The 115343-nt window shown below is 73.4% G+C and carries 101 protein-coding genes and 1 riboswitch (2 of these 102 running past the window's edge); of the genes, 69 read left to right on the top strand and 32 right to left on the bottom strand.

What is annotated here, in order from left to right; all coding sequences use genetic code 11:
• From ACIBIW_RS15725 to ACIBIW_RS15710, 4 genes are all read right to left on the bottom strand, one after another.
• A protein-coding gene (locus tag ACIBIW_RS15725) for an ABC transporter ATP-binding protein (protein ID WP_399336250.1) crosses the window boundary here: on the bottom strand, positions 1-947 show its 5' portion. Its footprint begins 37 nt before the window's first position; 947 of the gene's 984 nt are visible here — the first part of the coding sequence; its start codon is at positions 945-947; the stop codon falls past the left edge of the window.
• Positions 944-1843, bottom strand: coding sequence for an ABC transporter permease (locus ACIBIW_RS15720; RefSeq protein WP_399336248.1), 900 nt, complete (start codon positions 1841-1843; stop codon positions 944-946). Before ACIBIW_RS15720 ends, ACIBIW_RS15725 begins: the two co-directional genes overlap by 4 nt.
• A complete protein-coding gene (locus tag ACIBIW_RS15715; protein ID WP_399336246.1) occupies positions 1840-2793 on the bottom strand; it encodes an ABC transporter permease in 954 nt (317 codons plus the stop codon). Before ACIBIW_RS15715 ends, ACIBIW_RS15720 begins: the two co-directional genes overlap by 4 nt.
• A gap of 83 nt (positions 2794-2876) precedes the next feature.
• The gene (locus tag ACIBIW_RS15710) at positions 2877-4415 is read right to left on the bottom strand and encodes an ABC transporter substrate-binding protein (protein WP_399336244.1); all 1539 of its coding nucleotides are present in this window, start codon (positions 4413-4415) and stop codon (positions 2877-2879) included.
• A gap of 684 nt (positions 4416-5099) precedes the next feature.
• Between ACIBIW_RS15710 and ACIBIW_RS15705 the strand changes: the two genes are divergently transcribed.
• On the top strand, positions 5100-6128 hold the full coding sequence (locus ACIBIW_RS15705; protein WP_399336242.1) for a 6-phosphofructokinase: 1029 nt from the start codon (positions 5100-5102) through the stop codon (positions 6126-6128).
• Positions 6129-6402: 274 nt separating this feature from the next.
• Here the strand turns inward: ACIBIW_RS15705 and ACIBIW_RS15700 are convergent, their stop codons facing one another.
• Together ACIBIW_RS15700 and ACIBIW_RS15695 are read right to left on the bottom strand one after the other, a co-directional pair.
• Positions 6403-8418 carry an anthranilate synthase family protein gene (locus tag ACIBIW_RS15700; protein WP_399336240.1) on the bottom strand — a complete coding sequence of 672 codons (2016 nt, stop codon included), beginning with the start codon at positions 8416-8418 and terminating at the stop codon, positions 6403-6405.
• A gap of 178 nt (positions 8419-8596) precedes the next feature.
• Positions 8597-8653: a trp operon leader peptide gene (locus tag ACIBIW_RS15695; protein ID WP_399336716.1), complete on the bottom strand. Its 57-nt coding sequence runs from the start codon at positions 8651-8653 to the stop codon at positions 8597-8599.
• A gap of 148 nt (positions 8654-8801) precedes the next feature.
• On the opposite strand from ACIBIW_RS15695, the gene ACIBIW_RS15690 reads away from it, so the two are divergent.
• Together ACIBIW_RS15690 and ACIBIW_RS15685 are read left to right on the top strand one after the other, a co-directional pair.
• Positions 8802-10157, top strand: a complete 1356-nt coding sequence (locus tag ACIBIW_RS15690; RefSeq protein WP_399336238.1) for a class II 3-deoxy-7-phosphoheptulonate synthase — start codon at positions 8802-8804, stop codon at positions 10155-10157.
• Between the two features lie 206 nt (positions 10158-10363).
• The gene (locus ACIBIW_RS15685) at positions 10364-10648 is read left to right on the top strand and encodes a bacterioferritin-associated ferredoxin (protein WP_399336236.1); all 285 of its coding nucleotides are present in this window, start codon (positions 10364-10366) and stop codon (positions 10646-10648) included.
• A gap of 12 nt (positions 10649-10660) precedes the next feature.
• On the opposite strand, the gene bfr is transcribed toward ACIBIW_RS15685, so the two are convergent.
• On the bottom strand, positions 10661-11179 hold the full coding sequence (bfr, locus tag ACIBIW_RS15680; protein WP_399336234.1) for a bacterioferritin: 519 nt from the start codon (positions 11177-11179) through the stop codon (positions 10661-10663).
• 278 nt (positions 11180-11457) lie between these two features.
• Here bfr and ACIBIW_RS15675 point away from each other — a divergent pair, with 278 nt between their 5' ends.
• Positions 11458-12111: a sulfite oxidase-like oxidoreductase gene (locus ACIBIW_RS15675; RefSeq protein WP_399336232.1), complete on the top strand. Its 654-nt coding sequence runs from the start codon at positions 11458-11460 to the stop codon at positions 12109-12111.
• A 10-nt stretch (positions 12112-12121) separates the two neighbouring features.
• Here ACIBIW_RS15675 and ACIBIW_RS15670 read toward each other — a convergent pair whose 3' ends face one another.
• The 6 genes from ACIBIW_RS15670 to thiO all read right to left on the bottom strand — a co-directional run bounded on the left by ACIBIW_RS15670 (position 12122) and on the right by thiO (position 18225).
• Positions 12122-12589 carry a DUF4396 domain-containing protein gene (locus ACIBIW_RS15670; RefSeq protein WP_399336230.1) on the bottom strand — a complete coding sequence of 156 codons (468 nt, stop codon included), beginning with the start codon at positions 12587-12589 and terminating at the stop codon, positions 12122-12124.
• A gap of 51 nt (positions 12590-12640) precedes the next feature.
• Complete coding sequence (locus tag ACIBIW_RS15665; RefSeq protein WP_399336228.1) at positions 12641-13525, bottom strand: deoxyribonuclease IV; 885 nt, start codon at positions 13523-13525, stop codon at positions 12641-12643.
• A 119-nt stretch (positions 13526-13644) separates the two neighbouring features.
• A complete protein-coding gene (gene pknB / locus ACIBIW_RS15660) occupies positions 13645-15645 on the bottom strand; it encodes a Stk1 family PASTA domain-containing Ser/Thr kinase (RefSeq protein WP_399336226.1) in 2001 nt (666 codons plus the stop codon).
• Between the two features lie 137 nt (positions 15646-15782).
• A complete protein-coding gene (locus ACIBIW_RS15655; protein WP_399336224.1) occupies positions 15783-16676 on the bottom strand; it encodes a thiazole synthase in 894 nt (297 codons plus the stop codon).
• A gap of 2 nt (positions 16677-16678) precedes the next feature.
• Positions 16679-16939, bottom strand: coding sequence for a sulfur carrier protein ThiS (thiS, locus tag ACIBIW_RS15650; RefSeq protein ID WP_399336222.1), 261 nt, complete (start codon positions 16937-16939; stop codon positions 16679-16681).
• Positions 16936-18225: a glycine oxidase ThiO gene (gene thiO, locus ACIBIW_RS15645; RefSeq protein WP_399336220.1), complete on the bottom strand. Its 1290-nt coding sequence runs from the start codon at positions 18223-18225 to the stop codon at positions 16936-16938. The genes thiS and thiO overlap by 4 nt, the downstream gene beginning before the upstream one ends.
• A riboswitch (TPP riboswitch) is annotated at positions 18223-18335 on the bottom strand. It overlaps the preceding gene by 3 nt.
• 112 nt (positions 18336-18447) lie before the next feature.
• On the opposite strand from thiO, the gene ACIBIW_RS15640 reads away from it, so the two are divergent.
• The 5 genes from ACIBIW_RS15640 to ACIBIW_RS15620 all read left to right on the top strand — a co-directional run bounded on the left by ACIBIW_RS15640 (position 18448) and on the right by ACIBIW_RS15620 (position 23318).
• Positions 18448-19689, top strand: a complete 1242-nt coding sequence (locus ACIBIW_RS15640; protein ID WP_399336218.1) for an NAD(P)/FAD-dependent oxidoreductase — start codon at positions 18448-18450, stop codon at positions 19687-19689.
• Between the two features lie 230 nt (positions 19690-19919).
• Entirely contained in the window at positions 19920-20285 is a 366-nt protein-coding gene (locus tag ACIBIW_RS15635) for an Rv2175c family DNA-binding protein (RefSeq protein ID WP_399336216.1), read from the top strand.
• A gap of 124 nt (positions 20286-20409) precedes the next feature.
• Positions 20410-21060, top strand: a complete 651-nt coding sequence (thiE, locus tag ACIBIW_RS15630; RefSeq protein ID WP_399336214.1) for a thiamine phosphate synthase — start codon at positions 20410-20412, stop codon at positions 21058-21060.
• A gap of 144 nt (positions 21061-21204) precedes the next feature.
• Positions 21205-22125 (top strand): methylenetetrahydrofolate reductase [NAD(P)H], encoded by a 921-nt coding sequence (gene metF, locus ACIBIW_RS15625; RefSeq protein WP_399336212.1) that lies wholly within the window; start codon positions 21205-21207, stop codon positions 22123-22125.
• Between the two features lie 50 nt (positions 22126-22175).
• Positions 22176-23318 (top strand): hypothetical protein, encoded by a 1143-nt coding sequence (locus ACIBIW_RS15620; protein ID WP_399336210.1) that lies wholly within the window; start codon positions 22176-22178, stop codon positions 23316-23318.
• A gap of 37 nt (positions 23319-23355) precedes the next feature.
• Here ACIBIW_RS15620 and ACIBIW_RS15615 read toward each other — a convergent pair whose 3' ends face one another.
• Positions 23356-24855: a phytoene desaturase family protein gene (locus ACIBIW_RS15615; RefSeq protein ID WP_399336208.1), complete on the bottom strand. Its 1500-nt coding sequence runs from the start codon at positions 24853-24855 to the stop codon at positions 23356-23358.
• A gap of 556 nt (positions 24856-25411) precedes the next feature.
• On the opposite strand from ACIBIW_RS15615, the gene ACIBIW_RS15610 reads away from it, so the two are divergent.
• The 3 genes from ACIBIW_RS15610 (at position 25412) to ACIBIW_RS15600 (ending at position 27597) form a co-directional block, all read left to right on the top strand.
• On the top strand, positions 25412-25945 hold the full coding sequence (locus tag ACIBIW_RS15610; RefSeq protein WP_399336206.1) for an SAV_6107 family HEPN domain-containing protein: 534 nt from the start codon (positions 25412-25414) through the stop codon (positions 25943-25945).
• Between the two features lie 158 nt (positions 25946-26103).
• A complete protein-coding gene (locus tag ACIBIW_RS15605) occupies positions 26104-26874 on the top strand; it encodes a class I SAM-dependent methyltransferase (protein WP_399336204.1) in 771 nt (256 codons plus the stop codon).
• Positions 26875-27195: 321 nt separating this feature from the next.
• The gene (locus tag ACIBIW_RS15600; RefSeq protein WP_399336202.1) at positions 27196-27597 is read left to right on the top strand and encodes a DUF3040 domain-containing protein; all 402 of its coding nucleotides are present in this window, start codon (positions 27196-27198) and stop codon (positions 27595-27597) included.
• 356 nt (positions 27598-27953) lie between these two features.
• On the opposite strand, the gene ACIBIW_RS15595 is transcribed toward ACIBIW_RS15600, so the two are convergent.
• The 4 genes from ACIBIW_RS15595 to ACIBIW_RS15580 form a co-directional block, all read right to left on the bottom strand.
• Positions 27954-30359, bottom strand: a complete 2406-nt coding sequence (locus ACIBIW_RS15595; protein ID WP_399336200.1) for a DUF3488 and DUF4129 domain-containing transglutaminase family protein — start codon at positions 30357-30359, stop codon at positions 27954-27956.
• A 10-nt stretch (positions 30360-30369) separates the two neighbouring features.
• Positions 30370-31746 (bottom strand): DUF58 domain-containing protein, encoded by a 1377-nt coding sequence (locus tag ACIBIW_RS15590; RefSeq protein WP_399336198.1) that lies wholly within the window; start codon positions 31744-31746, stop codon positions 30370-30372.
• The gene (locus ACIBIW_RS15585; RefSeq protein WP_399336196.1) at positions 31746-32792 is read right to left on the bottom strand and encodes an AAA family ATPase; all 1047 of its coding nucleotides are present in this window, start codon (positions 32790-32792) and stop codon (positions 31746-31748) included. The genes ACIBIW_RS15590 and ACIBIW_RS15585 overlap by 1 nt, the downstream gene beginning before the upstream one ends.
• 252 nt (positions 32793-33044) lie before the next feature.
• Positions 33045-33593: a beta-class carbonic anhydrase gene (locus ACIBIW_RS15580; protein ID WP_399336193.1), complete on the bottom strand. Its 549-nt coding sequence runs from the start codon at positions 33591-33593 to the stop codon at positions 33045-33047.
• A 493-nt stretch (positions 33594-34086) separates the two neighbouring features.
• Between ACIBIW_RS15580 and rsmH the strand changes: the two genes are divergently transcribed.
• The 16 genes from rsmH to ACIBIW_RS15500 all read left to right on the top strand — a co-directional run bounded on the left by rsmH (position 34087) and on the right by ACIBIW_RS15500 (position 52559).
• Complete coding sequence (gene rsmH / locus ACIBIW_RS15575; RefSeq protein ID WP_399336191.1) at positions 34087-35130, top strand: 16S rRNA (cytosine(1402)-N(4))-methyltransferase RsmH; 1044 nt, start codon at positions 34087-34089, stop codon at positions 35128-35130.
• Between the two features lie 169 nt (positions 35131-35299).
• The gene (locus ACIBIW_RS15570) at positions 35300-35827 is read left to right on the top strand and encodes a hypothetical protein (RefSeq protein ID WP_399336189.1); all 528 of its coding nucleotides are present in this window, start codon (positions 35300-35302) and stop codon (positions 35825-35827) included.
• The gene (locus ACIBIW_RS15565) at positions 35824-37788 is read left to right on the top strand and encodes a peptidoglycan D,D-transpeptidase FtsI family protein (protein WP_399336187.1); all 1965 of its coding nucleotides are present in this window, start codon (positions 35824-35826) and stop codon (positions 37786-37788) included. Before ACIBIW_RS15570 ends, ACIBIW_RS15565 begins: the two co-directional genes overlap by 4 nt.
• 98 nt (positions 37789-37886) lie before the next feature.
• Positions 37887-39647 (top strand): UDP-N-acetylmuramoyl-L-alanyl-D-glutamate--2,6-diaminopimelate ligase, encoded by a 1761-nt coding sequence (locus ACIBIW_RS15560; protein ID WP_399336185.1) that lies wholly within the window; start codon positions 37887-37889, stop codon positions 39645-39647.
• Between the two features lie 3 nt (positions 39648-39650).
• Positions 39651-41078, top strand: a complete 1428-nt coding sequence (gene murF / locus ACIBIW_RS15555; RefSeq protein WP_399336183.1) for a UDP-N-acetylmuramoyl-tripeptide--D-alanyl-D-alanine ligase — start codon at positions 39651-39653, stop codon at positions 41076-41078.
• Positions 41075-42148: a phospho-N-acetylmuramoyl-pentapeptide-transferase gene (gene mraY / locus ACIBIW_RS15550; protein WP_399336181.1), complete on the top strand. Its 1074-nt coding sequence runs from the start codon at positions 41075-41077 to the stop codon at positions 42146-42148. Before murF ends, mraY begins: the two co-directional genes overlap by 4 nt.
• Positions 42130-43578: a UDP-N-acetylmuramoyl-L-alanine--D-glutamate ligase gene (gene murD, locus ACIBIW_RS15545; protein ID WP_399336179.1), complete on the top strand. Its 1449-nt coding sequence runs from the start codon at positions 42130-42132 to the stop codon at positions 43576-43578. Before mraY ends, murD begins: the two co-directional genes overlap by 19 nt.
• A 125-nt stretch (positions 43579-43703) precedes the next feature.
• Positions 43704-45071, top strand: coding sequence for a putative lipid II flippase FtsW (gene ftsW / locus ACIBIW_RS15540; RefSeq protein ID WP_399336177.1), 1368 nt, complete (start codon positions 43704-43706; stop codon positions 45069-45071).
• 6 nt (positions 45072-45077) lie between these two features.
• Complete coding sequence (gene murG, locus ACIBIW_RS15535; protein ID WP_399336175.1) at positions 45078-46172, top strand: undecaprenyldiphospho-muramoylpentapeptide beta-N-acetylglucosaminyltransferase; 1095 nt, start codon at positions 45078-45080, stop codon at positions 46170-46172.
• Between the two features lie 147 nt (positions 46173-46319).
• Positions 46320-47129: a cell division protein FtsQ/DivIB gene (locus ACIBIW_RS15530; RefSeq protein ID WP_399336173.1), complete on the top strand. Its 810-nt coding sequence runs from the start codon at positions 46320-46322 to the stop codon at positions 47127-47129.
• Between the two features lie 288 nt (positions 47130-47417).
• Positions 47418-48641 (top strand): cell division protein FtsZ, encoded by a 1224-nt coding sequence (ftsZ, locus tag ACIBIW_RS15525; RefSeq protein WP_399336172.1) that lies wholly within the window; start codon positions 47418-47420, stop codon positions 48639-48641.
• Positions 48641-49399, top strand: coding sequence for a peptidoglycan editing factor PgeF (gene pgeF / locus ACIBIW_RS15520; protein ID WP_399336714.1), 759 nt, complete (start codon positions 48641-48643; stop codon positions 49397-49399). Before ftsZ ends, pgeF begins: the two co-directional genes overlap by 1 nt.
• Before the next feature lie 6 nt (positions 49400-49405).
• The gene (locus ACIBIW_RS15515) at positions 49406-50125 is read left to right on the top strand and encodes a YggS family pyridoxal phosphate-dependent enzyme (protein ID WP_399336170.1); all 720 of its coding nucleotides are present in this window, start codon (positions 49406-49408) and stop codon (positions 50123-50125) included.
• A 134-nt stretch (positions 50126-50259) separates the two neighbouring features.
• Positions 50260-50934: a cell division protein SepF gene (gene sepF, locus ACIBIW_RS15510; RefSeq protein WP_399336168.1), complete on the top strand. Its 675-nt coding sequence runs from the start codon at positions 50260-50262 to the stop codon at positions 50932-50934.
• Between the two features lie 84 nt (positions 50935-51018).
• Positions 51019-51303: a YggT family protein gene (locus ACIBIW_RS15505; RefSeq protein WP_399336166.1), complete on the top strand. Its 285-nt coding sequence runs from the start codon at positions 51019-51021 to the stop codon at positions 51301-51303.
• A 56-nt stretch (positions 51304-51359) separates the two neighbouring features.
• The gene (locus ACIBIW_RS15500) at positions 51360-52559 is read left to right on the top strand and encodes a DivIVA domain-containing protein (RefSeq protein ID WP_399336164.1); all 1200 of its coding nucleotides are present in this window, start codon (positions 51360-51362) and stop codon (positions 52557-52559) included.
• Positions 52560-52765: 206 nt separating this feature from the next.
• Here ACIBIW_RS15500 and ileS read toward each other — a convergent pair whose 3' ends face one another.
• On the bottom strand, positions 52766-55912 hold the full coding sequence (gene ileS, locus ACIBIW_RS15495; protein WP_399336162.1) for an isoleucine--tRNA ligase: 3147 nt from the start codon (positions 55910-55912) through the stop codon (positions 52766-52768).
• Between the two features lie 550 nt (positions 55913-56462).
• Here ileS and ACIBIW_RS15490 point away from each other — a divergent pair.
• From ACIBIW_RS15490 to ACIBIW_RS15470, 5 genes are all read left to right on the top strand, one after another.
• Complete coding sequence (locus ACIBIW_RS15490) at positions 56463-57617, top strand: TraR/DksA family transcriptional regulator (protein WP_399336160.1); 1155 nt, start codon at positions 56463-56465, stop codon at positions 57615-57617.
• An 85-nt stretch (positions 57618-57702) separates the two neighbouring features.
• Positions 57703-58380, top strand: coding sequence for a signal peptidase II (lspA, locus tag ACIBIW_RS15485; protein WP_399336158.1), 678 nt, complete (start codon positions 57703-57705; stop codon positions 58378-58380).
• Positions 58381-58473: 93 nt separating this feature from the next.
• Complete coding sequence (locus ACIBIW_RS15480; RefSeq protein WP_399336156.1) at positions 58474-59415, top strand: RluA family pseudouridine synthase; 942 nt, start codon at positions 58474-58476, stop codon at positions 59413-59415.
• Positions 59412-59903, top strand: a complete 492-nt coding sequence (locus tag ACIBIW_RS15475; RefSeq protein ID WP_399336154.1) for a GNAT family N-acetyltransferase — start codon at positions 59412-59414, stop codon at positions 59901-59903. Before ACIBIW_RS15480 ends, ACIBIW_RS15475 begins: the two co-directional genes overlap by 4 nt.
• Positions 59904-60076: 173 nt before the next feature.
• The gene (locus ACIBIW_RS15470) at positions 60077-61672 is read left to right on the top strand and encodes a Na+/H+ antiporter (protein ID WP_399336152.1); all 1596 of its coding nucleotides are present in this window, start codon (positions 60077-60079) and stop codon (positions 61670-61672) included.
• A 62-nt stretch (positions 61673-61734) separates the two neighbouring features.
• On the opposite strand, the gene ACIBIW_RS15465 is transcribed toward ACIBIW_RS15470, so the two are convergent.
• Positions 61735-62841, bottom strand: a complete 1107-nt coding sequence (locus tag ACIBIW_RS15465; RefSeq protein ID WP_399336150.1) for a mechanosensitive ion channel family protein — start codon at positions 62839-62841, stop codon at positions 61735-61737.
• A gap of 43 nt (positions 62842-62884) precedes the next feature.
• Here ACIBIW_RS15465 and ACIBIW_RS15460 point away from each other — a divergent pair, with 43 nt between their 5' ends.
• Positions 62885-63454 (top strand): dienelactone hydrolase family protein, encoded by a 570-nt coding sequence (locus ACIBIW_RS15460; protein ID WP_399336148.1) that lies wholly within the window; start codon positions 62885-62887, stop codon positions 63452-63454.
• Between the two features lie 67 nt (positions 63455-63521).
• Here ACIBIW_RS15460 and ACIBIW_RS15455 read toward each other — a convergent pair whose 3' ends face one another.
• The 3 genes from ACIBIW_RS15455 to ACIBIW_RS15445 form a co-directional block, all read right to left on the bottom strand.
• Entirely contained in the window at positions 63522-64340 is an 819-nt protein-coding gene (locus ACIBIW_RS15455; RefSeq protein WP_399336146.1) for a thioredoxin domain-containing protein, read from the bottom strand.
• An 82-nt stretch (positions 64341-64422) separates the two neighbouring features.
• The gene (locus ACIBIW_RS15450) at positions 64423-65133 is read right to left on the bottom strand and encodes a hypothetical protein (RefSeq protein WP_399336144.1); all 711 of its coding nucleotides are present in this window, start codon (positions 65131-65133) and stop codon (positions 64423-64425) included.
• A 184-nt stretch (positions 65134-65317) separates the two neighbouring features.
• The gene (locus ACIBIW_RS15445; RefSeq protein WP_399336143.1) at positions 65318-66646 is read right to left on the bottom strand and encodes a DUF2252 domain-containing protein; all 1329 of its coding nucleotides are present in this window, start codon (positions 66644-66646) and stop codon (positions 65318-65320) included.
• Positions 66647-66946: 300 nt separating this feature from the next.
• Between ACIBIW_RS15445 and dnaE the strand changes: the two genes are divergently transcribed.
• Complete coding sequence (dnaE, locus tag ACIBIW_RS15440; protein WP_399336141.1) at positions 66947-70498, top strand: DNA polymerase III subunit alpha; 3552 nt, start codon at positions 66947-66949, stop codon at positions 70496-70498.
• Positions 70499-70616: 118 nt separating this feature from the next.
• Here the strand turns inward: dnaE and ACIBIW_RS15435 are convergent, their stop codons facing one another.
• Positions 70617-70772 carry a hypothetical protein gene (locus tag ACIBIW_RS15435; protein ID WP_399336139.1) on the bottom strand — a complete coding sequence of 52 codons (156 nt, stop codon included), beginning with the start codon at positions 70770-70772 and terminating at the stop codon, positions 70617-70619.
• A gap of 371 nt (positions 70773-71143) precedes the next feature.
• Between ACIBIW_RS15435 and ACIBIW_RS15430 the strand changes: the two genes are divergently transcribed.
• The 4 genes from ACIBIW_RS15430 (at position 71144) to ACIBIW_RS15415 (ending at position 75169) form a co-directional block, all read left to right on the top strand.
• The gene (locus tag ACIBIW_RS15430; RefSeq protein WP_399336137.1) at positions 71144-72397 is read left to right on the top strand and encodes an NYN domain-containing protein; all 1254 of its coding nucleotides are present in this window, start codon (positions 71144-71146) and stop codon (positions 72395-72397) included.
• 94 nt (positions 72398-72491) lie between these two features.
• Positions 72492-73514, top strand: a complete 1023-nt coding sequence (locus ACIBIW_RS15425; RefSeq protein WP_399336135.1) for an ABC transporter ATP-binding protein — start codon at positions 72492-72494, stop codon at positions 73512-73514.
• Between the two features lie 49 nt (positions 73515-73563).
• Complete coding sequence (locus tag ACIBIW_RS15420; protein ID WP_399336133.1) at positions 73564-74391, top strand: ABC transporter permease; 828 nt, start codon at positions 73564-73566, stop codon at positions 74389-74391.
• 34 nt (positions 74392-74425) lie between these two features.
• Positions 74426-75169: a hypothetical protein gene (locus ACIBIW_RS15415; RefSeq protein ID WP_399336131.1), complete on the top strand. Its 744-nt coding sequence runs from the start codon at positions 74426-74428 to the stop codon at positions 75167-75169.
• Positions 75170-75212: 43 nt separating this feature from the next.
• Here ACIBIW_RS15415 and ybaK read toward each other — a convergent pair whose 3' ends face one another.
• The 3 genes from ybaK to ACIBIW_RS15400 all read right to left on the bottom strand — a co-directional run bounded on the left by ybaK (position 75213) and on the right by ACIBIW_RS15400 (position 78187).
• Positions 75213-75719 (bottom strand): Cys-tRNA(Pro) deacylase, encoded by a 507-nt coding sequence (gene ybaK / locus ACIBIW_RS15410; RefSeq protein ID WP_399336129.1) that lies wholly within the window; start codon positions 75717-75719, stop codon positions 75213-75215.
• 40 nt (positions 75720-75759) lie between these two features.
• A complete protein-coding gene (locus tag ACIBIW_RS15405; RefSeq protein WP_399336127.1) occupies positions 75760-76500 on the bottom strand; it encodes an LON peptidase substrate-binding domain-containing protein in 741 nt (246 codons plus the stop codon).
• A gap of 172 nt (positions 76501-76672) precedes the next feature.
• Positions 76673-78187: an oxidoreductase gene (locus ACIBIW_RS15400; RefSeq protein ID WP_399336712.1), complete on the bottom strand. Its 1515-nt coding sequence runs from the start codon at positions 78185-78187 to the stop codon at positions 76673-76675.
• Between the two features lie 359 nt (positions 78188-78546).
• Here ACIBIW_RS15400 and hisD point away from each other — a divergent pair, with 359 nt between their 5' ends.
• The 8 genes from hisD to hisF are packed head-to-tail and all read left to right on the top strand — an operon-like array spanning position 78547 to position 84336.
• Entirely contained in the window at positions 78547-79869 is a 1323-nt protein-coding gene (hisD, locus tag ACIBIW_RS15395; protein ID WP_399336125.1) for a histidinol dehydrogenase, read from the top strand.
• Positions 79848-80981: a histidinol-phosphate transaminase gene (locus tag ACIBIW_RS15390; protein WP_399336123.1), complete on the top strand. Its 1134-nt coding sequence runs from the start codon at positions 79848-79850 to the stop codon at positions 80979-80981. The genes hisD and ACIBIW_RS15390 overlap by 22 nt, the downstream gene beginning before the upstream one ends.
• A complete protein-coding gene (hisB, locus tag ACIBIW_RS15385) occupies positions 80978-81586 on the top strand; it encodes an imidazoleglycerol-phosphate dehydratase HisB (RefSeq protein ID WP_399336121.1) in 609 nt (202 codons plus the stop codon). The genes ACIBIW_RS15390 and hisB overlap by 4 nt, the downstream gene beginning before the upstream one ends.
• Before the next feature lie 3 nt (positions 81587-81589).
• Positions 81590-81754, top strand: coding sequence for a hypothetical protein (locus ACIBIW_RS15380; RefSeq protein ID WP_399336119.1), 165 nt, complete (start codon positions 81590-81592; stop codon positions 81752-81754).
• Complete coding sequence (hisH, locus tag ACIBIW_RS15375) at positions 81745-82404, top strand: imidazole glycerol phosphate synthase subunit HisH (protein WP_399336117.1); 660 nt, start codon at positions 81745-81747, stop codon at positions 82402-82404. Before ACIBIW_RS15380 ends, hisH begins: the two co-directional genes overlap by 10 nt.
• On the top strand, positions 82401-83135 hold the full coding sequence (gene priA, locus ACIBIW_RS15370; RefSeq protein ID WP_399336115.1) for a bifunctional 1-(5-phosphoribosyl)-5-((5-phosphoribosylamino)methylideneamino)imidazole-4-carboxamide isomerase/phosphoribosylanthranilate isomerase PriA: 735 nt from the start codon (positions 82401-82403) through the stop codon (positions 83133-83135). Before hisH ends, priA begins: the two co-directional genes overlap by 4 nt.
• Positions 83132-83581 (top strand): RidA family protein, encoded by a 450-nt coding sequence (locus ACIBIW_RS15365; RefSeq protein ID WP_399336113.1) that lies wholly within the window; start codon positions 83132-83134, stop codon positions 83579-83581. The genes priA and ACIBIW_RS15365 overlap by 4 nt, the downstream gene beginning before the upstream one ends.
• Positions 83578-84336: an imidazole glycerol phosphate synthase subunit HisF gene (gene hisF, locus ACIBIW_RS15360; protein ID WP_399336111.1), complete on the top strand. Its 759-nt coding sequence runs from the start codon at positions 83578-83580 to the stop codon at positions 84334-84336. The genes ACIBIW_RS15365 and hisF overlap by 4 nt, the downstream gene beginning before the upstream one ends.
• 147 nt (positions 84337-84483) lie before the next feature.
• Here hisF and ACIBIW_RS15355 read toward each other — a convergent pair whose 3' ends face one another.
• Entirely contained in the window at positions 84484-85386 is a 903-nt protein-coding gene (locus ACIBIW_RS15355; RefSeq protein WP_399336109.1) for a ketopantoate reductase family protein, read from the bottom strand.
• Between the two features lie 112 nt (positions 85387-85498).
• On the opposite strand from ACIBIW_RS15355, the gene ACIBIW_RS15350 reads away from it, so the two are divergent.
• Both ACIBIW_RS15350 and ACIBIW_RS15345 read left to right on the top strand, forming a co-directional pair.
• Entirely contained in the window at positions 85499-86176 is a 678-nt protein-coding gene (locus ACIBIW_RS15350; protein ID WP_399336107.1) for a helix-turn-helix domain-containing protein, read from the top strand.
• Positions 86173-87501 carry an MFS transporter gene (locus tag ACIBIW_RS15345; RefSeq protein WP_399336105.1) on the top strand — a complete coding sequence of 443 codons (1329 nt, stop codon included), beginning with the start codon at positions 86173-86175 and terminating at the stop codon, positions 87499-87501. Before ACIBIW_RS15350 ends, ACIBIW_RS15345 begins: the two co-directional genes overlap by 4 nt.
• A 71-nt stretch (positions 87502-87572) precedes the next feature.
• Here ACIBIW_RS15345 and ACIBIW_RS15340 read toward each other — a convergent pair whose 3' ends face one another.
• The gene (locus ACIBIW_RS15340; RefSeq protein ID WP_399336103.1) at positions 87573-88208 is read right to left on the bottom strand and encodes a TIGR03085 family metal-binding protein; all 636 of its coding nucleotides are present in this window, start codon (positions 88206-88208) and stop codon (positions 87573-87575) included.
• A 142-nt stretch (positions 88209-88350) separates the two neighbouring features.
• Between ACIBIW_RS15340 and hisI the strand changes: the two genes are divergently transcribed.
• The 16 genes from hisI to ACIBIW_RS15260 all read left to right on the top strand — a co-directional run bounded on the left by hisI (position 88351) and on the right by ACIBIW_RS15260 (position 108099).
• Complete coding sequence (gene hisI, locus ACIBIW_RS15335; RefSeq protein WP_399336101.1) at positions 88351-88707, top strand: phosphoribosyl-AMP cyclohydrolase; 357 nt, start codon at positions 88351-88353, stop codon at positions 88705-88707.
• A gap of 269 nt (positions 88708-88976) precedes the next feature.
• Positions 88977-90515 carry an anthranilate synthase component I gene (locus ACIBIW_RS15330; protein WP_399336099.1) on the top strand — a complete coding sequence of 513 codons (1539 nt, stop codon included), beginning with the start codon at positions 88977-88979 and terminating at the stop codon, positions 90513-90515.
• Between the two features lie 30 nt (positions 90516-90545).
• Positions 90546-91211: a TIGR02234 family membrane protein gene (locus ACIBIW_RS15325; RefSeq protein WP_399336097.1), complete on the top strand. Its 666-nt coding sequence runs from the start codon at positions 90546-90548 to the stop codon at positions 91209-91211.
• Positions 91212-91319: 108 nt separating this feature from the next.
• Positions 91320-91550: an HGxxPAAW family protein gene (locus ACIBIW_RS15320; protein WP_399336095.1), complete on the top strand. Its 231-nt coding sequence runs from the start codon at positions 91320-91322 to the stop codon at positions 91548-91550.
• Between the two features lie 322 nt (positions 91551-91872).
• On the top strand, positions 91873-92250 hold the full coding sequence (locus ACIBIW_RS15315) for a DUF2752 domain-containing protein (RefSeq protein WP_399336710.1): 378 nt from the start codon (positions 91873-91875) through the stop codon (positions 92248-92250).
• 216 nt (positions 92251-92466) lie between these two features.
• The gene (gene trpC, locus ACIBIW_RS15310; protein ID WP_399336093.1) at positions 92467-93276 is read left to right on the top strand and encodes an indole-3-glycerol phosphate synthase TrpC; all 810 of its coding nucleotides are present in this window, start codon (positions 92467-92469) and stop codon (positions 93274-93276) included.
• 638 nt (positions 93277-93914) lie between these two features.
• Positions 93915-95192: a tryptophan synthase subunit beta gene (trpB, locus tag ACIBIW_RS15305; protein WP_399336091.1), complete on the top strand. Its 1278-nt coding sequence runs from the start codon at positions 93915-93917 to the stop codon at positions 95190-95192.
• Positions 95189-96004 carry a tryptophan synthase subunit alpha gene (gene trpA / locus ACIBIW_RS15300; RefSeq protein WP_399336089.1) on the top strand — a complete coding sequence of 272 codons (816 nt, stop codon included), beginning with the start codon at positions 95189-95191 and terminating at the stop codon, positions 96002-96004. Before trpB ends, trpA begins: the two co-directional genes overlap by 4 nt.
• A gap of 93 nt (positions 96005-96097) precedes the next feature.
• Positions 96098-96871 carry a DsbA family protein gene (locus tag ACIBIW_RS15295; RefSeq protein WP_399336087.1) on the top strand — a complete coding sequence of 258 codons (774 nt, stop codon included), beginning with the start codon at positions 96098-96100 and terminating at the stop codon, positions 96869-96871.
• 160 nt (positions 96872-97031) lie between these two features.
• Complete coding sequence (gene lgt, locus ACIBIW_RS15290; RefSeq protein WP_399336085.1) at positions 97032-98054, top strand: prolipoprotein diacylglyceryl transferase; 1023 nt, start codon at positions 97032-97034, stop codon at positions 98052-98054.
• A 180-nt stretch (positions 98055-98234) separates the two neighbouring features.
• On the top strand, positions 98235-98996 hold the full coding sequence (locus ACIBIW_RS15285; protein WP_399336083.1) for a VIT1/CCC1 transporter family protein: 762 nt from the start codon (positions 98235-98237) through the stop codon (positions 98994-98996).
• Positions 98997-99358: 362 nt separating this feature from the next.
• Positions 99359-103984 carry a glutamate synthase large subunit gene (gltB, locus tag ACIBIW_RS15280; RefSeq protein WP_399336081.1) on the top strand — a complete coding sequence of 1542 codons (4626 nt, stop codon included), beginning with the start codon at positions 99359-99361 and terminating at the stop codon, positions 103982-103984.
• Complete coding sequence (locus ACIBIW_RS15275; RefSeq protein ID WP_399336080.1) at positions 103977-105437, top strand: glutamate synthase subunit beta; 1461 nt, start codon at positions 103977-103979, stop codon at positions 105435-105437. The genes gltB and ACIBIW_RS15275 overlap by 8 nt, the downstream gene beginning before the upstream one ends.
• 281 nt (positions 105438-105718) lie before the next feature.
• Positions 105719-106582, top strand: a complete 864-nt coding sequence (locus ACIBIW_RS15270) for a DUF3152 domain-containing protein (protein WP_399336078.1) — start codon at positions 105719-105721, stop codon at positions 106580-106582.
• 293 nt (positions 106583-106875) lie between these two features.
• Complete coding sequence (locus tag ACIBIW_RS15265; RefSeq protein ID WP_399336077.1) at positions 106876-107382, top strand: sigma-70 family RNA polymerase sigma factor; 507 nt, start codon at positions 106876-106878, stop codon at positions 107380-107382.
• Between the two features lie 33 nt (positions 107383-107415).
• On the top strand, positions 107416-108099 hold the full coding sequence (locus ACIBIW_RS15260; protein ID WP_399336075.1) for a hypothetical protein: 684 nt from the start codon (positions 107416-107418) through the stop codon (positions 108097-108099).
• A gap of 35 nt (positions 108100-108134) precedes the next feature.
• Here ACIBIW_RS15260 and ACIBIW_RS15255 read toward each other — a convergent pair whose 3' ends face one another.
• Together ACIBIW_RS15255 and ACIBIW_RS15250 are read right to left on the bottom strand one after the other, a co-directional pair.
• Complete coding sequence (locus tag ACIBIW_RS15255) at positions 108135-109019, bottom strand: chitosanase (RefSeq protein ID WP_399336073.1); 885 nt, start codon at positions 109017-109019, stop codon at positions 108135-108137.
• Positions 109020-109132: 113 nt separating this feature from the next.
• A complete protein-coding gene (locus ACIBIW_RS15250; protein WP_399336071.1) occupies positions 109133-110020 on the bottom strand; it encodes a hypothetical protein in 888 nt (295 codons plus the stop codon).
• Between the two features lie 142 nt (positions 110021-110162).
• Here ACIBIW_RS15250 and ACIBIW_RS15245 point away from each other — a divergent pair, with 142 nt between their 5' ends.
• The 3 genes from ACIBIW_RS15245 to pepN all read left to right on the top strand — a co-directional run bounded on the left by ACIBIW_RS15245 (position 110163) and on the right by pepN (position 114173).
• On the top strand, positions 110163-110588 hold the full coding sequence (locus tag ACIBIW_RS15245) for a chorismate mutase (protein WP_399336069.1): 426 nt from the start codon (positions 110163-110165) through the stop codon (positions 110586-110588).
• Between the two features lie 40 nt (positions 110589-110628).
• The gene (locus ACIBIW_RS15240; protein WP_399336067.1) at positions 110629-111519 is read left to right on the top strand and encodes a GNAT family N-acetyltransferase; all 891 of its coding nucleotides are present in this window, start codon (positions 110629-110631) and stop codon (positions 111517-111519) included.
• A 104-nt stretch (positions 111520-111623) separates the two neighbouring features.
• Positions 111624-114173, top strand: coding sequence for an aminopeptidase N (gene pepN / locus ACIBIW_RS15235; protein ID WP_399336065.1), 2550 nt, complete (start codon positions 111624-111626; stop codon positions 114171-114173).
• A 45-nt stretch (positions 114174-114218) separates the two neighbouring features.
• Here pepN and ACIBIW_RS15230 read toward each other — a convergent pair whose 3' ends face one another.
• Positions 114219-114761: a GNAT family N-acetyltransferase gene (locus tag ACIBIW_RS15230; RefSeq protein WP_399336063.1), complete on the bottom strand. Its 543-nt coding sequence runs from the start codon at positions 114759-114761 to the stop codon at positions 114219-114221.
• Positions 114762-114920: 159 nt separating this feature from the next.
• Between ACIBIW_RS15230 and ACIBIW_RS15225 the strand changes: the two genes are divergently transcribed.
• Positions 114921-115343, top strand: partial view of a pyridoxal phosphate-dependent decarboxylase family protein gene (locus ACIBIW_RS15225; protein ID WP_399336061.1) — the 5' end (the start) only. It continues 969 nt past the right edge of the window; 423 of the gene's 1392 nt are visible here — the first part of the coding sequence; its start codon is at positions 114921-114923; the stop codon falls past the right edge of the window.

Genomic DNA, 115343 nt, shown 5'->3' with positions numbered 1-115343 from the left:
ACCAGATGGCCGTCCCCGACCCGTTCCAGCGGGGGCCTCGCCGCCGTGCACTCGGGCCCGGCGCGGCGGCAGCGCGGCGCGAACTGGCAGGCGTCCGGGTCGGAGTCGGGCGGCGGCACAAGACCCGGGATCTCGCTGAGCCTGCGCCGCCCGCCGCGCAGCACGGCCCGCCCCGGCAGCGCGTCCAGCAGACCGGTGGTGTACGGGTGCTGGGGGCGCTCGAAGAGCGCGGGCGCGGGGGAGTGCTCCACGTGCCGCCCGGAGTACATCACCACCACCCGGTCCGCGATCTCCGCGACCACCCCCAGGTCGTGGGTGATGAGGATGACGGCGGTGCCGAGCGTGGCGCGCAGGTCCCTGATGATGTCGAGGACGCCCGCCTGGATGGTCACGTCGAGCGCGGTGGTCGGCTCGTCCGCGATGAGGACCTTGGGGTCGCAGGCCACCGCCGTCGCGATCATCACCCGCTGCCGCATGCCGCCCGACAGCTCGTGCGGATACGAGCGCGCCCTCCTGTGGGCGTCGGGGACGCCGACCAGGTCGAGCAGTTCCACGACCCGCTCGCGGACCTGGGCCCGCGTCATGCCGGTGTGCCTGCGCAGCACCTCGCCGATCTGCCGGCCCACGGTGAAGCCGGGGTTGAGCGAGGTCATGGGCTCCTGGAACACCACGGAGACGTCCTTGCCGCGCACGTCGCCCATCCGCTTCTCCGGCAGCGTGGTCAGCTCCACCCCGTCGAGGAGCACGGAGCCGCTGATGGTGGCGCGCTCCTCGTCGAGCAGCCGGGGGATCGCCATGGCGGTGGCGGTCTTGCCGCAGCCCGACTCGCCGACCAGCGCCAGGATCTCGCCGCGGCCGAGGCTGAAGGAGACGTCCTTGGCGGCGATCACGGGCCCGTCCTCGGTGCGGTACTCCACCCTGAGGCCCGCCACTTCCAGCAGTGTCATCGCAGCTCCCTGGGGTCGAGCACGTCACGCAGCCCGTCGCCGAGCAGATTGAAGCCGAGAGTCGTCAGCGCGATGGCGACGCCGGGGAACACCGCGAGCAGCGGGTCCTGGGAGAGGAACTGCTGGGCGCTGGTCAGCATCACGCCCCAGGACGCCTGCGGCGGCTGCACCCCGAGCCCGAGGAAGCTCAGCGCCGCCTCGCCGAGGATGCCTGCGGGGATGGCGACGGTGGCCTTCACGATCAGGGTGCTCGTCATGTTGGGCAGGATGGTGCGCCACATGACGGCGGCGCCCCGCGCCCCGTCGGCGACGGCGGCCTCCACGAAGTCCTGCTCCCGCAGCACCAGCGTCTCGCCGCGCACGATCCGTACCACCGAGGGCACCTCGGCGACCGCGAGCGCGATGATCACGTTGCGCAGCGAGGGGCCGAGGATGGCCGCCATGCCCACCGCGAAGATCAGATAGGGGAAGGAGAGGACCACGTCGGTGATCCGCATCAGCACCGAGTCCGTCCAGCCCCGGTAGTAGCCGGCGGCGAGCCCGAGGGGGATGCCGACGGCGAGCGCGAGCGCGGTGGAGACCACGCCCGCGAGCAGCGACACCCGGGCGCCGCCGGTGATCCTGGCGAGCACGTCGCGGCCGAGGTCGTCGGTGCCGAGGAGGTGGGAGCCCGAGGGGTCGGCGAGGATGTGGGTGAGGCCGAGCCGGGTCTGGCTGCCCGCGATCAGCGGCCCGAAGAGCGCGACCAGCAGGAACAGCAGCACCAGCACCGCCCCGGCCACCGCCATCTTCCGGCGCAGCAGCCGCCGCAGGGCGCGCCGCCCGCGCCGCGCCGCCGCCGGTGCCCCGGCTCCGGCCGCGGGGGCCGCCTGGGGGGAGGGGGCCGTGTCGGTCATCGGGACGCTCCAGCCGTGCGCAGACGGGGGTCGAGATAGCCGTACGCGACGTCGACGAGCAGGTTGACCAGTACGTATCCGACGACCGTGACCAGTACCGCGCCCTGGATGACGGGGTAGTTGCGGGACGAGACACCGTCGACGATCAGCTTGCCGAAGCCGGGGATGACGAAGATCTGCTCGGTGATGACCGCGCCGCTGATGAGCCCCGCGAGCTGGAGCCCGATCACGGTGGTCACGGTGGTGAGGCTGTTGCGCAGCGCGTGGGTGAGCTGCTGCCCGCCGCCGAGGCCCTTGGAGCGCGCGGTGCGCACGTAGTCGGCGGAGAGCTGGCCGAGCAGCGAGGACCGGGTCTGGCGCATGATGACCGCGGCGAGCCCGGTGCCGAGCACCAGCACCGGCATCACCATGCGCTCCAGATTGCCCGCCGGGTCGTCGGCGAGTCCGACGAAGCCCGACGCTGGCAGGACGTGCCAGTGCACGGAGAACACGACGATGCCGAGCATGCCGAGCCAGAAGTGCGGTACGGAGAGCCCGAACAGGCCGAAGGCGTTGGCGGCGTAGTCGAACGCCGAGCCGCGGCGCACCGCGGACACGACGCCCGCGAGCACCCCCACCACGACCCCGACGAGCATCGCGAGCAGCGCCAGTTCGAGCGTGACGGGCAGCCGCTCGGCCAGGACATGGGTGACGGTGGCCTTGTCCTGGGTGGAGACGCCCAGGTTGCCCCGGAGCGCCTGGGTCACGTAGTGCACGTACTGGACGGGCAGCGGCCGGTCGAGGCCGAACTGCCGCCGGATCTCCGCCACCGCCTCGGGGGTCGGGCTCTCGCCCGCCAGCACGGTGGCCGGGTCGCCCGGCAGCGCGCGCACCCCGAGGAACACGGCGACACTGGCGAGGACGAGCGTCACCACCGAGGTGCCCGCGCGCCGGAGTATGAACCACTTCATGACACCTGCCGGGAGTTCTGGGGAATCGGTTCCGCACACGGGCCTGGAGCCGGGGCCGCCCGTCGTACGGGGTCAGTGGGTGATCAGTGGGTGAGGTACGCCGTCTTGAACCGGGGGAGCCCGTCGGGCTGGTAGACGACGCCGTGCACGCGGCTGCTGGTGCCGAGGAACCAGCGGTTGTGGTACAGGTACAGCAGCGGGCGCAGCCCGCCCACGCGTGCCACGGCGCGGGCGTAGAGCTTGGAGCGGGTGGCGTTGTCGTCGGCCTCTGACGCCTGCGAGACGAGCGAGTCGACGGTGCGGTCGCTGAATCCGGAGAAGTTGTTGGCGCCGCCGGTCGTGATGATGTCGTTGGTGTCGCCGTCCGGGTCGACCCGCCCCGACCAGCCTTCGAGGAAGGCGTCGAACTGCCCCTTGCGGGCGAGGTCGAGCCCGGAGACCAGGTCGATGGGCCGCACGGACACCTTGAACCCGACGTCCTGCGCCATGGACTGGATCACCTGGGCCTCGCGCTGGGGCGCGGCACCGGTCGGGACCATCAGCTCGACCGAGGGGTGGTCATCCCCTGACTTCTCGACCAGGGCGCGGGCCGCGTCGGGGTCGTAGGCGGTGCAGTCGGGGCGCACCCGCAGCGGGCTCTGCGCGGGCAGCGGGCCGCAGTCGGGCACGTTCTGCCCGTTCCAGACGGCCTTGTTGAGGGCGTTTCTGTCGATGCTCATCTCGAAGGCGCGGCGCAGCGCGGGGGACGTGCCGAGCGCGGTGTCCGCGTTCTTCCTGACGTTGATGGAGATCGACTGGTAGGCGATGGTGTCGGAGTGCAGCACCCGTACGCCCGACTCCCCCTTGAGGGTGACGGCGTCGCTGGGGTCGATGTGCTCGGCCGCCTGGACGTCGCCGGACTCCAGGTTCGCGGTGGCGACGCTTGAGTTGGTGATGAAGCGGTACTGGATGCCGTCGAGGCGCACCTTGTCCGCGTCGTAGTAGTAGCGGGACTTGACGAAGTCCATCTCGTTGCCGGAGACCCGGTCCTGGAAGCGGAAGGGGCCGACGCAGACGGGCGCGGTGCCGAAGTCGTCGCCGAGCTTCTTCAGCGCGGTGGGCGACATGATGAGCCCGGCCCGGTCGGCGAGCTGGGAGAGCAGTGGCGCCGAGGGGTGCTTCAGCACGAGCCGCACGGTGCGCGGCCCGGTGGTCTCGACCCGGGAGACGGCGCCGAGTTCGCCGGCGCGGGCCGACGCCTTCATGGTGAGGTCGCGTTCGAGGGTGGTCTGCACCGCGGCCGCGTCGAGCGGTGTGCCGTCGTTGAAGCGCACCCCCTTGCGGACCGTGATCTCCATGGACCTGCCGTCCGCGGAGACTTCGGGGAGGGCCGCGGCGAGCTGGGGCACGATCCGCAGTTTGCTGTCGACGTCGTAGAGCTTCTCGCAGAAGCTGGTGAAGACGAGGCGGGCGGCGAAGGTGTTGGCGAGCGTCGGGTCGAGGCTGTCCGGCTCGGTCGGGGTGGACACGGTCAGGGTGTTGGGCGACGCCTCGGACGCGGAGCCGGAGCCCGGCGTCGAGCAGGAAGCGAGCAACAGGGCCGCTGCCGCCCCGGCACCCGCGCCGAGTATGCGATGGCGCATCGTTCCTCGATGTCGTTGTGGGAGGCGGCGTCCCGGGGCGCGTGGTTACGGCCACCAAGACGAACCCATGTGTTCCGTAGATCGAACAAGCCGAGGCTATGGGGGTGTCCTGGGGGTGTCAATGGTCGTGTCGCGCGAAGGTCGCCCAGAGGTCGCCGCCCGTTGTCCCGGCTGCCACGCGCGGAATCTTTGCCGACGGCGGCGCGGGGGTGGGGGGCGCGCCGCTTTGCGTTCAGTATGTCGTACACGATCGTTCGTTACGGCGAACGGCCGTGAGGTCCCCGGGGAGGCTGCGTCGGCGGTCGCTGCCGGGGCCCACCTCGACGGCGGCATGGCCGGCTCGGGCGAGATCTTCGGTGCTCGTGACGCCATAGCCGGGGCCATCCGGAAGGGCACTCGCCTCGCGCCGCGACACCGGGGGCGACCCGCTGCTGACGTATGTCGTGCCGGTCAACTCCGGTGCACGGCGCGGTTACGGCAGCCTGGGAACCCGCTGCGTACTGGCCCGGCTGCAACGCGCAATATGTTATGGCAAATCCAGACATAGCTACCACCTTCGAGTGAATGTGAAAGATCAATTCCCGCCCAAAGCGGCGGAATTGACCATTCGTCCCATGTTGGTGTGGCGTGGATCACCCTTAGCGTGAGGGGTGTCAGGCTCACCCTGAGCGAAGGGACACTTCCATGCGCGTCGGAGTACTGACCGGGGGCGGCGACTGCCCCGGGCTCAACGCCGTCATCCGGGGCGTCGTCCGCAAGGGCGTCCAGGAGTACGGCTACCGGTTCACCGGATTCCGCGACGGCTGGCGCGGCCCCCTCGAAGGGGACTCCGTCCAGCTCGACATCCCCGCCGTGCGCGGCATCCTGCCCCGTGGCGGCACCATCCTCGGTTCCTCGCGTACCAACCCCCTCAAGGTCGAGAACGGCATCCGCCGGATCAAGGAGAACCTGGCGAAGCAGGAGGTGGACGCCCTCATCGCGATCGGCGGCGAGGACACCCTCGGCGTCGCCGCCCGGCTCGCGGACGAGTACGGGATCAACTGCGTCGGGGTGCCCAAGACCATCGACAACGACCTCTCCGCCACCGACTACACCTTCGGCTTCGACACCGCCGTCGGCATCGCCACCGAGGCCATCGACCGGCTGCACACCACCGCCGAGTCCCACATGCGGGTCCTCGTGGTCGAGGTGATGGGCCGCCACACCGGCTGGATCGCGCTGCACTCGGGCCTCGCGGGCGGCGCCAACGTCATCCTCATCCCCGAGCAGCGCTTCGACCTCGACCAGGTCTGCGGCTGGGTCACCTCCCGGTTCCGGGCCTCCTACGCGCCGATCGTGGTCGTCGCCGAGGGCGCCATGCCGCAGGACGGCGACCTGGTCCTCAAGGACGGCACCCTCGACTCGTTCGGCCACGTACGGCTCTCCGGCATCGGCGAGTGGCTCGCCAAGGAGATCGAGAAGCGCACCGGCAAGGAGGCGCGCACCACCGTGCTCGGCCATGTGCAGCGCGGCGGCACCCCCAGCGCCTTCGACCGCTGGCTCGCCACCCGCTTCGGACTGCACGCGATCGAGGCGGTGCGCGACGGCGACTTCGGCAAGATGGTCGCGCTCCAGGGCACGGACATCGTCCGCGTCCCGATCGCGGACGCCACCGCCACACTGAAGACGGTCAAGCCCGAGCTGTACAAGGAGGTCGGGGTGTTCTTCGGCTGACCGGGCCACCGGGCCGCGCCGCACCTCGGCACAATCCCTCCCGACCGCCCCCGTCGGGTCCCGGCCCGCCGGGCCCGGCACCCCGGCGAACCAGGTTCTCGAACCACGCCACCCCTGCGACAGCGCTCCCGGGAACACGGCCCCCGACCCCGCCGCCCCGAGGAGCGCGCCCCCTGCCCCGCGAGCCGGCCGCCACCCGGCCGCGGCGGCCGCCCGGGCCTCCGGCACCCGGGCGGCGCGGCGCCGCGCACCCGCCGCCCGGCGCCGGGACCGCTCAGTCGGCGGGCCGCTCCCCGGCCACCGCCGCCGCGCCCCGCGTCACCTCCGCCATCAGCTCCCGTACGATCGCGTCCCCGCGCAGCGTCAGCACGGACTCCGGGTGGAACTGCACCCCCGCGAAGCCGGGCCCGCGCAGCGCGTGCACCTCGCCGCTCGCCGCGTCCCTCGACACGGTGACACCGTGCGCGGCCAGCTCCGCCGCCGACTCCTCGTCGCAGCGGGCCGTGAAACTGCTGTAGAAGCCCACCGTCTCCGGCCGCCCGAAGAGCTGCACGGTGCGCTGCGCCCCCTGGTACGCCACCCGGGACGGGACGATGTCGAGCCCCAGCTCCGCCGCGATCAGCTCGTGCCCGAGGCACACCCCCAGCACCCCGTACCGGTGCGCGCCGACCGCCTCGGCCGCGAGCGCGCGCAGCGCCCGCATCCTGGGGTCCCCGGTGTCCGCCGGGTCGCCGGGGCCGGGGCCGAGCACCAGCGGGCCGCGGTGCGCGGCCACCGCGGCCCGCAGCCCCGGCGCGTCGTGCCGCACCAGCGTCACCGTGTACCCGGCGCAGCGCAGCAGGTGCGCCAGCATCGAGGTGAAGGTGTCCTCGCCGTCCACCACGAGCGCGCCGCCCGCCGCGCCGGACGGAAGCCGCTCCTGCATCCGCAGCCAGAACGGCGCGAGCCCCGCCCTGCGCGCGTCCAGCGCCTCCCGCACCCGGGGGTCGCAGCCCGGCGCGGGCCCGCCGCGCGCCGCCCGCGACGCCTGCGGCACCGCCCCGAGCGCGGCCAGCACCCCCGCGGCCTTCGCGTGCGTCTCGGCCACCTCGCCCTCCGGCCGCGAGCCCCTGACCAGGGTGGCGCCCACCGGAACCCGCAGCCGCCCGGCCGCGTCGATGTCCGCGGTACGGATCAGGATCGGCGAGTCCAGCGTCTGGGCGCCGCCCGCGTCGGTGCCCAGCAGCGCCAGCGCGCCCCCGTAGTAGCCGCGCCCGCCGTGCTCATGGCGCTCGATGACCCGGCAGGCGTTCTGCACCGGGGAGCCCGTCACCGTCGCCGCGAACATCGTCCGCCGCAGCACCTCCCGCACGTCCAGCGAGGACCTGCCGCGCAGCTCGTACTCGGTGTGCGCGAGGTGCGCCATCTCCCGCAGCCGCGGCCCGACGACGACCCCGCCCATGTCGCCGACGTCGCACATCATCTTCAGCTCCTCGTCGACGACCATCGACAGCTCCTCCGCCTCCTTCCCGTCGTCGAGGAAGCGCAGCAGCCCCTCGGCCGTCGGGCCCCCTGCCGGATAGCGGTACGTGCCGCTGATGGGGTTCATCACGACGGTGCCGCCCGCCATCCGCACATGCACCTCGGGGCTCGCGCCGACCAGCGTCCGCTCCCCGGTGTGCACCAGGAACGTCCAGTACGCCCCCCGCTCGTGCGCCAGCAGCCGCCGCAGCAGCGCCAGCGCGTCCGCCCGGCCGAAGCCCGGCAGGGTGCCGCGGTACGTGCGCCGCACCACGAAGTTGGCGCCCTCGCCGCGGCCGATCTCCTCGCGCAGCACCCGGGCCACGGTGCGCGCGTACTCCTCGTCGCCGACGTCGAAGCCGCCGCCGGTCACCTCCACCGGGCGCTCGGGGAGCTGCCGCAGCGCCTCGTCCAGGGGCAGCCTGTGGTACGTGTCGGCGCTCAGCACGCTCAGCGGGGTGCCGTCGTCGCGCACGTCGAAGCCGCGCTCCGCGATCTGCCGGAACGGCACGAGCGCGAGCGAGGGCCCGGGGCCCACCGGCAGTTCCGCCAGCGTCGCCACGTCGCGGACCGGGCCGCGCAGCACCTCCACCTGGTCGGGGTCGTGTCCGGGGGTGCGGCGGCGCAGCACCGCGAACGGGCCCGCGCCGGGCGCGAGCAGCTCGTCGAGGCGGAAGCCGCCCCCGGCGGTCCTGCCGCGGCCGTCCTCGGGGCTGCCGCCCTCGTCGGGCCGGCCCTTCTCCTCGGGCCCGCCGCTCTCTTCGTGCTGGCCGCCGTACGGCTCGGTCATGGGGTCGTCCTCTCCGGGTGCCTTCTCGTGGGATGCGAGGCGCTTGCTGGGAGGAGCGGCCCCCGGGGCCGGGGACTTTCCGGGAACTCAGGGGACTCAGGGAACTCAGAGAACCCGGGAACTCCGGAAAACGGAGAAGGCCGCCCTCGGGCGGCCTTCGCGACAGTGGGTACGCGTGTCAGTGGGCCGCCGGATGAGCGGTCCACCACCAGTTGTGCACCGGGACGTCGATCATGGGGACGCCCCGGGTCGAGTACGCGACCATGCCGCCACCCTAGCGGACGCCGGGTCCCGCGCACCCGGCGCCGCCGTGTGATGCGTCCGGTCATCTCAATTCCTGAGCGGCCCCCGAGGGCCCCCGCAGGACCCCGTACTGTGGAGGCGTGACCGTGAACGCTGATTCCCGAATCGTCGATGCCCAGGCGACCTGGCGTGACCTGCCCGCGGCCCAGCAGCCCGAGTACCCGGACGCCGCGGCCCTGCGCGACGTGACCGCGGAACTCACCTCCTATCCGCCCCTCGTCTTCGCCGGCGAGTGCGACCAACTGCGCGCCCGCATGGCCGCCGTGGCCCGGGGCGAGGCGTTCCTCCTCCAGGGCGGGGACTGCGCGGAGTCCTTCGACGGAGTGTCCGCCGAGCACATCAGGGGCAAGCTGAAGACCCTCCTCCAGATGGGCGCCGTCCTCACCTACGCCGCCTCGGTGCCGGTGGTGAAGGTGGGCAGGATCGCGGGCCAGTACTCCAAGCCACGCTCCAAGCCCACCGAGACCCGCGACGGGGTGACCCTGCCCAGCTACCGCGGTGACTCCGTCAACGGCTTCGAGTTCACCGAGGCCGCCCGGGTGCCCGACCCGGAGCGGCTGAAGCGGATGTACCACTTCTCCGCCTCCACGCTGAACCTGGTCCGCGCCTTCACCACCGGCGGCTACGCGGACCTGCGCCAGGTGCACGCCTGGAACCAGGACTTCGTCAAGCGCTCCCCCTCGGGACAGCGCTACGAGCAGCTCGCCCGCGAGATCGACAAGGCGCTCAGCTTCATGCTGGCGTGCGGCGCCGACCCCGAGGAGTTCAGGACCGTCGAGTTCTACGCCTCGCACGAGGCGCTGCTGCTCGACTACGAGTCGGCGCTCACCCGCGTCGACTCCCGCACCGGCGACCTGTACGACGTCTCGGGGCACATGGTGTGGATCGGTGAGCGCACCCGGCAACTGGACGGCGCGCACATCGAGTTCGCCTCCCGTATCCGCAACCCCATCGGGGTCAAGCTGGGCCCGACGACCACCGCGGAGGAGGCCCTGAGCTACGTCGAGCGGCTCAACCCCGACGACGAGCCCGGCCGGCTGACGTTCGTGGTGCGGATGGGCGCCGACAAGGTCAGGGACAAGCTCCCCGAGCTGGTGGAGAAGGTCACGGCGTCGGGCGCCAGGGTCGCCTGGGTGACCGACCCGATGCACGGCAACACCTTCGAGGCCGCCTCGGGCCACAAGACCCGCCGCTTCGACGACGTACTCGACGAGGTCAAGGGCTTCTTCGAGGTCCACAAGGCGCTCGGCACCCACCCCGGCGGCATCCATGTGGAGCTGACAGGCGACGACGTCACCGAGTGCGTGGGCGGCGGTGACGAGATCTTCGTCGACGACCTCCACCAGCGCTACGAGACCGCCTGCGACCCCAGGCTCAACCGCAGCCAGTCGCTCGACCTGGCGTTCCTCGTGGCCGAGATGTACCGAGACCAGTAGGTGCGGAGCACCTACTGGTCCCGTTCATGAGCCGGTTGCGGTCGGCTGGCGGCCGCCGGTGGGGGGCGGGTCCGTGTGATCCGTGCCCCATCGGTGGCCGCGGCCCTTTTGCGCTTTCCCTCGGCATAGGTAAGGTTAGGTTTGCCTCACCGGGACGGTTTCGGGGTGGCGACCCCTCGATCCCAGGGCCCAGGGAGGTGGCTGGCATGTTCGTGTGCAACTGCTTCGGTGTCACCGAGGCACAGGTCAGGCGGCACGCGGCCGACGGCGCCGACAGCCCGCGCCGTATCGCCTCCGCCTGCAAGGCCGGCACCGACTGCGGCTCCTGTGTGCGCCGCATCCAGGCCCTGCTGGGACGCCTCGCCTGCCCCGCGCACCCGGCGCCCGACGAGGCACCCGCGGTGACCGGCGCGCCGAGCGGCCGGGAGGCCGCGGTGGTGCTCGCCGCCGTCGGCCGGGCCCGCGGCGAGTCGCTGGACGAGGCCGCCTGACCGGCCCTCCCCTCAGTGCCCTGAGCCGTACCCGCCGGACGAGTCGTCCCCGTCCGTGCTCGGCTGCTCCACGAGCTGGGCGATGTAGAGCGGTTCGCCCAGCTTCTCCACCAGGTCGAGCTGGGTGTCCAGATAGTCGATGTGGTGCTCCTCGTCCGCGAGGATCGACTCGAACAGCTTCGCCGACGTGATGTCGCCCTTCGTCCGCATCACCTCCACCCCGCGCCGCAGCCGGTCGATCGCCTCCACCTCGATCTGCCGGTCGGCCTGGAACATCTCGGTGACGCTCTGCCCGACCCGCACGTGGAAGAGGCGTTGATAGTTCGGCAGCCCCTCAAGGAAGATGATCCGGTCCGTCAGGATCTCCGCGTGCCGCATCTCGTCGAACGACTCGGCCCGTGTGTATTTCGCGAGCTTGGCCCAGCCGTAGTTCTCCTGCAATTTCGCATGCAGAAAGTACTGGTTGATAGCGGTGAGTTCGGCGGTGAGCTGCTCGTTGAGGAATTCGATGACCTCGGGATCACCCTGCATCGCCAAGGCTCCTTCCGTGGGATTGATCAGGCAGTGGCGCATCCTCCCATCGGCTATCGGCGCCGTCCAGTAAGCCCAGGCTTACTCCGGCGCTCCTCATCGGTGCCCGCGCCCGCCGCACGCCCCGGCGCGCGGCGGGTCGATCCGCGCTACGACGCGCCGGTACCGGCGCCTTCGCGACCTGCCGACACCGGGAAGCGGTGCCCGATATGCGCGTTACGGGACGCGCGCGCCGGGGCGCATGCAGTTCTTCGTACCGGGCATGTCAGGATGGGTGCATGGGCCACCCGACAAGCCGGACATCCCCCACGGAGACCGTTTCAGGACTGCCGCCGGGGCAGCGGCTCCAGCGCGGCTGGCCGGTCACCCACTACGGCCCGGTGCCGAAGTTCAGGCCCGAGCGCTGGGAATTCCGGGTATTCGGGGCGACCGCGGACGGCGGCAAGCGCTGCTGGAATCACGAGGAATTCTCCGCGCTGCCCTACTCCACGGTCGTCGCCGATCTGCACTGCGTGACGAAATTCAGCATGCTCGGCGCCGAATGGGGCGGGGTGCTGCCCCGGGTCCTGACGGAACTGGCGCCGCCGCACCCGTCCGCGACCCATGTGATGGTGTGGGCCGAGTACGGCTTCAGCTCCAATCTGACGCTCGCCGACTTCACCGCCGACAACACCGTCCTCGCCACCCACAGGGACGGCGAACTCCTCACCGCGGAACACGGCTTCCCGCTCCGCCTCGTGGTGCCGCACCGCTACGCCTGGAAGGGTCCCAAGTGGGTGCGCGGCGTGGAGTACATGACGGCGGACCGCCGCGGCTTCTGGGAGGAGCGGGGCTACCACAACATCGGCGACCCCTGGCGCGAGCAGCGCTACACGTACCAGGAGGAGCCGGGCGAGGGGCCCGAACTGTCCGCCGCCGGCCAGGAGGGCTGAGCCCGGCCGCTCAGTGGTGCCCCGCGTGGTGCCGGTGCACGACCGCGTGGCCCAGGCCCCGCCCGATCATCCAGCGGTTGACGGGCGTGGTGACCAGGAACGCCAGCACCAGCGAGATCGCGAGCGAACCCCAGAACAGCGCGTCGGGCAGGCCCGCGTCCCGCGCCGCGGGCCACAGCGCGATGGTGCCGTTGTCGATCAGCTCCATCACGGCGATGGACACCGTGTCCGCCGCCAGCGCCACCCGCAGCGCCGCCGCGAACCCAAGACCGGCCCGCAGCACCCCGCGCATCGTCAGCGCGTAGCCGAAGAAGAACGCCAGCACGACCGCGAGGGCCGTGGTCGGCACATTGCCCCAGCCCAGCGCGGTGCCGATCACCATGCCGAGCACCTCTCCGATCGCGCACCCCGTCAGACAGTGCAGGGTGGCCTGCGCGGCCATGCCCCAGCTCGCGGGCGCGTGCTCCGTGTGCTCCATCGTCCGGCTCCCTTCCCGCGGGCGCGCTCCCGGCCCGCCCCCGCCGGAACGTTATACCCCCCTAGGGTATTCCCTGAGCTTCTTGAGCAGCGCGGCGTCCTCGGCGTGCCGCGCCTTCGGGCCAGGGGTCTCCAGGATCAGCGGGACGCCCGCCGTCGCCGGATGGGCCAGCAACGCCGCGAAGCCGTCCTCGCCGATGTGGCCCGCGCCGATGTTCTCGTGCCGGTCCTTGTGGGCGCCCACCACGTCCTTGGAGTCATTGGCGTGGATCAGCCGCAGCCGGCCCTCCCCGACCGTCTCCACCAGCAGGTCGAGGGTGCGGGCCGCCGCCCCGGGGGCGGTCAGGTCGTGCCCCGCCGCGAACACATGGCAGGTGTCGAGGCACACCCCGAGCCTCGGATGCGCGTCCAGCGCCTCGAAGTAGGGGCCGAGGTCCGCGACCAGCGAGCACAGCGACGCGCCCTGGCCCGCCGTCGACTCCAGCAGCAGATACGGATCGTCGTCCGCGGTCAGCTCGTCGAGCAGCGGCAGCAGCAGCTCCCGCACCTGCGCCAGCGCCACCCCCCGCTCCCGCCCGCCGGTCGCGGAGCCGGTGTGCACGACCACGCCGAGCGCCCCGATCTCCCGCCCCCTGCGCAGCGAGTGCCGCAGCGACGCCACGGAGCGCCGGGCGGTCTCCTCGGTGTGCGAGCCGAAGTTGATCAGATAGGGGGCGTGCACATAGGCGGGGACGCCGCCCTCGGCGCAGGCCGCGCGGAACGCCTCGTCCTGCGCGGGGTTCCCGGCCGGTGTCGCCCACCCCCGGGGGTTCGCCACGAACACCTGCACGGTCTCGGCGCCGATGTCCCGGGCGTACGAGAGCCCCGCCGCGGCGAGACCCCCGGCCACCGGGACATGCCCGCCGACGGGATTACGGGGAAGCACACTGCTGGTCACGGACCAAGCCTGGCACGCGCCCCGCACGCGGCGCGCCACGGGTGGGGCACGGCGCCCGGAGTACACGCCACGCGCCCCCGCCACGCATCCACGCCACGCGCCGGGCGCCCGCGCGACGGTCAGCCCGCCTTCAGGGTGATCGTGCTGCCCTCCGGCGCCTCGTCGCCGCCCTCCACCGACTGCTCGCTGACCTTGTCGCCGCCGCCGAAGATGCCGTCGAGGAAGCCCTTGTCGACCTTCACCTCGAAACCGGCGTCCTCCAGCGTCCGCCGGGCGTCGTCCACCTTCTGCCCCGTGACGTCCGGGACCTCCACCATCCGGGGGCCCTTGGAGAGCGTCAGCGTCACCGTGTCGCCCTCGGCGAGCCTGGTGCCCTCGCCGGGGGACTGCCGGGCCACGTCGCCCTTGTCGGCCTCCGACGTCACCCGGGTCCTGGAGACCCGCACGTGCAGGCCCTCGTCCTCCAGGTCGTCCGTGGCGTCGTCGGCGGACTCGCCCGTCACGTCGGGCACCTCGACCGCGGCGCCCTTGCTGACCTTGATCGCCACCGCCGTGCCCGACTTGCGCGTCGTACCGCCCGCCGGGGACGTCGAGATCACCGAGCCCTTGTCCACGTCGTCGTCGAACTCCTGCGTGACCATGCCCGCCTCAAGACCGGCCGAGGCCAGCTCGGACTTCGCGTCGCCCAGGGAGAGCCCTTCGAGCCTCGGCACCTTCACCGTGTCGGGGCCGAGCGAGATGGTGAGCCCCACCTTGTCGTGGTCCCTGATACGGCTGCCCGCGGCCGGGTCGGTGGAGATCACGGTGCCGCGCTCGTCGCTGTCGCTGTGCCTGCGGGTGATGTCGCCCACGCCGAGCCCGGCCTCCCCGAGCCGCTGCTTCGCCTGCGCCTCCGTCTTCGCCAGCAGCGGCGGGACCTTGGTGAACTGGCCCGAGTTGATGTACCAGACCCCCGCGCCCACCGCGAGCGCCACCAGGACCGCGAGCACCGCGATCAGGGTGCCCCTGCGGGGCGGCACGAACCGGCGCCCGCGCGGCCCCGGCGGCCCGGGCGGCGGCGGGGCGAGCCTGCTGGTGCGGTTCAGCTCGTCCTCGGAGCCGCCGCCGGGGCCGCCGGGGCCACCAGGGCCTTCAGCGTCGGCCGCGTCGTCGTCGCCGACCGGCAGCGGGCGCGGCAGGATACGGGCCGCGGCCCGCGGGATGACGCTGGTGCGGTCCTCGGCGTTGTCGTGCCCTGCCGCGAGCGCGCCGGGCGGCACCGCGTCGAGCTGCGCCGCCGTCAGGCCCTCCCTGGCCCGGCGGACGCGGGCGAGCAGCGCCACCGCGTCCTCGGGCCGCCCGGCCGCCGCCCGCGCCGCCGCCGCGGCGACCAGCGTGTCGAGCGCGGCCGGCAGCCCGGGGACGGTGTCGGAGGGGCGCGGCACGTCCTCGTTGAGGTGCTGGTACAGCACCTGCGCCGCGGACTCGCCCGCGTGCGGTTTGCGGCCCGTCAGCATCTCGTAGAGCACGACGCCGCACGCGTACACGTCGACCCTGGGGTCGGCCGCGCCCTTCTCGATCTGCTCGGGGGCCAGGTACGACACCGTGCCGAGCACGGTCCCCGTGGTGTTGGTGACCGAGTCCACGGCGCGCACCAGGCCGAAGTCGGCGACCTTCACCCGGCCGTCGTCCCCTATCAGGACGTTCTCCGGCTTCATGTCGCGGTGCACGAAGCCCGCGCGGTGCGCGGCGCCGAGCGCGGCGAGCACCGGCTCAAGGATGTCGAGCGCGGCCCTCGGCTGGAGCGCGCCGCGCTCGCGCAGCACGTCGCGCAGCGTGCAGCCCGCCACGTACTCCATCGCCTGGTACACGTACTGCCCGTCGGCGCCCTGGTCGTAGACCGCCACGACGTTGGGGTGGGAGAGCCGGGCCACGGACTTCGCCTCGCGGATGAAGCGCTCCACGAACGACGCGTCGGCGGCCAGCGCCGGGTGCATCACCTTCAGCGCGAGCACCCGGTCGAGACGGGTGTCCAGGGCCCGGTAGACCGTGGCCATACCGCCCACCGCGATCAGCGCGTCGACGCGGTAGCGCCCGTCGAGTACCTGCCCGACGAGGGGGTCCTTGAGGCTCGTATCCACGTCGTGAGTCTACGAGGCCCCGCCGACACCCCACGTCGGCCGGTCGCATACCGGCACATGGCTGGTGCCGAGCTGTGACACCCGGCGCGCCCGGCTGCGGGCCCCCGCCCGGCCCGCGCCGCGCCCCCTGCCGCCCCTCAGAACGCCGGGCGCTCCGGGTCGTGCGCGGCCCCCGCCGACAGCGCCGCGACGCCCTCGCGGGGCGACGACGCGTACGCGATCCGCCGCACCGGGATGCGCCCGGCCCGGTACGCGAGCCGCCCCGCCTCCACCCCGGCCCGCATCGCCTCCGCCATCAGCACCGGCTCCCGCGCCCTGGTCACCGCCGACGCCAGCATCACGCCCGCGCAGCCCAGCTCCATGGCGAGGGCCGCGTCCGACGCGGTGCCCGCGCCCGCGTCGAGGATGACCGGCACGCGCGCGTTCTCCACGATCAGCTCGAAGTTGTGCGGGTTGCGGATACCGAGCCCCGACCCGATCGGCGAGCCGAGCGGCATCACGGCCGCGCACCCGGCCTCCTCAAGACGGCGCGCGAGCACCGGGTCGTCGTTGGTGTACGGCAGCACCGTGAAACCGTCGTCCACCAGGGTCTCCGCGGCGTCCAGCAGCTCCACAGGATCGGGCAGCAGGGTCCGCTCGTCCGCGACCACCTCAAGCTTCACCAGCGAGGTGCCCAGCGCCTCGCGCGCGAGCCGCGCCGTCAGCACGGCCTCGCCCGCGGTGAAGCAGCCCGCGGTGTTCGGCAGCACCGCGATGCCGAGCCGGTCGAGCACCGAGAGCACCGAGCCCTGGACGCCCGGGTCGAGCCGCCGCATCGCCACCGTCGTCAGCCGCGTCCCCGACGCGACGAGCGCGCGCTCCAGCACGTCGAGGCTGGGCGCGCCGCCGGTGCCCATGATCAGCCGGGAGGCGAGGGTGAGCCCGCCGAGCACCAGCGGGTCGCCGTCACCGGCCCTCGCGCCTTCGCCTGTGCCTGTGTCCCGGGCCGGGGCGCCCGCGGGCCCCTCGGCGCCGGTGTACGTGTCCGTCATGGTCAACCTCCCTGGACCGCCGTCAGGACCTCCACCCGGTCCCCGTCGCACAGCGCCGTCGACGGCCACGCGCCGCGCGGTACGACGGCCTCGTTGACCGCCGCAGCGACCCCCGAGTGGGCGCTGGTGAGGCCCGCGACCAGCGCCGCGAGCGTGGTGCCTGGGGGCAGCCCCCGCGGCTCGCCGTTCACGGACACGGTGCACACGGCGCCGTCGGCGGTGTCGGCGGTGTCGTTGCTCGCCGTGTTCTTCCTGGGACTCATACCGGCCGCTCCTGCCCCGCGGCCCGCGGGGCCGCCGTGCCGTACGGCGCCTGCGGCGCGAACCGCCCGGGCGTGAACGGCCTGGCCACCTCGGGCAGTTCGCCCGTCGTCAGGGCCTCGGCGAGGGCGTCCCCGGTGAGCGGGGTGAGCAGGACGCCGTTGCGGAAGTGCCCGGTGGCCAGCAGCAGCCCGTCGAGCGCGGTGGGGCCGAGCAGCGGCGCGTTGTCGGGGGAGCCGGGCCGCAGCCCCGCGCTGGTCTCGGTCAGCGGCAGCTCGGTGAGGCCGGGCACCAGCTCGTGGGCGTCGCGCAGCAGCTCGTAGACGCCGCCCGCGGTGACCGTGGTGTCCCACCCCATCTCCTCGCTCGTCGCCCCGACGACCAGCTCGCCGCTGAGCCGCGGCACCAGGTAGACCTGGCTGCCGCGGACCATGGCCCGTACCGTCCTGGTCAGGAACGGCGCACGCTCCGGGGGCACCGTCAGCCGCAGCACCTGCCCCTTCACCGGGCGCACCGGCGGCAGCACCGCCGGGGGCACCCCGTCGAGGCGCCCGCTGAGGCTGCCGCAGGCCAGCACGGTCCGCGCCGCCGCCAGCCGGGTGCCGTCGTCGAGGACCACGCCCACGGCGCGCTCACGCGCCACGTCGAGCGCCGCCGCCCACCGCCGCACGAAGCGCACCCCGGACCGCTCGCACGCCGTCACCAGCGCCGCCGACAGCAGCCTCGGGTCCACCTGGTGGTCGCCGTCGACCCGCAGCCCGCCGCGCACACCGGGCGCGAGCATCGGTTCGAGCCGACGGCACTCCCGGCCCGCCAGCCACTCCGCGTGCAGCCCCGACTGGGCCTGGAAGGCGTGCAGTTCGCGCAGGTGCGCCCGGTCGTCCGCGTCGAGCGCGACGGACAGCGTGCCGTTCCTGCGGTAGCCGATGTCCTGTCCCGTCGCCTCGGTCAGCTCCCGCGCGAAATCGGGGTAGCGCTCGGCCGAGGCCAGGTTCAGGGCGAGCAGCGCCTGCTCGCCGTAGTGCAGCTCGGTGACCGCGGCCAGCATGCCCGCGGCGACCTGCGCGGCGCCGCCGCCCGGCGCCGGGTCCACGACCGTCGTACGCAGCCCCGCGAGCGCCGCCCGCCAGGCGGTGACGAGGCCGATGACCCCGCCGCCGACGACCAGCGCGTCGGGCGCGCGCTCCGCCGCGTCCGCACGGGGCGACGCCGACTGCGCCGCCGCAACGGATACCGACGCGGCCGCCGGTGCCGCGGGCGGGGGTGTGGGTGGTGGAGAAGACGCCATGAGTGTCACAACCCTCCCTTCGCCGGAATGACCCGGATCAGGTTCGTACGGTCGGAGGCCGCCCAGCCTCCCTCTCAGCCCGGTGCGTCCGGGCTCCCGCGAGTGCTCCTGCGCTTTTCACCCTAACCCGACGCGCCCGCCGCCAGTAAGGCGCCGTCTGCTGTGCGGGAGGTCACCGGGGCCACCGCCGACCGGCACGAGGCGGCTGACTATCGTGGCGTGGTGATCGAACAGACCCGGCAGCGTGGCCGGACAGGGCAGGCAGGTCCCGAACACCGTGTGGTGATCGTCGGTGCGGGCATGGCGGGGGTGCAGACGGCGGTGGCCCTGCGCGAGCGGGGCTTCGAGGGCCCGGTGACCCTGCTCGGCGAGGAGCTGCACCCGCCGTACGACCGGCCCCCGCTGTCCAAGGCGGTGCTGCTCGGCAAGGCGGACGGCTCCGCCTTCGACATCGACTTCGACGGGCTCGGCGTGGCGCTGCGCCTCGGGGTGCGCGCGAGCGGGCTGCGGCCCGCCGACCGCGAACTGGACACCTCGGCGGGCCCGTTCCCTTACGACACGCTGGTCCTCGCGACCGGCGCCGAGCCGATCGGGCTGCCCGGCACCGAGGGCGCCCCCGGGGTGCACGTGCTGCGCACCCTCGACGACGCGGCGGGGCTGCGCGGCGTGCTCGCCGGGCAGCGGGACGTGGTGGTCGTCGGCGCGGGCTGGATCGGCGCGGAGTTCGCCACGGCCGCGCGCGAGGCGGGCTGCGCGGTGACCGTCGTGGAGGCCGCCGACCGGCCGCTCGCGGGCACCCTGCCCGCCGAGGTGGCCGCCCCGATGGCCGCCTGGTACGCGGAGGCGGGCGCGGAGTTGCGCACCGGCGCGCGTGTGGCGCGCGTCGAGCCGGGCGCGGTCGTCCTCGGGGACGGCGCGCGGCTGTCCGCGGACGCCGTCGTGGTCGGCATCGGGGCACGCGCCGCGACGGGCTGGCTCGCCGGCTCGGGGATCGGCCTCGGCACGCACGGGGAGATCGCGGCCGACGCGTCGCTGCGCACCACGCTGCCCGGCGTGTACGCGGCCGGCGACTGCGCCTCGTACCCCTCGCGGCGCAGCGGCGAACGGCTCCTCGTGCACCACTGGGACAACGCGCTCCAGGCGCCGCGCACGGTCGCCGCCAACATCGTCGGCGAGGCGCCCGCCACCTACGACCCGGTGCCGTACTTCTGGTCGGAGCAGTTCGGCCGCTTCGTCCAGTACGCGGGCCACCACACGCCCGCCGACACCCTCCTGTGGCGCGGTGACCCCGCGGAGCCCTCCTGGACGGTCTGCTGGCTGCGGGACTCCCGCCTGACCGCCACCCTGACGGTGGGCCGCCCCCGCGACCTCACCCAGTCCCGCAAACTCATCGCCACCGCCACCCCCATGAACCCCACCACCCTCCCCAACCCCACGATCCCCCTGAAGTCGGCCACCCTCTGACCGCACGTGTGAAAAATCCCGCCGCAACGGCGCCCAACCCAATCGGCCGCCCCCGGCGGTGCCGAACCCACCCGGACCACGGACAACAAATTCCCCCTCCGGGGACCACACAGAACCGCCCCCACCCACCCCCTCCGGGCCCGGGGCGGAGCCCCGGTGCAAGGGATGACATCCCCCCGCCGGGAGGCACCCCGCTTCCGACCCCCCGTCCAAGATGGCACGCTTGTCCCGTGACCGAGATTGACGCAAAAATCGATGCTCTCGTCCCCGCCTGGCTCAACCTCCCCGACATCGCCGAGATGCTCGACGTCGAGGTGACCCGCGTCCGCCAGTTGGTCAAGGAGGGCCAGCTCATCGCCGTACGCCGGGGTGAGAACCGCGCCCTGCACGTGCCCGCCGCGTTCATCGACGGCGACAAGGTCGTCAAGGGCCTCACCGGCACCCTGACGCTCCTGCGGGACGACGGCTTCACCGACGCCGAGATGCTGGAGTGGCTCTTCACCCCCGACGCGAGCCTGCCGGGCACCCCCGCCCAGGCGCTCGCGGAGAACCGCGGCACGGAGGTGAAGCGCCGCGCTCAGGCGCTGGCCGTCTGACCCCGTCCCACCCAGATCGCACCACCGCGTACGGGGCGCGCGACGCGCCCCGTACGCCCCCACAGGGCGGGCGCCCCCGCACGGCGCCCGCTTCGACCGCACACCGCCGGGGGAGACCACGACCATGCCCACCACCGCACCGCGCACCCAGCTCGCCGACGCCGTCCTGTACCTGTGCACGGACGCCCGCACCGGCCGCGGCGACCTCGCCGAGTTCGCCGACGCGGTCCTCGCGGGCGGCGTCGACATCCTGCAACTGCGCGACAAGGGCATGGAGGCCCGCGACGAGCTGGCGAACCTGGAGGTGCTCGCCGACGCCTGCCGCCGCCACGGCAAGCTCCTCGCGGTCAACGACCGCGCCGACATCGCCCGCGCCATCGGCTCCGACGTACTCCATCTCGGCCAAGGCGACCTGCCCGTACCGGCCGCGAGGGCCATCGTCGGCGAGCGCCCCCTGATCGGCCGCTCCACCCACACGGGACCCGAGGCGATGGCGGCGTCCCTCCAGGACGGCGTGGACTACTTCTGCACAGGACCCTGCTGGCCCACCCCCACCAAGCCGGGCCGCCCGGCCCCCGGGCTCGACCTGGTGCGCTACGCGGCCTCGCTCGACACGGCCCGCCCCTGGTTCGCGATCGGCGGCATCGACCTCGGCAACCTCGACGCGGTGCTCGCCGCGGGCGCGCGCAGGGTCGTGGTCGTACGGGCCGTCACCGAGGCCGACGACCCGCACGCGGCGGCGTCCGAGTTCAGCAAGCGGCTGCGCGCCACCTGAACGCCCCCGGGCCCCGCCACCGGAACGCGCCCATGCCCCCCCACGGCCCTCCCCGCGTCCCACTCCGTGGACACCATCCGCCCAAACCCCGCCATTCAGGCGCTCCCGGTTCGGATACCGCCACGGTCTGGCTAACCTGCACCTATGGCCACCGGTACCTCCTCCACGCGAACGGACCGCGCACGCACCGTGCGCGACATGCTCGCGGCGGGCAAGACGACGTTCTCCTTCGAGTTCCCGGTCCCCAAGACCCGCAAAGCGGAGCAGAACCTCTGGAAGGCGCTGCGCCGGGTGGAGGCGGTGGCGCCGAGCTTCGTCTCGGTGACGTACGGCGCGGGCGGCTCCACCCGCTCGGGCACGGTGCGCACCACGGAGCAGATCGTCGAGGACTCCACCCTCACCCCCGTCGCCCACCTCACCGCCGTCGACCAGTCCGTCGCGGAACTGCGCAACGCCATCGGGCGGTACGCGGACGCCGGGATCAGGAACATGCTCGCGGTGCGCGGCGACCCGCCCGGCGACCCCATGGGCGACTGGGTCCCGCACCCCCAGGGCCTGACCTACGCGGCCGACCTGGTGCGGCTCATCAAGGAGTCGGGCGACTTCTGCGTCGGTGTCGCCGCCTTCCCCGAGACGCACCCGCGCTCGCGCGACGAGGACAGCGACGTACGGCACTTCGTCGACAAGTGCCGCGCGGGCGCGGACTACGCGATCACCCAGATGTTCTTCCGGCCCGAGTCCTATCTGCGGCTGCGCGACCTGGTCGCCGCGCGGGGCTGCGACACCCCCATCATCCCCGAGGTCATGCCCGTGACCAGCGTGCGGATGCTGGAGCGGCTGCCGCAGCTCAGCAACGCCGTCTTCCCGCCCGAGCTGAAAGAGCGCATCCTCGCGGTCCGCGACGACCCGGCGGCGGTACGCTCCATCGGTATCGGGTTCGCGACGGAGTTCTGCGCGCGGCTGCTCGACGAAGGCGTCCCGGGGCTGCACTTCATCACGTTGAACAACTCCACGGCGACGCTGGAGATCTACGAGAACCTCGGGCTGCACCAACCACAGGTCTAGACGAGCCGTAGCCTGTCCGGGCGGCGGCGGTTGTTCCAGGAGGGGCGTACATGGGCTGGACGGTCCTCTACATCGCATTCGGCTTCGTGGCCCTCTGGCTGCTCGGCGAGGTACTGCTCCAGTACAAGGCGCGGCTGCGGTGGCGGCTGCTCGCCTTCACCGGCTTCCTCTTCGTCGTCGTCGGCGTGGTGCTGCCCTCGGTGCCGGTGATCGCGCTCGGCGCGGTCGCCTTCGCCGTCGGCCAGACGTATGTGACGCTCTCGTTCCGCAAGGGCTTCTCGACCGGCTGGGCGATCGGCGGCAGGCCGGGCGCCAGCAGGCGCCGCAAGATGCAGGGCCCGCCCGCCCCCCAGGAGCCCACCCTTGAGGTGTCGGACCTGGAGTACGCGCAGCAGCCCGAGGCGGCGCCGGGACCGCCGCCCGTCTACGAGCCGGAGGCCATGCCCGACGACACCGGCCAGTACGGCGTCTACTCGGACGACCCCCCGGAGCACGCCGCGGCCGCGGACGGCCAGGCGGCCCAGGGCGGCTACGACGGCTACCAGGGCTACGACGCCTACCAGACGCCCCCGCCCCCCGACACGCCCCCCGGCGGCCATCCCTACCCGGGCGCCGACGGCTACCCGGTCACCGGCGACCCCGCCTACCCGGGCGACCCGTCCTACGCGGGCGACCCGTCTTACGCGGGCGACCCGTCTTACGCGGGCGACCCAGCGTATGCCACCGCCGCCCCCGGCTACGGCGGCTACGGCTACGACACGGGGCAGGGCCAGGACCAGCAGGCGTACGGCTACGACACCGGCCAGCAGCAGTACGCCGCGTACGCGGACCCGTACCCGGGCCAGGGCGGCTACGACCCCCAGCAGTACGCCTCCGGCTACGGCGACACACAGCAGCCCTACCAGCCCGACCCCTACGCCGCGCAGCACTACGGCGCACAGGGCGCCCAGGCCGACCCGTACGGGCAGGACGCCGGGTACGGCGCCGACACCCCGCCCGGCGGCGTCTGGGTCCCCCAGCAGCGCGAGACCCACGGCGGCTACGGCGGCGGACTCCCGCCCGAGCAGCAGCCCTACCCCTACCAGGAGCCTGGCAGCGCGCCCTACGGCGAGGGCCGGCCCGACGACCCCCGGGGCCACCAGCCCGCCGACCCCCAGGGCCAGGGGTACGACGGCCGCCCGTACGGCTACTGACCCCGCATACGCCCGCCCCGGCCCCTGGCCGGGCCCGCTAGCGCGACCCCTGGAAGCCGGGGCCCTCCACGATCAGCCCGGCCGCCAGCGCGCCCGACATCCCGGCGTGCGGCAGCCCGCCGCCCGGGTGCGACCAGCCGCCGACCGCGTAGAGGCCGGGCAGGCGCGTGGAGTTGGCCGGATGCAGCAGCCGCCCGCCGGCCGCGGGCAGGGCGGGCGGCGGCACCGCGCCGCCCGGCGCCCCGGTCGCGGCGGCGATGTCCGCTGGGGTGCGCGCCTCGTGCCAGAGCAGCCGCTCCCGCAGCCCCTCGACCGCGGCGCCCGCCCGCTCCACGAGGCGCTCCACGTCCGCCGCCGTGACCTCGGCGCCCGCGGGCACCGTCGCGGTCACGGTCACCGCCTCGTGGCCGCCGTCGGGCACCAGCAGCGGGTCACTGGTCCGCCGCACCACCACGGTGGGTGCGGCGGGCACCCCGCGCGCCTCCGCGCCGAACACCGCCTCCAACTCGCCCCCGCGATCCGGGGTGTGCACCACGGTGCGCACCGGCGCCCCCGCGGCCGCGGCCCCGCGCAGCGCGAGCAGCACCGTCAGCCTGCTCGGCGCCGACGCCATGCCGCCGACCTCGCCAGGGCCGCGCACCGGGGCGGGCGAGAGCGCGTCGAGCGCGGCGGGGAAGACCCCGGCGACCACCGCGTCCGCCTCGTGCACCGCGCCGTCCGCCGTCACCACGCCCGCCGCGGCGCCGTCCTTCTCCCGCACCCCTGTCACCTCGCTGCCGAAGCGGAAGACGACGCGGCGCTCACGGCAGCGCTCGTAGAGCGCGGTCGCCAGTGCGCGCAGCCCGCCCGCGACCGACCAGACGCCGAACGTCTGCTCCAGATAGGGCAGTACGGCCGCCGCGGCGGGCGCGGAGCGCGGATCGAGGCCGTGGACGAGCGCGTAGTGCTCCAGCAGGGCCCGCAGCCGCGCGTCACCGCCCAACTCGGCCTGCGCGACACCGGCGAGGGTGGTCGGCGGCGTGCCCCGGCGCAGCAGCCTGCGGGGCGCCCGCGCGGGATACGGCTCACGCTCCGCAAGCACCTGCCAGTTGGGCCACAGGGTCTCTTCGAGCAGCGGGCGGCGCGAGCGGTTCCAGGCTTCGCGCGCGCGGTCCATGAACTGCGCCCAGCGCGCCCCCGCGTCCCGGCCGAGCGCGCCGTCGAGCGCCGCACCGACCCCGGCGCGCGACGCGTTGGGCAGGTCCACCACGGCGCCGTCGGCGAACACATGCCGCACCGCGGGCTCCCGCTGCTCCAGCACGACCCGCTCCTCAAGCGCCGCCCGGCCCGTCTTCACGAACAGGTCGCGGTACACCGCGGGCAGCGGCAGCACCCCGGGCCCGGTGTCGAAGCGGAACCCGTCACGCTCGACGACCCCCAGCGACCCCCCGTACGTCTCGCTCCGCTCGAAGACCACCACCCGCCGGCCCGCCACCGCGAGCCGCGCCGCCGCCGCCATCGCCCCCATCCCCGCCCCGACCACCGCGATCTCACGCATGCCCGGAAGTCTAGGACGCCCACGGCGGCCCCCTCGGACCCGGCGGGTGAGTACGGGTACCGGTGAGTACGGGTACTCAGACCGGCAGATGAGTACTCCTGCGGATGGTTCGCGATCAGTGTCGGCGGCAGAGTGTGGTCACAGCAGGGCGCGCCGCGCCGGAACCGCCGACACGGGGCGGCGGAACGGCGCAGCGCCCTCTGGCCGCTGCCGGGCTCGACCCGGCAGCGCGCCCGGGGCCGGGACGCCGAAGCGCCGGGCCCCGCACGGGGAGTGAGGCTCCGGCACGGCGACGGGGGACGTCGGGGGACACGGGGGAGCACCGTGCCGGACCTTTCACCTTCCCACGCGCCCCTCCTCCGCTCATGCGCCTCTCTCCGGCTCTTCCGTTCACGCCCTCGCGCGCCCTTCCCGCCTCCCGCCCCGGCCTCGCCCGGCCCCGGTTTCGAACAAAGGATCGGGGCGAAAGGCCAGGTCAGAACCGATTGTCAGTGGTGTGCCCCACGATGGGTACATACGGCCACGGTGCCGTCACACAGACGACAGGAGGTTCGTCATGGCTCGTTCTTCCACCGCCGCGTCATGGCGCCGCGCCACCGGCCCTGCCCCGTCCGAGACCGGCCCCGCCGGTGACATCCACCCGGTGCTGCGCCGCGCCGGGGCCCCGCCCGCCGCGCTCGAACTGCTCGCCCAGGCCCGCGCGGGCCTCGACGAGGCCGCAGCGCTCCCCACCGCCAACGAGCGCTACGCCACCGCCCACCTCGCCGCCCTGCGCACCGCGGCGGCCGTCCTCGCCGCCCGCGGCCGCCCGGAGCCGCCCACCAGGCGCCGCCCCAGAATCCGCAGCGCCTGGGAGGTGCTGCCCGAGATAGCGCCGGAACTGGCCGAGTGGAGCGCCCTGTTCGCCTCGGGCGCCGCCCGCAGGGCCCGCGCCGAGGCAGGCATCAGGGGCGCCGCGAGCCCCCGCGACGCCGACGACCTCCTGCGCGACGTGGCCATGTTCCTGCGCCTCGTCGAGCGGATGCTCGTGCTCCAGCCCGTACTGCCCCAGCCGAGACAGCGGGAGGACGGCATGCCCGACGCCGGATGAGCCACGCGGCGTGCGCCGGGGGCGCCGTGGCCGGGGCCGCCGCAGGGAGGCAATAGGGTGGTGGCGCCCGACGCCCCCGGCCGGACAGCGCGGCAGGGGAGCGCCACGCTCATCGCTCCGCCCACTCCCAGGCGGTGCCGCGCCGAGGAGTCACCGCAGTGCCGGAACCGATGCGCCCCCGCGCAGCCCTCCGTACCGCCGTGGTCTGGGACGTCCTCCAGGACGCCCTCGACCGCCGTGCGAGGGCCGCGGAGGGCGGGCCGCTCGACGTGCTCGACACCGGCGGCGGCAGCGGCAACTTCGCCGTGCCCGTCGCCCGCCTCGGCCACCGCGTCACCGTCGTCGACCCCAGCCCCAACGCGCTCTTCGCGCTGGAGCGGCGCGCCGCTGAGGCGGGCGTCGCTGACCGGGTGCGCGGCGTCCAGGGCGACGCGCACGGCCTCTTCGACGTCGCCGAGCGCGGCGGCTACGACGCCGTGCTGTGCCACGGCGTCCTTGAGCACATGGACGACCCCGCCGAGGGCCTGCGCAACGTGGTCGGCGCGCTGCGCTCGGAGGGCGTCCTCAGCCTGCTCGCCGCCGGGGCGGGCGGCGCCGTGCTCGCCCGCGCCCTCGCGGGCCGCTTCACCGAGGCCCACCGCGCCCTCACCAGCACCGAGGGCCGCTGGGGCGAGGGCGACCCGACGCCCCGCAGGTTCACCCCCGAGCAGCTCACCGCGCTGGCCGCGGAGGCGGGCGTGCGGGTCGGCGCCGTCCACGGGGTACGGGTCTTCGCCGACCTGGTGCCCGGCGTCCTCGTCGACACCGAGCCGGGTGCCGCCGAGGCACTGCTGAGGCTGGAGGCCGCGGCCGCCGCCCTGCCCGCCTTTCACTCCGTCGCCACCCAGCTCCACGTGCTCGGCGAACGCGAAGTGACAGCGGAGGTTTGAGCGCCCGCTGTGACGGGTCACGGACCGCCCCGGGTCCCGGCCCGGACGCACTGTCCGTGACGCCGCCCTGATCAGCGCAGCAGCCGCACATGGAGTACGCCACAGGGCCCCCGATCGGGCGTTCGGCGCCGTATGATCGAGGCAGACCGTTCGGCATGAGGGGCCGAGCGTCGGGGAATGCGTGCCTGTGGGCCGTGCCCCTTTCCGGACGGTCCGGATGGTGAATTGGCGTAGAGGGGCGGGTTTCACGGGGGCGATTCCCTGCCTATCCTGAAGGGAACCCCCCGGTCGCCCCGGCGACTGCACGATGAGGAGGACTCCGTGCCGCTCTCGGAGCACGAGCAGCGAATGCTCGAGCAGATGGAGCGAGCGCTGTACGCCGAAGATCCCAAGTTCGCGACAGCGCTTGAGGGAAGCGGGCTGCGTAAGTACACCCGGCGGCGGGTGTACCAGGCGGTCGTGGGCTTCCTCGTGGGTATCGCGCTCCTCATGGCTGGAATGGTCGCCCAGCAGATCTGGGTCAGCGTGGTGGGTTTCCTCGTCATGCTGGGCTGTGCCGTCCTCGCCGTGACCGGCTGGCGCAAGGCGCCCAAGCCGGGTGAGCAGCCGCAGCAGGGTGCGCCAGGCAGCCGTACGGCCCGCCGCCAGGGCCGTGGACGCCGTTCGATGATGGACCGTATCGAGGAGCGGTGGCAGCGCCGCCAGGACGAGCGGGGCCAGTAGGCCACCGGCTCTCCACAGGACACCACCGGTTCTCGTTCCGCAGAAGCCGGCAGAGGGGCACCCCGGGTGCCCCTCTTTTTTTGCCTGCGGCGACGAGAGAGCACGGGCGCCGGGACGGCGCGGGGGAGAGGGGCGCCGGGGCGCCGGGCGCCCCCGTCCCCGGCACGGCGCCAAGCGCCGCCTTCCGACGCGGCCACGCCCTGCCCACCGCCGCCTTCCGACGCCCTTGCGCCCGCGTCCCGCCGCCTTCCCCCGCGGCTACGCCCGGCGCCCGCCCCCGTCCCCACAGGCGCCGGGCACCGGGCGCCGCCCTCAGGGCCGTCACGCCCTGCCCACCGCCGCCCTCCGGCTGCCGCTTACGCCCTGCGGACCCGCAGCCGTCCCCACAGTCGTCGGCCCTGGTCCGCCCACCGGCCCCTGACGACGAGCCAGCGGTCCATCAGGGCCCATGTCACCCGAACGGCGGAACGCGGTGCGAACAATGCCCGCAACCGTGCCGCCCGGCCCGCCGCTGCCCCCAGCGCGGCGGCCACCCGCCGGGCGTCGTCCCCGACGCCGGGCGCCGCCACCGGCGCGGGCGCGTACAGCACCTGCTCCACCGCGCCCGCCGCCCGGTGCACCGACTCGGCGCCCTCGCCGTCGAGGCCCGCCGCCCTGACGATGCGGGCCGCCGCGCTCCTCGGGGTCTGGGACTCGTCCGGCGCGATCCCGTAGTCCCACGCGGTGTCCGTGATCTCCGCCCAGGCCGCGAGCGTGCGCGCCGCCGCGTCCACCGGGGTGCGCCCGGGCGAGCCCAGCCGACGGGCCCGCAGCCGCATCCGCCACAGCATCGGCAGCAGCGGAAGCAGCAGCACGGCGAGGGCGCCCAGCGTCACACCGAGGATCAGCCCGATCGGGGTGCCGCCGTCCCCGCCGCCCGCGATCTGCGGCACCGCCGACTCGCAGCCGCCGAGCTTCTTCGTTTCCACGGAACAGCTCTCCGAGGCCGACGGCGACACCGACGGCTCGTCAGACGTCTCCTGCGACGGCTGGGTGGGGTCGTCGGTGCCCGTGCTCGGGGTCTGGTCGAGCGTGTAGTCGGGCGCGGTGCCCCGGGTCGGGGTCGGCTCGAACCTCGTCCAGCCCACGCCCTCGAAGTACAGCTCGGGCCACGCGTGCGCGTCCTTGAGCCCCACCGACATGGTGCCGTCCGCCTGCGGGGTGCCCGGCGTGAAGCCGACCGCGACCCGCGCCGGTATGTCAAGGGTGCGGGCCATCGCGGCCATGGTGAAGGCGAAGTGGACGCAGAAGCCCTCCTTCTCCTTCAGGAACCGGGCGATGGCCTCGGAGCCGCTGCCCGCCTGCACCTGGGTGTTGTAGGTGAAACCGCCGTCGACCGCGAACCAGTCCTGGAGCTTCACCGCGCGCTCGTAGTCGTTGGCGGCGCCCCTGGTGACCTTGAGGGCGTCCTCGTGCACCACGGAGGGCAGCGAGTGCGGCACCTCCGTGAACTCCTTGCGCACGTCCGGCGGCGGCTCCGAGGCGTCGGCGAGCTGCTGCGCCGTCGGCCGCACCAGCAGGCTCTCCACGTCGTAGTCGGCGCCGCGCGTGGTCTGCCCGTGGTCGCCGACCAGGGTGCGGCCGACCGGCTCGTAGCGCCAGTTCCCCGAGACCCTGACCCGGCTCGCCGGATACGGCATCGGCAGCCAGTCCTGCGCGTACCAGTCGGCCGTGGAGATCCGGGTGCGCACCGGGCTCACCTCGACGTCGGAGCTGAGCCCCGGCGGGCTGGGGAAGCTGCCGGGCACGTCCTGGATATGCCGCACCGACGGCTTCCACGAGGTGCCGTCGAACTCGTCCAGGGACACGATCCGCAGATACTGGTTCTGGGTGTCGTCCGTGTTCGTGCGGTACGACATCACCTGCCGGTCCTCCGGCTGGTTCAGGCTGTTCTGCAACGAGACCAGCGGGTTCACCGCCGAGATCGTGCCCCCGCCGCCGGGCCCGCGCGAACTGCCCGTGCCCGCCCCGTCGAGCAGGCCGCCGTCGAGCGCGGGCAGCGCCAGCGGCACCACGAGGGCGATGCCGAGCGCCACCACCCCTATCCTGCGCCCCGCCCGCAGCGGCGCCACCGGGCGGCCGCGGCCGCCGAGCCCCGGCGGCTCCGCGGCCGCCGAGGGCCGCGGCGGGCCGCCGAAGACCCGGCCCCACTGGGTGAGCCGGTCCCGGCCCTCCGCCAGCAGCAACAGCAGATAACCGGCCGCCGCGAGCAGGAACCACAGCCAGTCGGTGCCGCCGTCCGCGAGGCCCGCCGCCACCGAGTACAGCGCGAGCAGCGGCAGCCCCGCGGGCGCCGCGCTACGGAAGGTCACCGCGAGCGCGTCCACCGCCAGCCCCACCACCAGCACCCCGCCGACCAGCAGCAGCCGGATGCCGTCGGTCATCGGCGCCGGGATAGCGAACTGGCTCACATCGTCCGTGCCGGTGCGGAACAACAGCCCGAACTGGTCGAACACCCCCGGGCTCGGCAGGAACCCGGCCACCGCCTGCTCCCGCGCGAAGAGAAACGTGAGCAGCAGCAGCGCCACCAGCGCCTGGACCGCCACCGTGGCCGCACGCGCCAGCGGCACCCGCCGCGCGAGCGCCCCCACCGCCGCCTGGATCGCCAGCAGCACCCCCGCCTCAAGCAGCCAGCGGTCCGTGTCCACCAGCGGCAGCAGCGCGCACGCCGCAAGCAGCGTCGCCGCGGTGGCCGCAAGCGCCACCCGTGCCCTCCCGCTCATGCCCCACCCCTCATGCCCAGCCCCCACTCGTCCCCGCCGGGCCGCCGGGGCCCGCGGCCGCGCGCTCCCGGTCCGCCTGCCGCCACAGCTCGGGAAGGCCCGCGCCCGGCGGCACCGCCAGCGCCGTCCAGCCCGCCTCCCGCAGCAGCCGCAGCCGCTCCTCGCAGGCCGCGGACGGCCGCCCGTCGCCCGTCGACCACATCCCGGTGTCCAGCACGAAGGCCACCGCGGCGCCGCTGCGCCTGCGCATCCTGGCCACCATGTCCGCCTGCTCCTCGTCGAGGTCCCCGAGGAAGGCCACGAGCAGCCCCTCGGTGCCCCCGCGCAGCACCTCGTACGCGCGCGAGAGGTGCGCCCCGTCCGAGTGGTCGATGACCGCGAGCGTGTCCATCATCAGCCCCGCCGCGTCCGCCGACTCCTGGCTCGAACCGGCGAAGCCGTCCGAGCCCTCGCCCGGCACACAGCCCCCGGTGTCCGTCAGCAGCCGCACCGAGAAGCCGCGCTCCAGCATGTGCGCGAGCGCCGAGGCCGCCGCCGCGACCGCCCACTCGAACGCCGAGTCGGGCCCGCCGCCCACGAAAGCGCCGCCCCTGGTGTCGAGCAGCACCGTGCACCGGGAGCGCCGCGGCTGCTCCTCGCGGCGCACCATCAGCTCCCCGTAGCGCGCCGTGGAGCGCCAGTGCACCCGGCGCAGGTCGTCCCCGTAGCGGTAGCCGCGCGGGATCACGTCGTCCTCGCCGGCCAGCGCGAGCGAGCGCTGCCGGCCCTCGCCGTACCCCTTGGTGTCGCCGCTCAGGCGCACCGCGGGCAGCGGCTGCACCCGGGGGATGACCGTCAGGGTGTCGTACGAGGAGAACGAGCGGGTCAGCTCGCACATCCCGAACGGGTCGGTCAGCCGTAGCTGGAGCGGGCCGAGCGGATAGCGCCCCCGCAGGTCGGAGCGGACCCGGTAGGACACCTCGCGGCGGCCGCCCGACTCCACCCGGTCGAGGACGAAGCGCGGGCGCGGCCCGAGCACGTAGGGCACCTGGTCCTGGAGCATCAGCAGACCGGTGGGCAGCCGCGAGACGTTGTCGATCCGCAGGTGCACCCGGGCCTCCGAGCCCGCGGGCACCCGCGCGGGCGACAACTGCCTGCTGCCCGCGACCCGGTAGCGGGTGCGGTACAGCACCGCGGCGCAGACCAGCGGCAGCACCGCGAGCAGCAGCCCCACCCGCAGCAGGTCGCCCTGCCCGAGCACATACGCGCACACCACCGCGGCGAGGCCCGCCGCGAGGAAGGAGCGGCCGCGGGTGGTGAGCCCGGCGAGCGCCGTGCGCACCCCGCCCCCGCGGCCCTCGGGGCCCGGCGGCGCCCCGGGGCCCGGGTCGCCCCCGGCGGTCGTCATCACTGCTCCCGGGCGCCGGGCCGGCCGTAGGAGCCGCCGCCCGCGGGGCCCGCGGCCGGATAGCCGTTGTGCTGCGCCTGGGGGGCGGCCGGTACGCGGGTGTGCTGGAGGATCTCCAGCACCACCTGCTCCGCTGTGCGCCTGTTCAACTGGGCCTGGGCGGTCGGCAGCAGCCGGTGCGCCAGCACCGCCACCGCGAGCGCCTGCACGTCGTCGGGGAGCGCGTACTCGCGCCCGGACAGGGCCGCCGACGCCTTGGCCGCGCGCAGCAGGTGCAGTGTCGCGCGCGGCGACGCGCCGAGCCTGAGGTCGGGGTGCGAGCGGGTCGCCGCGACCAGGTCGACCGCGTATCTGCGCACCGCCTCCGCCACGTGCACGGTGCGCACCGCCTCGACCAGCTTCACGATGTCGTGCGCGTGGGCCACCGGCTGGAGGTCGTCGAGCGGGGAGCGCCCGCCGTGCACGTCCAGCATCTGCAACTCGGCCTCGGGCGTCGGATAGCCGATCGAGACCCGGGCCATGAACCGGTCGCGCTGCGCCTCGGGCAGCGGGTAGGTGCCCTCCATCTCGACCGGGTTCTGCGTGGCCACCACCATGAACGGGCTCGGCAGCTCGTAGCTGTTGCCGTCGATGGTGACCTGGCGCTCCTCCATGGACTCCAGGAGCGCCGACTGCGTCTTCGGCGAGGCGCGGTTGATCTCGTCGCCGATCACGATCTGGGCGAAGATCGCGCCCGGCTTGAACTCGAAGTCCTGGTGCTGCTGGTCCCAGATCGACACCCCCGTGATGTCGGAGGGCAGCAGGTCAGGGGTGAACTGGATGCGGCGCACCGAGCAGTCCACGGAGCGCGCGAGCGCCTTCGCCAGCATGGTCTTGCCGACCCCGGGCACGTCCTCGATCAGCAGGTGTCCCTCGGCGAGGAGCACGGTCAGCGAGAGCCGTACGACCTCCGGCTTGCCCTCGATCACGGCCTCGACCGTCTTGCGCACGCGCTCGGCAGTACTGGTCAGATCCGCGAGGCTCGCTCGATCGTCATAGGTCGTCACCCGGCCCTCCTCGGCCCATTCCCGCGCTCCGCGAAGCACGGGCATCCCCAATGTCGGGCCGGTGCATTCCTGAGTCCGGCCCACCCCGAAACACGGACGCCGCACACGAAAAGTTCCTGGCGGTGCCACATGAGCATTCTTCTTGCCGTCACGGTTCGTGTCACTCGCCTGTGGACAACTCTCGGCGATATGTCCCTGCGGGCCGTCCGTGGGCGACCCCGGCCGCGAACGGGCCGGTCGGCGCGGTGCGCGTCAGCTCGGCTCGACCTCCTCCAGGGCCCCGGTGTGCACGTCGAAGACGAAGCCGCGTACGTCGTCGGTGTGGGCGAGGTAGGGGGAGGTGTGCACCCGCCGTATGGACTGGCGCACGTCCTGGCGCACGTCGCGGAACGCCTCCACGGCCCACGGCGGGCGCTGTCCGACCTCCAGTTCGAGTTCGTGCCTGAAGTCCTCGGTGATGTTCTCCATGCCGCACCCGGTGTGGTGCACCAGGACGATGCTGCGGGTGCCGAGCGCGCGCTGGCTGATGGCGAGGGAGCGGATGACGTCGTCGGTGACGACGCCGCCCGCGTTGCGGATGGTGTGGCAGTCGCCGAGGCGCAGGCCGAGCGCGGCGTGCAGGTCGATACGCGCGTCCATGCAGGCGACGACCGCCACCTGGAGCACGGGCCTGGCGTCCATCCCGGGGTCGGCGAAGCCGGTCGCGTAGCGCCGGTTCGCGTCGACGAGGCGATCGGTCACGGTGCCCAGGGCGACGGGCTCTTCGGCGGAGTGCCCCTGCGGGGCCGCGGAGGTCGACATGGATACGACGGTAACCGTCGGAAGGGGTCCCGGAGGCCCTGAGCGCGGCGACCGGGCGAACAAATGACCGCGGGCGGGCTCGAATGTGTCGTAGACCACACGGGTGGGGGCGCTGGGCCGTACGGGTGGCCGGGGTCGCGGCGCGGCTCTTCCAAGGGGCGGGGGCGACGCGCAGGGCGGTTGATTGACCGGGCGACACCGTCGACTAAAGTGGCGCGAAGTGGGAGGCCGAGGCGCTCCCCGCTCCAATCCCGTGCGGATTCCGCGCAGTTCCCCAACAGTGTTCGGATTTCCGTACGGGTGTTCGTATGACATGGGTGCCGGGGATGCCGCGTCCCCCACACCCGCAGCACTCCCCGCGCGCGGTGCACACACGGCTCGGCCCCTCCCGCTCCCGGTCGGCCGACGCCGCCTTCCCGGCGCCGGCGGGCCCTCCCGACCCGAGCGGCCTGGGCCCCGCGGTGCGGGCGCCCGCCAGGACCTGAGAGGGCCGATGGAAGGGCGCAAGACGCATCCGCAGCGAGACGACCAGGCCGCAGAGGGCGGCGCCCGGCACGTCCCCGTGATGCTGCGCCGCTGTCTCGACCTGCTCGCCCCCGCCCTGGAGCGTCCGGGCGCCGTCGTCGTCGACTGCACGCTCGGCATGGGCGGGCACAGCGAGGCCCTGCTGCGGGCCTTCCCCGCCGCCCGGCTGATCGCCCTGGACCGCGACCGTGACGCCCTGCGGCTCGCCGGGGAGCGCCTCGCGCCGTACGGGGAGCGGGCCACCCTGGTGCACGCCGTCTACGACGAACTCCCCGACGTGCTCGACCGGCTCGGCGCCCCGCTGGTCCAGGGCGTGCTCTTCGACCTCGGCGTCTCCTCGCTCCAGCTCGACGAGGCGGACCGGGGCTTCGCCTACGCCCAGGACGCCCCCCTCGACATGCGCATGGACCAGACCACGGGCACCGCCGCCGCCGAGGTCCTCAACACCTACCCGCCGGGCGAACTCGTCCGCGTGCTGCGCGCGTACGGCGAGGAGCAGCAGGCCAGGCGGATCGTCTCCGCCATCGTGCGCGAGCGCGCGAAGGAACCGTTCACCACCAGCGCCCGCCTCGTCGAGGTCATCCGCGGCGCGCTCCCGCAGGCCGTCAAGCGCACCGGCGGCAACCCCGCCAAGCGCACCTTCCAGGCCCTGCGCATCGAGGTCAACGGCGAACTCGCGGTACTGGAGCGTGCCCTGCCCGCCGCCGTCGACGCCCTCGCGGTGGACGGCAGGATCGCCGTGCTCGCCTACCACTCCCTGGAGGACCGGCTGGTCAAGCGCGTACTGGCGGCGGGGGCCGCCAACACCGCGCCCCCGGGCCTCCCGGTCGTCCCCGAGCAGTACCAGCCCCGCCTGCAACTCCTCACCCGTGGCGCCGAACTGCCCACCGAGGAGGAGATCGCCGCCAACCGCAGGGCGGCCCCCGCCCGGCTGCGTGCCGCCCGCCGCGTCAGGGGCCCCGCGAACGGCGCTGCCGCCGTCGGCGGCGTGGGCGGGAGGGGCGCCGTATGACGCCGCGGACGGCCGCCGCACGGGGCGCGTACCCGGCCGCCGCGCCCGGGAACGGCCCGCGGTGCCCCCGGCGTCCCCGTACGTACCGGGACCCGCGCCGCGGCGCGCGGGCGCCGGGCCAGGGCGGCGCGGGACACGGCGGGACGCGCGGACGTACCGGAGGAGGGACATGGTGAGCGGACCCCGGCTGAGGGGACGGGCGGCAAGGCTGGCGGCGCTGCTGCCCGCCGGGCCGAGCAGGGCGGCCAGGACGCCCTTCGTGCTGCTGGTCGTCGCGCTGCTCGCGGGCGGCCTGATCTCGCTGCTCGTGCTGAACTCCTCGCTCAACGAGGGCTCGTTCCAGCTCGACGATCTGAAGAAGCAGGCCACGGACCTCTCCGACGAGGAGCAGCAGCTCCGGCACGACGTCAACGGCTACTCCGCGCCCGACGCCCTCAGGCGCAGGGCGGGCGACCTCGGCATGGTCCCCGGCGGCAGCCCGGCGTTCCTCGGCCCCGACGGCACCGTGCGCGGCGTGCCGAGCGCCGCCCCGGCCGCGCCGCACACCCCGGGCCCCGCCACCTCGCCGTCGTCCGCGGACACGGTCCAGCGGGACGCCGCCGTACGGCCGTCGGGCTCGCCCACGCCGACCGCGACCCCCGGCACCCCCGCAGGCACCCCGTCGGCGCCCGCCAGTCACCCGGGCGGCACCCCATGACCGACAGGCAGCCCCCGCGCCGCCGGGTGCCGGGCCCCGCGGGCCCCCGGCAGTCAGGACGCCCCGCGCCGCGCCGCCCGGGACCCGGCGCCCGCCCCGTGCGCCGCGCCGGGGCCGCGGGCGGCTCCCGGCGCCCCAAGGGGCCCCGCACGCTGCGCCTCGGCAGCCCCAGGCCACGGCTGCGGATGGTCGGCCTCGGCCTCGCCCTGGTGATGACGGTCTTCGCGGTACGGCTGCTCCAGGTGCAGGCCGTCGACGCCGGGACCTACACCGCCAAGGCCGAGCAGAACCGGGTGCTCACCCAGGACCTCACCGCCGAGCGCGGCGCCCTCACCGACAGGTCGGGGGTGGACCTCGCCGTCAGCGTCGACGCGTACGACATCACGGCCGACCCCACCATGTTCACCGCCAAGGCCACCAAGATCCACGACGCCCCCGCGCAGGCGGCGCAGCTCCTCGCGCCCATCCTCGGCGTGGACGCCGACACCCTCACCGCGCGGCTGAAGACCCCGGGCACCCGCTACGTGGTCCTGGCGCGCGCCCAGACGCCGCAGGTGTGGAACCAGATCCAGGACCTCAAGGCCACCCTCGCCGACAAGGCCGAGCACGACCCCAAGTCCCCGAACCTGCTCGCCGGCGTCTTCGAGCAGGCGGGCACCAAGCGCGTCTACCCCGGCGGCGACCTCGCGGCCGGCACCCTCGGCTGGGTCGACGCGGGCGGCAAGGGCGCGGGCGGCCTCGAACTGAAGCTCGACAAGAAGCTGGCGGGCAAGGACGGCAAGGTCACCTACGCCCAGTCGGGCGGCCGCAGGGTGCCCACCGCCGGGGGCAGCGAGAAGCCTGCGGTCCCCGGCTCCACCGTCGAGCTGACCCTCGACCGTGACATCCAGTGGGCCGCCCAGAGCGCCATCGCCGACCTCGTCAAGAAGTCCAAGGCGGACCGCGGTTACGTCATCGTCCAGGACACCAGGACCGGCGAGCTGCTGGCCATGGCCGACGCCCCCGGCTTCGACCCGAACGACCTCGCCCACGCCGCCTCGGGCAGCCTCGGCAACCCCGCCGTCGAGGACGCCTTCGAGCCAGGCTCCACCGCCAAGGTCATGACCATGTCCGCCGTGCTGGAGGAGAACGCCGCCACCCCGGCCACCCACGTCGTGGTGCCCAACAGGCTCGCCCGCGGCGACCGGCTCTTCCAGGACGACATCGACCACCCCACCTGGCACCTCACGCTCAACGGGGTCCTCGCCAAGTCCAGCAACATCGGCACGATCCTCGCCTCCCAGCAGCTCGGCAAGACCCAGGGCGAGGCCAACCGGGTGCTCTCCTCGTACCTGCGCAAGTTCGGCATCGGCAAGCCGAGCGGCCTCGGCCTGCCGGGCGAGACCGCCGGCATCCTGGCGCCCGCCGACAAGTGGTCGACGTCCCAGCAGTTCACCATCCCCTTCGGCCAGGGCGTCTCCCTCAACGCCGTCCAGGCCGCCTCCGTCTACTCGACCATCGCCAACGGCGGCGTACGCGTCGACCCGACCCTGGTGCGCGGCAGCACGGGCGAGGACGGCCACTTCACCGCCGCGGCAGCGCCCGGCAAGACCCGGGTGGTCAGCGCCAGGACCGCCGGCACCGTCTCGCGCATGCTGGAGTCCGTCGTCGACGACGACGAGGGCACCGGCACCAGCGCCCGCATCCCCGGCTACCAGGTCGCGGGAAAGACGGGGACCGCCAACCGGGTGGACCCCAAGACCGGCAGGTACAACGGCTACACCTCGTCGTTCGCCGGATTCGCCCCCGCCGACAAGCCCCGGGTGACCGTCTACTGCGCACTCCAGAACGCCACCAAGGGCGGCTACTTCGGCGGCGAGACCTGCGGCCCCGTATTCAAGCAGGTCATGGAGTTCGCCCTCAAGACGCTCCGGGTGCCGCCCACCGGAGCGCCCCCGGCCAAGCTGCCCGTCACCTACTGAGAACCCCGGCCCCGGGGCCGCCGCCCCCCGGTCTCCACCCCTTTCGCGATCCCGCCGTCCGGAGCCAGAACCGACGCACACGGAACCAGGAACCGCCCGTGACCATGATCACTCCGAGCCCCGGAAACCCGCCGGAGCCCCGCGCCAGCACCCAGGGCCCGCACGATCACGCACCGCCCGCCACCGCCGCCCCGGACGCCGCCGCTTTTGGCTCCGGGCCGGGTGAGCCGGGTACGCTCACCGCCGTGCCACAAGCCGAACAGTCCAAAACCACCCAAAAAGACGCGCCCGTGACCTATCCGGGACCGCCACGCCCCGAGCAGGTGCGTGCCACGCCCCTCGCCGTCCTCGCGGACCAGGCCGGGGTGCGCGCCGCCGCGCGGGCCGAGGTCACCGGCATCACCCACGACTCGCGCGCGGTCCGGCCTGGTGATGTGTACGCGGCACTGCCCGGCGCCCGCTTCCACGGCGCCGACTTCGCGGCGCAGGCGTCCGACCTCGGCGCCGCCGCGATCCTCACCGACCCGGCGGGCACCGAGCGCGCCGAGGCCACCGGGCTCCCGGTGCTCACGGTCGACGACCCGCGCGCCCGCATGGGCGAACTGGCCGCCACCGTCTACGGGCACCCGGGGCGCGACCTCCTCCAGATCGGCATCACCGGGACCTCGGGCAAGACCACCACCGCCTACCTCGTCCAGGGCGGCCTGGCCGCGACCGGCGCGCTGCCCGGGCTCATCGGCACCGTCGAGACCCGGATCGGCGAGGAGCGCCTGAAGTCCGAGCGCACCACCCCCGAGGCCACCGACCTCCAGGCGCTGTTCGCGGTGATGCGCGAGCGCGGCGTCGCCTCCGTCGCCATGGAGGTCTCCAGCCACGCCCTGGTGCTCGGCCGGGTCGACGGCTGCGTCTTCGACGTCGCCGTCTTCACCAACCTCAGCCCCGAGCACATGGAGTTCCACCACGGCATGGAGGACTACTTCCAGGCCAAGGCGCAGCTCTTCACCAAGCAGCGCTCCCGCGCCGGGGTCGTCAACATCGACGACGAGTACGGCCGCCGCCTGGTCGACGAGTCCGAGGTGCCCGTCACCACGTACTCCGCCGAGGGCCACCCGGACGCCGACTGGCGCGCCGAGGACGTCGTCGTGGGGCCGCTCCACTCCACGTTCACCGCCGTCGGGCCCGACGGCGAGCGGGTACGCGCCACCTCGCCGCTGGCAGGACCCTTCAACGTCGCGAACACCCTCGCGGCCGTCGCCGCCCTCGCCGTCGCGGGCCTCGACCCGCAGACGGCCGCCGAAGGCGTCGCCGCGGTGCCCGGCGTCCCCGGCCGTCTCGAACGCGTCGACGAGGGCCAGGACTTCCTCGCGGTCGTCGACTACGCCCACAAGACCGACGCCGTCGAGTCCGTGCTGCGTGCCCTGCGCAAGGTCACCGAGGGCCGGCTGCACATCGTCCTCGGCTGCGGCGGCGACCGCGACCGCACCAAGCGAGGGCCCATGGGCGCCGCCGCCGTGCGGCTGTCCGACACCGCCGTCCTCACCTCGGACAACCCGCGCTCCGAGGACCCGCTCGCGATCCTCGCCACCATGCTCGCGGGCGCCGCCGAGGTGCCCGCCCACGAGCGCGGCGACGTCGCCGTGTTCGAGGACCGCGCCGCCGCCATCCGCGCCGCCGTGGCCCGCGCCCGCGCCGGGGACACCGTGATCGTCGCGGGCAAGGGCCACGAGCAGGGCCAGGACATCGCCGGGGTCATCAGGCCCTTCGACGACCGCGACGTCCTGCGCGAGGCCCTCAGGAGCGCCGCGGCGGACCCGACGGCCCCCGCAGTCCACACCACCGCCCAGCAGACCCGGGGATGAACCGTGATCGCCCTCTCCCTCGCCGAGATCGCCACCGCAGTCGGCGGGCAGACTTACGACATACCGGACCCGTCCGTCCAGGTCACGGGGTCCGTCGTCATCGACTCCAGACAGGTGGAGCCCGGCGGCCTCTTCGCCGCCTTCGCCGGGGAGCGCGCCGACGGCCATGACTACGCCGCGCGCGCCGTGGCGGACGGCGCCGCGGCCGTCCTCGCCACCCGGCCCGTCGGCGTGCCCGCCATCGTCGTGGACGACGTCCAGACCGCGCTCGGCGCCCTCGCCAGGACGGTCGTGGAACGCCTCGGCGCCACCCTCGTCGCGCTCACCGGGTCGGCGGGCAAGACGAGCACCAAGGACCTCATCGCGCAGGTACTCGGCGCCCGCGCGCCCACGGTCTTCACCCCGGGCTCGCTCAACAACGAGATCGGGCTGCCCCTCACCGCCCTGCGGGCCACCTCCGAGACCCGCTACCTCGTCCTGGAGATGGGCGCGCGCGGCATCGGCCACATCCGCTACCTCACCGGACTCACCCCGCCCAGGGTGGGGGTGGTGCTCAACGTCGGCTCCGCGCACATCGGCGAGTTCGGCGGCAAGGACCAGATCGCCCTCGCCAAGGGCGAGCTGGTGGAGGCGCTCCCGGCGGACGGTGTCGCGGTGCTCAACGCGGACGACCCCCTGGTGCGCGCCATGGCCGCTCGCACACGCGCGCGCGTCGTCCTCTTCGGAGAGGCCGACGAAGCGGACGTACGCGCAGAGAACGTCCGCCTCACCGGCACGGGACAGCCCGCGTTCCGCCTCCGCACACCCTCCGGGTGCAGCGACGTGACGCTGCGCCTGTACGGTGAGCACCACGTGTCGAACGCGCTCGCGGCGGCCGCCGTCGCCCATGAGTTGGGCATGCCCGTGGAGGAGATCGCCCGTGCGCTCAGCGCCGCGGGAGCACTCTCCCGCTGGCGGATGGAGGTCACCGAGCGCCCGGACGGTGTGACGGTGGTCAACGACGCCTACAACGCCAACCCCGAGTCCATGCGAGCGGCCCTGCGCGCCCTCGCGGCCATGGGCGAAGCCGCACGGGCACGGGGGGGCCGTACGTGGGCGGTGCTCGGTGCAATGGCCGAGCTCGGGGACGAAGCTCTCGCCGAGCACGACGCGGTCGGACGGCTGACCGTCCGGCTCAACGTGAGCAAGCTCGTCGCGGTCGGGGACAAGGAAGCGGCCTGGCTGCGCATGGGCGCCTACAACGAGGGTTCGTGGGGTGAGGAGTCGGTGCACGTGTCCGACGCACAGGCGGCGGTCGACCTGTTGCGCAGCGAGCTGCGTCCGGGAGACGTCGTGCTTGTGAAGGCGTCCAGGTCGGTGGGCCTGGAGCGGGTAGCCATGGCCCTGCTCGGCGGCCTGGCCGCGGGCGAGGGTGAGGTCGCCGCCCGATGATGAACCAGATCCTGTTCGCGGGCGTCATCGGCCTCTTCCTGACGCTCGTGGGCACCCCGCTGCTGATCAAGCTGCTGGCCCGCAGGGGCTACGGCCAGTACATCCGCGACGACGGGCCGCGCGAGCACCACAGCAAGCGCGGCACGCCCACCATGGGCGGCATCGCGTTCATCCTCGCGACGATCGTGGCGTACTTCCTCAGCAAGGTGATCACCGGCAAGCCGCCGTCGTTCTCCGGGGTGCTGGTGCTCGGCCTGATGACCGGCATGGGCCTGGTCGGCTTCCTCGACGACTACATCAAGATCGTCAAGCGCCGCTCGCTCGGCCTGCGGGCCAAGGCGAAGATGGCGGGCCAGCTCATCGTGGGCATCGGATTCGCCGTCCTCGCCCTCCAGTTCGCCGACAGCAGGGGCAACACCCCCGCGTCCACCCGGCTGTCGTTCACCAACGACTTCGGCTGGACCATCGGCCCGGTGATCTTCGTGGTGTGGGCGCTGTTCATGATCCTCGCCATGTCCAACGGCGTGAACCTGACGGACGGCCTCGACGGCCTCGCCACCGGCGCCTCCGTGATGGTCTTCGGCGCGTACACCTTCATCGGCGTCTGGCAGTTCCAGGAGTCCTGCGCCAACGCCGACACCCTCACCAAACCGGCCGCCTGTTTCGAGGTGCGCGATCCGCTCGACCTCGCCGTGGTGGCCGCCGCGCTGATGGGCGCCTGCTTCGGCTTCCTGTGGTGGAACACCTCGCCCGCCAAGATCTTCATGGGGGACACCGGCTCGCTCGCGCTCGGCGGCGCCCTCGCGGGCCTCGCCATCGGCTCCCGCACCGAGCTGCTGCTCGCCCTGCTCGGCGGCCTCTTCGTGCTGATCACCATGTCGGTGGTCATCCAGGTCGGCTCCTTCAGGATGACCGGGCGACGGGTCTTCAGAATGGCGCCGCTACAACACCACTTCGAACTCAAAGGCTGGTCCGAGGTCCTGGTCGTGGTCCGCTTCTGGATCATCCAGGGCATGTGCGTCATCGTCGGACTCGGCCTCTTCTACGCGGGATGGGCAGCCGACAAGTGAGCAACGGGCCGCAGTGGGCGGGACGCCGGATCACCGTCGCGGGCCTCGGCGTGAGCGGCGCGAGCGCCGCCCGCGCCCTGGCCGGCCTCGGGGCCGACGTCACCGTGGTCGACGGGGGCACGGGCGACGCCCTGGAGGAGCGCGCCAGGGGCCTGGAGAAGGACGGCGTACGGGTGCGCCTCGGGGACGGCGCGAGCCTGCCCCCCGGCACCTCCCTCGTCGTCACCTCGCCCGGCTGGAAGCCATCGTCGCCGCTGTTCACGGCGGCCGCGGAGGCCGGGGTCGACGTCGTCGGCGACGTCGAGATCGCCTGGCGGCTGCGCGGTCCCGGCGCCGCCCCCTGGCTCGCCGTCACCGGCACCAACGGCAAGACCACCACCACCCGCATGCTCGCCGCCGTCCTGACGGCGGCGGGCCTGCGGACCACCGCGGTCGGCAACATCGGCACCCCCATCGTGGACGTCGTACTCGGCGGGGGCGACGGCGCGCCCGCCGGGGGCCCGCACGACGTGCTCGCCGTCGAGCTGTCCAGCTACCAGCTCCACTGGGCGCCCTCGCCGCGCGTCCACTCGGCGGCCGTGCTCAACCTCGCGCCCGACCACCTCGACTGGCACGGCTCCATGGCGGCGTACGCGGCCGACAAGGGCCGTGTCTACGAGGGCAACCAGGTCGCCTGCGTCTACAACGCCCAGGACCCGGCCACCGAGGACCTGGTGCGCGCCGCCGACGTCGCGGAGGGCTGCCGCGCCGTCGGCTTCACCCTCGCCGCCCCCGCGCCGGGACAACTCGGCGTGGTCGACGGCATCCTGGTGGACCGCGCCTTCGTCGACGACCCCGCGCGCACCGCCCAGGAGCTGGCCGAGGTCCGCGACGTCGACCCCCCGGCCCCGCACAACATCGCCAACGCGCTCGCCGCCGCCGCGCTCGCCCGCGCCTATGGCGTGCCGCCCGCCGCGGTACGGGACGGGCTGCGGGCGTTCCGCCCCGACGCGCACCGCATGCAGCACGTCGCCGACGCCGCGGGCGTCGCCTACGTCGACGACTCCAAGGCCACCAACACCCACGCCGCCCAGGCGTCGTTGGCCGCCTACGACGGTGTCGTCTGGATCGCGGGCGGCCTCGCCAAGGGCGCCACCTTCGACGCACTCGTCGCGGGCGCCGCGCCCCGGCTGCGCGGGGTGGTCCTGATGGGCGCCGACCGCGGCCTGATCCGCGAAGCCCTGGCGCGACACGCGCCCGATGTCCCGGTCGTCGACCTCGAACGGACCGACACTGGGGCGATGGCCGAGGCGGTACGGCGGGCGGCCGCGCTCGCCCGCCGGGGCGACACGGTGCTGATGGCGCCGGCCTGTGCGTCGATGGACATGTTCACCAACTACAACGCACGGGGGGACGCGTTCGCCCGTGCCGTGCGCGAACTGGTCGGCTGACACCGTGTCCCCGGCCGCGCCGGCCCGTCGTTGGGAGGACGCCTTGGAGTTCGTCGCGTGGCCCGGGCCCGTCCGGACACGGCGCTCACGCGCCCGCCGCGCGCCCGCGCGTTCCGGAGCGCTCGATGCCGCCGGGTAGCGGACGCGCCCCCGTCAGGGGAGCGCGGCGTCCCCCCGCGCGCCCGCAGGTCAGGCAGGGCGTCCCCGGGCCCCGGGTCTCGCCGCTCGGCAGGCTCGTCGCCCGCGCGCGCCACCAGTGGGACCGGCCCCTGACGGCGTACTACGTCATCGTCGGGAGCTGTCTGCTGATCACGGTGCTCGGACTCGTGATGGTCTACTCGGCCTCCATGATCCGGGCCCTCCAGCTCGCGCTGCCCGGCTCTTACTTCTTCCGCAAGCAGTTCCTCGCCGCCGTCATCGGGGGCGTCCTGATGCTCTGCGCCGCCCGGATGCCGGTCAAGCTGCACCGGGCGCTCGCCTACCCGCTGCTCGCGGGCTCCGTCTTCCTGATGGTGCTGGTGCAGGTCCCCGGCATAGGGATGGCGGTCAACGGCAACCAGAACTGGATCTCGGTCGGCGGCCCCTTCCAGCTCCAGCCCAGCGAGTTCGGCAAGCTCGCCCTGGTGCTGTGGGGCTCCGACCTGCTCGCCCGCAAACAGGACAAGAATCTGCTGGCCCAGTGGAAGCACATGCTGGTGCCGCTGGTCCCGGTCACCTTCATGCTGCTCGGGCTCATCATGCTCGGCGGCGACATGGGCACCGCGATCATCCTCGCGGCCATCCTCTTCGGGCTGCTCTGGCTCGCCGGGGCCCCCACCAGGCTCTTCGCCGGGGTGCTCGGGGCGGCCGGGCTGCTCGGGCTCATCCTCATCGAGACCAGCGCCAACCGCATGGCACGCCTCGCCTGCATCGGCGCCACCTCGCCTGGCCCCGGCGGGAGCTGCTGGCAGGCCGTGCACGGCATCTACGCGCTCGCCTCCGGGGGCTTCTTCGGCTCGGGGCTCGGGGCGAGCGTGGAGAAATGGGGACAACTGCCCGAGGCGCACACCGACTTCATCTTCGCCGTCACAGGGGAGGAACTGGGGCTCGCGGGGACGCTGTCCGTGCTCACCCTCTTCGCGGCTCTAGGCTATGCGGGTATCCGCGTGGCCGGACGCACGGAGGAGCCCTTCGTAAGGTTTGCCGCGGGAGGCGTGACCACCTGGATCACGGCCCAGGCCGTGATCAACATCGGCGCTGTGCTCGGCCTGCTGCCGATCGCCGGGGTCCCGCTCCCGCTGTTCTCCTACGGGGGCTCCGCCCTGCTGCCGACCATGTTCGCCATCGGGCTGCTGATCGCCTTCGCACGCGACGAGCCCGCTGCGCGGGCGGCGCTCGCGGCCAGAGGGCCGTTCTTCGGCAGAAGACGGGCGAAGGTCCGGGGGGCCGCGGGGCCCCGCAGATGGAACACGATGCGACGGCGCGTGCCCACGCGTTCGTCCGGAGAGCGGTGAATTTCGGTGCATGTCGTACTCGCCGGCGGGGGGACCGCCGGACACATCGAGCCCGCGCTCGCCCTCGCCGACGCCCTGCGCAGGCAGGACCCGACGGTGGGCGTCACGGCCCTCGGCACGGAACGCGGCCTGGAGACCCGACTCGTACCGGAGCGCGGCTACGAACTCGCACTGATCCCCGCCGTGCCCCTGCCGCGCAAGCCCACCCCTGAGCTGATCACCGTGCCGGGGCGGCTGCGCGGCACGATCAAGGCGGCGGAGCAGGTACTCGAACGCACCAAGGCCGACGCGGTCGTCGGTTTCGGCGGCTATGTGGCGCTGCCCGGCTACCTCGCCGCCAAGCGCCGCGGCGTGCCGATCGTGATCCACGAGGCGAACGCCCGGCCGGGCCTCGCCAACAAGATCGGCTCCCGGTACGCGGCCCAGGTCGCGGTCTCCACCCCGGACAGCAAGCTGCGCGGCGCCCGCTACATCGGCATCCCGCTGCGCCGCTCCATCGCCACCCTTGACCGGGCGGCCGTGCGCCCCGAGGGCCGCGCCGCCTTCGGGCTCGACCCCAACCTGCCGACGCTGCTGGTCTCCGGGGGCTCGCAGGGCGCGCGCCGGCTCAACGAAGTGATCCAGCAGGCCGCCCCCGCGCTGCAACGCGCCGGAATCCAGATCCTGCACGCGGTCGGCCCCAAGAACGAGCTGCCGCAGATCGACAACATGCCCGGCATGCCCCCGTATGTCCCGGTACCGTATGTGAACCGGATGGACCTCGCGTACGCCGCGGCCGACATGATGCTCTGCCGCGCGGGCGCGATGACCGTGGCCGAGCTGTCCGCGGTGGGCCTCCCGGCCGCCTACGTGCCACTGCCCATCGGCAACGGCGAACAGCGGCTCAACGCGCAACCGCTGGTCAAGGCGGGCGGCGGACTCCTCGTCGACGACGCGGAGCTGACGGTGGAGTGGGTCAAGGGGCAGGTGCTGCCGGTGCTCGCCAACCCGCACCGGCTGTACGAGATGTCACGCGCCGCCTCCGAGTTCGGCCGCAGGGACGCCGACGAACTGCTGGCCGGCATGGTCCACGAGGCCATCGCCGCGCGCCGGGTTGCCTGACACACGCCCCGGCGGCGCGCCCCGCGCCCGGCGCACGCGCCCGCCGGACGCGGGGGAGGGGCGCCGCGCGGGCGCGCGGGGACCGAGCCGAGGACAGGGGCCCGCAACGGGAGCCCCCAGGGCAGGGAAGGCAGGGAAGCGGCGACCATGGCAGGACCGAGCACCGCCGAGCGCGCGGAGCGCCCGCGCCCCCGCCCCGGCGCGCCCCGCCCGCCGCGTGCCCCCCGGCTGCGCCTGTCCGCCCTCACCCCCCGCGCCCGCCGGATCATCGCGCTGGCGCTCGCGCTCGCCGTGGTCGGCGCGGGCGGTACCAGTTGGCTGCTGTACGGCTCGCCGTGGCTGAAGGTGCGTCATGTCAACGTCAGCGGCAACCACGCCCTCGACACGGGACGGCTCCGCGACGCGGCCGGGGTGGCGAACGGCACCGCGCTGGTCTCGGTCGACACCGCCGCCGTCGCCGCGCGGTTGCGCAAGGCGTTGCCGCGGATCGACTCGGTCCGGGTCTCGCGTTCTTGGCCGAATGCAATCGGTCTGAAAGTGACCGAACGCAGCGCCGTCCTTGTGATCGGAAAGGGCGGAAAATTTATCGAAGTCGACGCTACGGGGAAGCGATTCGCCACCGTCGGCTCGGCGCCGAAGGGCCTGCCCCGGCTTGTCCTCGGCTCCGCGGGGGCCGCCCCGAGCGCGGCGCGCTTCCCCGAGGCCCGGCTGCTGCGCGGCGCGGCCCGCGCGGTCGCCGCGCTCCCCGCCGCGGCCCGCCACGACACCCGTACGGTGAAAGTCCGTTCATACGACGACATCACCGTGGAGTTGACCCGGGGACGCACCGTCGCGTGGGGAAGTGGTGAAGACGGCGCGGCGAAGGGCAGGGCCCTGGCCGCTCTCATGAAAGCAGCTCCGAAGGCCGCACACTTCGACGTCAGCGCCCCCACCGCCCCTGCCACCGCTGCGAGTTGACGAGCGTCATCGCAGGCCAGCACCCTGGTTGAGGGTCCCCCAGGGTGATCACATAGGGTGAAAAGAAAAACGGGAGGTTCGGCGTGTTCGTTGAACGCGCGCCACTTGTCGACTTAGTGTCCTGTTCGGAAGGGTCAAGGAACACCGGAAAGAACAGACACTGGTAACCCTAAACTTCAGGGTTAGGGTTCGGGTCGGCGTTCGGAACCGTCCCATTCGGCATCAGCCGCCCGCAGCGCCGCACGGCGCGGCGGCGGCACGTAATCGAGGCGAGAGGCAGCCTTCGACGTGGCAGCACCGCAGAACTACCTCGCAGTCATCAAAGTCATCGGTGTCGGCGGCGGTGGTGTCAATGCCATCAACCGGATGATCGAGGTCGGTCTCAAGGGCGTCGAGTTCATCGCCATCAACACCGACGCGCAAGCCCTGTTGATGAGCGACGCCGACGTCAAACTCGACGTGGGCCGCGAACTGACCCGCGGCCTCGGCGCCGGGGCGAACCCGGCAGTCGGGCGCAAGGCCGCCGAGGATCACCGCGAGGAGATCGAGGAGGTCCTCAAGGGGGCCGACATGGTCTTCGTCACCGCGGGAGAGGGCGGCGGCACCGGCACGGGCGGCGCGCCCGTCGTGGCCAACATCGCCCGCTCGCTCGGCGCGCTCACCATCGGCGTCGTCACCCGGCCCTTCACCTTCGAGGGGCGCCGCAGGGCCAACCAGGCCGAGGACGGCATCGCGGAGCTGCGCGACGAGGTCGACACGCTCATCGTGATCCCCAACGACCGGCTGTTGTCCATCTCGGACCGCCAGGTCAGCGTTCTCGACGCCTTCAAGTCCGCGGACCAGGTCCTCCTGTCGGGCGTCCAGGGCATCACCGACCTCATCACCACCCCCGGGCTGATCAACCTCGACTTCGCCGACGTCAAGTCCGTGATGTCCGAGGCCGGTTCCGCCCTCATGGGCATCGGCTCGGCGCGCGGCGACGACCGCGCCGTCGCGGCGGCCGAGATGGCGATCTCCTCGCCCCTGCTCGAAGCCTCCATCGACGGCGCGCGCGGCGTGCTGCTGTCCATCTCCGGCGGCTCCGACCTCGGGCTCTTCGAGATCAACGAGGCCGCCCAACTGGTCAGCGAGGCCGCCCACCCGGAGGCCAACATCATCTTCGGCGCCGTCATCGACGATGCCCTCGGCGACGAGGTCAGGGTCACGGTCATCGCCGCCGGCTTCGACGGCGGCCAGCCCCCGTCCAAGCGCGACAGCGTCCTCGGCTCCTCCTCCAAGCGCGAGGAGGGCGCCGCCGCGTCCCGCCCGGCCGAGTCCCGCGAGTCGCGTTCGGGCTTCGGCTCCCTCGGCAGCGTCACCCAGCGCGAGGAGGCCACGGCCCCCGAGCCCGACGCCGAGCCCGCCCCCGCGGGCGAGCTTGCCCCGCCCACCACCGCCCCGCCGGTCCCGCCCTCCCGTAGCTACCAGGACAGCTCGGCCGAGGAACTGGACGTTCCGGACTTCCTGAAGTGATAGCCCGCGAACCCGCGGCCGCGGCGGAGCCCGCGGCACCCCGCAGCACGCGAAACGGCGCGCACTTCGCCTTCACCGACCGGTGGGGCGGGGTGAGCGCCGTTCCGTACGACCGGCTCAACCTCGGCGGCGCCGTGGGCGACAGCCCCGAGGCCGTGCGCGAGAACCGCCGTATCGCCGCCGCCGGGCTCGGGCTCGACCCCGCGGACGTCGTCTGGATGCGCCAGGTGCACGGCACCACCGCCCTCGTCGTCGACGCCCCCTGGGGCGAGCGGCCCGTGCCCGAGGCCGACGCGGTCGTCACCGCGCGCCGCGGCCTCCCGCTCGCCGTGCTCACCGCCGACTGCGTGCCGGTGCTCCTCGCCGACCCCGTCGCAGGGGTGGCCGCGGCGGCCCACGCGGGGCGGCCCGGCATGGCGGCGGGCGTGGTGCCCGAGGCGGTGGCCGCGATGGTCCGCCTCGGCGCGCGACCCGCGAGGATCGTCGCCCGTACCGGACCCGCCGTCTGCGGGCGCTGCTACGAGGTGCCGGGGGAACTGCGGGACGAGGTGGCCGCGGTGGAGCCCGCGGCGCACGCCGTCACCAGGTGGGGCACGCCGGCGCTCGACGTGGTGGCGGGGGTGCACGCCCAGCTCGAACGTCTCGGGGTGCGCGACCGCTCGGCCTCCGAGGTCTGCACCCGCGAGTCCGCCGACCACTTCTCCTACCGCCGCGAGGGCACCACGGGGCGCCTCGCGGGCTATGTCTGGCTGGACTGAGGGGCGATGACCGCACGCAAGGACGAACTCGCCGCGCGGCTCTCCGCCGTTCAGGAGCGGATCGCCGCCGCCTGCGCGGCCGCGGGCCGGGCACACGACGAGGTGACGCTCATCGTCGTCACCAAGACCTATCCGGCCGACGACGTACGGATTCTGGCGGAACTGGGGGTACGTCATGTTGCCGAGAACCGCGACCAGGAGGCCGCCCCCAAGGCCGCCGCCTGTTCGGACCTTTCACTGACATGGCACTTTATCGGTCAATTGCAGACCAATAAGGTGCGATCGGTTATTGAGTATGCCGACGTGGTGCACTCCGTCGACCGGGAACGGTTGGCCGGGGCGCTGTCCAAGGCCGCCGCGGGAGCCGGGCGCGAAGTGCGCTGCCTCATCCAGGTGGCGCTCGACGCCGAGGAGGGCGGGCGCGGCGCGCGCGGGGGAGTGGCGCCCGGCGGCGTCGCGGACCTGGCCGCCGAGGTCGGGGGCGCCGAGGGGCTTTCGCTGGGGGGCCTGATGACCGTCGCCCCGCTCGCGGGACCCTACGCGGGCAGGGAGCGCGCGGCCTTCGAGCGCCTGGTGGAATTGTCAACGTCGCTGCGCGCGGCCCATCCTGCTGCGACGATGGTGTCCGCAGGAATGAGTGCGGACCTCGAACAGGCTGTTGCGGCCGGAGCGACACATGTGCGCGTCGGCAGCGCGGTACTCGGAGTCCGTCCCGCGCTCGGGTAACGTCGCCAGGAAGTCGGACCACAGCAGAAAATATGGTCATTCCCGCAGAAGTTGCGGGGCCGTGGATCGCGGGCACCCGGCTGGCGTCAGCCGATCCACCACGCCGATCCACCACAGAGCGGAGGACTCAGAGCATGGCCGGCGCGATGCGCAAGATGGCGGTCTACCTCGGCCTCGTGGAGGACGATGGGTACGACGGCCGGGGGTTCGACCCCGACGACGACTTCGAGCCCGAGATGGACCCCGAGCCAGAGCGGGACCGTCGACGGCATGAATCGTCCATTCCGTCCCACCAGTCCCACCAGAGTCCCCCCGCCCACCAGTCGCGTCAGCCGCACCAGTCGTCACTCCCCGCGAGGGACGAACCGGCGCGAACTGGCCCGCCCCCGGCGCAGCGTGAGCCGTCGCCGCTTCCGGCGGAAAGTGGACGTCCCGCGCGAATCGCCCCCGTGGCGTCCATCACACCTGAACGTCAGAGCCTGGAGAAGAACGCACCGGTGATCATGCCCAAGGTGGTGTCGGAACGGGAGCCCTACCGGATCACGACACTGCACCCCCGGACCTACAACGAAGCCCGTACCATCGGGGAACACTTCCGTGAGGGCACTCCGGTGATCATGAATCTCACGGAGATGGACGACACGGACGCGAAGCGACTTGTCGACTTTGCGGCCGGGCTCGTCTTCGGCCTTCATGGCAGCATTGAGCGAGTGACACAGAAAGTATTCCTGTTGTCTCCTGCTAACGTCGATGTCACGGCGGAGGACAAGGCCCGCATCGCAGAGGGCGGGTTCTTCAACCAGAGCTGAGACACGTGGTACTGGCAGCAGTCATACGACAGGACAGGGGTCCCCGCACACGCGGGGGTGGTCCGGGGAGAGGGAAGCGCGGAGATGGGCGTCTTCTTGGATGTGCTCTACATCGCGCTGATGTGCTTCCTGATCGTGCTGATCTTCCGACTGGTGATGGACTACGTGTTCCAGTTCGCCCGCTCATGGCAGCCCGGCAAGGCGATGGTGGTCGTTCTTGAGGCCACCTACACTGTCACCGATCCACCGCTCAAGCTTCTGCGGCGGTTCATCCCGCCGCTGCGTCTCGGGGGCGTGGCGCTCGACCTGTCCTTCTTCGTTCTGATGATCATCGTCTACATCCTGATCTCCGTCGTGAGCCGGCTGTGAGCGCGATGTTGATGACGTTCCTTGCCGAATGCCGACGACTACGTTGAGGTGAAGAGATGCCGTTGACCCCCGAGGATGTGCGGAACAAGCAGTTCACGACCGTCCGCCTCCGCGAAGGTTATGACGAGGACGAGGTCGATGCCTTCCTCGACGAGGTCGAGGCCGAACTGACCCGTCTGCTCCGCGAGAACGAGGACCTGCGCGCCAAGCTGGCCGCCGCCACGAGGGCCGCCGCGCAGAGCCAGCAGCAGGCGAACATGCGCAAGCCTCCTGAACCCCAGGATCGCCCTGGACCGGTGCCCGCCGCCATATCAGGTCCGCCGCAGCCGGCTCCTCCGCAGCAGCACCCGATGGGTGGTCCGCCCCAGCTTCCCGGCGGTCAGCCGCAGCTCCCGGGCGGTCAGCCGCAGTTGCCCGCGGGACCCGGCGGCCACGGCCCTGCGGGACACGGCCCGGGACCCCAGGGCCCAGGCCCCCAGGGCCCGCACGGGCCGGGCCCGATGCAGGGCGGCGGTCCCATGCAGGGCGGCGGCCCGATGCAGGGCGGCGGCCCAGGACCCATGCAGGGCGGCGGCCCGATGGGCGGTCCCGGCGGACCCATGGGCGGCCACGGCGGCCCGCAGTTGCCAGGACCCGGACAGGGCCCCGGCGGCGACAGCGCGGCCCGGGTGCTGTCGCTGGCGCAGCAGACCGCCGACCAGGCCATCGCGGAGGCCCGCTCCGAGGCCAACAAGATCGTCGGTGAGGCGCGCAGCCGTGCCGAGGGGCTGGAGCGCGACGCCCGCGCCAAGGCGGACGCGCTGGAGCGGGACGCCCAGGAGAAGCACCGTGTCGCCATGGGCTCCCTGGAGTCCGCGCGCGCCACGCTTGAGCGCAAGGTCGAGGACCTGCGCGGCTTCGAGCGGGAGTACCGCACCCGGCTGAAGTCGTACCTGGAGAGCCAGCTACGCCAGTTGGAGACCCAGGCCGACGACTCGCTGGCCCCGCCGCGTACGCCCCCGGCTGCCTCGCTGCCGCCGTCGCCCTCGCCTTCCATGGCTCCGGCCGGCGCCCCGTCCTACGGCGGGGGCCAGTCGATGGGCGGTCCGCCGCAGCCGCCGAACGGCAACGGCAACGGGCCCTCGTACGGCAGCCAGCAGCAGATGTCGCCCGCGATGACCCAGCCGATGGCGCCGGTGCGGCCGCAGGCGCCCCAGCCGATGCAGCAGGCGCCGTCGCCGATGCGGGGCTTCCTGATTGACGAGGACGACAACTGACCGTTCTCGGCGGTAGCCGGTTCTGGTGAATTCTGGTGAAGGGGTCGGGCCTCACGGTCCGGCCCCTTCGTCGTGTGCGCGACCGGCTCCGCCGGGGCGCACGGGAGATCCCGGGACGACCGGGAGCAGGCCGGGAGACGACGGAGGGAGGGGGCCGGGGCCCCCTCCCTCCTTGCCGCTTCGGCGGTTGTGCCGTGGTGCGGTGGCTACGCCTTGCGGAGTGCGAACGTCAGGCCGAGCGCCTCGTCCGTGAACGGGGTGCCGAAGTCCGCGGGGGCGCCCTGGGCGAAGTCCGTCGCCAGGACCTCCTCCGCGATCAGGACTGCGTGCTCGGTCACCGCCGCGGCGACCGCCGGGTCGTCGGACGACCACCGCAGCGCGATCCGGTCCGACACGTCGAGCCCGCTGTTCTTGCGGGCCTCCTGGATCAGCCGTACCGCGTCACGGGCGAGGCCCGCCTGCCGCAGCTCCTCGGTAAGGTGGAGGTCGAGGGCCACCGTGGCGCCCGAGTCGGAGGCCACCGACCAGCCCTCGCGCGGCGTCTCGGTGATGATCACCTCGTCGGGTGCGAGGTCCACGCTCTCGTCCCCGACCCGTACCGTCGCCGACCCCGCGCGCAGCGCACGGGACAGCTCCGCCGCGTCCGCCTCCGCGATCGCCTTCGCCACCGCCTGCACGCCCTTGCCGAACCGCCTGCCGAGCGCCCGGAAGTTGGCCTTCGCGGTGGTGTCCACCAGGGACCCGCCGACCTCCGAGAGGGAGGCGAGCGCCTGGACGTTCAGCTCCTCGGTGATCTGCGCGCGCAGCTCGGGCGAGAGCGTCTCGAAGCCCACGGCCCCGATCAGCGCACGCGACAGCGGCTGCCGCGTCTTCACCCCGGACTCCGCGCGGGTGGCGCGGCCCAGCTCCACCAGCCGCCGTACCAGCGCCATCTGCCGGGACAGGCCCGGGTCGACCAGCGACGGGTCGGCCGTCGGCCAGTCGGCCAGGTGCACCGACTCGGGCGCGCCCGGTGTCACCGGCACCACCAGGTCCTGCCAGACCCGTTCGGTGATGAACGGGGTCATCGGGGCCATCAGCCGGGTCACGGTCTCCAGGACGTCGTGCAGGGTGCGCAGCGCGGCCCTGTCGCCGAGCCAGAAGCGGCGGCGCGAGCGCCGTACGTACCAGTTGGACAGGTCGTCGACGAACGCGGAGAGCAACCGGCCCGCCTGCTGGGTGTCGTAGCCGTCGAGCGCGCGGGTGACCTGCTCGGTCACCGTGCCCAGCTCCGACAGCAGCCACCGGTCGAGCAGCGGGCGCTCGGCGATCGCCGGGTCCTCGGCCGACGGGTACCAGCCGGAGGTGCGCGCGTACAGCGCCTGGAAGGCGACCGTGTTCCAGTACGTCAGCAGGGTCTTGCGCACGACCTCCTGGATGGTGCCGTGGCCCACCCGGCGCGCCGCCCAGGGCGAGCCGCCCGCCGCCATGAACCAGCGGACCGCGTCGGCGCCGTGCTGGTCCATCAGCGGGATCGGCTGGAGGATGTTCCCCAGGTGCTTGGACATCTTCCTGCCGTCCTCGGCGAGGATGTGCCCGAGGCAGACCACGTTCTCGTAGCTCGACCTGTCGAAGACCAGGGTGCCGACGGCCATGAGCGTGTAGAACCAGCCGCGGGTCTGGTCGATGGCCTCGCTGATGAACTGCGCCGGGTAGCGCCGCTCGAACAGGTCCTTGTTCTTGTACGGGTAGCCCCACTGCGCGAACGGCATCGACCCCGAGTCGTACCAGGCGTCGATGACCTCGGGCACCCGGGTCGCGGTGGCGCCGCACTCGGGGCAGTCGAAGGTGACGTCGTCGATGAAGGGGCGGTGCGGGTCGAGGGCCGACTGGTCGGTGCCGGTGAGCGCGGTCAGCTCGGCGCGCGAGCCGACGCAGGTCAGATGGGCCTCGTCGGACGAGCAGCGCCAGATCGGCAGCGGGGTGCCCCAGTAGCGCTTGCGGGAGAGCGCCCAGTCGACGTTGTTCTGTAGCCAGTCGCCGTAGCGGCCGTGTTTGATCGAGTCGGGGTACCAGTTGGTCTTCTCGTTCTCCGCGAGCAGCCGGTCCTTGATCGCCGTGGTGCGGATGTACCAGGACGGTTGTGCGTAGTAGAGCAGCGCGGTGTGGCAGCGCCAGCAGTGCGGGTAGCTGTGCTCGTAGGGCACGTGCCGCAGCAGGAGGCCGCGGGCGCGCAGGTCCTCCGTCAGGGTCTCGTCGGCCTTCTTGAAGAAGACGCCGCCGACCAGCGGCAGTTCGGGGGCGAAGGTGCCGTCCGGGCGCACCGGGTTGACCACGGGCAGCCCGTAGGCGCGGCAGACCTTCAGGTCCTCCTCGCCGAAGGCGGGGGACTGGTGGACGAGCCCGGTGCCGTCCTCGGTGGTGACGTAGTCGGCGTTGACGACGTAGTGCGCCGGGGTGCCCTCGGGAAAGTCGACGAGGGTGAAGGGGCGCCGGTACGTCCAGCGCTCCATCTCCCTGCCGGTGAAGGACTGCCCCGTGGTGCTCCAGCCCTCGCCGAGCGCCTTCTCCAGCAGCGGCTCGGCGACCACAAGACGCTCGGCGCCGTCCGTGGCCACCACGTAGCGCACGTCGGGGTGGGCGGCGACGGCGGTGTTCGACACCAGCGTCCAGGGCGTGGTCGTCCACACCAGCAGCGACGCATCCCCGGCCAGCGGGCCGGAGGTCAGCGGCAGGCGCACGTAGACGGACGGGTCGACGACGGTCTCGTAGCCCTGCGCCAGCTCATGGTCGGAGAGCCCTGTCTCGTCCCTGGGGCACCAGGGGGCCACCCGGTGGTCCTGGACGAGCAGGCCCTTGTCGAAGATCTGCTTCAGCGACCACCAGACGGACTCGATGTACTCGGGGTCCATCGTGCGGTACGCCTCGTCGAGGTCGACCCAGTAGCCCATGCGGTGGGTCAGCTCGGAGAAGGCGTCGGTGTGCCGGGTGACGGACTCGCGGCACTTCGCGTTGAACTCGGCGATGCCGTACGCCTCGATGTCCTGCTTGCCGGTGAAGCCCAGCTCCTTCTCGACGGCCAGCTCGACCGGCAGGCCGTGGCAGTCCCAGCCCGCCTTGCGGGGGACGTGGTAGCCGCGCATGGTGCGAAAGCGCGGGAAGATGTCCTTGAAGACGCGGGCCTCGATGTGGTGCGCGCCCGGCATGCCGTTGGCGGTGGGCGGGCCCTCGTAGAACACCCACTCGGGGCGGCCCGCGGAGCGCTCCAGGGTCTTGGCGAAGATCTTCTGCTCGCGCCAGAGGTCGAGGACCGCGTGTTCGAGCGCGGGCAGGTCGACCTGGGCGGGCACCTGCTGGTACTGGGGCGGCGTCATCGTGCTCCTCCAACGGACTGCTGCCTTCCGCCGGAGGGACGAGAGACGCGCGTGCCGGCGCTCCCGCGGTACCACCCTCCTTGGTCCGCCGGGCGCGCCGCCGGACCCTCTCTTCGGTCGCGATGCCGGGTCTAGTCGCCTCCGGGGGCTCCGGGGCTTTCTTCCGGCGGCTCCGGGGTGATCTTCACGTCGCGCTCGCCCCCGGGCTCGCACCGCCCCCGGGTCGCTCCTGGCTGCCTGCGCCGCTACTCGTCCCCATCCACGCCTTCTCGCTCCGCCCAGTGTACGGGCCCGGGAGGGAGGTGCCGACCGGATATCGCACGGGGTGCGCGCTGACCCGAATGGGCCGAGCGGCGTGCCCCGGGGGGCGAGGCACGGCCCCGGCGGGTTCACCGTGCGTGGAGCTGGGCACAACGCTCTCATGCCTGTCGCGCGGCACCCGTGGGGTGGGCCCGGCGGGCGGCGTGCCCCGTTGCCGCGGGCGATGAGTCGATTTATCGTCCCAGCACGATTCGCGAGCAAGATCACAATATGTGAAGGGGCCGCGACCATGGTGGCGAAGAAGTCCGCCGCAGAGCAGTCGGCGAAGGGCGGCCCGCCCGGCGCTGCCGACAAGAGCGCGGCCGGGAAGAGCCGGGCGAAGGCCGCGGCCGGGAAGACGGCGGCCAAGAAGTCCACGGCCAGGAGGCCGGCTGCCGGGAAGACCGGGGCGAAGAAGGCTGCGGCCGAGAAAGCCACGGCGGAGAAGCCTGCGGCCAAGAAGGTAGCGGCCGAGAAAGCCCCGGAGAAGAAGGCCGCGGCTGGGAAGAAGGCGGCTTCCGGGAAACCGGCCTCGGAGGATTCCGCTCCCCGGGAGAGGGGGGCGCGGGGCGCGGCCGGGGCGGCGCGGCAGCCCGAGTCGTCGGAGCCCCGGGCCCGGGAGGCCCCGGACGCCGCCGGTGCCGCGGGGGCGGCGGCGAAGGGGGCGTCGTCCTCCAAGGCCGCCAGGTCGGCGCGTACGGCACGTGCCGCCGAGGCCGCGGGCACCGCCCAGGCGGCGCGGTCCGGCGGGCCCGCGGGCGCGGGCACCGGGGCGGCCCGCAGGACCGCGAAGGGCAGGAAGCGGGCCGCGGGCGCCACGGCCGCCAGGAAGGCCGCGGACAGCCGCGGCGCGGGCACGGATGACGCGGCCGCCGAGGTGGCGGCCGAGGACGCGGCACGGGCCGCGCAGACGACGGGAGCCACGACGGTGGTTGCGAAGAAGACTCCGGGCACGGCCACGGCGGCACAGCGGCCCTCCGCGGTGCCCAAGGCGCGCGGCACGGTGGAGCCGGGCGACCTCCCGGTCAGGCCGGGCGAGGACCCCTGGACCAAGGACGAGGTCGACGAGGCGCGGGCCGGGCTCGCCGCCGAGGCGCTGCGGCTGCGCTCCGAGATCGAGTCCTCCGAGGCGTCGCTCGCCGGTCTGATGCGGGACTCGGGCGACGGTGCGGGCGACGACGACGCGGACACCGGCACCAAGAACATCACCCGCGAGCACGAGCTGGCCCTCGCCGCGAACGCCCGCGAGATGCTGGACCAGACCGAGCGCGCCCTCGAACGCCTCGACGCGGGCACGTACGGCCGCTGCGAGAACTGCGGCAACCCCATCGGCAAGGCCAGGATGCAGGCGTTCCCCCGGGCCACCCTGTGTGTGGAGTGCAAGCAGAAGCAGGAGCGCAGGTAGCCGCGGGCGGTGGCACGGGCGCGGCGTGGGCCGCCCCCGTGCCGTAGTCTCGACCCGAGAGAGCTGACGGACCCGAAGGACTCACGTGGCAGAGGCGGAACGCATCACCGGCGCACCCGACGACCCGCGCACGGCGGGCGGGGAGCGGGCCGAGCCGGACGCCGCGGGCGACGGCGCCGCGACGCCCGCCCCCGCCGCCGAAGGCGCCACCGCGGTCCCCGGGGTCTCCGTGGCTTCCGGGGCCGCTGCGGCCCCGGAGCGGGACGCCTCCCGGGGCGCGGGGCGCAAGGTCCTCGTGCTGTTCGCGGTCGCCGCCTTCGCCTACGCGCTCGACCTGGTCAGCAAGGCGCTGGTGGTGGCCAGGCTGGAGCACCACCAGGCCATCCACCTCATCGGGGACTGGCTGCGGCTCGAAGTGATCCGCAACCCGGGGGCCGCCTTCGGCATGGGCGAGGCGTACACCGTGATCTTCACGGTGATCGCGGCCGCCGTGATCTTCGTGATCGCCCGGCTCTCCCGCAAGCTCTACAGCGGCCCCTGGGCGGTGGCGCTCGGGCTGCTGCTCGGCGGCGCGCTCGGCAACCTCACCGACCGCCTCTTCCGCTCGCCCGGCGTCTTCAAGGGCGCGGTCGTCGACTTCATCTCGCCGCGGCACTTCGCCGTCTTCAACCTCGCCGACTCCGCGATCGTGTGCGGCGGCGTGCTGATCGTGCTGCTCTCCTTCCGCGGCCTCGACCCGGACGGCACCGTCCACCGCGACTGAGCCCGCCCACTGCGCCCGGCCACTGCGCCCGCCCCCGGCCGCCCGCGTACCGCCGTGTCCGCGGGGGCACCGGGGTCGGGCATACTCGGCCGGGTGAGTACCCTTCCCCAGACCCGGACCCTGCCCGTGCCCGACGGACTTGAGGGCGAGCGCGTGGACGCCGCCATCTCGCGGATGTTCGGGTTCTCCCGCACCAAGGCCGCAGAGCTGGCCGCCGCGGGCAAGGTCCTCGTGGACGGCGCCGCGGTCGGCAAGTCGGAGAGGGTGCGCGGCGGCGCCTGGCTCGAAGTCGAACTGCCCCCCGCCAAAGACCCGGTGCGGGTCGTGGCGGAACCCGTCGAGGGCATGGAGATCGTCCACGACGACGAGGACGTCGTGGTCGTCGTCAAGCCCGTCGGGGTGGCCGCGCACCCCAGCCCCGGCTGGCGAGGACCCACCGTCATCGGGGGGCTCGCCGCGGCCGGCTACCGCGTCTCCACCTCGGGCGCCGCCGAGCGGCAGGGCATCGTGCACCGCCTCGACGTCGGCACCTCCGGGCTCATGGTGGTCGCCAAGTCGGAGCGCGCGTACACCTCACTGAAGCAGCAGTTCCGCGAGCGCACCGTCGACAAGCGCTACCACACCCTCGTGCAGGGCCACCCGGACCCGATGAGCGGCACCATCGACGCGCCCATCGGCCGCCACCCCACGCACGACTACAAGTGGGCGGTCACCGCGGAGGGCAAGCCGTCCGTCACCCACTACGACCTGATCGAGGCGTTCCGTGCCGCCTCCCTGCTCGACGTGAAGCTGGAGACCGGCCGCACCCACCAGATCAGGGTCCACATGGCGGCGCACCGGCACCCCTGCGTGGGCGACCTCACCTATGGCGCCGACCCCACGCTCGCCGCCCGCCTCGGCCTCACCAGACAGTGGCTGCACGCCGTGCGCCTCGGCTTCGCGCACCCGGGGGACGGGCGCTGGGCCGAGTTCGAGAGCGGCTACCCGGACGACCTCACGGGCGCCCTCGCCAAGGTGCAGGAGGAGAGCGCGTGAGCGGGAACCCCGGAAACCTCGGGAGCCCCGCATACGCCGTGCGGATCGCCGAGGACCCCGCGGACCGCGAGGCGTGCTTCGCCGTCCGCAAGGACGTCTTCGTCGCCGAGCAGGGCGTCCCCGAGGACATCGAGTACGACGCGCACGACCACGGCGCCGTCCATGTGCTCGCCGTCGCCGCCGACGGCACCCCGCTCGGCACCGGGCGGCTGCTGCACGGCTCCGCCGCGCTCGCCGCGACCGGCGGCGCCCCAGGCACCGGCGCGCTCGGCCGCCTCGCCGTCGCCGGGGCCGCCCGCCGCCGCGGCGTCGGGGCCGCCCTGGTGCGCGGCATCGAGGAAGCGGCGCGCGGCCTCGGCCTGACGGCGGTCGACCTGCACGCCCAGACCCATGCGCTGCCCTTCTACGAGCGCCTCGGATACACGGCGTACGGACCGGAGTTCGAGGACGCGGGGATGCCGCACCGCGCCATGCGCCGCACCCTCTGAGTGGCCCCCGGCTGGGCTTCCCGACGCCCGCCCCGGCCGCCGCAGGCCCGGCCGTGGCGGTGGGGACCGACCGCGTCGACGGGAGCGCGGCGGCCCATGGCAGGCTTGGTGATCAGGACCGACGGCTGCGGTCCCGCCCCGACGCCCGCCCCTGACACCATCGGAGCCCGCCCGTGGACCAGTTGGCCCTGTTGTTCGCCCTGCTCTTCGGGGCCCTGGTCTGTGTACCGCTCGGCGACCGCCTCGGGCTGCCCTCGCCGGTGCTGATGACCCTCATCGGGATCGTTCTCGCGCTGCTGCCGTTCGTGCCGAACGTCGACATCCCCCCTGAGCTGATCCTGCCCGTGGTGCTGCCGCCGCTGCTCTACGCGTCCGTACAACGCACCTCGTGGCGGCAGTTCGCGGCCAACAAACGGCCCATCTTCCTGCTCGCGGTCGCCCTGGTGTTCGTCACCACCGCCGCCGTCGGCGTCACCGCCCACGCCATGGTCCCCGGCCTGCCGCTGGCCGCGGCGATCGCGCTCGGCGCGCTGGTCGCGCCGCCCGACCCGGTGGCCGCGACCGCGGTGGCGGGCAAGCTCGGGCTGCCCCGGCGCCTCGTCTCCATCCTGGAGGGCGAGGGCCTGTTCAACGACGTCACCGCGATCGTGCTCTACCACGTCGCCATCGCCGCCGCCGTCAGCGGCACCTTCTCGCTGCCGCGCGCCGCGCTCGACCTGGTGCTGTCCGCGGTCGTCGCGGTGGGCATCGGGCTCGCCCTCGGCTGGGCCGCGAACCGGCTCATGGCGCTGCTCGGCGACCCCACGCTCCAGGTGGGCCTCTCGCTGCTCGTGCCGTTCGCCTCGTACGTCATGGCCGAGGAGCTGCACGGCTCGGGCGTCCTCGCGGTGCTCACCACCGCGCTGTTCCTCGCCGAGTACGCCCTCGACGCCGACGACGTCCTCGCCCGGCTCGCGGGCAACACCTTCTGGGAGGTCGTCGACACCCTGGTCACCGGGGTCGCCTTCGGGCTCATCGGGCTCGAACTCCACAACGCCGTCAGGACCGCCGAGGGCCGCTGGATCGAGCTGCTGGGCTGGGCCGGGGGCACCGTCGGGGTGGTCGTCGTCGTACGACTGGTGTGGCTGCTGCCCGCGTCCTGGCTCACCAAGCGTCTGCACGCCCGCAGGGACGTCGACGAGGACATCCCCACCAGCCTGCGCGAGACCGTCGTCATGTGGTGGTCGGGGATGCGCGGCGTGGCCTCCGTCGCGCTCGCCCTCGCCGTCCCGCTGACCATGGACGACGGCGCGCCCTTCCCCGACCGCGACGAGATCGTCTTCATCGCGTTCGGCGTCATCATGGGCACCCTCGTGGTGCAGGGCCTCACCCTGCCCTGGCTGGTGCGCAGGCTCGGGGTCCGCGCCGACGAGGAGCAGGGGCGCGCCTACCGCAGGACGCTCGCGCTGCGGGCGGCGAAGGCGGCGCGGCACCGGCTGAAGGAGATCGAGGACAGCACCGACATCGAGGACATCCCGGAGGACCTGTCCGAGCAACTGCTGCGCAGGGCCTACGAGATCGGCCTCAGGATCAGCCCCGACCTGGTGGACGAGGAGCGGCTCGCCGCGCAGAAGTCCCGGGTGCGCAGGGTGCGCAGGGCCCGCCACATCCAGAACGAGATGCTGTCGGCCGCGCGGCACGCGGTGCTGGCGGCGCGCAGCGAGCCGGGCGCCGACCCGGAGATCGTGGACAACGTGCTGCGCCACCTCGACGTACGGAGCCTGCGGTGAGCCGCTGAGCCGCAAGGGGTGCAGCCGCGGGCTGTCGGCCGGGGCGGGCGGCGGTGGCCTCCTCAGCCCAGGCCCGCGCGGGGTATCCGCCCGTCCTTCGTCAGCAGGTCGCGGGGGCGCTTCTCGGGCGCCGCCGTGGGGGCGGGGGCGGTCGCCACCCGGGGCAGGGCGTACGGGTGGTGCTCCGCGAGCCAGCGGATCAACTGCTCGCGCACCGTGACCCGCAGCGACCAGATGTCGTTCGCGTCCTTCGCGGTGGCCACCGCCCGCACCTCGATGGTGGTGGGCGTGGTGTCGGTGACCGCCAGGCTCCAGTCGCGGCCGTCCCAGGCCGGGCACTCCCGCAGCAGCTCGCGCAGCTTGGTCCGCATCGCGTCGACCGGGGCGCTGTGGTCGAGCTGGAAGAAGACGGTCCCGGTCATCTGGGCGCCGCCGCGCGACCAGTTCTCGAAGGGGCGGCTGGTGAAGTACGACACCGGCATGGTGATACGGCGCTCGTCCCACGTCCGCACCGTCAGGAACGTCAGCGTCACCTCGTCGATCACGCCCCACTCGCCGTCCACCACCACGGTGTCCCCGATCCGCACCATGTCGCCGAACGCGATCTGGAACCCGGCGAACAGATTGCCCAGCGTCGACTGGGCCGCGATGCCCGCGACGATGCCGATGAGACCCGCCGACGCCAGCATCGACGTCCCCACGCTGCGCATCCCCGGCAGCGTCAGCAGCATCGCCGCCGCCGCGATCACCCCCACCACCGCGGTGACGATCCGCATCGTCAGCGACACCTGGGTGCGCACCCGGCGCAGCCTCGCCGGATCGTGGGAGGCCGCCGCGTACTTCGCGTACGACGTCTCCACCGCCGCGGCCGCGATCCGCACCACGAGCCAGGCGCCCGCGCCGATCAGGACCAGCGTCAGCAGCCGTCCGATGTCGTCCTCGTGCCCGTCGAGGGCGTGCCAGTGGATCTGCCGGAACGACCCGCGCAGCGACGCGCCCAGCATCACCAGCAGCAGCGGGGTGCGGCAGCGGCGCAGTTGCTCCCACAGCGGGGTCTCGCGGTGCCGCTCGGCGGCACGGCGCAACAGCAGGTCGGCGGCCCAGCCCACGAGCAGGGCGATCAGCACGCTGCCGCCGACGACGAGCAGCGGACGCAATACGTTCTCCATGCCCTGCGCCTAACCGGGACACCGCTGCTGACACGATGGCGTGATGAATATCCTGCTCCTGCACTCCACCTACGGCAGAAGGCCCGCCGTCGAGGCCGCGGCGGAGCGGCTGCGCTCGGCCGGGCACGAGGTCACCGCGCCCGATCTGTTCGAGGGCCGCACCTTCGAGGACGTCGAGGAGGGGCGCGAGTACCGGGACGCGACGGGCACCGAGGAACTGCTGCGCCGCGCGGTGCGCGAGGCGGCCCCGCTCTCGGAGCGCGGCCTCGTCTACGCCGGGTTCTCGCTGGGCGGCGCGCTCGCCCAGAACCTGGCGCTCGGCGACGAACGCGCCCGGGGGCTGCTGCTCCTGCACGGCACCTCCGACATCGCGGAGGGCGCCACCGCCGACGGCCTGCCCGTCCAGCTCCACGTGGCGGAGCCCGACCCGTTCGAGCCCGACGACTGGCTGAGCGCCTGGTACCTGAACATGCGCAGGACCGGCGCCGACGTGGAGATCTTCCGCTACCGCGGCGCCGGGCACCTGTACACCGACCCGGCACTGCCCGACTACGACGAGGCCGCCGCGGAGGCGACCTGGCGCACCGCGACCGGCTTCCTCGACAGCCTCTAGCCACGACGGCCGGGGCGGACCGCGGGCCCGCAGGCCCCCGGTCCGCCCCGGTGCGCGGGGTGCCGGGTCAGCCCTTGAGGGCCTTGTCCATGGCCGTGTTGTACTCGTCGACCGTCATGGGCGCGTTCTTCCCGTCGGAGCCGACGACCTTCTTGCCGTCCATCACCAGGCTCGGGGTGCCCGAGACGTCGTCCTTGTTGTCGTCGAAGACCTTGGACATGGTGAGCGCCCACTTGTCGTACGTGCCGTCCTCGACGTCCTTCTGGAACGCCTTGTTGTTCTTCAGCGCGTCGACGGTGTTCGCCACCTTGATCAGGTACGAGTCGTCCTTGAACTTGTCCTGCTGCTCGTCCGGGTGGTACTGCTTCGAGTACAGCGCCGTCTTGTACTGGGTGAACGCCTCGGGGCTCACGTTGAGCGCCGCGCCGAGCGCGCTGAGCGCGTTCTTGGAGCCCTCGCCCTGGTCGTTGTTGTCGATGAACGTGGCGCCGATGTACTGGATCTTGTACTTGCCCGCGTCGAGGTCCTTGGTGACCGTGGGGCCCACGGTCTGCTCGAAGGACGCGCAGATCGGGCAGCGCGGGTCCTCGTACATCTTCAGGGTCTTCTTGGCGCTGTCCTTGCCGATGGTCACCGTGGTGCCCTCGGCGCCCGAGGTGTTCGCCGGCTTGACCAGCTTGTCGTCCTTGGCGGCGTCCCAGTACGACGGCTTGTTGTTCTGCACGACGGCGTAGCTGACGCCGCCCGCGATCGCGAGGACGGCGACGATGGAGGCGCCGACGATGACCTGCCGCTTCGCCTTGGCGCGCTTGGCCTGGCGGGCGCGCTCCTCCCGCAGCCGCTCGCGGGCCGCGTTCTTGGCGCCCTTGCTGTTGCGCTGGCTCATGGGTGTGTTCTCCGTGTGAAGGCGCGCAGTCGCACTGCGCGGGATACGTGGGGTGGGGTCGGTGTGCGCGGCGCGCGGTCGCTCAGCCGAGGGCGGCCGCGGCGGCCGCGGCGCGCGGGGGACCCCGCCGTCCCACGGAGTGCACCCACAGGCGGCTTCTGCCGCCGAGGGGCCGGTGTGCGGTGCGTACCGGCAGGGCCTGGCCTTCGGGCGCGGCGGCGGCGACCGCGGCGACCGCGAGCAGCAGCGGCCGGAAGGTGGCGGCGGCCACCGCGCACAGCAGTTGGACCAGCGCGCGCTCGCCGCGCCGCAGCCATGCCGCGGCCAGCAGCCCCACCGCAAGATGCGCCGCCAGCAGCAGCCAGGCGGCGGTGGCGTCGGTGTGGGCGAGCAGCGCCGCCGTCCTGCCGTCGTCGCCTACGGCCATCCCGGCGAGCGGGGTGCCGACCGGGCGGCCCCCGCAGAAGACGTCGAAGCCCACGGAGCGCAGCGGTCCCGTCACCGGGCCGCCCGCGGGTCCGTAACAGGCGTGCTGGCCGGTGGTGAACAGGGTGTCCGCGGCCAGTTCGAGCGGGATCAGCAGGCCCGCGATCGGCCCGAAGCCCCGCTCGCGGCCCGCGAGCGCGTAGGCGGCGGCGAACACGGCGAGCGCGGCGGCGGCCACCGTGAACGGCGGCAGCGGGGCCCGGGACAGCAGCACGTGCGACGCCGCGGACAGCGTCACGACGAGCGCCGTGAACAGCGCGGCGCGCACCGTCCTGGGCGTCGTCCTGGCTATGTCCGCCGTGGTCAAGGGCCGAAGTCTCTCCGTGTGGGGGCCGGGGCCCCGGCGGTCGCGCCGCCGGGACAGAGGTCTCGCCGCCGAGTGTGGCACGGCGGCGCGTAGGACGCCGCTAAAGCGATCCTATGAGTTATGCGATCGAGCCGTCCGCACCCCGGGCGGGCGGCAGCGTGCCCGCCCGCCCGAAGGCCGGGTGTCACAGGCCGGGGATGCGCCCGTTGCGGAAGAGGTCCACGAAGACCTGGTGGTCGGCGCGGGCCCGGGAGCCGTAGTCGTGCGCGAAGTCCACCAGCACGTCGCCGAAGCCCTCCTCGTCGGCCGCGATCGCCGCGTCGATCGCGCGCTCCGTGGAGAACGGCACCAGCTCGAAGTGGCCGCTCTCCTCGTCCGCCGCCGCGTGCATGGTGGCGGTGGCCCTGCCCAGGTCCGCCACCACGGCCGAGATCTCCTCCAGGTCGTCGATGTCCGACCAGTCAAGGTCGACCGCGTACGGCGAGATCTCCGCGACGAGCTGCCCGCTGCCGCCCAGCTCCGTCCAGCCGAGCCACGGGTCCGCGTGCGCCTGCAACGCCCGCTGCGAGACCACCGTGCGATGGCCCTCGTGCTGCCAGTAGTCGCGGATCGCGGAATCCGTGATGTGCCGCGAGACCGCCGGTGTCTGCGCCTGCTTCATATAGATCACGACGTCGTTCTCCAGCGCGTCGCTGTTGCCCTCAAGCAGGATGTTGTACGAGGGCAGCCCCGCGGAGCCGATGCCGATCCCGCGCCGCCCCACCACGTCCTTGACCCGGTAGGAGTCGGGACGGGCCAGCGAGGACTCGGGCAGCGTCTCCAGATAGCCGTCGAAGGCGGCGAGGACCTTGTAGCGGGTCGCCGCGTCCAGCTCGACCGAGCCGCCCCCGGGCGCGAAACGGCGCTCGAAGTCCCGGATCTCCGTCATCGAGTCCAGCAGCCCGAAACGGGTCAGCGAACGGGCGTCACGCAGCGCGTCGAGCAGCGCGCCCTGCGCCGTGTCCAGCGTGAACGGGGGCACCTCGTCCCGCTTGGCACCGGCGGCGAGGGAGTGGACGCGCTCGCGGTAGGCGGCGGCGTAGGTCCGCACCAGACCCGTGATCTGCGCGTCACTGAGCGCCTTCGCGTAGCCGATCAGCGCGACCGAGGCCGCGAAGCGCTTCAGGTCCCAGGTGAAGGGGCCCACGTACGCCTCGTCGAAGTCGTTCACGTTGAAGATCAGCCGGCCCTGGGCGTCCATGTACGTGCCGAAGTTCTCCGCGTGCAGATCGCCGTGAATCCACACCCGGGCCGTCCGCTCGTCCAGGTACGGGCCGCCGCGCTTCTCGGCGTCCAGGTCGTGGTAAAAGAGGCACGCCGTGCCGCGGTAGAACGCGAAGGCGGAGGCGGCCATCTTCCGGAACTTCACACGGAAGGCGGCCGGATCGGCGGTCAGGAGTTCCCCGAACGCGGTGTCGAAGACGGCGAGGATCTCCTCGCCACGCTGCTCGGCGCTGGACTGCGTGACCGGCATTGCTGGGTGCCTCCTGGAGGGGTGCGGGTACCGAAGGGAAACGGGGCGCGCAAGGCCGTGCACGGCCGACCCGCCCCCGGCTTACTCAACGGGCGAACCTACTGCCGAGTGCCCTGCCTCCGAAGCATTCGGGACACCGGTGACGGGCGGGCGCGCGGGCCGGCGGGAGGAGAATGACCGCAACGCGGCGGCACCCGAAAACACCGGGCCCCGCATGCTGGACGCCCCCGCGTGGAGTCGTAGGGTTTCAGATGGCCCCTGGGCCCCCGCCGTCCCGTCAGCCCCCTGGAGGACCCCGCCGTGGCGTCATCGTCCGACAAGCCCCCGTTCACGCACCTGCACGTGCACACCCAGTACTCGCTGCTTGACGGGGCGGCGCGGCTGAAGAACATGTTCGACGCGTGCGGCGAGATGGGCATGACGCACATCGCGATGACCGACCACGGCAACCTGCACGGCGCCTACGACTTCTTCCACCAGGCGAAGAAGTCGGGCGTGACACCGATCATCGGCATCGAGGCGTACGTGGCGCCCGAGTCGCGGCGGGTCAAGCGGAAGATCCAGTGGGGCCAGCCGCACCAGAAGCGCGACGACGTCTCCGGCTCCGGCGGCTACACCCACAAGACGATCTGGGCGGCCGACAGGACGGGTCTGCACAACCTGTTCAAGCTCTCCTCCGACGCGTACGCGGAGGGCTGGCTCCAGAAGTGGCCCCGTATGGACAAGGAGACGATCTCCCAGTGGTCCGAGGGGCTGATCGCGTCCACCGGCTGCCCCTCGGGGGAGGTGCAGACCCGGCTCAGGCTCGGCCAGTTCGACGAGGCCGTGCAGGCCGCCGCCGACTACCAGGACATCTTCGGCAAGGGCCGGTACTTCCTTGAACTGATGGACCACGGCATCGACATCGAGCACCGGGTCCGCGACGGCCTGCTGGAGATCGGCAAGAAGCTCGGCATCCCGCCGCTGGTGACCAACGACTCGCACTACACGTACGCCCACGAGGCCACGGCGCACGACGCACTGCTGTGCATCCAGACCGGCAAGAACCTCTCCGACCCCGACCGCTTCCGCTTCGACGGGACCGGTTACTACCTGAAGACGACCGACGAGATGTACGCGGTCGACTCCTCCGACGCCTGGCAGGAGGGCTGCCGCAACACCCTCCTGGTCGCCGAGCAGATCGACACCAGTGGGATGTTCGAGAAGCGCGACCTGATGCCGAAGTTCGACATCCCCGAGGGCTTCACGGAGGTCACCTGGTTCCAGGAGGAGGTCAGGCGCGGCATGGAGCGCCGCTTCCCCTCCGGCGTCCCCGACGACCGGCAGCGGCAGGCCCAGTACGAGATGGACGTCATCATCCAGATGGGGTTCCCCGGCTACTTCCTCGTCGTCGCCGACTTCATCATGTGGGCGAAGAACAACGGCATCGCGGTGGGCCCGGGGCGCGGCTCCGCGGCCGGCTCCATCGTCGCGTACGCGATGGGCATCACCGACCTCGACCCGATCGAGCACGGACTGATCTTCGAGCGGTTCCTGAACCCCGAGCGCATCTCCATGCCCGACGTCGACATCGACTTCGACGAGCGCAGGCGCGTCGAGGTCATCAGGTACGTCACGGAGAAGTACGGCGCCGACAAGGTCGCCATGATCGGCACCTACGGCAAGATCAAGGCGAAGAACGCCATCAAGGACTCCGCGCGCGTCCTCGGCTACCCGTACGCGATGGGCGACCGCATCACCAAGGCGATGCCCGCCGACGTCCTCGGCAAGGGCATCGACCTCGACGGCATCACCAACACCCAGCACCCCCGCTACTCCGAGGCGGGCGAGGTGCGGGGGATGTACGAGAACGAGCCCGACGTCAAGAAGGTCATCGACACCGCCAAGGGCGTCGAGGGCCTGGTGCGGCAGATGGGCGTGCACGCCGCCGGCGTGATCATGTCGAGCGAGCCGATCATCGACCACGCCCCGGTCTGGGTCAGGCACACCGACGGCGTCACCATCACCCAGTGGGACTACCCGAGTTGCGAGTCGCTCGGCCTGCTGAAGATGGACTTCCTCGGCCTGCGGAACCTGACGATCATGGACGACGCCGTCAAGATGGTGGAGTCCAACAAGAACACCAAGCTCGACCTGCTGGCCATCCCGCTGGACGACCCGAAGACGTACGACCTGCTGTGCCGCGGCGACACGCTGGGCGTGTTCCAGTTCGACGGCGGCCCGATGCGCTCCCTGCTGCGGCTGATGAAGCCCGACAACTTCGAGGACATCTCCGCCGTCTCGGCCCTCTACAGGCCGGGCCCCATGGGCATGAACTCGCACACCAACTACGCGCTGCGCAAGAACGGCCAGCAGGAGATCACGCCGATCCACAAGGAGCTGGAAGAGCCCCTGAAGGAGGTCCTCGGCCTCACCCACGGCCTGATCGTCTACCAGGAGCAGGTGCAGAAGGCCGCCCAGATCGTCGCCGGGTACTCGCTCGGCGAGGCCGACGTGCTGCGCCGGGTGATGGGCAAGAAGAAGCCCGAGGAGCTGGCGAAGAACTTCACGATCTTCCAGGGCGGCGCCCGCAAGAACGGCTTCAGCGACGAGGCGATCCAGGCCCTCTGGGACGTCCTGGTGCCGTTCGCCGGATACGCGTTCAACAAGGCGCACTCGTCCGCGTACGGCCTGGTCACGTACTGGACCGCGTATCTGAAGGCCAACTACCCGGCCGAGTACATGGCGGCGCTGCTGACCTCGGTGAAGGACGACAAGGACAAGTCGGCCGTCTACCTCAACGAGTGCCGCCGCATGGGCATCAAGGTGCTGCCGCCCAATGTGAACGAGTCGGTGTCGACCTTCGCCGCGCAGGGCGACGACGTGATCCTCTTCGGCCTCTCCGCGGTGCGCAACGTGGGCACCAACGTGGTCGAGTCGATCATCCGCAGCCGCAAGGCCAAGGGGAAGTTCACCAGCTTCCCCGACTACCTGGACAAGGTGGAGGCCGTCGTCTGCAACAAGCGCACCACCGAGTCCCTGATCAAGGCCGGCGCCTTCGACCAGCTCGGCCACACCCGCAAGGGCCTCACCGCGCAGTACGAGCCCATGATCGACAACGTGGTGCAGATCAAGCGCAAGGAGGCCGAGGGCCAGTTCGACCTGTTCGGCGGGATGGGGGAGGAGGGCGCCGAGGAGTCCGGTTTCGGCATGGACGTCGTCTTCACCGAGGAGGAGTGGGAGAAGACCTACCTCCTCGCGCAGGAGCGGGAGATGCTCGGGCTCTACGTGTCCGACCACCCGCTCTTCGGCATCGAGCACGTCCTCACCGACAAGGCCGACGCCGCGATCTCCCAGCTCACCGGGGGCGAGCACGCGGACGGCGCGGTCGTCACCATCGGCGGCATCATCTCCGGGCTCCAGCGCAAGATGACCAAGCAGGGCAACGCCTGGGCCATCGCCACCGTGGAGGACCTGGCCGGCTCCATCGAGTGCATGTTCTTCCCCGCCACCTACCAACTGGTCTCCACCCAGCTCGTCGAGGACGTGGTGGTGTTCGTCAAGGGCCGCCTCGACAAGCGGGAGGACGTGCCGCGGCTCGTCGCCATGGAGCTGAGCGTGCCCGACCTGTCCCACGCGGGTGCCAACGCCCCCGTGGTGATCACCATCCCGACGGTCAGGGTGACCCCGCCCATGGTCAGCAGGCTCGGCGAGATCCTGAACCACCACCGCGGCAACAGCGAGGTCCGCATCAAGCTCCAGGACGCCCGCAAGACCACCGTGCTACGGCTCGACCGCCACCGGGTGCAGCCCGACCCGGCGCTCTTCGGCGACCTCAAGGTGCTCCTCGGGCCCTCCTGCCTGGCCGGCTGATTAGGCGGAGCCGGACGCGGCGAAGGGGCGGGGCCCGGACTTCCCGGGTCCCGCCCCTTCGTGCCGCCCCGCGCCCGGCCCGCCCCACACCTCACCCGGGCCGCACGCGCGCGGCAGGTCAGTTGTGGCCGAAGCGGCGCTGCTTGCGCGGGGCGCCACCGGACGCCATCGGCTCCGGCCCGCCCTCGCCCTGCGTCTTCTCCTGCGCGGACCGCCCGCCGTCCGCGCCCTGCTCGGGACGGGTCGCCTGTTTACGGTTCTTGTTCTTGGCCATGGTGATCTGCCTCCCGGGGATCTCGGGGCCACGATCAGATTCACATAGGGTGGTAAAGGGTGCACTTCGGAAAATAACCCTGCGTGACGGTCGGGTGTGGTGGCTCGGGGTGGTCCGGGTTCCCGGCGTCGTCCCTCGCCGTCCGTCGCCGTGCGTCAGGGGAAAGCGGCACGTGAGTGCGAGGGGTACACCGGCCGTGTCCGTCCCGGTACCGGCCGGTATGCGCCACGCCGAAGATCGAGTTCCGGCCGTTAACACCCGTACGGTCGGGCAGACTCGTGGGAAACCGTCATGCACCCGCTCGCGGCGGGGTGCACGGGAGCACCCGGCGGGCGACCGTCACGACGCCAGAGGGAGAGAAGGTGGATCGCGTGGACCGCTGCATTGTCCTGGTGGACGCCGGATATCTGCTGGGGGCCGCGGCCAGCCTCCTCGCGGGGGAGCCGTCCAGGTCCCGCATCACCGTGGACCACCCCGCGCTGGTCCAGGCCCTGCGGGACCGGGCCGAGGCCGAGACCGAGCGCCCCCTCCTGCGGATCTACTGGTTCGACGGCGCCCCCGACCGCGTGCCGCAGCCCGAGCACCGCAGGCTGCGGGTGATGCCCCGGGTGACCGTACGGCTCGGCGCGCTCACCCGCAGCGACGGCCGCTGGGCGCAGAAGGGCGTCGACGCCGCCATGCACGCCGAGCTGACCGAACTCGCCCGCAACGGCGCCTGTTCCGATGTGGTGCTCGTCACCGGCGACGGCGATCTGCTGCCCGGCATGATGGCCGCGAAGGAGCACGGCGTCGCCGTCCACCTGTGGGCCGTCCAGGCCGCCGACGGCGACTACAACCAGTCGGAGGACCTGGTCGCGGAGGCCGACGAGCGCCGCGTCCTCGACCGGGCCTGGATCACCGGAGCGGTACGGGCCAGGGACTTCGGCGGGGTCTGCGCGCCATCGCCCGTGCCCCGCCCCGAGATCGCCGCGATCCTCTCCGCGCCGCTGCCCGAGTCCACCCTGGCCCCCTCGCCGCGCGCCGCTCCCGCGCAGCCCCCGCGCGAGACCCCGCCGCCCGAACCCGCCGCCGCCCGGGACAACGGCACCCAGGACAGGGCGGCCCCCGGCAAGGGCGTGCCCACCCCCAAGGACCTCGCCGCGCTGCACACCCCCGCGGGCCCGCCCGCACAGCACCAGCCGGGCGCCACCCTGCGCTGGTCATCCGACAAGGGCTGGGTCGAACGCCCCGCCGCGGAGCCCCCCGAGGCCGCGGGCCTGCCCACCCTCGCCCAACTCACCACCGCCGAGCAGCGCTGGGCCGACCGCGAGGAGGACATCACCACCGTGGGAGGCGACCCTTTCGAGGTGGGGCAGGTCTTCGCCCGCCGCTGGACGGCCCGCCTGCCCGAGAGCATCCCGCTGCGGAAACTCGCCGACATGTACCCCCGCATCCCGCACCGGGTCGACGGGGAACTCCTGCGCTACGCGGCCAGGTTCGGCCTGCTCGCCCACAAGGACGACCAGATCGACGAGCATGACCGCTACGCGATCAGGGCCGGCTTCTGGCGCGAGATCGACACCAAGTCCCCGACCCCCGCGGCCCCCGAAGGACCCGCCGCGCCCCCCGGCCCCGCCACGGGCTGACCGCGCGCGCCGCACCGGCGCCGGGACACGCGCGAACCGGCCCGCACGGCCCCGCTCTCCGCCGCCCGCCGCCGACCACGTACGCTCGTACACCGTGAGTACCCGCACCGAACCGGCCTGCCACGGCGGCGACGTCGTCTGTGCGGTGCGGGATCTGGTCAAGACCTACCCCGCCGCACGCGCCCGCCGCGGTGTGCCCGCGGTGCCCGCCGTGCGGGCCACCGACGGGGTGCGCCTCGACATCCGCCGCGGCGAGGTCTTCGGCCTCCTCGGACCCAACGGCGCGGGCAAGTCCACCCTGGTGCGCCAGCTCACCGGCCTCATGCGGCCCGACAGGGGCAGTGTCACCGTCCTCGGACACGACATCGTGGGCCACCCCGAGCGCGCCGCACGCCTCCTCGCCCACCTCGGCCAGGAGTCCACCGCGCTCGACGAGCTGACCGTCGCGCTCGCCGCCGAGACCACCGGCAGGCTCCGCGGCCTCGGCGCCGCCGCGGCCCGCGCGGAACGGGACGCCGTGCTCGCCGAACTCGGCCTCACCCCGCTCGCCGCCCGCCCGCTGAAGAAGCTCTCCGGCGGCCAGCGCCGCCTCGCCTGCGTCGCCGCCGCCCTGGTCGGCGAGCGGCCGCTGCTCGTCCTCGACGAGCCCACCACCGGCATGGACCCCGTCGCACGGCGCGCCGTATGGGCCGCCGTCGACCGGCGCCGCGCCGAGCGCGGCACCACCGTGCTGCTCGTCACCCACAACGTCATCGAGGCCGAGACCGTCCTCGACCGCGTCGCCGTCCTCGACCGCGGCCGCGTCGTCGCCTGCGACACACCCGCGGGGCTCAAGGAGCGCGTCGCCGGCGAGGTACGCGTCGAACTGATGTGGCGCGAAATCGCCCCCCTCGACATCCCCGAGGTCGCCGCCCTGCGCTCGTCCGCCGTCGAGTCCGGACGCCGCTGGACCCTCAGGCTCGCCCCCGAGGAGGCACGCGCCGCCGTCGCCGCCGTCACCGGGGGCGCCGCCTTCGCCGCGCTCGACGACTTCACCGTCACCACCCCCAGCCTCGAAGACGTCTACCTGGCCCTCGGCGGCGCCGGCAGCGACGCGGACGGGCTGGTGAAGGCATGACCGCAGGACACGGCCGCCAGGCGCCCCCCGCGCAGAACAGGAGCAGCGCATGGTGAGCGCCGTACCGATCAGGGCCGCCGACCGTGGCGCCCCCGGGGAGCCGGGGCCCGCCGTGAGCGCCCCCGCGCCGCTCGCGCCCCGCGCCCGGCTGCTGCCCGCGCTCGCCGCCGTCTACCGCGCCCAGCTCTCCCGCGCCCGCGTCGCCCGCATCCCGCTGCTGTTCGTCGCCACCTTCCAGTCCGTCGGGATCATGGTCCTGATGCGGGGCGTGGTGGATGGCGGCAGCGACGCCCAGTCCGTCGTCGCCGGCTCCGCCGTGCTCGTCGTCGCCTTCGTGGCCCTCAACCTCCTCGCCCAGTACTTCGGCAGGCTCCGCTCCGACGGCGGCCTCGACCACTACGCCACCCTGCCGGTGCCGCCCGCGGCCGTGGTGCTGGGCGCCGCGGCGGCCTACGCCTCGTTCACCGTGCCCGGCACCGTGGTGACCGCCGGGGTCGGCTGCGCCCTCTTCCAGCTCCCGGTGGCCCACCTGTGGGTGCTCGCCGCCGTCGTACCGCTCGCGGGCGCGGCGCTCTCCGGGCTCGGCGCCGCGCTCGGGCTGCTCGCGCCCCGCCCCGAGCTGGCCACCCTGCTCGGACAGCTCGGCATGTCGGCGGCGCTGCTGCTCGGCGTGCTGCCGCCCGAACGGCTCCCCACGGCTGTCCAGTACGCGCGCGACCTGATGCCGTCGACGTATGGTGTCGAGGCGTTCGCGCGGACGTTCGGCCGCGGCACCGACTGGGCCGCCGTCGGGCTCGACCTCGCCGTCCTCGCCGGGGTCGGGATCGTCTCGCTCGCCGTGGCCACCTGGGCCTACCGGCGGGCAGCGGTCCGGTGACGCACGCCACAGGCTCGTTTGACACGATGTGAGGGTGACCGCTCCGTTGACTCCAGCGCACCAGCAGCCCCCGTACGACTCCCGGCAGGACGCGGACGCCCCCGGCGCCGTGTCGCTCCGGAAGTCCCCCGAGGAGGGGGAGGAGGGTCCCGGCATGAGGACCGAGGCACGACAGTCCGCCGTGATCTTCTTCGCGGTCGCGGTGGGGGGTGTGCTGCTCGGGCTGCTCTGGCTCTGGCTGTCCCCCAGAATCCCCCTGATAGCCGACTCCCGCGCCGTCTATCTCAAGGACAGCGAGGGGGAGCAGGCCATCGGGGTGGACGGCACGTTCACGCTCGTCGCCGCGGGGCTCGGGCTGCTGAGCGCGCTCGCGGTGTTCCTTGTCAGGCGCCGCGGCGGGGTGCTGATCGTGGTGGGCCTGGCGCTCGGCGCCCTCGCCGCGAGCGTGGTCGGCTGGCGCCTCGGCCTCGCGCTCGGCCCCGAGCAGGACGTCGTGGCACACGCCAAGCACGTCGGCCGGGGCGTCGCCTTCGACGCCCCCCTCGAACTCAAAGCCAAGGGCGCGCTGCTCGCCTGGCCGCTCGTGGCGATGCTGGCCCACCTCGGGCTGACCGCCGCCTTCGGGCCACGCGACCCCGAGCCCGCCCCCGCCTTCTACCCCGTGCCCACCGCCGGGCACCCCGGGCACGAGGGCGGCGCGGCCCCCCACGACGCCCCCTACGGCCGCGACCACGGCGAGCAGGGCCCCGGCGAGCAGGGCCCCGAGCGGCCCTCCTGACACCACGCCCCCGCGCCGCGGGCCCGGTCCGCGCGAGAGCCGCTCAGACCCGGCCCACCGGCGCCACGACCGCCCCGGTCAGCGACCGCAGGTCCGCCGGGGCCAGCTCCACCTCAAGCCCGCGGCGGCCCGCCGACACACAGACGGCGGCGTGCTCCGACGCCGACGCGTCCAGCACCGTCGGCAGCCTCCTGCGCTGCCCCAGCGGCGAGATGCCGCCGCGGACGTAGCCGGTGGCGCGCTCCGCTGCGGCAGGGTCCGCCAGCACCGCGCGCTTGCCGCCCACCGCCGCCGCCAGCGCCTTCAGGTCCAGCGTGCCGGCCACCGGCACCACGGCCACCGTCAGCGCCCCGTCGACCTCCGCGACCAGCGTCTTGAAGACCCGCTCCGCGGCCACCCCCAGCGCCTGTGCGGCCTCCTCGCCGTACGACGGGTGCGCCGGGTCGTGCGCGTACGCGTGCACGGTGTGCGCCACCCCCGCCGCGGCCAGCGCCACCGTCGCCGGGGTACCGCCCGCCCTGGAGCCCTGCCCCGACTTCTTCCTCGCCATCGGACATCCCCTCCCGCATCGCCCGCCCGGGTCCGCCGCCTCAGTTGAGGCTGGTGGGCTCCCGGGTCAGCTCCACCGCGGGCAGCGACGGCAGATGCCGGATGACGGCGGTCTCCGCCCGCAGCACCCGCAGCTCGTCGCGGAGCCTGGACGCCGTGTCGGGCGCCTGGAGCAGCCGCTGCTTGGTGGGCGTGTCGAGCATCGCGGCCGCCGCCACCAGGTACGACACCACCGCCGGGTCGTCCGGCAGCTCCGTACCCGTGGACAGCGAGCGCTCCCTGGCCCCGGCCAAACGCTTCTGGTACGAGCGAAACGCCCGCAGCACGCCCTCGGCGAGCGCCCCCGCCTCGTCCCCCGGCTCCTCCGCCAGCTCCTCCAACTCTGCCGTCAGGAAGGAGCCCGAGGCGTCCACGGAGCGCAGCCGCACCCGGGTGGTGCCGGTCGCCAGCACCTCGAAGCTGCCGTCGGGGCGCTCCCGCACGGTGGCCGCCTCGGCCGTGCAGCCGACGGCGTGGAAGGCGGCGGCCGGATCGTCCCCGAAGCCCGCGGTGGGGCCGCGGTCCTCCCGGGACGTGCTGTCCGGCATGCCCGGCGCGCTCGGCGCCACCTCATGGCCGTCGCGGATCGCGACGACGGCGAACCTGCGGGGCTCGCCCTCCGGGGTCTTGAGCAGTTCGCGCATCATCGCTCGGTACCGCTCCTCGAACACGTTCAGCGGCAGCACGAGGCCGGGGAACAGCACCGAGTTCAGCGGGAACAGCGGAAGACGGACGGTGGTCACGAGCCGAAAGCCTAACGGTGCCGCGCACCCACGCCACCACGACGCCCGGCCGAACCGCACCAGGACGCCCCCACGCGGCCCCTCCAGGCCCCGCCCGCGGGGCCGCCGCCCCGGGCCCGCCGCCCCCTGAACCCGCCACGGGCCCGCACCCGGCCGGCCCCCGGGACCCGCCTCAGCCCCGCCTGAGCAGCCGTGTCGCGCCCGCCGCCACCGTGGTGGCGAGAATCCAGCCGAGCCCGATCACCGCGGCCGCCGCCCACTGCCAGCCGCCGTGCAGCCGCCAGTACCCGTCCTGGCCCAGGTCGATCACCGGGATCAGCAGGTCGAGCGCGAAGAGCGGCGCGTTCCAGTCGGGGTGCTCGTCGCCCTGGATCGGCGGATGGTCCGCGTGCGAGAACGCCACCGTGCTCGCCGCCCACAGCACCGCCATCCACAGCGCGGCACGCCCGGGACGGTAGCCGTACGCCACCGTCCAGTCCTGCACGTACCCCCAGACCTTCCCGGCCACCGGCAGGGTCTCCCGGCGGCGGCGCTGCTTGGCGAGCAGCACCTCGCGCGCGAACGCGTCGTCGCCGTGGTCGCGCAGCACCGACGCCAGCCGCTCGTACGGCTCCGGGCTGTACTCCGGCGTCGCCGCCTCGATCCACCGCAGCCGCTGCGCCAGCGAGAACGCGTCGTCCGGGATCAGGTTCTCGTACCGGAAGCCGTTCATCCTGAGGCCCCCGGCGCGCGGCCAGCTCGTCGGCTTGTCGACGAGGTTGGCCACCCGGGCGCCGGAGAGCGTCACCTGCCCGCGCTCCGGCCGGTCGCACAGGAACCGCAGCTCAGGGGTCTGCACCCGGCGCAGCGACAGGTACTGGTCGTTGTGCAGGAAGAACCGTGCGCGCTCCAGGTCGAGCGAGTCCCCGAACCTGCCGTCGTCGAGCCTGACCCCGCCCCGGCACTCGAAGCGCTGCACCCGGGTCCCGCGCGCCGGGGTGCGCCCGCTGCTCTGCGCCGGGTCGGTCAGGCTCGCCGGGGTCATGTACACCGTGCGCTCGACGGTGAGCTGGGGCGCGTTGAGCGCGTACTTGCCGTAGTCGTGGGCGAGTTGGGCGCCGCGCAGATTGAGCGAGCCGCCGATCTGGGCGCCGCGCAGGCTCACCTCGCCGTGCGACTCCATCAGCTCGCCCTGGAAGTCCTGGCCCACGGTCATCCCGTCACCCATGACCGACTGGATGCGGGTGCCGCGGTGCACCACCGCCTGGTTGAACATCAGGTCCGTGCCTATGTGCGCGTCCGTCAGCCGTATGCCCTGGTGCACCCGGCAGCGCGGCAGATGCAGGTCGCCCTCCGTGTGCAGCCGGGCCGCCTCCACCCGCGGGAGCGAGCAGTTGACCATCCGCAGCGTGGTCAGCCGGGCCTCGGGCAGCAGCAGCTTCTCCTCGAAGCGGCAGTCGGCCAGCTCCACGTACGGCACCACGATGCCGCCCGCGAGATCGAGCGTGCCGGTGATCTGCACCCCGCGCAGCTTCAGCGAGGACACCCGCCCCGCCAGCGCGGGCGGCCCGTCGAGCAGCAGCCAGGCGACGATGCGCGCCCGCACGCTGCGCTCGGGGCCCCAGGGGTGCCCGCCGTGCGGCGCGTCGATCTCGGGGTCGCCGCGCCTGGCGTCGAACAGGCTCCCGTTGCGGAACGCCTGCCACATGCGGACCTCGGGGTCCGTCAGGTCGTCCGGCGGCTCGCCGGTGCTGCCGTCCACTGCTTCGTGTCCCTCCGCTGCACCGCTGCACGGCCCCGTGCCAAGGCCCCGTACCAAGGTCCCGTACGACCTTTGGAGGACCATTAGTACTAGGCGGCTTCGTACAACCTCATTCCCGGTGGGGGGAGGTCCCGAACTCCCGGGTCGCCGCAACGTGATGGTTCTCGGTCGCCCGAGGATTCTGGGCCTGCCTGTGGCGATGAAGGAAGCCTTGCGGGACGGGATGGGGGAGAGGGGGCGGGGGCGGTGACCAGCCAGTGATACGGGCGTCATGTCATGCGCCGGGGTCTGAGAGAATCGGGCATGTGATCTCCCGAATCGATATGCGCGGCGCCGCCCTCCCGGACGGCGCGGCCCTGCGCGACCTGCTGCCCCGAGCCGAGCTCGACGTGGAAGCCGCCCTGGAGAAGGTGCGGCCCATCTGCGACGACGTGCGGCATCGCGGCTCGGCGGCGGTCCTCGACTGGGGGGAGAAGTTCGACGGGATCAGGCCCGACGCGCTCCGGGTGCCGACAGGGGCGCCCGCCGAGGCGCTCGCGGCGCTCGACCCCGGGGTGCGCGCCGCCCTGGAGGAGTCCATCAGGCGCGCCCGCCTCGTCCACCGCGCACAGCGCCGCGCCGAGACCACCACCCGGGTCGTCCCCGGCGGCACCGTCACCGAGAAGTGGGTCCCCGTCTCCCGCGTCGGCCTCTACGTGCCCGGCGGCCGCTCCGTCTACCCGTCCTCCGTGGTCATGAACGTCGTGCCCGCACAGGAGGCCGGCGTCGGCTCCATCGCCGTCACCTCCCCGCCGCAGAGCGGGTTCGGCGGCCTCCCGCACCCCGCGATCCTCGCCGCCTGCGCCCTCCTCGGCGTCGACGAGGTCTACGCCGCGGGCGGCGCCCAGGCCGTCGCGATGTTCGCCTACGGCACCGCCGAGTGCCCCCCCGCCGACCTCGTCACCGGGCCCGGCAACGTGTACGTGGCCGCCGCCAAGCGCCTCCTCAAGGGCCGTATCGGCATCGATGCGGAGGCGGGGCCCACCGAGATCGCCATCCTCGCCGACGCCGGGGCCGACCCGGTGCACGTCGCCGCCGACCTGATCAGCCAGGCCGAGCACGACCCGCTGGCCGCCTCCGTCCTCGTCACCGACGCGCCCGCGCTCGCCGACGCCGTCGAGACCGAGCTGGCCACCCAGGTCGCCGCCACCAAGCACGTCGCCGACCGCATCGGCCCCGCGCTCGCCGGGAAGCAGTCCGCGATCGTCCTCGTCGACGGCGTCGACGAGGGGCTGCGCGTCGTGGACGCCTACGCCGCCGAGCACCTGGAGGTCCAGACCGCCGACGCCGCCGCCGTCGCCGCGCGCGTGCGCAACGCGGGCGCGATCTTCGTCGGCCCCTGGTCTCCCGTCTCTCTCGGCGACTACTGCGCGGGCTCCAACCACGTCCTGCCCACCGGCGGCTGCGCCTGCCACTCCTCGGGCCTCTCCGTGCAGTCCTTCCTGCGCGGCATCCACATCGTCGAGTACGACGAGGACGCGCTCGCCGAGGTCGCCCACCACGTCGTCGCGCTCGCCGACGCCGAGGACCTGCCCGCGCACGGCGCCGCCGTCAGGGCCCGCTTCGGATGGCAGGTGCCAGGCGCGTGACCCGCATCGACGACCTGCCGGTACGGGACGAGCTGCGCGGCAAGTCCCCCTACGGGGCGCCCCAGCTCGACGTTCCCGTACGGCTCAACACCAACGAGAACCCCTACCCGCTGCCCGACGCCCTCGTCGACCGCATCACCGAGCGGGTCCGCGAGGCCGCCCGCGACCTCAACCGCTACCCGGACCGCGACGCCGTCGAGCTGCGCACCGCACTCGCCCGCTACCTCACCCGCACCTCGGGCCACGAGGTCACCACCGCCCACGTCTGGGCCGCCAACGGCTCCAACGAGGTCATCCAGCAGCTCCTCCAGACCTTCGGAGGCCCCGGCCGCACCGCCCTCGGCTTCGAACCCTCGTACTCGATGCACAGCCTGATCGCCCGCGGCACCGGCACCGGCTGGCGGGCCGCGCCCCGCCGCGCGGACTTCTCCCTCGACCCGGACACCGCGACCCGCGCGATCACCGAGCACCGCCCCGACGTCGTCTTCGTCACCAGCCCCAACAACCCCACGGGCAACGCGGTACCGGCCGAGACCGTCCTCGCCGTCCACGACGCCGCCCAGGCCGTCAAGCCCACCGTCGTCATCGTCGACGAGGCGTACGTCGAGTTCAGCCACGGCACCTCGCTGCTGCCGCTGCTCGCCGGGCGCCCGCTGCTCGTGGTCTCGCGCACCATGTCCAAGGCGTTCGGCGCCGCCGGGCTGCGCCTCGGCTACCTCGCCGCCGACCCCGCCGTCGTCGACGCCGTCCAGCTCGTACGGCTGCCGTACCACCTCTCGGCCGTCGCCCAGGCCACCGCACTCGCCGCCCTCGAACACACCGACACGCTGCTGAAGTACGTGGAGCGGCTGAAGGCCGAGCGTGACCGGCTCGCCGCGGAACTGACCGCCCTCGGCTACGACGTCACCGCCTCCGACGCCAACTTCGTCCAGTTCGGCCCGTTCGAGGGGCCCGACGGCGCCCGCCGCTACTGGCAGCGGCTGCTCGACCACGGCGTCCTCGTCCGGGACACCGGCGTCCCCGGGCGGCTGCGGGTCACGGCCGGAACCCCCGAGGAGAACGACGCGTTCCTCGACGCGGTACGCGCACTCAAGAAGGAGCACAGCGGATGACGCCCCAGCACCAGGAGCGCACGGCACGCGTCGAGCGCACCACCAAGGAGACCTCGGTCAGCGTCTTCCTCGACCTCGACGGCACCGGCCGGGTCGACGTGTCGACCGGCGTCGGCTTCTTCGACCACATGCTCGACCAGCTCGGCAGGCACGGCCTGTTCGACCTCACCGTGAAGACCGACGGCGACCTCCACATCGACACCCACCACACCATCGAGGACACCGCGCTCGCCCTCGGCGCCGCCTTCCACCAGGCACTCGGCGACAAGGTCGGCATCTACCGCTTCGGCAACTGCACCGTCCCCCTCGACGAGTCCCTCGCCCAGGTCACCGTCGACCTCTCGGGACGCCCCTACCTCGTGCACACCGAGCCCGAGAACATGGCCCCGATGATCGGCACCTACGACACCACGATGACCCGGCACATCCTGGAGTCCTTCGTCGCCCAGGCCCGCGTCGCGCTGCACGTCCACGTGCCCTACGGGCGCAACGCCCACCACATCGTCGAGTGCCAGTTCAAGGCCCTCGCCAGGGCCCTCAGATACGCCAGCGAGCGGGACCCGCGCGCCGCCGGGATACTCCCCTCCACGAAGGGCGCCCTCTAGGCCATGAACGGGCTCTCCACCGTCCTCATCCTCGTCGGCCTCTTCCTGGTCGGCGGCATCATCTCGTTCGCCAAGCAGCAGATGCCCAAGGGGCTCATCGTGCTGCTGTCCCTCTCCGCCGCCCTCTGCCTGGTGGCGGGCATCCTCAGGCTGGGGGTATGGGATTGACCGCGCCCACCCCGCGGACCCCGCACGTCGTCGTGTTCGACTACGGCTTCGGCAACGTCCGCTCCGCGCAGCGTGCCGCCGCCCGCGCGGGCGCCGACGCCGAGATCACCCGCGACTACGACACGGCCATGAACGCCGACGGGCTCCTCGTCCCCGGCGTCGGCGCCTTCGCCTCCTGCATGCGCGGCCTGCGCGAGGCCCGCGGCGACTGGATCATCGGCCGCCGCCTCGCCGGCGGCAGGCCCGTGCTCGGCATCTGCGTCGGCATGCAGGTCCTGTTCTCCCGCGGCATCGAGCACGGCGAGGAGGCCGAAGGACTCGACGAGTGGCCGGGCACCGTCGGCCCCCTCAAGGCCGACGTCGTCCCCCACATGGGCTGGAACACCGTCCGCGCCCCCGAGGGCTCCCGCCTGTTCGCGGGCACGGACCCCGGGGACCGCTTCTACTTCGTGCACTCGTACGCCGTCCACGACTGGACCATGGACACCGCGCACTCCGCGCTCGCCCCGCCCCTGGTGACCTGGGCCACCCATGGCGAGCCCTTCGTCGCCGCCGTCGAGAACGGCGCCCTGTGGGCCACCCAGTTCCACCCCGAGAAGTCCGGCGACGCCGGAGCCCGGCTGCTGAGCAATTGGATCGAGACCCTGTGACCACACCCCGCACCCTTGAACTCCTGCCCGCCGTCGACGTGCGCGACGGACAGGCGGTACGCCTGGTGCACGGCGAGTCCGGCACCGAGACCTCCTACGGCGCCCCCCTCGACGCCGCCCTCGCCTGGCAGCGCGCGGGCGCCGAGTGGCTCCACCTCGTCGACCTCGACGCCGCCTTCGGCACCGGCGACAACCGCGCCCTGATCGCCGAGGTCACCGCCGCCATGGACATCAAGGTCGAACTCTCCGGCGGCATCCGCGACGACGCCACCCTGCGCGCCGCCCTCGCCACCGGCTGCACCCGGGTCAACCTGGGCACCGCCGCCCTGGAGACCCCCGAGTGGGTCGCCCGGGTCATCGCCGAGCACGGCGACCGCGTCGCCGTCGGCCTCGACGTGCGCGGCACCACCCTGCGCGGCCGCGGCTGGACCCGCGACGGCGGCGACCTCTTCGAGACCCTGGAACGCCTCGACAAGGAGGGCTGCGCGCGCTACGTCGTCACCGACATCGGCGTCGACGGCACCCTGAAGGGCCCCAACCTCGGCCTGCTGCGCGACGTCTGCGCCGCCACCGGCCGCCCCGTCGTCGCCTCCGGCGGCGTCTCGTCCCTCGACGACCTGCGCGCACTCGGCGGCCTCGTACCGCTCGGCGTGGAGGGCGCGATCGTGGGCAAGGCTCTGTACGCCAGGGCATTCACCCTCGAAGAGGCATTGGAGACGGTGTCGTCATGACGTCAGCGCAGCGGCGGGTGCAGAGCGGTTCCCCCTGGGAGGAGTCCATCGGGTTCGCACGCGCCGTGGCGGCGGGCGACCGGGTCCTGGTCAGCGGCACCACCTCGCTGCGCGCCGGGGTGCTGCTCGGCGAGGGCGACCCGTACGAGCAGGCCAGGGTGGCGTTCACGAACGCCCTCGAAGCGCTCGAACCGTTCGGCCTCGGCGTCCAGGACGTCGTCCGCACCCGGATGTACCTCACCCACGCCCGCGACGTGGACGCCGTGGGCCGCGCCCACCGCGAACTCTTCGACCAGGTGAGGCCCGCCGCCACCCTGCTGGTGGTGTCGGGGTTCGTGGACTCGCGGATGCTGGTGGAAGTGGAACTTGAGGCGTACGGGGCGCCGGGGGCGCCCGACGGGGAGCGCGGCGGGGCGAGCGCCGGTGGGGGAGGCGGCGGCGCATGACCCTGGCCGTCCGTGTCATCCCCTGCCTCGACGTCGACGCGGGACGCGTCGTCAAGGGCGTCAACTTCCAGAACCTGCGCGACGCGGGCGACCCCGTCGAGATGGCCGCCGTCTACGACGCCGAGGGCGCGGACGAGCTGACCTTCCTCGACATCACCGCCTCGTCGGGCAACCGCGAGACCACCTACGACGTGGTGCGCCGCACCGCGGAGCGGGTCTTCATCCCGCTCACCGTCGGCGGCGGGGTGCGCAGCGCCGAGGACGTGGACCGGCTGCTGCGGGCCGGGGCCGACAAGGTCGGCGTCAACACCGCGGCGATCGCACGACCCGAGCTGATCAGGGAGATCGCCGAGCGCTTCGGCCGCCAGGTGCTCGTACTCTCCGTCGACGCCCGCCGCACCCCCGCGGGCGGCTTCGAGGTCACCACCCACGGCGGGCGCCGCGGCACCGGCATCGACGCCGTGGAGTGGGCGCACCGCGCCGCCGACCTCGGCGCGGGCGAGATCCTGCTCAACTCGATGGACGCCGACGGCACCAGGGACGGCTACGACCTGGAGATGATCGCCGCGGTGCGCCGCCACGTCACCGTCCCGGTTATCGCCTCGGGCGGCGCGGGCAGCCTGCCCCACTTCGCCCCCGCGGTGGCGGCGGGGGCCGACGCGGTGCTGGCCGCCTCCGTGTTCCACTTCGGCGACCTGCGGATCGGCGACGTCAAGCGGGTGCTGGGGGAGTCGGGGGCACCGGTGCGGGTCTGAGAGCCCCTGCGGGGGCGGGGACGTATCGCGGGGACGGCCACGTACCGCGGGCGTGGGCGCGTGCGGCGGGGGACGGGCGCGTCCGCCCGCCGTCCCCCGTGGCCGCGGTGAACCCCCGCAGGGACCCTGCGGGGGAACGCGCGGTGGTCAGATGCCGCCCAGCTCCGCCACGAGCCGCGCCGTGACCGGTACCGTCGTGCCCTGCCGCGCGGCCTCCCGCAGCAACGCGCCGCCGATCGCGTCCAGTTCGGTCGCGCGCCCCGACTCCGCGTCCCGCTGCATCGACGAGCCCATGCCCGCGGGCGCCGCGTCCAGCAGCGTGAGCACCGCCTCGGGGGCGATCGCGGCCCCCGCGGCCCGGCCCACCCGCGCCGTCTCCTCCACCACCGCCACCAGATCGTCGCGGTGCTCGGCGCGCACCACCCCGATCGGCACCCGGTAGCGGGTGGTGAACAGGGCGAGCGGCAGCAGGAACGACAGCTTCTCCCACAGCATGGCGCCCTCGTCCTCCGGCGCCCGCACGGTCACCGCGACCCCGCTGCCGCGCAGTACGTCGGCGAGCGCGGCCACCCGGTCCGCGGGCGCGGTCGCGCTGGCCAGTTCGATGTCCGTGAACGGGCTCGTGTGCACGATCAGCCCGGGCTCCGTACGGGCCGAGGCGACCCTGATGATGCCCGGCACGACCTGCCGGTCCTGATACCGCCCGCGCAGCACCGGCACATGCTCGAACCCGTTCAGCAGCGGCACGACGAGACCGCCGCCGAGGACGTCGGCGGGCACCCGTTCAAGCGCCTCCCGCAGATGGTTCTCCTTCGTGGTCACGAACACCGCGTCCACCGGCTCGTCCAGTACGGTGCGCGTCTCCACCGGCACCCTGAACTCGCCGAAGACCCCGCTCCGCACCGTCAGGCCGCGCTCCCGCAGCGCCCCCGCGGTGCCCTCGCCCGCCACACAGACCACCCGGTGCCCACCGCGCCCGAGCAGCCCGCCCAGCAAACCGCCCACACCACCGGGGCCCAGCACGGCCACGGTCCACGTCTCGTTCGTCATACGGCCAGCCTGCCAGCGCACCGGGGGCCCCGGCGGCGCGGGGGTCGCTCTCGCAGGAAATATTCCGCAAAAACAGTTGCGCAATTTTTCTTTCGCGTCTTACGGTGCTGCCATGAGCGAGCCACGGCCCCCGCACGACACGGAACCCGGCGCGGGACCCGCGCCCGAGCCCCCCGAGGAGCAGTCCGGTCCCGCCGGCAGCCGCCGCATCACGGACCTGGACACCCTCAAGGCGTTCAGCCACCCCCTGCGGATGCGGCTGTACCGCGCCCTGTACATCGCCAGGACCGCCACCGCCTCCCAACTCGCCGCGCAGGAGGGCCAGGCCGTCTCGCTCGTCAGCTACCACCTGCGCAAGCTCGCCGCCCACGGCCTCATCGAGGAGGCGCCCCCCGAGCACAGGGACGGCCGCGAACGCTGGTGGCGGCCCTCCTCGAAGGGCGTCTCCCTGCGCTACCGGGACTTCGACGACGCACCGGAGAAGGCCGCCGTCCACGCCACCTTCACCCGCGTCCTGCACGAGCAGCGCGGCGAGCTGTACCGGGACTACCTCGACCACGCCGCCGAGTGGAGCCCCGAGTGGCGCGACGCCGCCTCCGACTCCGAGCTGACCGCCCGCCTCACCCCCGGCGAACTCACCGCGCTCAACGCCGAGATCCTCGACCTCCTCAGGTCCTACGACGCGCGCGCCGCGGCCCGCGAGGACACCCAGGACCCGCCCGACGACAGGAGGACCGTCATGGTGCAGGTGAACGCGTTCCCGCTGCGCGCCCCGGGGGAGGGGACATGACCACCCCCGCCGTCGAACCCCCCGACCTCCCGGGACCCGCCCCCGCGCATCCCGTGAACCCCGCGAGCCCGGCGGCCCCCACGGCCCCTGTGGCCCCCGCGCCGCCCACCACCCCCGAGCGCCCCGCACACCGCGACGGCAACGTCCTGCGCTGGGTCGGCGCCTACACCGCCTCCATGATCGGCGACAACGTCTACTACCTGGCACTCTCCTGGGCCGCGGTCCGCTCCGGCAGCCCGGGACAGGCGGGCCTCGTACTGGCCGTCAGCGCCCTGCCGAGAGCCGTGCTGATGCTGGGCGGCGGCGTCATCGCCGACCGCTTCGGACCACGCCGCGTCGTCATCGCGAGCGACGCGGCGCGCTGCGCCGCCGTACTCGCCGCCGCCGGACTCCTCCTCGCCGTGCACCCCGGACTCTGGCTGCTCGCCCTCCTCGCGCTGCTCTTCGGCACGGTGGACGCCGTCTTCATGCCCGCCGTGGGCGCGCTGCCCGTCCGCATCACAGGACGCGGCCAGCTCGCCCGCGTCCAGGGCATGCGCGGCACCGCCGTCCGCGTCGCCAACGTCTGCGGCGCCCCGCTCGGCGGCCTCGGGGTGGCACTCGGCGGCGCCGCCACGGCCTTCGGCATCGCGGGACTGCTCTTCGCCGCCTCGGTACCCCTGCTGGTCTCCGTACGCATACGCGACCTGCCCGCGTCCACCAGGAAGCGCTCCGCCGGCGCCGCGCGCGAACTCGCCGACGGCCTGCGCCACCTCACCGGGCACCCCGTACTGCTGCCGCTCCTCGTCGTCGGCGCCCTGTGCGACCTCGGCTTCATCGGCCCCCTCAACGTCGGCCTCGCCCTCCTCAGCGACCAGCGCGGCTGGGGCGCCTCCGGCATGGGCTGGGTGCTGGCCGGATTCGGCGCGGGCGCGGGCGCCGCCTCGCTGCTGCTGACCGTCCGCGGGCGGCTGCCGCGCGCGGGCCTCGTCATGTGCCTGTTCACCCTGGCCGCCGCCGCGGCCATCGGCGCGCTCGCCCTCCTCGCGCCGCTCGCCGCCGCGGTCGCCGACGCCGTCGCCATCGGGCTGCTCGCCGGCCTCGCGGGCGCCCTCACGGGGGCGCTCACCCAGACCCACTGCGACCCCGCCTACACCGGCCGGGTCACCTCCGCGTCGTCCCTGCTCAGCCTGGGCGTGGCACCCCTCACCTTCCCGCTCTTCGGCGCCGCGGTCGCCGCCTGGGGCACGGGACCCGTCTTCGCCGCGAGCGCGGCCGTCTGCGCGCTCGCCGGTGTGTACGGGCTGTCCAGCGGACCCCTGCGCCGCGCGGAACTCCCCGCCTGACAGCGGCCCGCCGAACGGCCACGACCGGCGGACCCGGCCGCAGCCGGGCGTACCCGGCGCCCGCGGACGCCTCAGATACCGAGCTGCTTGCTCCCGTGCAGCTTGGCGATCGCCTCCTGGTCGCCCTCCAGCTCCACATCCGCCGTGTCCTGGCGGCCGAACAGGAACATCGTCAGCTCGCCCGGCTCCCCGGTCACCGTCACCACCGGGGTGCCCCGCCGCGCCACCGCCGTCCTGCCGTCCGGCCTGCGCACCACGAGACCCGTCGGCGCCTTGCGGCCCAGCATCCGGGCAGAACGCTCAAGCCGGGACCAGAGGGCGTCGGCGAACACCGTGTCCAGCTTCCGCGGCGTCCACTCGGGCTGCGCCCTGCGCACATCCTCGGCGTGCACGAAGAACTCCACCGCGTTCGCCGCCTCGTCGATCTGCTTCAGCGCATACGGCGAGAACCGCGGCGGCCCCGTACGGATGAGCTGGATCAACTCCTCGTACGGCTTCGCCGCGAACTCCGACTGCACCCGCTTCAACCGGTCGGCGAGCTGCTTGATGAGGATTCCGCCCGCCGCGTCGGCACGGCGCTCCCGCACCACCACATGCGCGGCGAGGTCCCGGGCCAGCCAGCCCTCGCACAGGGTCGGCGCGTCGGGCCCCGCCGATTCCAACAGATCGGCGAGCAGCAGACGTTCACGCTTGGCATGGGTCGACATGGCCCCAGCGTACGACCACGCCCCCCGTACCGCCCCATGACGGCGCCCACCCGGCACCCCACCGCCCCGCGCCGGACGGCACCCGGCACACGTACGCACCCCACGGCACCGGCCACCCCGCCACCCGAGCGACAATGGCCCCATGCCCAGCGACGACACCCGCCTCGCCCCCGAGATCGCCCGCCGTCTGAAGCGCTCAGCCGACGGCCTGATCCCCGCCATCGCCCAGCAGTACGACACCAAGGAAGTACTGATGCTGGGCTGGATGGACGACGAGGCGCTGCGCAGGACCCTCACCACGGGCCGCTGCACCTACTGGTCCCGCAGCCGCCGCGAGTACTGGGTGAAGGGCGACACCTCGGGCCACTACCAGCACGTCAAGTCCGTCGCCCTGGACTGCGACGCCGACACCGTCCTCGTCCAGGTCGACCAGATCGGCGCCGCCTGCCACACCGGCGCCCGCACCTGCTTCGACGAGGACGTCCTCCCCCTCGCCTAGCACCCCCCGCCAGGAGACCTGGAACCTCCCACCAGGAGACCGGCAACCTCCCACCATGATCCACACGAGCGGCCCTAGGGGGTGTTGCGAAAGTCCCGTCTGCCGGGCGACGCCCGGCACGCACGCTCGCCGCGTTGTCGGGCACGCCCTCGTACGCCCAGTACGAGGGCGGCCCTCCGCCTTGCGATCGCACGCACCGAACGCCGCCCGGCCCGCCCTCCGGGCGAACGACGCCACTTTCGCAACACCCCCTAGTAGGGTCACCCGGCATGGACCTGGACACCTTCCGCAAGCTGGCCCGGGACCGCCGGGTGATCCCCGTCAGCCGCAAGCTCCTCGCCGACGGCGACACCCCCGTGGGCCTCTACCGCAAACTCGCCGGTGAACGCCCCGGCACCTTCCTGCTGGAATCCGCGGAGAACGGCACCTCGCACTCCGTCAGCGGCGGCGGCGCCGGCTCCTGGTCCCGGTACTCCTTCATCGGCGTCCGCTCCACCGGCACCCTCACGGAACACGAAGGACAGGCCCACTGGCTCGGCGAGCCCCCCGTCGGCGTCCCCGTCGACGGCGACCCCCTGAAGGCCCTGCGCGCCACCCTCGAAGCCCTGCACACCCCACGCGACCTCAGCCCCGGAATGCCGCCGTTCACCGGCGGCATGGTCGGCTACCTCGGCTACGACATCGTCCGCCGCCTGGAGAAGATCGGCCCCGGCGGCCGCGACGACCTGCGACTGCCCGAGCTGACCATGCTCCTCACTTCCGACCTCGCCGTCCTCGACCACTGGGACGGCAGCGTCCTGCTGATCGCCAACGCCATCAACCACAACGACACCGCCACCGGCGTCGACGAGGCGTACACCGACGCCGTCGCCCGCCTCGACGCCATGGAGACCGACCTCTCCCGCCCCGTGCCCCAGCCGTCCGCGGCACTGCCCGAGTCCCGGCTGCCCGAGTTCACCGCACGCTGGGGCGGCCCCGACTTCCGCACCGCCGTCGACGACATCAAGGAACGCATCAGGGCCGGCGAGGCGTTCCAGGTCGTCCCCTCGCAGCGCTTCGAGACCCCCTGCGAGGCCAGCGCCCTCGACGTCTACCGGGTCCTGCGCGCCACCAACCCCTCCCCGTACATGTACCTGCTCCGCTTCGACGGCTTCGACATCGTCGGATCGAGCCCCGAAGCACTCGTCAAGGTCGAGAACGGCAACGCGATGCTGCACCCCATCGCCGGCACCCGCCCCCGCGGCGCCACCCCCCAGAAGGACACCGCGCTCGCCGAGGAACTCCTCGCCGACCCCAAGGAGCGCGCGGAACACCTGATGCTCGTCGACCTCGGCCGCAACGACCTCGGCCGGGTCTGCGAACCCGGCTCCGTCGAGGTCGTCGACTTCATGTCCGTGGAGCGCTACTCCCACGTCATGCACATCGTCTCCACCGTCACAGGACGCGTCGCCGAGGGCCGCACCGCCTTCGACGTCCTCACCGCCTGCTTCCCCGCCGGCACCCTCTCCGGCGCCCCCAAACCCCGCGCCATGCAGATCATCGACGAACTCGAACCCGCCCGCCGCGGCCTCTACGGCGGCGCCGTCGGCTACCTCGACTTCGCCGGCGACTCGGACACCGCCATCGCCATCCGCACCGCCCTGCTGCGCGACGGCGTCGCCCATGTGCAGGCCGGCGCCGGGGTCGTCGCCGACTCGGACCCCGAGGCCGAGGACACCGAGTGCCGCAACAAGGCCGCCGCCGTCCTGCGCGCCATCCACATGGCGGAGCACCTGCGCCCCGCGGGCACCCCCGGCACCGCCCCGTGAACACCCCCGGGCGGCGGCCCCGCACCCGATATGGGGGATAGTGGGGGAGTGACTTCCGCCGTACCCCACCCCCGCACCGACGCCGAGCCCACCCGGGCCGCCGCGCGCCGAGGACGGCGCAGCCTCGCGGTTGCCCTGCTGCTCGGCTCCGCGGGCGCGGCCGTGGCCCTGCTCGCCACCCGCCAGGGCTGGACGGAGGGCGCCGTCGCCGTCCCCGGCGGCGACTTCCCGCTGACCGCCAAGGGCAGCGACGTCACCGGCGTCCCCGCGGCCCTCGCGATAGTCGGCCTCGCCGCGCTCGTCGCCGTCTTCGCGGTACGCGGCGCGGGACGGCTGCTGGTCGCCGGGCTCCTCGCGCTCTGCGGCGCCGGCACCGTCGCCGCCGCGGTCATCGGCGCGACCGACGGAGGCGTCCTCGACGACAAGGCCGCCGAGGTCTCGGGCGACACCGCCGCCACCGTCCACGCCCTCAGCCACACCGCCTGGCCCTACGCCGCCGCCGTGGGCGGCGCCCTCATCCTCCTCGCCGGGCTCCTCGCCCTGCGCTACGGCAGCGGCTGGCCCGGCATGTCCGCACGCTACGAACGCGACGGCGCGCCCCGCAGGCGCCGCAGCCGCCCCGTGGACCCGGACCGCCCCGAGGACCTGTGGAAGGCCCTCGACCGGGGCGAGGACCCCACCACGGGCGGCGCCTGAGCCGGGGCCCGCCCGCGCGCCGAGGTGCGCGTACGGAACAATGGAAGCGGCGATCCAGCACCCGCCGCACGCGTGAGCAGCCACGCACACCACAACGAGGAGCAAGCCATGTCCAGCACCAGCCACGGACACACCCCGGCCGCCTGGGCCGGCGTCATCATCGCGTTCATCGGCTTCTGCGCCGCCGGCGCCTTCATGGTCATGGACAGCCCCGTCGGCTTCTGGGTCGGCATCGGCCTGATCCTCCTCGGCGCCATCGTCGGCGGCATCCTGCGGATGGCGGGCTTCGGCAAGACCAAGCGCTCCTCGACCCCCCGCCAGGTGGCCTCCCAGAGCTGAACGGACCCCGGCGGAGCACCCGCCGAACCCCCACAGGGCGGGCCGCGGTGACACCCCCGCGCCCGCCCTCGGCGTTTCCGGGCCGGACAGCCTGGGGTGCACGGCCCGGGGCCCACGCCTTGGGGGCTCAGCCCCCGGCCACGTACCCCAAGCCCCGCGTCCACCCCCGGCGGCTCGCCCGTCCCGCCCCGCCCGCCGCGCGGCGCCCGTACCCCGCGGGCAGAATGCCGACGTGACCCCGCACCAGCCCTGGCGCCCCGCCCCCGCGACCGCCGCCGCCCCGCCCGCACGCACCCCCGCGGCCACCGCCGCCGGAAGACTCCTGGCGCCCGCCGCCGTCCTCGCCTCCGTCGCCGGGGCCTTCGCCCTCGTGGGCGCCGTCGACCCCAACGTGCCGGGGCACTACCCCGTCTGCCCCCTGCTGCGCTGGACCGGGGTGCTCTGCCCCGGCTGCGGCGGGCTGCGCGGCGCCCACGCCCTCGTCCACGGCGACCTCGCCGCCGCCCTCCACGACAACGCCCTGGCCGTCCTCGGCTATGCGGTGCTCGCGGTCGGCTGGACCGCCTGGGTTCTGGACGCCGCCCGGGGCAGACCACCACGGCTGCGACCGCGCCCCGCACACCTCTGGGCGCTGGGAACACTCGTCGCGGTCTTCACGGTGGTGCGCAACCTGCCCTTCGGCGGCTGGCTCGCCCCCTGAGCACCCCCGCGACACCGCAGGTCGGACGGCTGCGGTCGCCCGGATGCACGGAGCGGGCCATGCTGTGGATACCATCACGGTGACCGCCCGTGGCTCCGCGCCCCGGCGCGGCGGACGAACCCCGGGGGGTACGGCCGCCGAGGACGCCCCGACGGGGTGCGAAAGGGGCGGGCGCCGAGGGAACGCCGGAGACGTCAGGGAAAGGGGACCGCTCGCGTGAGTGTGCTCGACGAGATCATCGACGGGGTCCGCGCCGACCTCGCGGAGCGGCAGTCCCGGGTCAGCCTCGACGACCTCAAGGAGCGGGCCCGCAGGGCCCCCCAGGCGCGCAACGGCGTGGCCGCGCTGCGCGGCGACGGCGTCAAGGTCATCTGCGAGGTCAAGCGCTCCAGCCCGTCCAAGGGCGCCCTCGCCGCCATCGCCGACCCGGCCGCCCTGGCCGTGGACTACGAGGCGGGCGGCGCCGCCGTCATCTCCGTGCTCACCGAGCAGCGAAGGTTCGGCGGCTCGCTCGCCGACCTCGAAGCCGTGCGCGCCAAGGTCGACATCCCGGTGCTGCGCAAGGACTTCGTCGTCACCTCGTACCAGCTCTGGGAGGCCCGCGCGTACGGCGCCGACCTGGCCCTGCTGATCGTCGCCGCGCTCGAACAGCCCGCCCTCGAATCCCTCGTCGAGCGCGCCGAGTCCATCGGGCTCACCCCGCTCGTCGAGGTCCACGACGAGGACGAGGCGGAGCGCGCGGTCGCCGCGGGCGCCAAGGTCATCGGCATCAACGCCCGCAACCTCAAGACCCTCCAGGTGGACCGCTCCACCTTCGACCGGGTCGCGCCCGAGATCCCCGACCACATCGTCAAGGTCGCCGAGTCCGGGGTCCGCGGCCCCCACGACCTCATCGCCTACGCCAACGCGGGCGCCGACGCCGTGCTCGTCGGCGAGTCCCTCGTCACCGGCAAGAACCCGAGGACCGCCGTGTCCGACCTGGTCGCGGCGGGGGCGCACCCGGCGCTGCGGCACGGCAGGGACTGAATCCGATGATGGGCCCCGCCCCCACCCCCCCTCCCACCCCCCCTCCCACCCCCTCCTCCCACGGTGCGCACGGTGAGCACCGCTCCGACGGCGCGCGCAGCCCTCGCGGCGCCCACGGCTCCCGTGGCGCGCACGGCGTCGCCCGTGCCGTCGCCGTGCCCGGTGTGTACGCCAGGCTCGCGCGTGGCTGTCGGCCGCGCGGGTGCCGTGCGCCGGCCCGCCGGGTGCACGGGCGGCGGGTCCGCTATGTGATCGGCGCCGAGCCGGGGCAGGTCAACGGCACGCGATAGGCCCGGCCCCGGGCGGGCCTGACCGACGGCCGTCGGTCAGGCGCTCCCAGGGGCCCGACCCCGTCCGGCTGCTTGTGGTGAGCAGTCGGACGGTGCCGCGTCCCCGCACCCCCCGCTCCCGGCCCCGTATCCGCGGCGGACGTCATACGGACGCAGCGCGGACGGGGCATACGGGGCGCGTGGGGTGCACGGACCGCGATGCTTGGTTACGCACGGTGATTATGGCATGTGTGGGGGTGTCGCGCCACCCTCTTCGTGCCGTTCGTCCTGGTGCGGCCGCGTCCGCCCGGGGCACCCGCACGCCCGACACCGGACGATTTCCTTTCGCACGTCAGCACAGGAGACGTAATGCCCAGCGAGTTCTTCATCCCCGACCCCGAGGGGCGCACCCCGAACCCCGAGGGCTACTTCGGGGCCTTCGGCGGCAAGTTCATCCCCGAGGCCCTGGTGGCCGCCGTGGACGAGGTCGCCGTCGAGTACGACAAGGCCAAGGCCGACCCCGCCTTCGCCGCCGAGCTCGACGCCCTCCTCGTCGACTACACGGGCCGCCCGAGTGCCCTGACCGAGGTGCCCCGCTTCGCCGAGCACGCCGGGGGAGCGCGGATCTTCCTCAAGCGCGAGGACCTCAACCACACCGGCTCCCACAAGATCAACAACGTGCTCGGGCAGGCCCTGCTGACCCGCCGCATGGGCAAGACCCGGGTGATCGCGGAGACCGGCGCGGGCCAGCACGGCGTCGCGACCGCCACCGCCTGCGCCCTGTTCGGCCTCGAATGCACCATCTATATGGGCGAGATCGACACCAGGCGCCAGGCGCTCAACGTGGCCAGGATGCGCATGCTCGGCGCCGACGTGATCCCGGTGACGTCCGGCTCGCGCACCCTGAAGGACGCCATCAACGAGGCGTTCAGGGACTGGGTCGCCAACGTCGACCACACCCACTACCTGTTCGGTACCGTCGCGGGCCCCCACCCCTTCCCCGTCATGGTCCGCGACTTCCACCGCGTCATCGGCGTCGAGGCCCGCCGCCAGCTCCTCGAACGCACCGGGCGGCTGCCCGACGCCGCCGTCGCCTGCGTCGGCGGCGGCTCCAACGCCATCGGCCTCTTCCACGCGTTCATCCCCGACGCCTCCGTACGCCTCATCGGCTGCGAGCCCGCGGGGCACGGCCTCGACAGCGGCGAGCACGCGGCCACGCTCACCGCAGGGGAACCCGGCATCCTGCACGGATCGCGCTCCTACGTCCTCCAGGACGAGGAGGGCCAGATCACCGAGCCCTACTCGATCTCCGCCGGGCTCGACTACCCCGGCATCGGCCCCGAGCACGCGTACCTCAAGGAGTCGGGACGCGGCGAGTACCGCGCCGTCACCGACGACGCCGCCATGCAGGCGCTCAGGCTGCTGTCGCAGACCGAGGGCATCATCCCGGCCATCGAGAGCGCGCACGCCCTCGCGGGCGCCCTCGACGCCGGGCGCGAGCTGGGCGAGGACGGCCTGCTCGTGGTCAACCTCTCCGGGCGCGGCGACAAGGACATGGACACCGCCGCCCGCTACTTCGGGCTGTACGACACCGACACCGAGGCCGCCCCCGAGGCCGCCGCGGACACCGAGGGGGACGCCAAGTGAGCGGGAACGTCCGACTGCTGAACGACACCATCGCCGCCGCCCGCCAGGAGGACCGCGCCGCCCTCATCGCCTACCTCCCCGCGGGCTTCCCCACCGTCGACGGCGGCATCGAGGCGGTCAAGGCCGTCCTGGACGGCGGCGCCGACGTCGTCGAGGTGGGCCTGCCGCACAGCGACCCCGTCCTGGACGGCCCCGTCATCCAGACCGCGGACGACATCGCGCTGCGCGGCGGGGTGCGGATCGCCGACGTGATGCGCACGGTCGCCGAGGCCCATACCGCCACCGGCAAGCCGGTGCTGGTGATGACGTACTGGAACCCCATCGACCGCTACGGCGTCGAGCGGTTCACGGCCGAGCTGGCCGAGGCGGGCGGCGCCGGGTGCATCCTGCCCGACCTGCCCGTCCAGGAGTCCGCGCTGTGGCGCGAGCACGCCGACAAGCACGGCCTCGCCACCGTGTTCGTCGTCGCCCCCAGCAGCAGGGACGCCAGGATCGCCCGGATCACCGAGGCGGGCTCCGGCTTCGTGTACGCCGCGTCCCTGATGGGCGTCACTGGCACCCGCGAGTCCGTCGGCTCCCAGGCGAAGGACCTGGTGCGGCGCACCAGGGCCACCACCGAGCTGCCGGTCTGCGTCGGCCTCGGCGTGTCCGACGCGGCGCAGGCCGCCGAGGTCGCGGGCTTCGCGGACGGCGTCATCGTCGGCAGCGCGTTCGTGAAGCAGCTCCTCGACGCGCCCGACGAGGCCGCCGGGCTCGCCGCCGTGCGGGCGCTCGCCGCCGACCTCGCCCGAGGCGTGCGCGAGCACATCTGACGGGTGGCCGCACGCGCGTGCGTCCGTTTCATCCGTACGGGTGGACTGCGGGCCGGGGAGGCTGCCAGGGCCTCCCCGGTTCGTTTGCGGGGTGTGAGCGAGAAGAACCAGCAGGGAAAGCGCACGGCCCGCGAGCGTCTTGCCGTGGAACGGGAACGGCGCAAGGCACGCGAGAAGCGCCGCAGGACACTGGTCGCGGCCGGGACGGTCGTGGCCGTCCTCGGTGTCGCCGCCGCCGTCGGCATCGCCGTGGCCGGCTCGGACGGCGGCGACGCGTCGGCGAGCCCGGTGGTCACCCCCCAGGGCGCCACCGGCGACGACGGCCTCGCGATCCCCGTGGGCGACTCCTCCGCCAAGTCCACCCTCACGGTGTGGGAGGACTTCCGCTGCCCGGCCTGCAAGCAGTTCGAGGACACCTACCGGGCCACGCTCCACCAGCTCACCGACAGCGGCCGCCTCAAGATCGAGTACCACCTGGCCACGCTGATCGACAACAACAGCGGCGGCAGCGGCTCCCTGCACGCCGCCAACGCCGCCGCCTGCGCCCAGCAGGTCGGCAAGTTCCCCGAGTACCACGACGTCCTGTACGAGAACCAGCCGCCCGAGACGCAGGACGGCTACGCCTCCAACGCCAGGCTCCTCTCCCTCGCGGGCAAGGTCCCCGGGCTCACCACCGCCCCGTTCAAGAAGTGCGTGGACGGCGGCACCCACGACAGTTGGGTGCGCAAGTCCGACAAGGCGTTCCAGGACGGCGGCTTCCAGGGCACCCCCACGGTCCTGCTGAACGGGAAGAACGTGTTCGCGGACCAGAAGCACCCGCTGACCCCGCAGCGGCTGCGGGAGCTGGTCGACAAGGGCAAGGGGTGACCCGCGCGGCCCACGCCCGCCTGGCCCGGCGGGCGTGCGACGGCGGCCGGGTGCCGTAGCCCCGGCAGCCGGCCCCCGGCGGGGAGCCCAAACAGATACGCACCCGTAGCCCCCCAATGTTGTCCTCCCGCGGGTCCGGCAAGGTAGCGTCGTCCCTGCCATGGACGTTGCCTTCATTCCCAGCCCCTCGCGCGGTGTGGTGCACCTCGGACCCATTCCGCTGCGCGGCTATGCCTTCTGCATCATCATCGGTGTCTTCCTCGCCGTCTGGATCGGCGGCAGGCGCTGGGTCGCCCGCGGGGGGAGCCCAGGACGGGTCGCGGACATCGCGGTGTGGGCCGTGCCCTTCGGGCTCGTCGGCGGCCGTCTGTACCACGTGATCACGGACTACGAGCTGTACTTCAAGGACGGCCGCGACTGGGTCGGCGCCTTCAAGATCTGGGAGGGCGGCCTCGGCATCTGGGGCGCCATCGCGCTCGGCGCGCTCGGCGCCTGGATCGGCTGCCGCAGAAACGGCATTCCGCTGCCCGCCTTCGCCGACGCCATCGCCCCCGGCATCGCCGTCGCCCAGGCCGTCGGCCGCTGGGGCAACTGGTTCAACCAGGAGCTGTACGGCCGCTCCACCGACGTCCCCTGGGCACTGAAGATCACCTCCAACACCGACGGACGGGTCCCCGGCACCTACCACCCCACGTTCCTCTACGAGTGCCTGTGGTGCCTCGGGGTGGCGCTGCTCGCGGTCTGGGCGGACCGGCGCTTCAAGCTGGGACACGGCAGGGTGTTCGCGCTGTACGTCGCCACGTACTGCGTGGGCCGCGCCTGGATCGAGTACATGCGGGTCGACACCGCCCACCACGTGCTGGGCCTGCGGCTCAACGACTGGACGGCGCTGGTCGTCTTCCTGCTCGCGGTGGCCTACTTCGTGGTCTCGGCGCGCAGGCGCCCCGGCCGCGAGGAGCGCGTCGAACTCTTCGAGACCCCCGCCGACGGGGACACCCCCGGCGCCGCCGAGAAGAGCACCGACACCGAAGGCGACGCGGACAAGACCGCCGGGAGCGACGCGGCACGGGCCCCGGAAGCCGACGGCCCCGACGACGCCCCGCCCCCCGGCACCCGCGCCGACCGCGAGGCCGGGGCCGCCGCCCCGCACCAGGCCACCACGGAGTCCGCGACCGCCGAGTAGCAGCGCGGGCACCCACCGCACACCAGCCACACCCCGAGGGGGCCGGACCCGGCCCCCTCACCCGTGTGCACACCCCTCCCACGCCCTGGTAAGTACGGCCTGCCTTGCTGGCACAACCCCTCCGACGTGCGTACTTTCGTCAGAAAGGGCGCTGCGGGACAGCGGGGAAGCCGCCGTCAAGTGCGGCCGCCAAGCGGCCGCCGTGGAAGGAAGACGATCATCGACACCGAGGCACCGCCCCACGGGGCGCACCGCGACAACCACACCCACCGCGACGTCAACGGCGGCTGGCTGCGCCCCGCAGTCTTCGGCGCCATGGACGGCCTGGTGTCCAACCTCGCCCTCATGACCGGTGTCGCCGGCGGCGCCGTCTCCCCGCACACCCTCGTCATCACCGGGCTCGCAGGACTCGCCGCCGGTGCCTTCTCCATGGCGGCGGGAGAGTACACCTCCGTCGCCTCCCAGCGCGAGCTGGTACTCGCCGAGATCGAGGTCGAACGCCGCGAGCTGCTGGGCAACCCGCAGGACGAGGAGGAGGAACTGGCCGACCTCTACGTCCGCCGGGGCGTCGACCCCGAGCTGGCCCGCCAGGTCGCCGGGCAGCTCTCCCGCGACCCGGAACAGGCCCTGGAGATACACACCAGGGAGGAACTCGGCGTCGACCCCGGCGACCTGCCGTCACCCGCCGTCGCCGCGGTGTCGTCGTTCGCGAGCTTCGCACTGGGCGCGCTGCTGCCCGTGCTGCCGTACCTCCTAGGTGCGGAAGAGCTGTGGCCCGCCGTGCTGCTCGCCCTGCTCGGGCTCTTCGCCTGCGGCGCCGTGGTGGCCCGGGTGACCGCCAGGAGCTGGTGGTTCAGCGGCCTGCGGCAGCTCGCGCTCGGCGGCACGGCGGCCGGTGTGACGTACGCCCTGGGCACACTCTTCGGTGCGGCCGTAGGATAAGCGCCGCCGTACCTATGCGACAGCCGGAATAAGTAGCCATTGCCTGGCGGTTTCAACTCGTTGACCCCCGGGCATGAGCCGTAAGCGCCGTGGGCAATGAAGCTCCGCGCGCGCCGGACCCCGGTCATCGATCTGTCCGCACAGGTCCCCGCTTGCTTCCACCGCCCCCGGCGGTAACCCACACCGCCCCGGCGGTGTCCGCATGGTGGAACGATCATCCGAATTTCGGTATTCGTTCCACTATGTATCCTGTATGACATTTTTCTGGCAGAGGGCCAAAGTCGTCCCTCGGCACCCGCTCCTCAACGGCCTTCACGGCATGTCCCAAGGAGCCCCCAGCCACGACGACGACGGGAGAGCCGATGCGCACACCGCGCCAGCCGTCCCAGCATTCGCCCCACGCGCCCGCAGCCTGGGCGCACATGGATGCCCGCCCCGCCCCGCAGGGCATGTATGACGCGCGCCACGAGCACGACGCCTGCGGCGTCGGCTTCGTGGCCACACTCACCGGTGAGGCGAGCCATACGCTGGTCGAGCAGGCGCTGACCGTGCTGCGCAACCTGGAGCACCGGGGCGCCACCGGCTCCGAGCCCGACTCCGGCGACGGCGCCGGACTGCTCTCCCAGGTCCCTGACGCCTTCCTGCGCGAGGTCACCGACTTCCCGCTGCCCGAGGCCGGCGCCTACGCCGTCGGCCTCGCCTTCCTGCCCGCCCACGCCGCCACCGACGGCGAGGCCCGCCAGGCCACCGCCCTCGACGGCGTCGAGGCCATCGCCGCCCAGGAGGGCCTGACCGTCCTCGGCTGGCGCGACGTCCCCGTCGCCCCCGAACTCCTCGGCAGCATCGCCCGCGCCACCATGCCCGCGTTCCGGCAGCTCTTCGTCGCCGACGCCGCGGGCGGCGCCACCGGCATCGCCCTCGACCGCAAGGCGTTCGCCCTGCGCAAGCGCGCCGAGCGGGAGGCCGGGGTGTACTTCCCCTCGCTCTCCTCCCGCACCCTCGTATACAAAGGCATGCTCACCACAGGGCAACTGGAGCCGTTCTTCCCCGACCTCTCCGACCGCCGCTTCGCCTCCGCGATCGTGCTCGTGCACTCCCGCTTCTCCACGAACACCTTCCCGAGCTGGCCGCTGGCCCACCCCTACCGGTTCATCGCGCACAACGGCGAGATCAACACCGTCCAGGGCAACCGCAACTGGATGCGCGCCCGCGAGTCGCAGCTCACCACCGACCTCTTCGGCACCGACCGCGACCTCGACCGGCTCTTCCCCGTCTGCACCCCCGGCGCCTCCGACTCTGCCTCCTTCGACGAGGTCCTGGAACTGCTCCACCTCGGCGGCCGCACCCTGCCGCACTCCGTGCTGATGATGATCCCGGAGGCGTGGGAGAACCACCCCGCCATGGACCCCGCCAGGCGCGCCTTCTACCAGTACCACTCCACGATGATGGAGCCCTGGGACGGCCCCGCCTGCGTCGCCTTCACCGACGGCACCCAGGTCGGCGCCGTGCTCGACCGCAACGGACTGCGCCCCGGCCGCTACTGGGTCACCGACGAAGGGCTCGTCGTCCTCGCCTCCGAGGTCGGCGTCCTCGACATCGACCCCGCACGCGTCGTCCGCAAGGGCCGCCTCCAGCCCGGCCGCATGTTCCTCGTCGACACCGCGGAACACCGCATCATCGAGGACGACGAGATCAAGGCCGGCCTCGCCGCCGAGCACCCGTACGAGGACTGGCTCGACGACGGCGAGATCGACCTCGGCGACCTGCCCGAGCGCGAGCACATCGTCCACACCCACGCCTCCGTCACCCGCCGCCAGCAGACCTTCGGCTACACCGAAGAGGAGCTGCGCGTGCTGCTCGCGCCCATGGCGAAGAGCGGCGCAGAACCCATCGGCTCCATGGGCACCGACAGCCCCATCGCCGCGCTCTCCGAGCGGCCCCGGCTCCTCTTCGACTACTTCACCCAGCTTTTCGCGCAGGTCACCAACCCGCCGCTGGACGCCATCAGGGAAGAACTCGTCACCTCCCTGCGCTCCCCGCTCGGCCCCGCGGGCAACCTGCTCGCGCCCGCCGCCGCCACCTGCCGCAACGTGACCCTGCCGTTCCCCGTCATCGACAACGACGAGCTGGCCAAGCTCATCCACATCAACGCCGACGGCGACATGCCCGGCATGAACGCCGCCACCCTCTCCGGCCTCTACCGCGTCGGCGACGGCGGCGAGGCGCTTGCCGCCCGGCTCGCCGAGATCTGCGCCGAGGCCGACGCCGCCATCGAGTCGGGCGCCCGCCTCATCGTGCTCTCCGACCGGCACTCCGACGCAGAACACGCCCCCATCCCCTCGCTGCTGCTCACCGCGGCCGTCCACCACCACCTCATCCGCAACAAGCAGCGCACCAAGGTCGGGCTGCTCGTCGAGGCGGGCGACGTGCGCGAGGTCCACCACGTCGCCCTCCTCATCGGCTACGGCGCCGCCGCCGTCAACCCCTACCTCGCGATGGAGTCCGTCGAGGACCTGGTCGCAGCGGGAACGTTCCTGTCCGGCATCGACACCGACGAGGCCATCCGCAACCTGATCCACGCCCTCGGCAAGGGCGTCCTCAAGGTCATGTCCAAGATGGGCATCTCCACCGTCGCCTCCTACCGCGGCGCCCAGGTCTTCGAGGCCGTCGGCCTCGACGAGGAGTTCGTCGCGGAGTACTTCGCGGGCACCGCCACCAAGATCGGCGGCGTCGGCCTCGACGTCATCGCCCGCGAGGTCGCCGCCCGGCACGCCAAGGCGTACCCGGCCTCCGGCATCGCCCCCGCGCACCGCACCCTCGACATCGGCGGCGAGTACCAGTGGCGCCGCGAGGGCGAACCGCACCTCTTCGACCCCGAGAGCGTCTTCCGGCTCCAGCACTCCACCCGCTCAGGACGCTACGACATCTTCAAGAAGTACACGTCCCGCGTGAACGAGCAGGCCGAACGCCTGATGACGCTGCGCGGCCTCTTCGGCCTCACCTCGGGCCGCGCCCCCGTACCCCTCGACGAGGTCGAGCCGGTCTCCGAGATCGTCAAGCGGTTCTCCACCGGCGCCATGTCGTACGGGTCCATCTCCCGCGAGGCGCACGAGACCCTCGCCATCGCCATGAACCAGCTCGGCGGCAAGTCCAACACCGGCGAGGGCGGCGAGGACCCCGACAGGCTCTACGACCCCACCCGCAGGTCCGCCATCAAACAGGTCGCCTCCGGACGCTTCGGCGTGACCTCCGAGTACCTGGTCAACTCCGACGACATCCAGATCAAGATGGCCCAGGGCGCCAAGCCGGGCGAGGGCGGCCAGCTCCCCGGGCACAAGGTCTACCCCTGGATCGCCGGGACCCGGCACTCCACCCCCGGCGTCGGCCTGATCTCCCCGCCGCCGCACCACGACATCTACTCCATCGAGGACCTCGCCCAGCTCATCCACGACCTCAAGAACGCCAACCCGGCCGCCCGCATCCACGTCAAGCTGGTCTCCGAGGTCGGCGTCGGCACCGTCGCCGCCGGAGTCTCCAAGGCCCACGCCGACGTCGTCCTCATCTCCGGGCACGACGGCGGCACCGGCGCCTCCCCGCTCACCTCCCTCAAACACGCGGGCGGCCCCTGGGAACTCGGCCTCGCCGAGACCCAGCAGACCCTCCTCCTCAACGGGCTGCGCGACCGCATCGTCGTCCAGACCGACGGCCAGTTGAAGACCGGCCGCGACGTCGTCGTCGCCGCCCTCCTCGGCGCCGAGGAGTTCGGCTTCGCCACCGCGCCTCTCGTGGTCTCCGGCTGCGTCATGATGCGCGTGTGCCACCTGGACACCTGTCCCGTCGGCATCGCCACCCAGAACCCGCTGCTGCGCGAGCGCTACACCGGCAAGCCCGAGTTCGTCGTCAACTTCTTCGAGTTCATCGCCGAGGAAGTACGCGAACTCCTCGCCGAACTCGGCTTCCGCTCCATCGAGGAGGCCGTCGGCCACGCGGAGGCCCTCGACATCTCCCGCGCCGTCGACCACTGGAAGGCCCAGGGCCTCGACCTCGCCCCGCTGCTGCACGTGCCAGAACTGCCCGACGGCGCCGCCCGCCACCGGACCGTGCCCCAGGAACACGGCCTGGCCAAGGCCCTCGACAATGAACTGATCAAGCTCGCCGCCGACGCGCTCGCCGCCGACCACGGCACCGACGCCCAGCCGGTACGCGCCCAGATCGCCATCCGCAACATCAACCGCACCGTCGGCACCATGCTGGGCCACGAGGTCACCAGGAAGTTCGGCGGCGCCGGACTGCCCGACGACACCATCGACATCACCTTCACCGGCTCCGCCGGCCAGTCCTTCGGCGCCTTCGTGCCCCGCGGCGTCACCCTGCGCCTCGAAGGCGACGCCAACGACTACGTCGGCAAGGGCCTCTCCGGCGGCCGGCTCGTCGTGCGCCCCGACCGCGGCGCCGACCACCTCGCCGAGTACTCCACCATCGCGGGCAACACCCTCGCCTACGGCGCCACCGGCGGCGAACTCTTCCTGCGCGGACGCACCGGCGAGCGCACCTGCGTGCGCAACTCCGGCGCCACCGTCGTCACCGAGGGCGTCGGCGACCACGGCTGCGAGTACATGACCGGCGGCAACGCCGTCGTCCTCGGCCCCACGGGACGCAACTTCGCGGCCGGCATGTCCGGCGGCACCGCCTACGTCATCGACCTCGACCGCACCTGCGTCAACCCCGGCAACCTCGCCGCGGTCGAGGAACTCGACGACGACGACAGGCGCCTGCTGCACGACGTCGTGCGCCGCCACCAGGAGGAGACAGGCTCCACCGTCGCCGAGAAGCTGCTCGGCGAGTGGGACACCGCCGTCACCCGCTTCAGCAAGATCATCCCCAGTACGTACAAGGCAGTGCTCGCCGCCAAGGACGCCGCCGAGCGAGCCGGACTCCCCGAGTCCGAAATCACCGAGAAGATGATGGAGGCGGCAACCCATGGCTGACCCCAAGGGCTTCATCAACCACGGCCGCCAGGTCGCCGAGACCCGGCCCGTACCCGAACGCGTCAAGGACTGGAGCGAGGTCTACGTACCCGGCTCCCTGCTGCCGATCATCAGCACCCAGGCGAGCCGCTGCATGGACTGCGGCATCCCCTTCTGCCACAACGGCTGCCCGCTCGGAAACCTCATCCCCGAGTGGAACGACTACGCCTACCGCGAGGACTGGACCGCCGCCGCCGAACGGCTCCACGCCACCAACAACTTCCCCGAGTTCACCGGCAGGCTCTGCCCCGCGCCCTGCGAGTCCGCCTGCGTCCTCGGCATCAACCAGCAGCCCGTCACCATCAAGAACGTCGAGGTCTCCATCATCGACAAGGCGTGGGACAACGGCGACGTCGCGCCCCGCGTCCCGGAACGCCTCTCCGGCAAGACGGTCGCCGTGATCGGCTCAGGACCCTCCGGGCTCGCCGCCGCCCAGCAACTCACCCGCGCCGGGCACACCGTCGCCGTCTACGAGCGCGCCGACCGCATCGGGGGCCTGCTGCGCTACGGCATCCCCGAGTTCAAGATGGAGAAGCGGCACATCAACCGCCGTATCGAGCAGATGCGGGCCGAGGGCACCAAGTTCCGCACCGGCGTCGAGGTCGGCAGGGACATCGACGCGGCCAGGCTCCGCGCACGCTACGACGCCGTCGTCATCGCCGCCGGCGCCACCACCGCACGCGACCTGCCCGTACCCGGGCGCGACCTGCGCGGCATCCACCAGGCCATGGAGTACCTGCCGCTGTCCAACAAGGTGCAGGAGGGCGACTACGTGACCCCGCCCCTCACCGCGGAGGGCAAGCACGTCATCGTCATCGGCGGCGGCGACACCGGCGCCGACTGCGTCGGCACCGCCCACCGCCAGGGCGCTGCCTCCGTCACCCAACTGGAGATCATGGGCCGCCCCGGCGACGAGCGCAACGCCGACCAGCCCTGGCCCACGTTCCCGCTGCTGTACAAGGTGACCTCCGCCCACGAGGAGGGCGGCGACCGCCTCTACTCCGTCTCCACCACCCACTTCGAGGGCGACGAGGACGGCAACGTGCAGTGGCTCCACCTCATCGAGGTCGAGTTCGCGGGCGGCAAACTCGTCCAGCACAAGGGCACCGAGCGCAGGATTCCCGCGCAACTCGTCACCCTCGCCATGGGTTTCACCGGCACCGACCGCGAGAACGGCCTGGTCGACCAGTTCGGCCTCGACCTTGACGCGCGCGGCAACGTCGCCCGCGACCAGGACTTCCAGACCAACGTCCCCGGCGTGTTCGTCGCCGGGGACGCGGGCCGCGGCCAGTCCCTCATCGTCTGGGCCATCGCCGAGGGCCGCTCGGCCGCCCGCCACGTCGACGGCTACCTCACCGGCGCCAGCGACCTGCCGGCCCCCATCGGCCCCCAGGACCGCTCGCTCATGGTGTGACCACCCCGGAGAACGTCCCGTACAACGGCGTACGGAACTGAAAGCGGCGCCCGCCTCGTCCCCGACCGGACGGCGGGCGCCGCTGTGCTCCCCGCGCCTCGCGGGTCCCCGGTTGCCCGTCGGGCCGCGCGCCTTGCCCGTACGGCCGCCTCTCCTGCCCGTACGGCCGTCCCCCGGGGCAGTCCGGGAACTTTCCCCCGCCGCCGTGCAACACAAGGGGCGGGCGGCGCCGTACAAAGGGTGCCCGCCCGGGCGGTGACGAGGCCGAAGGACGCACACCTGTGAGATCGACTGCCCCACGCAGTGAGAACGCTGCCGCACACCGCGGCCCCGCCCCGTCGCACGACGACCGGGCCCCGCACCGGCGCCGCACCCGCCGCAGATGCCTCCTCGGCGCGGCGGCGGCCCTCGCGCTGCTCGGCGCCGCGCTGTTCCTGGTCAACGACCCGCGAAGCGACGCGTCGAGCGGCGCGGCGCCCACGGACGACCGGCACCTCACCCTGACGCCCACCCCGACCCCGGCCCCCACGTCGCGACCGCCCGCACCGTCCGCGTCGCCCCCCGGGACCCCGGTCCCCGAGTCGGGACCCGGCAGCTTCACCTCAGCGCGGGCGTCCGGCGCGAAGGTCGGCAGCGGCCCGCGCCCGCTCCGCTACCGGGTGGAGGTCGAGGACGGCATCGACGTGTCGCCCTCCGACGCGGCACACGAGATAGCGGACATCCTCGGCGCCCCGCGCGGCTGGACGCGGGATGGCACCTCCTCGTTCCAGCTCGTGAGTGCGGGGCCGCACGACCTCGTCGTCAGGATCGCCACCCCCACCACCGCGGACACCCTGTGCTGGCAGGGCATACACCAGGACACCCAGGGCGAGTACGACTGCGAGGTGCCGGACGGGGTGGTCGTCAACCTCAGACGCTGGATCGAGGGCTCACCCACGTTCGAAGGACCGCTCCACGACTACCGCGCCCTCATCATCAACCACGAGATGGGCCACTACCTCGGCCACCAGCACCAGGCATGCCCCGGCAAGGGACGCCCCGCGCCCGTGATGATGCAGCAGATCAAGGGCCTGCACGGCTGCACCGCCAACGCCTGGCCCTACGACACCGAGGGACACCTGATCTCGGGCCCGCCCGCCCGCTAGGGGGTGTTGCGAAAGTCCCGTCTGCCGGGCGACGCCCGGCACGCACGCTCGCCGCGTTGTCGGGCACGCCCTCGTACGCCCAGTACGAGGGCGACCTCCCCCTGGGCCCTGAGGGCCCGGGGGTGCCCCCACCGCCTTGCGATCGCACGCACCGAACGCCGCCCGGCCCGACCTCCGGGCGAACGACGCCACTTTCGCAACACCCCCTAGCGGGCGGCCGTGCAACGCGGGGGAGCGGGACACCGTACAAGGAGTGCCCCCATCGGGGCGCCGACGCCAAAGGACGCACATCCGTGAGACCGACCACCGAACGCGACCGCGAGTTCAGCGAGTACGTGAGCGGGCGGCGCACCGGGCTCGTCCGCGTGGCGACCCTCCTGCTCTCCGGCGACGAGTCACGGGCCGAGGACGCGGTACAGGTGGCGCTGACCCGGCTCTACCTGGCATGGCCCAGGGTCCGCCTCGGCACCCGGGACGCGTACGTACGGCGCAGCGTGGTGAACGCCGCCGTCGACGAGCACCGCAGCCTCTTCCGCCGCCGCGAGCAGACACACGCGGAGGTCCCCGACACCGCCGTCGTCGAGCACGCCTTCACCGACAACACGGACCTGGTACGGCTGCTCGCCACCCTGCCGACCCGGATGCGGGCGGCCGTCGTCCTGCGCTACGTCGAAGGGCTCGACGTCGCCGACACGGCCAGGGCGCTGGGGTGCAGCCAGGGCACGGTCAGAAGCCAGAGCACGCGCGGCCTCGAACGGCTGCGCGCCATCTTCCCGCAGTACGAAGAAGCCTTCATCTGAAGCGAGTTGGGCCTTCCACAGGAGGACTGTGCCATGCAGGACATGATCGAGGCGCTGGGCGCCCTTCGGGACCCCGAGGCGCGGCCGCCCGCCGGCACCGACGAGGTCGAGGCCGACATCGCCCGCGGCCGCCGCGCACTGGCCCGCCGGCGCCGCCTGCGCATCGCCGGCGCCGGCTCGGCCGCCGCGCTCGCCGCCGTCGGCGCCCTCGTCACCGCGACCACCAGGACCGCCGCCCCGGCGCACGACACGGCGGCGCCCCGCACGACGGCGCCACCGGCCACGTCCGCCGCGCCCACCCTCCGACTCGCCGCCTACACCGGGGACCAGCCACCCGGCTTCCGGGTCGACACCCTCCCCAGGGGCTGGAAGGTGACCTCCGTGGACCGGGAGGACTTCGTCGCCGTCCCGCCCGGCACGAAGGAGCACCCCACCACCCCCGGAGCCGTCTCCCTCACCGACGGCATCGCCGTCATGCTCCAGGGCATGTCCCGGTTCCCCGCCGACGCACACCTCACCCCGGTGACCGTCCGCGGCCACCCCGGCCAACTCGGCCGCACCGGCGACAGAAGCGCCACCTGGCTGGTCTTCCCCGACGCCGCGGGACACCGGGTCCTGGTCCAGGTCCCCGTCGAACTCGGCCTGACCGACGGCCAGATCGTCCGCTTCGCCCAGGGCATCACCGTCACCCGCGACGCGCGCGCCACCGGCGGCTGACCCCGCACCCCCCTCCCGGCGAACGGACCGCCGCCTCAGGTGATGTCGTACGACTCCCCGTACACCTTCCACTTGAGCGGCTTGTCCAGGCCGAAGTTGCCCGCGTCGAGGAAGCGCCGCTGCGCCGTGTCGATCCTGCTGGTGTCGATGTCGGCGCGGCGCTCCTTCATCGCCTCCTCGCCGACGTCGAGGAACGCCGCCAGGTACTTCTCCTCGTCCCCACCCTCGTCCGGCGAGTCCGCCCGCTCCTTGGCGCGGTCCACCAGCGCGTAGAAACCGCTGCCGCTGGTGCCGGGGCCGTGCAGCACCATCGCGTCGTAGTAGATGAACTGCCCCAGCGTGCTCAGGCCGTCCAGCTTGCCCTGGCGCACCGCGGGGTCGAAGTACACCTCGTCCCGCTCCCGCTCCTGCGCCCGGTCGAACGCGGGCTTCCCGGCCTCGCGCCGCCACGCGTCCGGGAAGCCCGGGTCGAGGCCCTCGTGGGAGTCGGAGCCGTCGACCTTGCGCAGCGCGGGCAGGTACTTCGCGAGACCGTTGTCCGGGTGGTCGTCCGTGTAGTTGCGCACCAGCGTCAGCAGGTCGTGCGTGCCGGTGCAGAAGCCGATGATCCCCGCCGTGTAGCCCTGGCCGTCGCCGATGTCCTCGATGTAGCCGTACTGGCCCTTCCAGTCCAGCGTGGAGTTCTCCGCGCTCGCCACGATCTCCTGGGCGATCTCCTTCTTGCCCGGCGCCGCGAGCCCCGGCGGCATCCTCGCCACCGCCGCGTCGTCCTTGGACCGCTCGGAGCCGCCCCCGGAACCGTGCCGCGCACTCGACGCGCCGTCCTGCGCGTCCCCCGACTCGGAGCCGGAACCGAACAGGAACACAAGAACGGTGGCTATGGGAGCCACGGCAAGGAAGAGACATCCCACGCGCTTCATGGACGTAGCCTACGGCGCCGCCACGCCCCGAAACGCCCCGATACGTGTTACCCGGGGGAGCGCCGGGGGCGCCCGCCGGACGCGCCCGGCGCGCCCCTCAGGCGCCCGCGCCCCTACGTGTCGCAGTCCTGCACCACACCGCACAGCCCGCACCTGGCGCGCACCCGCCCCCGCAGCGGCACCCTGATCCGCTGGAAGCACGTCGGGCACGCGAACGACACCCGCGGCGGGTCACCCGCTTCGAACGCGTACGGTGCCCCCGCCGGGCGCACCGGGCCGTGTGCCAGCGTCTCCCGCCGGTCGCGCGCGTAGCGCCGCCGCCCCGCCCAGCCCGCCGACACCAGCGGCGGGCGCCGCTCGTCCTGCCGCGCCAGCGTCAGCCCCCTGGTGTACGCCGGGTACGCCTGCGGGCTGGTGAACCACGGCGACGGGTCCTCGTCGAACGCGAGCGCCCGCTTCGCCAGCACATAGCCGTACTCCTCCGGCGTCAGATAGCCGAGCTTCTGCGACGACACCCCGTCCTCACGGAACGCGTCGAGCAGCAGCCAGCCCGCCCCCAGATAAGCGGCGGCCGTGTCGGTCAGGATCTCGTCGTCCCTGGTGGTCGCGAACCTGAGGCCGACGCGGTGCAGGAACACGTGCATCACCTCGTGCGCGAGCGCCGCCCCCACATCCCGCCTGTGGCCGCGGAACCGGTCGTTGAGACCGATGAAGTACTCGGGGCCCGACGCCAGCTCCACCTCGGCGGCCTGCGGCATCTCCCGGAACGACACGATCATGCGGGCGTCCGGCAGCCGGTAGTGCCGCACCATCTCCCGCGCGATCCGCTGCGCCCCGGGGAACAGGTCGTCGCCGTCGTCGAACGCCACGTCGGACGGCAGCACGCTCGTCGAGAACGACCGCACGGTCTGCGGCGACAGCCGCCTGTACAGGGCCGTCAGCGACGTACGCACCGTCTCCAGATGCGGGAAGCCGTGCTCCACGGGACCGCCGTTCACCACGCCCGCACCCCTTCCAGACGCCGGTCCGCACCCCTCAGGACCCCACCCGCCGCACGGTGCAGGACCCGTCGCACTCCCACTCTAATCGGACCGACGCCGCCGCCCTCCGCGAGGCCGCGCCGACCGCATAGGGTGTCCCACCATGACCACCAGCAACTCCGACGACACGGGGCACACCACCCTCCCGGCCGCCGCCCCCACCGCACCGGCCGGCGCCGCGGACGCCGCCGTCAGGGCCGAACTGTCCCGCCTCAGGGACAGCATCGACAACATCGACGCCGCCGTCGTCCACATGCTCGCCGAACGCTTCAAGGCCACCCAGCAGGTCGGCCACCTCAAGGCCGCCCACCGGCTGCCGCCCGCCGACCCCGCACGCGAGGCCCAGCAGATCAGCAGGCTGCGCACCCTCGCGGAGAACGCCAAGCTCGACCCCGCGTTCGCCGAGAAACTCCTCAACTTCATCATCGCCGAGGTCATCAGGCACCACGAGCGCATCGCGGAGCAGTCCGCCCTCACCCCCGCACCCGACGCCCCCCACGCAGCGGACACACCACGCCACACACGGTAACCTCGGGGACCCGCACCACCGTACGCCCCACGGAGCCCCCATGAGCCTTCAGCCGCCGCCCGGCCACCCCGCCCCCTCCGCCGCACACCCCGCGGACCTCAGCATCGACCGGGCCACCCCCGGCGACTGGGCGGTCATCACCGGCTGGGCCGCCGACGAGGGCTGGAACCCCGGCCTCACGGACGCCACCGCCTTCTTCGCCCAGGACCCCGACGGCTTCCTCATCGGCCGCATCGACGGCTCACCCGTCTCGGCGATCTCCCTCGTCCACTACGGCGACGACTACGCCTTCCTCGGCCACTACCTCGTACGCCCCGACCTGCGCGGCCGCGGCCTCGGCATCGCCACCTGGAAGGCCGCCATCGCCCGCGCCAAGGACCGCACCATCGGCCTCGACGGCGTCGTCGCCCAACAGCACAACTACCGCCGCTCCGGCTTCAGTCCCGCCCACCGCACCCACCGCTACACGGGCCCCGCCCCCCGCTACGTCCCCACCCCCGAGGGCGTCGTCCCCGCCGCCACCGTCGACCGCGACACCCTCCTCGCCTACGACGGCGCCTGCTGGCCCGCCGACCGGCCCCGCTTCCTCGACCAGTGGCTCACCGCCCCCGGCCACCGCGCACTCGCCCGCCTCGACGGCACCACCCTCACCGGCTTCGGAGTCATCCGCCCCGCCCGCGACTCCTACCGCGTGGGCCCCCTCTTCGCCGACACCCCCGACGACGCCCGCGCCCTCCTCGACGGCCTCACCGCAGGCACCGGACGCAGCGGCATCGCCCTCGACGTCCCGGACTCCCACCCCGAGGCCACCGCCCTCGCCACCGGCCTCGGACTCACCCCCACCTTCGAGACCGCCCGCATGTACACGGGACCCGTCAGGCCCGTCGCCGAGGACCGCGTCTACGCCGTCACCACCCTCGAACTGGGCTGACCCACCGCCCGGGCACCGCCCCCGGCGCCCGGGCGCCCCGGCGCATCACGATGCCGCACAGAAGACCCCCATCACCCTGTGCGGCCCGTCGGCCATCGGGCAGCATGTGCGTCATGTCCGTACTGACGCGCGGTGAAGCGCAGACCCGAGCAAGGCTCCTCGACGTGCACCGCTACACGGTCGACCTCGACGTCACCGGCGGCGACACCTTCGGCGCCCGCACCACCATCGCCTTCACCGTCACCCCCGACGGCGACGCGACCCCCGCCGCTGACACCGGGGACACCGTGGACACCTTCGCCGAACTGCGGGCAGCCGCACTCCGCTCCGCCACGCTCGACGGACAGCCCCTCCCCGAAGACGCCCTCCACGACGGCCGCCTCCACCTCACCGGACTCACCCCCGGCCCACACGAACTCACCACCGACGCCCGCATGCCCTACTCCCACACCGGCGAGGGCATGCACCGCTTCACCGACCCCGGCGACGGCGAGACCTACCTCTACACCCAGCTCTTCCTCGACGACGCACCCCGCGTCTTCACCGCCTTCGACCAGCCCGACCTCAAGGCACGCTTCGACCTCACCGTCACCGCGCCCAAGGGGTGGACCGTCCTCGCCAACACCGCCGTCGAACACCTCGGCGAGGGCCGCTGGCGCGCCGCCACCACCCCGCCCATCTCCACCTACCTCGCCGCCGTCGCCGCAGGACCCTGGCACAGCATCCGCACCCGGCACCGCGGCATCCCCTTCGCCCTCCACTGCCGCCGCTCCCTCGCCCCCCACCTCGACGCCGACGCCGACGAACTCCTCGGCATCACCCGCGCCTGCTTCGACCGCTACCACGAGAAGTTCGAGGAGCCCTACCCCTTCGACTCCTACGACCAGGCGTTCGTCCCCGAGTTCAACGCGGGCGCCATGGAGAACCCGGGGCTCGTCACCTTCACCGACGACTACGTCTTCCGCTCCGCCGTCACCGACACGGAACGCCAGCTCCGCGGCATGGTCGTCGCCCACGAGATGGCCCACATGTGGTTCGGCAACCTCGTCACCCTCCGCTGGTGGGACGACATGTGGCTGAACGAGTCCTTCGCCGAGTACATGGGCTACCAGACCCTCGCCGAGGCCACCCGCCACACCGGCACCTGGACCCAGTTCGCCATCGCCCGCAAGGCGTGGGGCTACGACGCCGACCAGCGCCCCAGCACCCACCCCGTCGCCCCCGAGGACGTCCCCGACTGCGCCGCCGCCCACCTCAACTTCGACGGCATCTCCTACGCCAAGGGCGCCTCCGCACTCCGCCAACTCGTCACCTGGCTCGGCGAGAAGAACTTCCTCGCCGGCATCAACACCCACTTCGCCCGCCACCGCTTCGGCAACGCCACCCTCGCCGACCTCATCGACTCCCTCGCCCTCCACACCGACCGCGACGTACGCGGCTGGGCCGAGAGCTGGCTGCGCACCACCGGCATCGACACCCTCACCCCCACCGTCACCACCGGCCAGGGCACCTGGACCCTCCACGTCCACCACCAGGGGCAGCGCCCCCACCGCCTCGCCGTCGGCCTCTACGACCGCGACCCCGTCGAACCCGGCGCCCTGCTGCCCCGCGGCCCCTGGGAACGCGACTTCCCCGGCACCGGCACCGACACCGCCCTCACCGGCGAGGGCACCCGCCCCGCCCTCGTCCTCCTCAACGACCAGGACCTCGGCTACGCCAAGATCAGGCTCGACGACCAGTCCTGGGACACCGCGCTGCGCTCCCTGTCGGGACTCCCGGACCCCGTCACCCGCGCCGTCGTCTGGAACACCGCGCGCGACATGGTCCGCGACGCCGAACTCCCGCCCGCCGCCTACCTCGACGCCGCCCGCACCCACCTCCCGCACGAGAGCGACCTCGCCATCGTCCAGGGCGTCCTCGCCTTCGCCACCACCCACGTCGCCGGTGCCTACCTCACCGGTGAGGGCCGCGCCGCCGCCCTCGGCACCCTCACCGCACTCTGCCGCGACCTGATCCGCCGCACCGAGGACGGCGAGAACCCCGGCCTCAGACTGCTCGCCGTACGCCACCTCGTCGCCACCGCGGCCCAACCCGCCACCATCCACACCTGGTTCACCGACGACACCGTCCCCGGCGGCCCCGAACTCGACCCCGAACTGCGCTGGCACATCCTCACCCGGCTCGCCACCCTCGGCGCCACCGACGAGGACACCATCGCCGCCGAACTCAGCGCCGACCCCAGCGGCGCAGGGCACGAGGGCGCCGCACGCTGCCGCGCCGCCCTGCCCGACCCCGCGGCCAAGGCCCACGCCTGGGACGCCATGCTCCACCCCGCCACCGGCGACGAACTCTCCAACCACCTCCTGGCCGCCACCGCCCGAGGCTTCTGGCAGCCGGAACAGACCCACCTCACCGCCGACCACGCCGCCCGCTACTTCGACGAGGCCCCCACCGTCGCGCAACGCCGCGGCACCGCCATCGCCCGCGTCCTCACCCGCGACGCCTTCCCCGGCACCCACCTCGACACCGACACCCTCCACCGCGGCGAACGGTGCCTCACCCGCGACGACCTCACCCCCGCCTTCCGGCGCGGCCTCACCGACCGCCTCGACGACCTGCGCCGCGCCCTGCGCGTCAACGGCACCCTCGACTGACACCCCCACCGCCCCGGGGCCCACCGCCCCGGGGCACCGCCCCCGCTACGCCGTCCACACCGCCCGCCGCACCGCGCCCTCCCGCGGCCCCACCCGCCGGTTGCCCGCCACGGACTTCACCGCGCCCCCGGCCACCTCGAACCCCACCGCCGCCAGAAAACGCGCCCCGGGCACCCACCCCTCGGGCACCGTCGCCGTCACCCGGCACACCCCCCGCTCCCGCGCCCGCTCCAACAGCGCCCCCGCCACCGCGGACCCCAGGCCCACCCGGCGCGCCCGCGGCGCCAGGAGGAACAGTCCCACCGCCACCCCGCCGGGCCCCGGATGCCCCACCACCGCGTCCACCACCCCCAGCAGACCGCCCCCGCCGCGCACCGCCTCCACCACCCACAGCCGCTTCGCCTCGGCAGCCGCCCCCTCCGGCAGCGCGTAGCACAGGCTCTGCACATCCCCAGGACCCGGCGGCAGACCCGTCGCCGCCTCGAACCACTCCGCACACTCCTCGAACAGCCCCAGCAGCGCCGCCTCGTCACCCGGCAGCGCGTCCCGCAACTCCACCGGGCCCCGCTCGTGCTCGATCCGCATCATCCGCCCGACGCTACGCTCCCGCCCCATAGCACACCACCGGGAACTCCCTGCCCGCCCTTACCACTTTCGGGGGCGGTTGCGCGCACTTACGGCCCATCCGCCCCCCACAGCCGCCACGCTGGTCCCCTCCGTCCGCCCGCGCAGCAGAAGGACCAGCCGATGAGCACCCCGCCGCAGCCCCTCGCCTCAGGACCCGGAGGCGCCGCGGCCCTGCGGCCGCTCCTCGCCACCGTCCTCGACGCCCTCCACGACGGCGCCCTCACCCGCGGCGGCCCCCTGCCCGCCGGCGGCCCCGGACCCGTCGCCGACCGTCTCAGGCACACCCTCGGCGACATCCTGCCCCGCCACGGCACCGGCGCGGCCCCCGCGCTCCGCGACACCGTACGCGCCCTCGCCGAAGGCGCCGCCGACCCCGCGGACCCGCTCTGCGCCGCCCACCTCCACTGCCCCCCGCTCGCCGTCGCGGCCGCCGCCGACCTCGCCGCCGCCGTCCTCAACCCCTCACTCGACTCCTGGGACCAGGCACCCTCCGCCACCGCCCTGGAAGCGCTCGTCACCGCCGCACTCGCCGCCGAGGTCTAC

It is taken from the genome of Streptomyces sp. NPDC050560 (assembly GCF_044457285.1).
GTDB lineage: Bacteria > Actinomycetota > Actinomycetes > Streptomycetales > Streptomycetaceae > Streptomyces.
This window is presented reverse-complemented; position numbering and strand designations above follow the sequence as displayed.

Excerpts from the sequence above, each read along its gene's own strand:
- ftsW (WP_399336177.1), top strand. The coding sequence starts at position 43,704 with ATGCCGCCGGGTAGCGGACGCGCCCCCGTCAGGGGAGCGCGGCGTCCC.
- hisF (WP_399336111.1), top strand. The coding sequence starts at position 83,578 with ATGACCCTGGCCGTCCGTGTCATCCCCTGCCTCGACGTCGACGCGGGA.
- ACIBIW_RS15515 (WP_399336170.1), top strand. The coding sequence starts at position 49,406 with ATGACCGCACGCAAGGACGAACTCGCCGCGCGGCTCTCCGCCGTTCAG.
- ACIBIW_RS15465 (WP_399336150.1), bottom strand. The coding sequence starts at position 62,841 with ATGGAGAACGTATTGCGTCCGCTGCTCGTCGTCGGCGGCAGCGTGCTG.
- ACIBIW_RS15455 (WP_399336146.1), bottom strand. The coding sequence starts at position 64,340 with ATGAGCCAGCGCAACAGCAAGGGCGCCAAGAACGCGGCCCGCGAGCGG.
- thiE (WP_399336214.1), top strand. The coding sequence starts at position 20,410 with ATGCCCACCACCGCACCGCGCACCCAGCTCGCCGACGCCGTCCTGTAC.
- ACIBIW_RS15490 (WP_399336160.1), top strand. The coding sequence starts at position 56,463 with ATGGTGGCGAAGAAGTCCGCCGCAGAGCAGTCGGCGAAGGGCGGCCCG.
- trpB (WP_399336091.1), top strand. The coding sequence starts at position 93,915 with ATGCCCAGCGAGTTCTTCATCCCCGACCCCGAGGGGCGCACCCCGAAC.
- ACIBIW_RS15345 (WP_399336105.1), top strand. The coding sequence starts at position 86,173 with ATGACCACCCCCGCCGTCGAACCCCCCGACCTCCCGGGACCCGCCCCC.
- ACIBIW_RS15330 (WP_399336099.1), top strand. The coding sequence starts at position 88,977 with ATGGACCTGGACACCTTCCGCAAGCTGGCCCGGGACCGCCGGGTGATC.
- ACIBIW_RS15675 (WP_399336232.1), top strand. The coding sequence starts at position 11,458 with ATGGGCCACCCGACAAGCCGGACATCCCCCACGGAGACCGTTTCAGGA.
- metF (WP_399336212.1), top strand. The coding sequence starts at position 21,205 with ATGGCCACCGGTACCTCCTCCACGCGAACGGACCGCGCACGCACCGTG.
- hisB (WP_399336121.1), top strand. The coding sequence starts at position 80,978 with ATGACGCCCCAGCACCAGGAGCGCACGGCACGCGTCGAGCGCACCACC.
- bfr (WP_399336234.1), bottom strand. The coding sequence starts at position 11,179 with ATGCAGGGTGATCCCGAGGTCATCGAATTCCTCAACGAGCAGCTCACC.
- ACIBIW_RS15530 (WP_399336173.1), top strand. The coding sequence starts at position 46,320 with ATGGCAGGACCGAGCACCGCCGAGCGCGCGGAGCGCCCGCGCCCCCGC.
- ACIBIW_RS15260 (WP_399336075.1), top strand. The coding sequence starts at position 107,416 with ATGCAGGACATGATCGAGGCGCTGGGCGCCCTTCGGGACCCCGAGGCG.
- ACIBIW_RS15670 (WP_399336230.1), bottom strand. The coding sequence starts at position 12,589 with ATGGAGCACACGGAGCACGCGCCCGCGAGCTGGGGCATGGCCGCGCAG.
- ACIBIW_RS15565 (WP_399336187.1), top strand. The coding sequence starts at position 35,824 with ATGACCGACAGGCAGCCCCCGCGCCGCCGGGTGCCGGGCCCCGCGGGC.
- ACIBIW_RS15610 (WP_399336206.1), top strand. The coding sequence starts at position 25,412 with ATGGCTCGTTCTTCCACCGCCGCGTCATGGCGCCGCGCCACCGGCCCT.
- murD (WP_399336179.1), top strand. The coding sequence starts at position 42,130 with ATGGGCAGCCGACAAGTGAGCAACGGGCCGCAGTGGGCGGGACGCCGG.
- ACIBIW_RS15715 (WP_399336246.1), bottom strand. The coding sequence starts at position 2,793 with ATGAAGTGGTTCATACTCCGGCGCGCGGGCACCTCGGTGGTGACGCTC.
- ACIBIW_RS15595 (WP_399336200.1), bottom strand. The coding sequence starts at position 30,359 with ATGAGCGGGAGGGCACGGGTGGCGCTTGCGGCCACCGCGGCGACGCTG.
- ACIBIW_RS15720 (WP_399336248.1), bottom strand. The coding sequence starts at position 1,843 with ATGACCGACACGGCCCCCTCCCCCCAGGCGGCCCCCGCGGCCGGAGCC.
- ACIBIW_RS15570 (WP_399336189.1), top strand. The coding sequence starts at position 35,300 with ATGGTGAGCGGACCCCGGCTGAGGGGACGGGCGGCAAGGCTGGCGGCG.
- ybaK (WP_399336129.1), bottom strand. The coding sequence starts at position 75,719 with ATGGCGAGGAAGAAGTCGGGGCAGGGCTCCAGGGCGGGCGGTACCCCG.
- ACIBIW_RS15615 (WP_399336208.1), bottom strand. The coding sequence starts at position 24,855 with ATGCGTGAGATCGCGGTGGTCGGGGCGGGGATGGGGGCGATGGCGGCG.
- ACIBIW_RS15620 (WP_399336210.1), top strand. The coding sequence starts at position 22,176 with ATGGGCTGGACGGTCCTCTACATCGCATTCGGCTTCGTGGCCCTCTGG.
- ACIBIW_RS15400 (WP_399336712.1), bottom strand. The coding sequence starts at position 78,187 with ATGTGGCAGGCGTTCCGCAACGGGAGCCTGTTCGACGCCAGGCGCGGC.
- ACIBIW_RS15460 (WP_399336148.1), top strand. The coding sequence starts at position 62,885 with ATGAATATCCTGCTCCTGCACTCCACCTACGGCAGAAGGCCCGCCGTC.
- ACIBIW_RS15355 (WP_399336109.1), bottom strand. The coding sequence starts at position 85,386 with ATGACGAACGAGACGTGGACCGTGGCCGTGCTGGGCCCCGGTGGTGTG.
- ACIBIW_RS15350 (WP_399336107.1), top strand. The coding sequence starts at position 85,499 with ATGAGCGAGCCACGGCCCCCGCACGACACGGAACCCGGCGCGGGACCC.
- hisH (WP_399336117.1), top strand. The coding sequence starts at position 81,745 with ATGGGATTGACCGCGCCCACCCCGCGGACCCCGCACGTCGTCGTGTTC.
- thiO (WP_399336220.1), bottom strand. The coding sequence starts at position 18,225 with ATGGCGTCTTCTCCACCACCCACACCCCCGCCCGCGGCACCGGCGGCC.
- thiS (WP_399336222.1), bottom strand. The coding sequence starts at position 16,939 with ATGAGTCCCAGGAAGAACACGGCGAGCAACGACACCGCCGACACCGCC.
- sepF (WP_399336168.1), top strand. The coding sequence starts at position 50,260 with ATGGCCGGCGCGATGCGCAAGATGGCGGTCTACCTCGGCCTCGTGGAG.
- ACIBIW_RS15500 (WP_399336164.1), top strand. The coding sequence starts at position 51,360 with ATGCCGTTGACCCCCGAGGATGTGCGGAACAAGCAGTTCACGACCGTC.
- ACIBIW_RS15380 (WP_399336119.1), top strand. The coding sequence starts at position 81,590 with ATGAACGGGCTCTCCACCGTCCTCATCCTCGTCGGCCTCTTCCTGGTC.
- ACIBIW_RS15230 (WP_399336063.1), bottom strand. The coding sequence starts at position 114,761 with ATGATGCGGATCGAGCACGAGCGGGGCCCGGTGGAGTTGCGGGACGCG.
- ACIBIW_RS15325 (WP_399336097.1), top strand. The coding sequence starts at position 90,546 with ATGGGGGATAGTGGGGGAGTGACTTCCGCCGTACCCCACCCCCGCACC.
- ACIBIW_RS15445 (WP_399336143.1), bottom strand. The coding sequence starts at position 66,646 with ATGCCGGTCACGCAGTCCAGCGCCGAGCAGCGTGGCGAGGAGATCCTC.
- lgt (WP_399336085.1), top strand. The coding sequence starts at position 97,032 with ATGGACGTTGCCTTCATTCCCAGCCCCTCGCGCGGTGTGGTGCACCTC.
- rsmH (WP_399336191.1), top strand. The coding sequence starts at position 34,087 with ATGGAAGGGCGCAAGACGCATCCGCAGCGAGACGACCAGGCCGCAGAG.
- ACIBIW_RS15710 (WP_399336244.1), bottom strand. The coding sequence starts at position 4,415 with ATGCGCCATCGCATACTCGGCGCGGGTGCCGGGGCGGCAGCGGCCCTG.
- ACIBIW_RS15365 (WP_399336113.1), top strand. The coding sequence starts at position 83,132 with ATGACGTCAGCGCAGCGGCGGGTGCAGAGCGGTTCCCCCTGGGAGGAG.
- ACIBIW_RS15505 (WP_399336166.1), top strand. The coding sequence starts at position 51,019 with ATGGGCGTCTTCTTGGATGTGCTCTACATCGCGCTGATGTGCTTCCTG.
- ACIBIW_RS15420 (WP_399336133.1), top strand. The coding sequence starts at position 73,564 with ATGGTGAGCGCCGTACCGATCAGGGCCGCCGACCGTGGCGCCCCCGGG.
- ACIBIW_RS15590 (WP_399336198.1), bottom strand. The coding sequence starts at position 31,746 with ATGACGACCGCCGGGGGCGACCCGGGCCCCGGGGCGCCGCCGGGCCCC.
- hisI (WP_399336101.1), top strand. The coding sequence starts at position 88,351 with ATGCCCAGCGACGACACCCGCCTCGCCCCCGAGATCGCCCGCCGTCTG.
- ACIBIW_RS15340 (WP_399336103.1), bottom strand. The coding sequence starts at position 88,208 with ATGTCGACCCATGCCAAGCGTGAACGTCTGCTGCTCGCCGATCTGTTG.
- gltB (WP_399336081.1), top strand. The coding sequence starts at position 99,359 with ATGCGCACACCGCGCCAGCCGTCCCAGCATTCGCCCCACGCGCCCGCA.
- ACIBIW_RS15390 (WP_399336123.1), top strand. The coding sequence starts at position 79,848 with ATGGCAGGTGCCAGGCGCGTGACCCGCATCGACGACCTGCCGGTACGG.
- ACIBIW_RS15275 (WP_399336080.1), top strand. The coding sequence starts at position 103,977 with ATGGCTGACCCCAAGGGCTTCATCAACCACGGCCGCCAGGTCGCCGAG.
- mraY (WP_399336181.1), top strand. The coding sequence starts at position 41,075 with ATGATGAACCAGATCCTGTTCGCGGGCGTCATCGGCCTCTTCCTGACG.
- ACIBIW_RS15655 (WP_399336224.1), bottom strand. The coding sequence starts at position 16,676 with ATGACGGACACGTACACCGGCGCCGAGGGGCCCGCGGGCGCCCCGGCC.
- ACIBIW_RS15580 (WP_399336193.1), bottom strand. The coding sequence starts at position 33,593 with ATGTCGACCTCCGCGGCCCCGCAGGGGCACTCCGCCGAAGAGCCCGTC.
- ACIBIW_RS15320 (WP_399336095.1), top strand. The coding sequence starts at position 91,320 with ATGTCCAGCACCAGCCACGGACACACCCCGGCCGCCTGGGCCGGCGTC.
- ACIBIW_RS15245 (WP_399336069.1), top strand. The coding sequence starts at position 110,163 with ATGACCACCAGCAACTCCGACGACACGGGGCACACCACCCTCCCGGCC.
- ACIBIW_RS15435 (WP_399336139.1), bottom strand. The coding sequence starts at position 70,772 with ATGGCCAAGAACAAGAACCGTAAACAGGCGACCCGTCCCGAGCAGGGC.
- ACIBIW_RS15685 (WP_399336236.1), top strand. The coding sequence starts at position 10,364 with ATGTTCGTGTGCAACTGCTTCGGTGTCACCGAGGCACAGGTCAGGCGG.
- ileS (WP_399336162.1), bottom strand. The coding sequence starts at position 55,912 with ATGACGCCGCCCCAGTACCAGCAGGTGCCCGCCCAGGTCGACCTGCCC.
- ACIBIW_RS15255 (WP_399336073.1), bottom strand. The coding sequence starts at position 109,019 with ATGAAGCGCGTGGGATGTCTCTTCCTTGCCGTGGCTCCCATAGCCACC.
- ACIBIW_RS15240 (WP_399336067.1), top strand. The coding sequence starts at position 110,629 with ATGAGCCTTCAGCCGCCGCCCGGCCACCCCGCCCCCTCCGCCGCACAC.
- ACIBIW_RS15700 (WP_399336240.1), bottom strand. The coding sequence starts at position 8,418 with ATGACCGAGCCGTACGGCGGCCAGCACGAAGAGAGCGGCGGGCCCGAG.
- pepN (WP_399336065.1), top strand. The coding sequence starts at position 111,624 with ATGTGCGTCATGTCCGTACTGACGCGCGGTGAAGCGCAGACCCGAGCA.
- ACIBIW_RS15705 (WP_399336242.1), top strand. The coding sequence starts at position 5,100 with ATGCGCGTCGGAGTACTGACCGGGGGCGGCGACTGCCCCGGGCTCAAC.